110 protein-coding genes and 1 tRNA gene (2 of these 111 cut by a window edge) are annotated in these 112,504 nt (G+C 71.7%); 61 read left to right on the top strand and 50 right to left on the bottom strand.

What is annotated here, in order from left to right:
* Positions 1-124: the start of a hypothetical protein gene (locus DEJ31_RS04895; RefSeq protein ID WP_111121311.1), read on the bottom strand. Its footprint begins 197 nt before the window's first position; 124 of the gene's 321 nt are visible here — the first part of the coding sequence; the start codon lies at positions 122-124; its stop codon lies beyond the left edge, outside the window.
* A 102-nt stretch (positions 125-226) separates the two neighbouring features.
* Here DEJ31_RS04895 and DEJ31_RS04890 point away from each other — a divergent pair, with 102 nt between their 5' ends.
* Positions 227-1,426, top strand: a complete 1,200-nt coding sequence (locus DEJ31_RS04890; RefSeq protein WP_111044768.1) for a GAF domain-containing SpoIIE family protein phosphatase — start codon at positions 227-229, stop codon at positions 1,424-1,426.
* A gap of 76 nt (positions 1,427-1,502) precedes the next feature.
* Here DEJ31_RS04890 and DEJ31_RS04885 read toward each other — a convergent pair whose 3' ends face one another.
* Both DEJ31_RS04885 and purD read right to left on the bottom strand, forming a co-directional pair.
* Positions 1,503-2,381, bottom strand: a complete 879-nt coding sequence (locus DEJ31_RS04885) for a phosphoribosylaminoimidazolesuccinocarboxamide synthase (protein ID WP_111121310.1) — start codon at positions 2,379-2,381, stop codon at positions 1,503-1,505.
* Entirely contained in the window at positions 2,378-3,661 is a 1,284-nt protein-coding gene (gene purD / locus DEJ31_RS04880) for a phosphoribosylamine--glycine ligase (RefSeq protein WP_110904061.1), read from the bottom strand. The genes DEJ31_RS04885 and purD overlap by 4 nt, the downstream gene beginning before the upstream one ends.
* Positions 3,662-3,718: 57 nt before the next feature.
* Here purD and DEJ31_RS04875 point away from each other — a divergent pair, with 57 nt between their 5' ends.
* Positions 3,719-4,078: a sterol carrier family protein gene (locus DEJ31_RS04875; protein ID WP_110904130.1), complete on the top strand. Its 360-nt coding sequence runs from the start codon at positions 3,719-3,721 to the stop codon at positions 4,076-4,078.
* Here the strand turns inward: DEJ31_RS04875 and DEJ31_RS04870 are convergent.
* Positions 4,034-4,876 carry a DUF4184 family protein gene (locus DEJ31_RS04870; RefSeq protein WP_181433455.1) on the bottom strand — a complete coding sequence of 281 codons (843 nt, stop codon included), beginning with the start codon at positions 4,874-4,876 and terminating at the stop codon, positions 4,034-4,036. The two genes, DEJ31_RS04875 and DEJ31_RS04870, sit on opposite strands and share 45 nt — an antisense overlap.
* Before the next feature lie 432 nt (positions 4,877-5,308).
* Positions 5,309-7,897 carry a LuxR C-terminal-related transcriptional regulator gene (locus tag DEJ31_RS04865; protein ID WP_110904063.1) on the bottom strand — a complete coding sequence of 863 codons (2,589 nt, stop codon included), beginning with the start codon at positions 7,895-7,897 and terminating at the stop codon, positions 5,309-5,311.
* Between the two features lie 104 nt (positions 7,898-8,001).
* On the opposite strand from DEJ31_RS04865, the gene DEJ31_RS04860 reads away from it, so the two are divergent.
* Complete coding sequence (locus DEJ31_RS04860) at positions 8,002-8,445, top strand: hypothetical protein (RefSeq protein WP_146236756.1); 444 nt, start codon at positions 8,002-8,004, stop codon at positions 8,443-8,445.
* 97 nt (positions 8,446-8,542) lie between these two features.
* Here the strand turns inward: DEJ31_RS04860 and purF are convergent, their stop codons facing one another.
* Positions 8,543-10,000 carry an amidophosphoribosyltransferase gene (gene purF, locus DEJ31_RS04855; protein WP_110904065.1) on the bottom strand — a complete coding sequence of 486 codons (1,458 nt, stop codon included), beginning with the start codon at positions 9,998-10,000 and terminating at the stop codon, positions 8,543-8,545.
* Positions 10,001-10,071: 71 nt separating this feature from the next.
* Here purF and purM point away from each other — a divergent pair, with 71 nt between their 5' ends.
* Positions 10,072-11,166 (top strand): phosphoribosylformylglycinamidine cyclo-ligase, encoded by a 1,095-nt coding sequence (gene purM / locus DEJ31_RS04850; RefSeq protein WP_111121308.1) that lies wholly within the window; start codon positions 10,072-10,074, stop codon positions 11,164-11,166.
* A 217-nt stretch (positions 11,167-11,383) separates the two neighbouring features.
* On the opposite strand, the gene DEJ31_RS04845 is transcribed toward purM, so the two are convergent.
* Positions 11,384-11,590: a DUF3073 domain-containing protein gene (locus tag DEJ31_RS04845; protein WP_110904067.1), complete on the bottom strand. Its 207-nt coding sequence runs from the start codon at positions 11,588-11,590 to the stop codon at positions 11,384-11,386.
* A 162-nt stretch (positions 11,591-11,752) separates the two neighbouring features.
* On the opposite strand from DEJ31_RS04845, the gene DEJ31_RS04840 reads away from it, so the two are divergent.
* Entirely contained in the window at positions 11,753-12,883 is a 1,131-nt protein-coding gene (locus DEJ31_RS04840; protein ID WP_111121307.1) for an NAD(P)-binding domain-containing protein, read from the top strand.
* Positions 12,884-13,030: 147 nt separating this feature from the next.
* Here the strand turns inward: DEJ31_RS04840 and DEJ31_RS04835 are convergent, their stop codons facing one another.
* From DEJ31_RS04835 to DEJ31_RS04810, 6 genes are all read right to left on the bottom strand, one after another.
* Positions 13,031-13,279 carry a DUF3072 domain-containing protein gene (locus tag DEJ31_RS04835; RefSeq protein ID WP_111074916.1) on the bottom strand — a complete coding sequence of 83 codons (249 nt, stop codon included), beginning with the start codon at positions 13,277-13,279 and terminating at the stop codon, positions 13,031-13,033.
* 86 nt (positions 13,280-13,365) lie between these two features.
* On the bottom strand, positions 13,366-14,154 hold the full coding sequence (locus tag DEJ31_RS04830) for a hypothetical protein (RefSeq protein ID WP_111121306.1): 789 nt from the start codon (positions 14,152-14,154) through the stop codon (positions 13,366-13,368).
* A 27-nt stretch (positions 14,155-14,181) separates the two neighbouring features.
* Positions 14,182-16,428 (bottom strand): APC family permease, encoded by a 2,247-nt coding sequence (locus tag DEJ31_RS04825; protein WP_258366156.1) that lies wholly within the window; start codon positions 16,426-16,428, stop codon positions 14,182-14,184.
* A 219-nt stretch (positions 16,429-16,647) separates the two neighbouring features.
* Entirely contained in the window at positions 16,648-17,235 is a 588-nt protein-coding gene (locus tag DEJ31_RS04820; protein WP_111079353.1) for a PadR family transcriptional regulator, read from the bottom strand.
* A complete protein-coding gene (locus tag DEJ31_RS04815; RefSeq protein ID WP_111121305.1) occupies positions 17,232-18,146 on the bottom strand; it encodes a DUF4097 family beta strand repeat-containing protein in 915 nt (304 codons plus the stop codon). Before DEJ31_RS04815 ends, DEJ31_RS04820 begins: the two co-directional genes overlap by 4 nt.
* A 76-nt stretch (positions 18,147-18,222) precedes the next feature.
* Positions 18,223-18,882, bottom strand: coding sequence for a YitT family protein (locus tag DEJ31_RS04810; RefSeq protein WP_111121304.1), 660 nt, complete (start codon positions 18,880-18,882; stop codon positions 18,223-18,225).
* Positions 18,883-18,942: 60 nt separating this feature from the next.
* Between DEJ31_RS04810 and DEJ31_RS04805 the strand changes: the two genes are divergently transcribed.
* The 3 genes from DEJ31_RS04805 to DEJ31_RS04795 all read left to right on the top strand — a co-directional run bounded on the left by DEJ31_RS04805 (position 18,943) and on the right by DEJ31_RS04795 (position 24,705).
* Positions 18,943-20,382 (top strand): PLP-dependent aminotransferase family protein, encoded by a 1,440-nt coding sequence (locus DEJ31_RS04805; protein ID WP_111121303.1) that lies wholly within the window; start codon positions 18,943-18,945, stop codon positions 20,380-20,382.
* Between the two features lie 113 nt (positions 20,383-20,495).
* Positions 20,496-21,206: a DUF6518 family protein gene (locus tag DEJ31_RS04800; RefSeq protein WP_110904075.1), complete on the top strand. Its 711-nt coding sequence runs from the start codon at positions 20,496-20,498 to the stop codon at positions 21,204-21,206.
* Positions 21,207-21,321: 115 nt separating this feature from the next.
* Positions 21,322-24,705 (top strand): efflux RND transporter permease subunit, encoded by a 3,384-nt coding sequence (locus tag DEJ31_RS04795; protein WP_111121302.1) that lies wholly within the window; start codon positions 21,322-21,324, stop codon positions 24,703-24,705.
* 19 nt (positions 24,706-24,724) lie between these two features.
* On the opposite strand, the gene DEJ31_RS04790 is transcribed toward DEJ31_RS04795, so the two are convergent.
* Entirely contained in the window at positions 24,725-25,000 is a 276-nt protein-coding gene (locus DEJ31_RS04790) for a hypothetical protein (protein ID WP_110904077.1), read from the bottom strand.
* A gap of 86 nt (positions 25,001-25,086) precedes the next feature.
* Complete coding sequence (locus DEJ31_RS04785; RefSeq protein ID WP_111121301.1) at positions 25,087-26,094, bottom strand: alpha/beta hydrolase; 1,008 nt, start codon at positions 26,092-26,094, stop codon at positions 25,087-25,089.
* A gap of 65 nt (positions 26,095-26,159) precedes the next feature.
* On the opposite strand from DEJ31_RS04785, the gene DEJ31_RS04780 reads away from it, so the two are divergent.
* Entirely contained in the window at positions 26,160-27,014 is an 855-nt protein-coding gene (locus DEJ31_RS04780; protein WP_111121300.1) for a polyphosphate kinase 2 family protein, read from the top strand.
* 257 nt (positions 27,015-27,271) lie between these two features.
* On the top strand, positions 27,272-29,353 hold the full coding sequence (locus DEJ31_RS04775; protein WP_111121299.1) for a DEAD/DEAH box helicase: 2,082 nt from the start codon (positions 27,272-27,274) through the stop codon (positions 29,351-29,353).
* Between the two features lie 214 nt (positions 29,354-29,567).
* On the opposite strand, the gene DEJ31_RS04770 is transcribed toward DEJ31_RS04775, so the two are convergent.
* Positions 29,568-30,080: a DinB family protein gene (locus DEJ31_RS04770; protein ID WP_111044752.1), complete on the bottom strand. Its 513-nt coding sequence runs from the start codon at positions 30,078-30,080 to the stop codon at positions 29,568-29,570.
* Between the two features lie 26 nt (positions 30,081-30,106).
* Complete coding sequence (locus DEJ31_RS04765; protein ID WP_181427419.1) at positions 30,107-30,649, bottom strand: MarR family winged helix-turn-helix transcriptional regulator; 543 nt, start codon at positions 30,647-30,649, stop codon at positions 30,107-30,109.
* Positions 30,650-30,840: 191 nt separating this feature from the next.
* On the opposite strand from DEJ31_RS04765, the gene DEJ31_RS04760 reads away from it, so the two are divergent.
* Complete coding sequence (locus tag DEJ31_RS04760) at positions 30,841-32,010, top strand: exonuclease SbcCD subunit D C-terminal domain-containing protein (RefSeq protein ID WP_111121298.1); 1,170 nt, start codon at positions 30,841-30,843, stop codon at positions 32,008-32,010.
* A complete protein-coding gene (locus DEJ31_RS04755; RefSeq protein WP_111121297.1) occupies positions 32,010-35,054 on the top strand; it encodes an AAA family ATPase in 3,045 nt (1,014 codons plus the stop codon). Before DEJ31_RS04760 ends, DEJ31_RS04755 begins: the two co-directional genes overlap by 1 nt.
* A 19-nt stretch (positions 35,055-35,073) precedes the next feature.
* On the opposite strand, the gene DEJ31_RS17150 is transcribed toward DEJ31_RS04755, so the two are convergent.
* Together DEJ31_RS17150 and DEJ31_RS04750 are read right to left on the bottom strand one after the other, a co-directional pair.
* Positions 35,074-35,250, bottom strand: coding sequence for a hypothetical protein (locus tag DEJ31_RS17150; protein ID WP_181433462.1), 177 nt, complete (start codon positions 35,248-35,250; stop codon positions 35,074-35,076).
* Entirely contained in the window at positions 35,247-36,053 is an 807-nt protein-coding gene (locus DEJ31_RS04750) for a class E sortase (protein WP_258366151.1), read from the bottom strand. Before DEJ31_RS04750 ends, DEJ31_RS17150 begins: the two co-directional genes overlap by 4 nt.
* Positions 36,054-36,186: 133 nt before the next feature.
* On the opposite strand from DEJ31_RS04750, the gene DEJ31_RS04745 reads away from it, so the two are divergent.
* Positions 36,187-36,618, top strand: a complete 432-nt coding sequence (locus DEJ31_RS04745; protein WP_111044748.1) for a GNAT family acetyltransferase — start codon at positions 36,187-36,189, stop codon at positions 36,616-36,618.
* 48 nt (positions 36,619-36,666) lie between these two features.
* Here the strand turns inward: DEJ31_RS04745 and DEJ31_RS04740 are convergent, their stop codons facing one another.
* Positions 36,667-37,575 (bottom strand): EamA family transporter, encoded by a 909-nt coding sequence (locus tag DEJ31_RS04740; RefSeq protein ID WP_111121296.1) that lies wholly within the window; start codon positions 37,573-37,575, stop codon positions 36,667-36,669.
* A gap of 36 nt (positions 37,576-37,611) precedes the next feature.
* Here DEJ31_RS04740 and DEJ31_RS04735 point away from each other — a divergent pair, with 36 nt between their 5' ends.
* The 6 genes from DEJ31_RS04735 (at position 37,612) to DEJ31_RS04710 (ending at position 43,869) form a co-directional block, all read left to right on the top strand.
* Positions 37,612-38,748, top strand: coding sequence for a CPBP family intramembrane glutamic endopeptidase (locus DEJ31_RS04735; protein ID WP_146243096.1), 1,137 nt, complete (start codon positions 37,612-37,614; stop codon positions 38,746-38,748).
* Between the two features lie 9 nt (positions 38,749-38,757).
* Positions 38,758-40,617, top strand: a complete 1,860-nt coding sequence (recQ, locus tag DEJ31_RS04730) for a DNA helicase RecQ (RefSeq protein ID WP_111044745.1) — start codon at positions 38,758-38,760, stop codon at positions 40,615-40,617.
* Positions 40,618-40,690: 73 nt separating this feature from the next.
* Positions 40,691-41,431, top strand: a complete 741-nt coding sequence (locus tag DEJ31_RS04725) for a 1-acyl-sn-glycerol-3-phosphate acyltransferase (protein ID WP_111121294.1) — start codon at positions 40,691-40,693, stop codon at positions 41,429-41,431.
* Between the two features lie 100 nt (positions 41,432-41,531).
* A complete protein-coding gene (locus tag DEJ31_RS17525) occupies positions 41,532-41,933 on the top strand; it encodes a hypothetical protein (RefSeq protein ID WP_111121293.1) in 402 nt (133 codons plus the stop codon).
* A 16-nt stretch (positions 41,934-41,949) separates the two neighbouring features.
* Positions 41,950-42,891 (top strand): M23 family metallopeptidase, encoded by a 942-nt coding sequence (locus DEJ31_RS04715; protein WP_309147271.1) that lies wholly within the window; start codon positions 41,950-41,952, stop codon positions 42,889-42,891.
* Positions 42,892-42,936: 45 nt separating this feature from the next.
* On the top strand, positions 42,937-43,869 hold the full coding sequence (locus DEJ31_RS04710) for an NAD(P)-dependent oxidoreductase (RefSeq protein ID WP_375537611.1): 933 nt from the start codon (positions 42,937-42,939) through the stop codon (positions 43,867-43,869).
* Positions 43,870-43,876: 7 nt separating this feature from the next.
* On the opposite strand, the gene DEJ31_RS04705 is transcribed toward DEJ31_RS04710, so the two are convergent.
* Together DEJ31_RS04705 and DEJ31_RS04700 are read right to left on the bottom strand one after the other, a co-directional pair.
* A complete protein-coding gene (locus tag DEJ31_RS04705; RefSeq protein ID WP_110904091.1) occupies positions 43,877-44,065 on the bottom strand; it encodes a hypothetical protein in 189 nt (62 codons plus the stop codon).
* A 26-nt stretch (positions 44,066-44,091) separates the two neighbouring features.
* Complete coding sequence (locus tag DEJ31_RS04700) at positions 44,092-44,598, bottom strand: MarR family winged helix-turn-helix transcriptional regulator (RefSeq protein ID WP_110904092.1); 507 nt, start codon at positions 44,596-44,598, stop codon at positions 44,092-44,094.
* Positions 44,599-44,763: 165 nt separating this feature from the next.
* On the opposite strand from DEJ31_RS04700, the gene DEJ31_RS04695 reads away from it, so the two are divergent.
* Positions 44,764-45,657, top strand: coding sequence for an alpha-E domain-containing protein (locus tag DEJ31_RS04695; RefSeq protein ID WP_111121292.1), 894 nt, complete (start codon positions 44,764-44,766; stop codon positions 45,655-45,657).
* 39 nt (positions 45,658-45,696) lie between these two features.
* Here DEJ31_RS04695 and DEJ31_RS04690 read toward each other — a convergent pair whose 3' ends face one another.
* The gene (locus tag DEJ31_RS04690; protein WP_111121291.1) at positions 45,697-47,046 is read right to left on the bottom strand and encodes an MFS transporter; all 1,350 of its coding nucleotides are present in this window, start codon (positions 47,044-47,046) and stop codon (positions 45,697-45,699) included.
* 5 nt (positions 47,047-47,051) lie between these two features.
* Positions 47,052-47,516: a MarR family winged helix-turn-helix transcriptional regulator gene (locus DEJ31_RS04685; protein WP_111121290.1), complete on the bottom strand. Its 465-nt coding sequence runs from the start codon at positions 47,514-47,516 to the stop codon at positions 47,052-47,054.
* 199 nt (positions 47,517-47,715) lie between these two features.
* Here DEJ31_RS04685 and DEJ31_RS04680 point away from each other — a divergent pair, with 199 nt between their 5' ends.
* Positions 47,716-48,441, top strand: a complete 726-nt coding sequence (locus DEJ31_RS04680; protein WP_111121289.1) for an SDR family NAD(P)-dependent oxidoreductase — start codon at positions 47,716-47,718, stop codon at positions 48,439-48,441.
* Between the two features lie 107 nt (positions 48,442-48,548).
* Here DEJ31_RS04680 and DEJ31_RS04675 read toward each other — a convergent pair whose 3' ends face one another.
* The 3 genes from DEJ31_RS04675 to DEJ31_RS04665 all read right to left on the bottom strand — a co-directional run bounded on the left by DEJ31_RS04675 (position 48,549) and on the right by DEJ31_RS04665 (position 51,071).
* The gene (locus DEJ31_RS04675) at positions 48,549-49,481 is read right to left on the bottom strand and encodes an acetamidase/formamidase family protein (protein WP_111121288.1); all 933 of its coding nucleotides are present in this window, start codon (positions 49,479-49,481) and stop codon (positions 48,549-48,551) included.
* 166 nt (positions 49,482-49,647) lie between these two features.
* Positions 49,648-49,917 (bottom strand): hypothetical protein, encoded by a 270-nt coding sequence (locus DEJ31_RS04670; protein WP_110904097.1) that lies wholly within the window; start codon positions 49,915-49,917, stop codon positions 49,648-49,650.
* Positions 49,914-51,071 (bottom strand): inorganic phosphate transporter, encoded by a 1,158-nt coding sequence (locus DEJ31_RS04665; RefSeq protein WP_111121287.1) that lies wholly within the window; start codon positions 51,069-51,071, stop codon positions 49,914-49,916. The genes DEJ31_RS04670 and DEJ31_RS04665 overlap by 4 nt, the downstream gene beginning before the upstream one ends.
* 78 nt (positions 51,072-51,149) lie before the next feature.
* Here DEJ31_RS04665 and DEJ31_RS04660 point away from each other — a divergent pair, with 78 nt between their 5' ends.
* From DEJ31_RS04660 to DEJ31_RS04645, 4 genes are all read left to right on the top strand, one after another.
* Entirely contained in the window at positions 51,150-52,022 is an 873-nt protein-coding gene (locus DEJ31_RS04660; protein WP_111121286.1) for an alpha/beta hydrolase, read from the top strand.
* Positions 52,023-52,067: 45 nt separating this feature from the next.
* Complete coding sequence (locus tag DEJ31_RS04655) at positions 52,068-52,991, top strand: hypothetical protein (protein WP_110904100.1); 924 nt, start codon at positions 52,068-52,070, stop codon at positions 52,989-52,991.
* A 376-nt stretch (positions 52,992-53,367) separates the two neighbouring features.
* On the top strand, positions 53,368-54,417 hold the full coding sequence (locus DEJ31_RS04650) for a biotin/lipoate A/B protein ligase family protein (protein ID WP_111121285.1): 1,050 nt from the start codon (positions 53,368-53,370) through the stop codon (positions 54,415-54,417).
* 157 nt (positions 54,418-54,574) lie between these two features.
* Complete coding sequence (locus DEJ31_RS04645) at positions 54,575-54,901, top strand: hypothetical protein (protein WP_111044736.1); 327 nt, start codon at positions 54,575-54,577, stop codon at positions 54,899-54,901.
* Between the two features lie 26 nt (positions 54,902-54,927).
* On the opposite strand, the gene DEJ31_RS04640 is transcribed toward DEJ31_RS04645, so the two are convergent.
* The 10 genes from DEJ31_RS04640 to DEJ31_RS04595 form a co-directional block, all read right to left on the bottom strand.
* A complete protein-coding gene (locus tag DEJ31_RS04640; RefSeq protein WP_111044735.1) occupies positions 54,928-55,212 on the bottom strand; it encodes a GNAT family N-acetyltransferase in 285 nt (94 codons plus the stop codon).
* 104 nt (positions 55,213-55,316) lie between these two features.
* Entirely contained in the window at positions 55,317-57,713 is a 2,397-nt protein-coding gene (locus DEJ31_RS04635; RefSeq protein ID WP_111121284.1) for an MDR family MFS transporter, read from the bottom strand.
* Positions 57,714-57,863: 150 nt separating this feature from the next.
* Entirely contained in the window at positions 57,864-58,757 is an 894-nt protein-coding gene (locus tag DEJ31_RS04630; RefSeq protein ID WP_110904105.1) for a hypothetical protein, read from the bottom strand.
* A gap of 32 nt (positions 58,758-58,789) precedes the next feature.
* Positions 58,790-60,409, bottom strand: a complete 1,620-nt coding sequence (pgm, locus tag DEJ31_RS04625; protein WP_110904106.1) for a phosphoglucomutase (alpha-D-glucose-1,6-bisphosphate-dependent) — start codon at positions 60,407-60,409, stop codon at positions 58,790-58,792.
* 91 nt (positions 60,410-60,500) lie between these two features.
* Positions 60,501-60,749 (bottom strand): hypothetical protein, encoded by a 249-nt coding sequence (locus DEJ31_RS04620; protein ID WP_146236759.1) that lies wholly within the window; start codon positions 60,747-60,749, stop codon positions 60,501-60,503.
* Positions 60,750-60,872: 123 nt separating this feature from the next.
* Positions 60,873-61,541, bottom strand: coding sequence for a bifunctional 2-polyprenyl-6-hydroxyphenol methylase/3-demethylubiquinol 3-O-methyltransferase UbiG (locus tag DEJ31_RS04615; protein ID WP_110904108.1), 669 nt, complete (start codon positions 61,539-61,541; stop codon positions 60,873-60,875).
* Positions 61,538-62,176: a DUF2064 domain-containing protein gene (locus DEJ31_RS04610; protein WP_258366147.1), complete on the bottom strand. Its 639-nt coding sequence runs from the start codon at positions 62,174-62,176 to the stop codon at positions 61,538-61,540. Before DEJ31_RS04610 ends, DEJ31_RS04615 begins: the two co-directional genes overlap by 4 nt.
* The gene (locus DEJ31_RS04605; protein WP_309147270.1) at positions 62,173-62,958 is read right to left on the bottom strand and encodes a glycosyltransferase family 2 protein; all 786 of its coding nucleotides are present in this window, start codon (positions 62,956-62,958) and stop codon (positions 62,173-62,175) included. The genes DEJ31_RS04610 and DEJ31_RS04605 overlap by 4 nt, the downstream gene beginning before the upstream one ends.
* A 308-nt stretch (positions 62,959-63,266) precedes the next feature.
* Positions 63,267-64,337, bottom strand: a complete 1,071-nt coding sequence (locus DEJ31_RS04600) for an NAD(P)-dependent oxidoreductase (RefSeq protein ID WP_111044731.1) — start codon at positions 64,335-64,337, stop codon at positions 63,267-63,269.
* Positions 64,334-65,236 carry an MTAP family purine nucleoside phosphorylase gene (locus tag DEJ31_RS04595; RefSeq protein ID WP_111044730.1) on the bottom strand — a complete coding sequence of 301 codons (903 nt, stop codon included), beginning with the start codon at positions 65,234-65,236 and terminating at the stop codon, positions 64,334-64,336. The genes DEJ31_RS04600 and DEJ31_RS04595 overlap by 4 nt, the downstream gene beginning before the upstream one ends.
* Before the next feature lie 121 nt (positions 65,237-65,357).
* Here DEJ31_RS04595 and glp point away from each other — a divergent pair, with 121 nt between their 5' ends.
* From glp to DEJ31_RS04560, 7 genes are all read left to right on the top strand, one after another.
* Positions 65,358-66,662, top strand: a complete 1,305-nt coding sequence (gene glp, locus DEJ31_RS04590; protein ID WP_111121283.1) for a gephyrin-like molybdotransferase Glp — start codon at positions 65,358-65,360, stop codon at positions 66,660-66,662.
* Positions 66,659-67,129: a cyclic pyranopterin monophosphate synthase MoaC gene (gene moaC / locus DEJ31_RS04585; protein WP_110904112.1), complete on the top strand. Its 471-nt coding sequence runs from the start codon at positions 66,659-66,661 to the stop codon at positions 67,127-67,129. Before glp ends, moaC begins: the two co-directional genes overlap by 4 nt.
* Positions 67,126-67,641, top strand: coding sequence for a molybdenum cofactor biosynthesis protein B (locus tag DEJ31_RS04580; RefSeq protein ID WP_111044728.1), 516 nt, complete (start codon positions 67,126-67,128; stop codon positions 67,639-67,641). Before moaC ends, DEJ31_RS04580 begins: the two co-directional genes overlap by 4 nt.
* On the top strand, positions 67,638-68,075 hold the full coding sequence (locus DEJ31_RS04575) for a molybdenum cofactor biosynthesis protein MoaE (protein WP_111044727.1): 438 nt from the start codon (positions 67,638-67,640) through the stop codon (positions 68,073-68,075). Before DEJ31_RS04580 ends, DEJ31_RS04575 begins: the two co-directional genes overlap by 4 nt.
* Positions 68,076-68,207: 132 nt before the next feature.
* Complete coding sequence (locus DEJ31_RS04570) at positions 68,208-68,606, top strand: PLD nuclease N-terminal domain-containing protein (RefSeq protein WP_110904114.1); 399 nt, start codon at positions 68,208-68,210, stop codon at positions 68,604-68,606.
* The gene (locus DEJ31_RS04565) at positions 68,603-69,280 is read left to right on the top strand and encodes a hypothetical protein (RefSeq protein ID WP_111044726.1); all 678 of its coding nucleotides are present in this window, start codon (positions 68,603-68,605) and stop codon (positions 69,278-69,280) included. Before DEJ31_RS04570 ends, DEJ31_RS04565 begins: the two co-directional genes overlap by 4 nt.
* A 207-nt stretch (positions 69,281-69,487) precedes the next feature.
* Positions 69,488-71,341, top strand: a complete 1,854-nt coding sequence (locus DEJ31_RS04560; protein WP_111121282.1) for an ABC-F family ATP-binding cassette domain-containing protein — start codon at positions 69,488-69,490, stop codon at positions 71,339-71,341.
* Between the two features lie 27 nt (positions 71,342-71,368).
* Here the strand turns inward: DEJ31_RS04560 and DEJ31_RS04555 are convergent, their stop codons facing one another.
* On the bottom strand, positions 71,369-71,863 hold the full coding sequence (locus tag DEJ31_RS04555; protein ID WP_110904117.1) for a MarR family winged helix-turn-helix transcriptional regulator: 495 nt from the start codon (positions 71,861-71,863) through the stop codon (positions 71,369-71,371).
* Between the two features lie 79 nt (positions 71,864-71,942).
* Here DEJ31_RS04555 and DEJ31_RS04550 point away from each other — a divergent pair.
* A tRNA-Gln gene (locus tag DEJ31_RS04550) sits at positions 71,943-72,014 on the top strand.
* Between the two features lie 93 nt (positions 72,015-72,107).
* On the opposite strand, the gene DEJ31_RS17415 is transcribed toward DEJ31_RS04550, so the two are convergent.
* Positions 72,108-73,073 carry a helix-turn-helix transcriptional regulator gene (locus tag DEJ31_RS17415; RefSeq protein WP_220033210.1) on the bottom strand — a complete coding sequence of 322 codons (966 nt, stop codon included), beginning with the start codon at positions 73,071-73,073 and terminating at the stop codon, positions 72,108-72,110.
* 441 nt (positions 73,074-73,514) lie between these two features.
* On the opposite strand from DEJ31_RS17415, the gene DEJ31_RS04540 reads away from it, so the two are divergent.
* Positions 73,515-74,426: an AraC family transcriptional regulator gene (locus tag DEJ31_RS04540; RefSeq protein ID WP_110904277.1), complete on the top strand. Its 912-nt coding sequence runs from the start codon at positions 73,515-73,517 to the stop codon at positions 74,424-74,426.
* A gap of 264 nt (positions 74,427-74,690) precedes the next feature.
* The gene (locus DEJ31_RS04535; RefSeq protein ID WP_110904278.1) at positions 74,691-75,803 is read left to right on the top strand and encodes an acyl-CoA desaturase; all 1,113 of its coding nucleotides are present in this window, start codon (positions 74,691-74,693) and stop codon (positions 75,801-75,803) included.
* Between the two features lie 94 nt (positions 75,804-75,897).
* On the opposite strand, the gene DEJ31_RS04530 is transcribed toward DEJ31_RS04535, so the two are convergent.
* On the bottom strand, positions 75,898-76,533 hold the full coding sequence (locus DEJ31_RS04530) for an MBL fold metallo-hydrolase (protein ID WP_110904279.1): 636 nt from the start codon (positions 76,531-76,533) through the stop codon (positions 75,898-75,900).
* Between the two features lie 37 nt (positions 76,534-76,570).
* On the opposite strand from DEJ31_RS04530, the gene DEJ31_RS04525 reads away from it, so the two are divergent.
* From DEJ31_RS04525 to DEJ31_RS04515, 3 genes are all read left to right on the top strand, one after another.
* Positions 76,571-77,014, top strand: coding sequence for a MarR family winged helix-turn-helix transcriptional regulator (locus tag DEJ31_RS04525; protein ID WP_220034533.1), 444 nt, complete (start codon positions 76,571-76,573; stop codon positions 77,012-77,014).
* 165 nt (positions 77,015-77,179) lie between these two features.
* Positions 77,180-77,509 carry a hypothetical protein gene (locus tag DEJ31_RS04520; protein WP_110904281.1) on the top strand — a complete coding sequence of 110 codons (330 nt, stop codon included), beginning with the start codon at positions 77,180-77,182 and terminating at the stop codon, positions 77,507-77,509.
* A 228-nt stretch (positions 77,510-77,737) separates the two neighbouring features.
* Positions 77,738-78,031, top strand: coding sequence for a hypothetical protein (locus DEJ31_RS04515; RefSeq protein ID WP_110904282.1), 294 nt, complete (start codon positions 77,738-77,740; stop codon positions 78,029-78,031).
* A 9-nt stretch (positions 78,032-78,040) separates the two neighbouring features.
* On the opposite strand, the gene DEJ31_RS04510 is transcribed toward DEJ31_RS04515, so the two are convergent.
* Positions 78,041-78,358, bottom strand: a complete 318-nt coding sequence (locus DEJ31_RS04510) for a hypothetical protein (protein ID WP_146236778.1) — start codon at positions 78,356-78,358, stop codon at positions 78,041-78,043.
* A complete protein-coding gene (locus tag DEJ31_RS04505; protein WP_110904284.1) occupies positions 78,355-78,867 on the bottom strand; it encodes a DUF427 domain-containing protein in 513 nt (170 codons plus the stop codon). Before DEJ31_RS04505 ends, DEJ31_RS04510 begins: the two co-directional genes overlap by 4 nt.
* A gap of 163 nt (positions 78,868-79,030) precedes the next feature.
* Between DEJ31_RS04505 and DEJ31_RS04500 the strand changes: the two genes are divergently transcribed.
* Positions 79,031-80,947, top strand: coding sequence for a family 43 glycosylhydrolase (locus tag DEJ31_RS04500; RefSeq protein ID WP_181421624.1), 1,917 nt, complete (start codon positions 79,031-79,033; stop codon positions 80,945-80,947).
* Between the two features lie 70 nt (positions 80,948-81,017).
* On the opposite strand, the gene DEJ31_RS04495 is transcribed toward DEJ31_RS04500, so the two are convergent.
* Positions 81,018-82,025, bottom strand: a complete 1,008-nt coding sequence (locus DEJ31_RS04495; RefSeq protein WP_146236779.1) for an AraC family transcriptional regulator — start codon at positions 82,023-82,025, stop codon at positions 81,018-81,020.
* 400 nt (positions 82,026-82,425) lie between these two features.
* Between DEJ31_RS04495 and DEJ31_RS04490 the strand changes: the two genes are divergently transcribed.
* From DEJ31_RS04490 to DEJ31_RS04445, 10 genes are all read left to right on the top strand, one after another.
* A complete protein-coding gene (locus DEJ31_RS04490) occupies positions 82,426-82,884 on the top strand; it encodes an Asp23/Gls24 family envelope stress response protein (protein ID WP_110904287.1) in 459 nt (152 codons plus the stop codon).
* Positions 82,881-83,072, top strand: coding sequence for a hypothetical protein (locus tag DEJ31_RS04485; RefSeq protein ID WP_111121281.1), 192 nt, complete (start codon positions 82,881-82,883; stop codon positions 83,070-83,072). Before DEJ31_RS04490 ends, DEJ31_RS04485 begins: the two co-directional genes overlap by 4 nt.
* Positions 83,069-83,386, top strand: a complete 318-nt coding sequence (locus DEJ31_RS04480) for a hypothetical protein (RefSeq protein WP_111121280.1) — start codon at positions 83,069-83,071, stop codon at positions 83,384-83,386. The genes DEJ31_RS04485 and DEJ31_RS04480 overlap by 4 nt, the downstream gene beginning before the upstream one ends.
* Positions 83,387-83,399: 13 nt before the next feature.
* A complete protein-coding gene (locus DEJ31_RS04475) occupies positions 83,400-83,975 on the top strand; it encodes a DUF6286 domain-containing protein (protein WP_146236780.1) in 576 nt (191 codons plus the stop codon).
* Positions 83,972-84,535 carry a hypothetical protein gene (locus DEJ31_RS04470; protein WP_110904291.1) on the top strand — a complete coding sequence of 188 codons (564 nt, stop codon included), beginning with the start codon at positions 83,972-83,974 and terminating at the stop codon, positions 84,533-84,535. The genes DEJ31_RS04475 and DEJ31_RS04470 overlap by 4 nt, the downstream gene beginning before the upstream one ends.
* A 520-nt stretch (positions 84,536-85,055) precedes the next feature.
* Complete coding sequence (locus DEJ31_RS04460; protein ID WP_111121279.1) at positions 85,056-85,325, top strand: GlsB/YeaQ/YmgE family stress response membrane protein; 270 nt, start codon at positions 85,056-85,058, stop codon at positions 85,323-85,325.
* 110 nt (positions 85,326-85,435) lie between these two features.
* Complete coding sequence (locus tag DEJ31_RS04455) at positions 85,436-86,401, top strand: helix-turn-helix domain-containing protein (protein WP_111121278.1); 966 nt, start codon at positions 85,436-85,438, stop codon at positions 86,399-86,401.
* A 226-nt stretch (positions 86,402-86,627) separates the two neighbouring features.
* Complete coding sequence (locus DEJ31_RS17140; RefSeq protein WP_181433453.1) at positions 86,628-86,795, top strand: hypothetical protein; 168 nt, start codon at positions 86,628-86,630, stop codon at positions 86,793-86,795.
* 48 nt (positions 86,796-86,843) lie between these two features.
* Complete coding sequence (locus DEJ31_RS04450) at positions 86,844-87,104, top strand: hypothetical protein (protein WP_110904294.1); 261 nt, start codon at positions 86,844-86,846, stop codon at positions 87,102-87,104.
* Between the two features lie 65 nt (positions 87,105-87,169).
* Positions 87,170-88,363, top strand: a complete 1,194-nt coding sequence (locus DEJ31_RS04445; protein WP_111121277.1) for an AraC family transcriptional regulator — start codon at positions 87,170-87,172, stop codon at positions 88,361-88,363.
* A gap of 158 nt (positions 88,364-88,521) precedes the next feature.
* Here the strand turns inward: DEJ31_RS04445 and DEJ31_RS04440 are convergent, their stop codons facing one another.
* Together DEJ31_RS04440 and DEJ31_RS04435 are read right to left on the bottom strand one after the other, a co-directional pair.
* Positions 88,522-89,136, bottom strand: a complete 615-nt coding sequence (locus tag DEJ31_RS04440) for a TetR/AcrR family transcriptional regulator (protein WP_111121276.1) — start codon at positions 89,134-89,136, stop codon at positions 88,522-88,524.
* A gap of 80 nt (positions 89,137-89,216) precedes the next feature.
* The gene (locus tag DEJ31_RS04435; RefSeq protein ID WP_111121275.1) at positions 89,217-91,283 is read right to left on the bottom strand and encodes an MDR family MFS transporter; all 2,067 of its coding nucleotides are present in this window, start codon (positions 91,281-91,283) and stop codon (positions 89,217-89,219) included.
* A gap of 250 nt (positions 91,284-91,533) precedes the next feature.
* Between DEJ31_RS04435 and DEJ31_RS04430 the strand changes: the two genes are divergently transcribed.
* On the top strand, positions 91,534-92,091 hold the full coding sequence (locus tag DEJ31_RS04430; RefSeq protein ID WP_181427416.1) for a MarR family winged helix-turn-helix transcriptional regulator: 558 nt from the start codon (positions 91,534-91,536) through the stop codon (positions 92,089-92,091).
* 13 nt (positions 92,092-92,104) lie between these two features.
* Here the strand turns inward: DEJ31_RS04430 and DEJ31_RS04425 are convergent, their stop codons facing one another.
* On the bottom strand, positions 92,105-92,674 hold the full coding sequence (locus tag DEJ31_RS04425) for a TetR/AcrR family transcriptional regulator (RefSeq protein WP_258366145.1): 570 nt from the start codon (positions 92,672-92,674) through the stop codon (positions 92,105-92,107).
* Between the two features lie 67 nt (positions 92,675-92,741).
* Between DEJ31_RS04425 and DEJ31_RS04420 the strand changes: the two genes are divergently transcribed.
* From DEJ31_RS04420 to DEJ31_RS04395, 7 genes are all read left to right on the top strand, one after another.
* Complete coding sequence (locus DEJ31_RS04420) at positions 92,742-93,500, top strand: SDR family NAD(P)-dependent oxidoreductase (RefSeq protein WP_111121274.1); 759 nt, start codon at positions 92,742-92,744, stop codon at positions 93,498-93,500.
* 94 nt (positions 93,501-93,594) lie between these two features.
* Positions 93,595-95,436 carry a DEAD/DEAH box helicase gene (locus DEJ31_RS04415; protein WP_111044706.1) on the top strand — a complete coding sequence of 614 codons (1,842 nt, stop codon included), beginning with the start codon at positions 93,595-93,597 and terminating at the stop codon, positions 95,434-95,436.
* Positions 95,437-95,623: 187 nt separating this feature from the next.
* A complete protein-coding gene (locus DEJ31_RS04410) occupies positions 95,624-95,905 on the top strand; it encodes a pyrophosphorylase (RefSeq protein ID WP_110824133.1) in 282 nt (93 codons plus the stop codon).
* A 144-nt stretch (positions 95,906-96,049) separates the two neighbouring features.
* Entirely contained in the window at positions 96,050-101,482 is a 5,433-nt protein-coding gene (locus DEJ31_RS04405) for a DUF6531 domain-containing protein (protein WP_111121273.1), read from the top strand.
* A 35-nt stretch (positions 101,483-101,517) separates the two neighbouring features.
* Positions 101,518-101,871: a hypothetical protein gene (locus tag DEJ31_RS04400; protein ID WP_146236781.1), complete on the top strand. Its 354-nt coding sequence runs from the start codon at positions 101,518-101,520 to the stop codon at positions 101,869-101,871.
* Positions 101,872-102,602: 731 nt separating this feature from the next.
* Positions 102,603-102,752 carry a hypothetical protein gene (locus tag DEJ31_RS17135; RefSeq protein ID WP_181421627.1) on the top strand — a complete coding sequence of 50 codons (150 nt, stop codon included), beginning with the start codon at positions 102,603-102,605 and terminating at the stop codon, positions 102,750-102,752.
* Positions 102,749-103,114 (top strand): hypothetical protein, encoded by a 366-nt coding sequence (locus tag DEJ31_RS04395; RefSeq protein WP_146236782.1) that lies wholly within the window; start codon positions 102,749-102,751, stop codon positions 103,112-103,114. The genes DEJ31_RS17135 and DEJ31_RS04395 overlap by 4 nt, the downstream gene beginning before the upstream one ends.
* Before the next feature lie 7 nt (positions 103,115-103,121).
* On the opposite strand, the gene DEJ31_RS04390 is transcribed toward DEJ31_RS04395, so the two are convergent.
* Complete coding sequence (locus tag DEJ31_RS04390) at positions 103,122-103,538, bottom strand: hypothetical protein (RefSeq protein WP_110904305.1); 417 nt, start codon at positions 103,536-103,538, stop codon at positions 103,122-103,124.
* Between the two features lie 22 nt (positions 103,539-103,560).
* On the opposite strand from DEJ31_RS04390, the gene DEJ31_RS04385 reads away from it, so the two are divergent.
* The 4 genes from DEJ31_RS04385 (at position 103,561) to opgC (ending at position 109,105) form a co-directional block, all read left to right on the top strand.
* Positions 103,561-103,884, top strand: coding sequence for a hypothetical protein (locus DEJ31_RS04385; RefSeq protein WP_111044703.1), 324 nt, complete (start codon positions 103,561-103,563; stop codon positions 103,882-103,884).
* 264 nt (positions 103,885-104,148) lie between these two features.
* On the top strand, positions 104,149-106,173 hold the full coding sequence (locus tag DEJ31_RS04380) for a glycosyltransferase (RefSeq protein ID WP_111121272.1): 2,025 nt from the start codon (positions 104,149-104,151) through the stop codon (positions 106,171-106,173).
* Entirely contained in the window at positions 106,170-106,580 is a 411-nt protein-coding gene (locus tag DEJ31_RS17130) for an ATP-binding protein (RefSeq protein WP_110905280.1), read from the top strand. Before DEJ31_RS04380 ends, DEJ31_RS17130 begins: the two co-directional genes overlap by 4 nt.
* Complete coding sequence (opgC, locus tag DEJ31_RS04370; protein WP_111121271.1) at positions 106,568-109,105, top strand: OpgC domain-containing protein; 2,538 nt, start codon at positions 106,568-106,570, stop codon at positions 109,103-109,105. The genes DEJ31_RS17130 and opgC overlap by 13 nt, the downstream gene beginning before the upstream one ends.
* A 100-nt stretch (positions 109,106-109,205) precedes the next feature.
* Here opgC and DEJ31_RS04365 read toward each other — a convergent pair whose 3' ends face one another.
* From DEJ31_RS04365 to DEJ31_RS04355, 3 genes are all read right to left on the bottom strand, one after another.
* Complete coding sequence (locus DEJ31_RS04365; protein WP_110903374.1) at positions 109,206-110,759, bottom strand: AMP-binding protein; 1,554 nt, start codon at positions 110,757-110,759, stop codon at positions 109,206-109,208.
* A 238-nt stretch (positions 110,760-110,997) separates the two neighbouring features.
* Positions 110,998-111,897 carry a hypothetical protein gene (locus tag DEJ31_RS17125; protein ID WP_181433452.1) on the bottom strand — a complete coding sequence of 300 codons (900 nt, stop codon included), beginning with the start codon at positions 111,895-111,897 and terminating at the stop codon, positions 110,998-111,000.
* Positions 111,898-112,014: 117 nt separating this feature from the next.
* Positions 112,015-112,504 carry the 3' portion of a response regulator transcription factor gene (locus tag DEJ31_RS04355; protein ID WP_111044610.1) on the bottom strand. The gene runs 152 nt beyond the window's last position, so 490 of the gene's 642 nt are visible here — the last part of the coding sequence; its start codon lies off the right edge, out of view; its stop codon occupies positions 112,015-112,017.

Raw genomic sequence — 112,504 nt, 5'->3', positions numbered from 1 at the left:
GGTCGGCCGCGTTCTGCGACACCGTGACGGACACCTGCCCGGTGGGGTTCTGCGCGCCGCAGCCGGTGAGGGCCAGGGTCGCGCCACAGACCAGGGCGAGGACGGGGACGACACGGCGGAACACCGGTCCAGGCTACGCGGGACGCCCGGGTGGCCCGTCCACTGGGGGCATGCGTTCTGGGAACAGCACGCGGGCGGTGTCCGGTATCCGCGTTACCGTGGAGGCATGAGCACCGAGCACGTGGAGCAGCAGACGGTCCCCGCTCCTGACGCCGCTCGGCGGGATGCACTCCTCGCCGCCCTCGACGTGGTCCAGGGTGGCCCCGAGGAGCGTTTCGAACGCATCACCCGCATCGCCCGCGAGGCCTTCGGGGTCTCCGGGTCGTTCCTCAACCTGGCCGGCAGTGACCTGCTCTTCCACAAGTCGCAACAGTCGGACTCCGCGATCCCCGGGTCGACGCCGCTGCAGGACACGTTCTGCGGCCGCACCCTGCAGCAGGACGGCCCCGTCGTGGTGCCGGACGCGCGCGACGACCAGCGTTTCTCGGACCTGCCGGGGGTCAACGGTGACCCGAACGTCCGGTTCTACGCCGGGGTCCCGCTCCGGGTCGGAGCCGACGCCACCAAGGTGGGCACCCTCTGCCTCATCGACTCGGCACCCCGGACCCTCAGCGCGGACGACCTCGCACTGCTCGAGGAGCTCGGCGTCTGGGCGGAGCGGGAACTCGCGACCGGCCTGGACGACGACCGGCTCCGTACCGTGCTGTCGGGCCTGCAGCCGCGGACCGTGGACCTGCCGGGGTGGACCATCGGTGGCACGTCGATCCCGCACGGCATCGTGTCCGGTGACTTCCACGAGTGGCGCGTCGCCGGGGACACCGTCGACGTGACCGTCGCGGACGTGATGGGCAAGGGCATGGCGGCCGGACTCCTCGCCGCTGGCATGCGCGGGGCACTGCTCGCCCGGAGCAACGAGGTCCCCACGACAGCGGTCGCAGCGCTCGAGGAGCAGATGTCGCCCGACCTCAGCGCGGCCGAGGCGTTCGCCACGCTGTTCCACGGCCGACTCGACACCACCACCGGCAGGCTCGACTTCGTCGACGCCGGGCACGGCCTCGTGCTGCACCTGCACGCCGACGGCACCGAGACCGTCCTGCGCTCCGTCGACCTGCCGATCGGCCTGCACCCCGTCGGGATCGACCGTGCCGTCGGGGAGCTCGTCCTGGAACCCGGTGACTCCCTCTTGCTCGTCAGCGACGGGGCGCTCGAACTGTGGGACTCGACTCTCGCCTCGCTGTCGCGACTCGGGGCGCTGTACCGGAAGTCGCCGGACCTCGGCACGTTCCTGGCCGGCGTCCGCGGGCGTGCGATCGAGCACGACCCGGGCGACGACCTGACTGTCGTCGTGGTCTCCCGCGACGCCTGACCCGCGTCGGACACCGGGCAGGCGGCCTCCCGGTCCCCGGGCCCGGCGGTCCCGAAGTCCCGCGGCCCCGCGGCCGTCAGGCCCCGAGGCGCTCGATCAGCGCCCGGTACCGTGCAGCCGTCCGCTGGACGACCTCGTCCGGCAGCACCGGCGGCGTGCCCGTGCGGTCCCAGTGCGCGCTGAGCCAGTCGCGGACGATCTGCTTGTCGAAGGAGTCGGTGCGGTTACCGGACTCGTACGCGGCGGCGTCCCAGTAGCGGCTGGAGTCGCTGGTCAGGACCTCGTCCGCGATGCGGATGAGGCCGTCGGCGTCGCGGCCGAACTCGAACTTCGTGTCCGCGATGACGACCCCGCGCTGCAGGGCGATCGCCGCCGCGTCGGAGTACACCGCGAGCGACAGGTCACGGAGGGCAGCGGCATCGGCCGGCCCGACCAGTTCCTCGGTGCGCGCGAAGGAGATGTTCTCGTCGTGCTCGCCCTGCGGCGCCTTGTACGCCGGGGTGTAGATCGGTTCCGGTAGGCGGTCACCGTTCGACAGGCCGGCGGGCAGCTCGACGCCGCAGACGCTGCCGGACTCCTGGTACTCCGCCCAGCCGCTGCCGACCAGGTACCCGCGGACGACGCACTCGATCGGGAACATCCGGAGCGGCATGACGTGCATGGAGCGGGCTTCGACGTCGGCGGGCACCGGGGTAGTGGTTCCGCTCGGCGTGAGCAGGTGGTTCGGGACGTCGCGCAGCTGGCCGAACCAGAAGCGGGACAGCCGCGTCAGCAGTTCGCCCTTGCCGGGGATCGGCGGTTCGAGCGCGAAGTCGTACGCGCTGACCCGGTCCGAGGCCAGCAGCAGCAGCTCGCTGGCACTGGCGACGTCGGCGGTGTCGGCCGGGACGTAGAGTTCGCGGACCTTGCCGGACGAGACGTGACGCCAGCCCTCGACGACGGGTGCGGCGCTCATCGGACGACCTTCGTGGCGATGTCGGTGCGGAACTGGCCGCCGGGCAGGGTGATGTCGTGCAGTCCCGCGTACGCGCGGTCTCGGGCCTGGGCGAAGTCGGACCCGGTCCCGACGACGCTCAGGACGCGTCCGCCGGTGGCGACGAGGTCCCCGTCGAGGGTGCCGGTCGCGGCGTGCAGCACGGCGACACCGTCGCGGGCGTTCGCGTCGTCGATCCCGGTGATGACCCGACCGGTGACCGGGTTCTCCGGGTAGCCCTCGCTCGCCAGGACGACGGTGACCGCTGCCTGGTCGCGGAACTCCGGCCGCGGGGCGCTGCCGAGCTGCCCGGTCGCCGCTGCCAGCAGCAGGCCGCTCAACGGGGTCGCCAGCCGGGGGAGGACGACCTGGGTCTCCGGGTCGCCGAACCGGGCGTTGAACTCGATGACGCGGACGCCCTGCTCGGTCACGATGAGCCCGCAGTAGAGCAGCCCGACGAACGGCGTGCCCTCGTGCTCGAGGCGGCGGACGGTCGGCAGTGCGACGAGCTCGGAGACCTCGTCCACGAAGGCCTGTTCGGAGCCCCAGCGCTCGTCGAGCCAGGGCAGCGGCGAGTACGCGCCCATGCCACCGGTGTTCGGTCCGAGGTCGCCGTCGCCCAGGCGCTTGTAGTCCTGTGCGGGGGAGAGCGGCCGGACGTCGTGCCCGTCGCTGAGGAAGAACAGTGACACCTCTTCGCCGTCCAGGAACTCCTCGACGACGACGTGGCCGTGCTGCAACCAGTAGGTCGCGTGGTCGAGCGCCGCCTGCCGGTCCTCGGTCACCAGGACGCCCTTGCCGGCTGCCAACCCGTCGGCCTTCACGACGTACGGGGCTCCGAGGTCGTCGAGCGCCGCCGCGGCTTCGGCCACCGTGCCGGCGTACACGGGGCGTCCGGTCGGGACCCCGGCCTCGGCCATGATCCGCTTGGCGAACGCCTTCGAGCCCTCGAGCTGCGCGGCGGCCTTGCCCGGACCGAAGACGGGGATGCCGCGGGTGCGCAGCGGGTCGGCGACACCGGCGATGAGCGGGGCCTCGGGGCCGACGACGACCAGGTCGACGTCGTTCTCGAACGCGTACTCCGCGACGAGGGCGCCGTTCGACGGGTCGAGCGACACCGTCTCGACGTCGGCGGCGATGCCGGCGTTGCCGGGCGCGGCCGTGATGACGTGGCCGCCGTCCGGGGACGCGGCGTTCTCCGCCAGGAGGGCCGTGATGATCGCGTGCTCGCGGGCACCGGAACCGAGGACGAGGATTCGCACCCGATCACCCTACCGAGCCCGACTCGCCGCCCGCAGTGCACCGGCTAGCCTGTGGAGATGCCGCCGAGGACGATCGAAGACGCCGTCGGCCGGGCTGCCCTGGACGCCGTGACCGCCGGTGCGACGGACCGCACCTCGGTCGCGACCGCCGTCCGCTGGACCCTGCAGCGCCTGGCCGAGGACGTGCCCGGGAACAGCGTCGAGGTCCGGGTCCCGCCGTTCGCCGCCGTGCAGGCCGTGCCCGGCCCTCGACACACCCGCGGCACCCCGCCGAACGTCGTCGAGACCGACCCGACGACCTGGCTCGCGCTCGCGACCGGTCGGCTCCGCTGGGACGACCCGGACACCGCGCGCCGCGTCAGCGCCTCCGGGTCACGGGCGGACCTCGCCGCGTTCCTGCCGGTCCGCCTGCCCTGACGGTTCCGCCGCCCGCGCCCTCCGGACCAGCAGCAGCACGAGCGCCCCGGCGGCCAGCGTCACCGCGACCGTCGGCGGCAGGACGAACGCCTCGCGGACGACGACCGTCCCGACGCCACCGCCGCGGCCGAGGCCCGACCCCGCGGTGACCAGCGCGACCAGCAGGACGGCGGCGAGGGCGACGACGGGGGTGATGCGGGCCTCCCGTCCGGTGTGGTCCGGTGCGACCACCGCGGGGTCCGGCCGGGAGGCCCGCCTCACCCCCGCCACGTCGCCGGCGGTCCGCGCGTGGCGCGTCCACTGCCGCAGCAGCACGAGGAGCAGGAGCAGGCCGCCCGCACTCGAGGCGTCCTGGACGAGGGAGTACACCGGGTGGCCGCCGACCTCCGACCGGAGCGCCGACACGTGCAGGACGACCCAGCCGTGCGGGTGCGAGAGGGCGTCCCAGACGATGTGCGTCACGCTCCCGAGCACGCAGGCGACCACGACGAGCGGGACCCGCGACGGCGGGACCCGCTCGGGCCGGTCCCAGCCGGGTAGCTGCGCGCGGTACCGGGACGGGAGGACCGGGGTCCACGCGGGCCGGACGAGGTACCACCACGCGGCGAGCACGACCAGCGACACCACGAGGTCGATCGTGACGACACCGAGCCACGAGTGCGTGAAGCCGTACGGCGGCAGTGCGGGCACGAAGAGCACGGCGTCGGGGGCCATCGAGCCGACCGCGACCGCCGCGACGGGCAGGGCGGAGCGGCGGAACGGCAGCGCGACGACCGCGTGGCTGATGGTGAACGGCACCCGTCGAGCCTGGCGGGCAGCGGGACGCGAGCACATCAGCCGGAAGGCGGAGACAGGGCCGCGTCTGGCCGGTACCGGCGGGAATTAGGTAGGTCCTACCGATGTGGACCGCGCACCTGCTTCTCTAGCCTTGCTGAAGCCGCCGGGATTCGGACCCGACCCGAACGGGTCCGAACCCGGCGACGTACGCAACGCTACGCGAAACCAGGCGCACTGTGTCAACGAGGACGGCGAGTCGTGCTGCAACCCGCAACTTCTTGCGGTCGATCCGTCGTGCCCGGACGCGGCCGGCATCCTCCGGACGGCCCCGAGACGCCGCCGACCGGGCGAGACGCCGCCGACCGGGCGAGACGCCGCCGACCGGGCGAGACGCCGCAGGATCAGGAGGCGTCTCGCGCACACGCGCACGTCCCGCGGCGGACGGCCGTCGGCTCAGACCATCTCGGCGAGCTCGGACCGCGCACGCAGGTCCCACTTCGAGAACACCCGCGACATGTGGGCGTCGATCGTCCGCACCGACAGTCCGAGGTGCTCCGCGATCCGTCGGTTCGAGAACCCCTGCGCCGCGAGCTGGGCGACCTCGTACTCGCGCTTCGTCAGCGGCTGCGTCCGTCGGCCGGCCGTCACCGCCATCCCGCACGCGGCGAGGTCCGCCTGCACGCTGGCGATCCACCCGCGGTCACCCGAGCGCAGCGCGTCGGCGTACTGGGTGATCGCGTTCGCGAGGGGGCCGTCCACCCGGCCGGCCGCATCCTGCAGGCGGTCGAGCGACGCCGTGGTGTCCCGACCGGCCGCGACGTCCATCGCGTAGTGCAGGGCCTGGCCGTAGAGCACGTGCGTCCAGGCGCCCGAGGCGGTGCCACGGGCGATGAGCTCGTCCGCGCGGTACAGCCCGGCGGGGTTGCCGAGCAGCGCCTCGGTCCAGGCGATCGTCATCTCGATCTGGGCGCCGAGGATCCGCATGGCCCGCAGGGGAGTGGTCCGCGCCCGCTCGACGGACTCGGCGGCGGCGTCGGTCATGCCCGCGTACGCCTGCGACATCGCCAGGCGCGACCAGGCGTAGGCGGCGAACCCTCCCGGGTCGTCGACCGCGTACCGCTCGCAGGCGGCCGTGAACGCGGTGACCGCGTCGGACCACCGGCGCTGTCCGAGGGCCTGGTTGCCGATGCCGAACAGCTCGAGGGTGAAGTCGTACTTGAGGAACGGGTCCGACCGGCTGACCGGCACCTGGGTCACCATCTCGGCGATGTCGCCGCGCCAGACCTGCACCTGGTGCATGACCGAGACGATCTCACCGACGCTCCACGGCGAGTCCTCGAGGTGCACCGCGGCCGTGGCGAGACTCGCCTGCGCCAGCCGCAGGGCGTCGTCGAGTCGTCCGCCGGTGCCCAGGGCGGCCACGGCGCACGCCGCGATCGGCAGGAAGGACCGGGGGATCGCGGGGGCGTGCAGGACGCCGGTGCGCTCGATCTCCTCGCGGACCTCGGCGAAGTCACCGCCCCAGCCCAGGTGCGACAGGCGCAGGACCCGCAGCTGTTCGACGGTCTCCGGGCCCACGAACTGCATCGCGACCTCGGTCAGCGCGACGGCCGCGGCAGCGTCGTCGTCGTGGAACTGTCGGAGGTTCGCGAGGGTCTCGCACGCCTCGACCACGGCGACGTCGTCGACCTCCACCCCGGAGGTCACCAGACCCCAGGCCGCTTCGGCGTCGAGCCGGCCGGCCTCGCGCCCGCTGCTGTACCCGTGGGCCAGGGACCGCAGGCAGTGGGTCCGCACCCGGTCGGTCGGGGTGAGGCCGGCGTCGGGCCCCGCGCTGAGGGCTGCGGTCGTCAGGGCGATGGCGCTCTCGTGCTCCTGCAGGCCGCCGGCGACCCGAGACGCGTCGAGCAGTTGGTCCACCGGGGGCACGATGCCGCACTCCAGCGCCCAGAGGGTCGAACGGAGCCGGGCGGCCGGCGGCGCACCCTCGGGACGGTCGGTGCGGAACGCGTTCGCCCGGGCGAACAGGGCCGTGCGTCGGGCCACGGGCACCAGGGCGCGGACGACCTCACCGACCAGCGGGTGCGAGGAGCGTGCGACCGGACTGCCGGTGTCGGTCGAGTCGATCCGGACGAAGCCGAGCCCCACCGTGCGGTCGAGGTCGAGCCCGTCCACCAGGGCGATCAGCCGGGACAGCGGGATCGGTTCGGCCAGGGCGACGATCTCCACGACGTCACGCAGGTCTCCGGGCAGTGCCCCGAGCTCGGTGCTGTACATGTCGGCCAGGCTCAGCGACGCCGTCACCCGGCCGCGCCAGTACCAGCTGAGGGCGGTGTGCTCCAGCGCGCCGGAGGACAGACCGGCCCGGACGACCTCGCGCAGGTACAGCGGGTTGCCCTGCGTCGCACGGTGCACCTGCTCCACCGATGCCGGTTCGAGCGGAGCCCCGAGGGCGGACTCGACGAGGGACGAGGTCTCGGCCAGGTCGAGCGGTTCCAGGTCGATGCGCTCGAGCAGGTCGTCCTGCCACAGCGCACGCAGGGGTTCGGCGAGTGCGGTGAAGTCCCGGCAGGTCAGGACGAGGCGCGCGTGCTGGTCACGGACGAGCCAGGCGACGTAGCGGGCCGAGAGCGCGTCGAGCAGGTCGGCGTCGTCGACCCGCAGGAGCAGGTCCCGGCCCTCCGCCTCGGCCGCGTCACGAAGGCGCGCCTCGGCGGGGACGGGTTCGGTCAGGTCGTCGCCCAGGACGTCCCCGAAACGGTCGGACACCGCGCCGAAGGGCATCGACGACCCGGAGGCGACCGCGGTGATGGGCACGACGAGCGGGTCCGCGTCACGCTCCTGCGCGGCGACCCGGTCGGTGACCCGGGCCGCGACGGTGGTCTTGCCGAGCCCGGCGGTCCCGACCAGGGCGACGCTCCAACGGTGTTCCCCGACGACGGCGACGGCCCGGTCCTCTTCGTGCCGGGTCATCACGGGCCAGGACAAGCGGGCGGGGGCGGTCGTCGGACGGCGGTCGCTCGACGCGGTCCCGTCGATCATCGCGCACCTCCGTCCTCGATACTGCTCGGTAGTGGACCATCATCTCGCGTCCAGCGGACGAACTGCCGGGCGTGGCTCCTCCCAAGGTGGGGGACAATGGGGACGTGAGCAACACCGATCGACCCGATGAGCGCCCGGTGCCGGCGCCCAACGCGGTGACCAGCCCGGACCAGGTCACCATCCGGCGCGCCCCCCGCTTCAGCGTCTTCATCCTCGGCGGGGCCGTCCTCGGCTTCTTGGTGACGGTGGTCGTCGTCGCGCTCACGATGAGCATCGACCGGGGGGACCAGCAGGAGACCACCGGCTTCGCGGGGCTCGTCGGCTACTTCAGCCTGTACGGCATCTCGATCGGCATGCTCGTCGGCGCCGTCATCGCCGTGGTGCTCGACCAGGTTTCGTCCCGCCGTGCAGCCCGGCTGACGGCCGAGCGCGTGGCGGTCGACCCGGCACCCGAGACCGTCGACGGCGAGCTCGAGGAGCACGACGCCCCGGCCGCCCCGGCCGCGACCGATCCGGCCCCCGACGACCAGGCACAGCCGGAGCGCTGAGGCTGCGCTCGCAGACGCGACCCGAGAACGGACTGGAGGCCCGTCACCAGGTGGTGACGGGCCTCCAGTCCGTTCCGTGCGGACGTCCGCAGCGGCGTCAGCTGAGCTGGTTCGCCTCGACCCAGGCGAGGTACTCCGGCGACACCGAGCCGGTCACGTACTCGCCGGTGAAGCAGCTCATCTCGAGGTCCGTGACGTCGGAGCCCTCGATGATCGCGTCGCGCATGTCGCCGATCTCCTGGTAGATCAGGTGATCGCTGCCCAGGACGCGGTTGATCTCGGGGATCTTCCGGTCGTGGGCGATGAGCTCGGCGCGGGTCGGCATGTTGATGCCGTACACGTGCGGGAACCGGACAGGCGGCGCGGCGCTCGTGAAGGTGACCTCGTTCGCACCGGCGGCCCGCGCCATCTCGACGATCTCGCGGCTCGTCGTGCCGCGCACGATGGAGTCGTCGACGATCAGGATGTTCTTGCCCTTGAACTCGGACGACATCGCGTTGAGCTTCTGACGGACCGATCGCTTGCGCTCCGCCTGCCCCGGCATGATGAACGTCCGGCCGACGTAGCGGTTCTTGTAGAAGCCCTCGCGGTACTCGATGCCGAGCTTCTGCGCGACCTGCATCGCTGCGGGCCGGCTGGAGTCCGGGATCGGCATCACGACGTCGATGTCACCGGTCGGGGCGTACTGCTCGATCGTGTCCGCCAGGCGGTTGCCCAGGCGCAGACGGGCGTCGTAGACGGAGATGCCGTTCATCACGGAGTCCGGACGGGCCAGGTAGACGTACTCGAACGAGCACGGGACCAGGCGCGGGTCCTTCGCACACTGCCGGGCGTGCATCGTGCCGTCCATCTCGATGAAGACGGCCTCGCCCGGGGCGACGTCGCGGACGATGTCGTAGCCGCCGGACTCCAGCACCAGGGACTCGGACGCGACGACCCACTCGCTCTTGCCGGCGTCGTCGAACCTGTGGCCGAGGATGAGCGGCCGGATGCCGTACGGGTCGCGGAACGCCAGCAGGCCGTGACCCGCGATCGTCGCGATCGTGGCGTACGACCCCTCGACCCGCTCATGCACGCGCTCGACCGCGTCGAACACCTGCCCGGGGTCCAGGTGGGTCCCGCGGACCTGTCCCTGCAACTCGTGCGCCAGCACGTTCACGAGCAGTTCGGTGTCCGAGGTCGTGTTGAGGTGCCGACGGTCGATGTCGAACAGCTCGCGGGTGAGTTCCCGCGTGTTCGTCAGGTTGCCGTTGTGCACGAGGACGATGCCGTACGGCGCGTTCACGTAGAACGGCTGGGCCTCTTCCTCGTTCGCGGCGGCTCCGCGTGTGGCGTACCGGACGTGGCCGAGGCCCATCGTCCCGAGGAGTGCACGCATGTCACGGGTGCGGAACCCCTCGCGCACGTGACCGCGGGTCTTGTGCATGTGGTGCACGTGACCGTCGACCGTGGCGATGCCCGTGGAGTCCTGTCCCCGGTGTTGCAGCAGGAGCAGTGCGTCGTAGATGGATTGGTTTGCTGGCCCCTGATTGACGAGGCCGACGATGCCGCACATGCGCGGAGTGCTCCAGACCGTAGGATCGGGTGGTACCCAACAAGTCTGCCATGCCCCGCGGAGGACGACGTATGCCCAACCCCTACGCCGAGGCCGGCGTCGACACCGCTGCCGGTGACCTGGCCGTCGAGCTCATGAAGTCCGCCGTGTCGGCGACGCACAACGCGTCCGTCCTGGGCGGGGTCGGCGGCTTCGCCGGTCTGTACGACGTCTCGTTCCTGAAGGACTACGAGCGGCCGCTCCTGGCCACCTCCACCGACGGCGTCGGCACGAAGGTCGCGATCGCGCAGGCGATCGACAAGCACGACACGATCGGGCTGGACCTCGTCGGCATGGTCGTCGACGACATCGTCGTGGTCGGCGCGACGCCGCTGTTCATGACGGACTACATCGCCTGCGGCCGGGTCGTCCCGAACCGCATCGCCGACATCGTCGCCGGCATCGCCCGCGGCTGCGCGGCCACCGGCACCGCCCTCGTCGGCGGCGAGACCGCGGAACACCCGGGTCTGCTCGGACCGGACGACTACGACGTCGCCGGTGCCGCGGTCGGCGCGGTCGAAGCGGACTCTCAGCTCGGCGCGCACCTGGTGCAGGACGGCGACGTGGTCATCGCCATCGAGTCCTCGGGGCTGCACTCCAACGGCTACTCGCTCGTGCGGCACATCCTGAACCAGCGGGGCATCGGCTACACCGACACGCTGCCGGAGCTCGGCGGCCTGGTCGGCGAGGCCCTGCTCGAGCCCACCCGCCTCTACACGACCCCGCTCCTCGAGCTGATCGACGGGCACCCGGGCGACGTGCACTCGCTGTCGCACGTCACCGGTGGCGGCATCGCGGCGAACCTGGCGCGCGTGCTGCCCGTCGGTTCGTGGGTCGAGGTCGAGCGTTCCACCTGGCAGCCGCTCCCGGTGTTCCGTGTGCTCGCGGACCTGGCCGGCACGGCGATCGAGGACACCGAGGGCACCTGGAACCTGGGCATCGGCATGTTCGCGGTCGTCTCGGCGGCGTCGGTGGACGGGATCACCGCGACGCTCCGGTCGGCCGGGCTGCCCGCGTGGGCGGTCGGCACGGTGTCGATCGGCACGCGCGACCTGACCGGGTTCGAGCAGGGTGCGAAGGGCGTCGACGGCGGGGCCGTTCGGCTCGTCGGGTCCTACGCGGGCTGACGCGCCGGCCGCGGTTCGGCCGAGGTTCGTCCGTACTCGAGGTCGCACGACGTGCCGTCCGCGCGACGCCGAGGTCGCACGATGTGCCGCCTCGGGACCGCCGGCGCGGCAGTTCGTGCGACCTCGGCGCCGCCCCGCCCCGCCCCGCCCTCGGCGGCGCGCCGACAACGACGAACGCCGCGCTGCCCGGAGGCGCGCGGCGTCTTCGACCGAGAGGTCAGGCGGACTTGTTCGTGTCCGTCTGGTTCTCGAGGTCACCTTCGTCGCCGAACTCGTCGGCCCACCGGTCGACGTAGTCGGGCTCGTCCGACTGCTGTGCGACGGAGAGTTCGCGTTCGAGAGCACCGTAGTTGGTGTCCGGGCTGAAGTACTTCAGCTCCCGGGCGACCTTGGTGTGCTTCGCCTTCTGACGGCCGCGCCCCATGCGTGACCCCCTCTGTGTCGGCTCGTGTCCGGTCTCGGCGGGCGTCGAGTGCGCACCCGGGAAGAACAGACGGTTCGTGGTTTGAAATCTGTCGGCCACTTTACCATGTACCCCGTTGCCGACTTCGCCCGGCGCGTCCCGAGCACAGCAGAATCGAGGGTGATGATCCGCGCAGCAGAACGAGTCCGCGTCGTCGTGATCGGTGCTGGTCAGGCCGGACTCTCGGTCGCCTGGCACCTGCAGCGTGCGGGACTGGTCGCGGGTCGCGATATGGTGGTCCTGGACCGCGCTCCGGGGACGGGAGGCGCGTGGCAGTTCCGGTGGGACGCCCTGCGGCTCGGCATCGCCCACCGGGTGCACGACCTGCCCGGCATGCACGAGATGGGTCTCCGTTTCGACGACGCCGACCAGACGCGGCCGGCCCGGGAGGTCGTCGCCGAGTACTACCGCCGCTTCGAGGAGCACCACGACCTCCGGGTGCGCCGGCCGCTCGCCGTCACGGCGGTCCGCCACGACGACGGAGGCGCCGCCCTGGTGGTCGAGACCCGTGACGAGCAGGGCACCGCGGGGGCGATCCGCGCCGAGGTGGTCGTCAACGCTTCCGGCACGTGGGGCACCCCGTTCGTGCCGTGGGTCCCCGGCCGCGACGAGTTCCGCGGCCGACAGCTCGACACGACGGGCTACCGCGACGCGTCGGACTTCGCCGGGCAGGACGTCGTGGTCGTCGGCGGCGGGACCAGTGCGATCGGGTTCCTGCTCGAGCTCGACGGCGTCGCCCGTGCCACGCGGTGGTTCACGCGGCGGCCCGTCGTCTGGTCGGAGGACCCGGCCCTGGCGGTCGGCGCGGCGGTGGCGGCGGTCGAGGACCAGGACCGCGCTGCGCGGGCGGGCCGGACACTGCCGAGCATCGTCAGCGGGACCGGGCTGCCGGTGTCCCCGAGGATCCGGAGCGGACTGGCGCGGGGGCTGCTCGGAGCTGAGCCGATGTTCACGCGGCTGGAGGAGGACGGCGTCCGGACCGAGTCGGGCGAGCACGTCCACGCCGACGCCGTGATCTGGGCCACGGGCTTCCGGGCGGACCTGCGGCACCTCGCACCGCTGCACCTCAGGACCGAGGCGGGCGGGGTCGTCGTCGAGGACGGGCGTTCCACCGCCGAGCCGCGGCTGTTCCTCGCCGGCTACGGACCGCAGGCGTCGACGATCGGCGCGAACCGTGCCGGCCGGCGGATCGCCCGCCAGGTGCTGTCGGTGCTGGACGACGCGGGTCCGGCGCGGCGACGCGTGGGCGGCTGACCTCCGCGGGTCGGGCGCTCCACCCGGCTCCGGCGGTCAGGCCGCCACCGGCCCACGACGCCCCGCGGCGACTGCCCGCGGTCTGTCAGCGGGACGCACGTCGGCGGCCCGCAGAACTGCGGACCGCCGTACCGCAACGACTGTTGCTCAGGAAGAAGCGCCGCGTCCGGTCTTCTCCTGCAGGCGCTCGATGTGCTCCGACGCCTCGGCCTTGGTGAGGTCGGCCGACAGCTCCTCGCCGGCTTCACGGGCGAGGGTGTCGAGGTAGCTGCGCTGCGGGCCGGTCATCGGCTCGTCGCCGGTGACCCACTGCTCGGGGTCCTTGCTCGCGGTGGTCGAGGGGTCCGGGCGTTCTCCGCCGAGGGTCTCCGGCTGGTTCTGGTCTGCATCACTCATGCCCCGGACCGTACGCCGCACCCCCGACCAACGGCGCAGCACGACGTCCCCCGCAGGCCGTGAGCGGACAACGGGCACCGGACGACTCAGACGGGCGTCGCCGTGTACCGGACCAGATCGCCTCCGGCGTCGCTCGCCGCGACCGGGACGACCCGCCCGTCCCGCTCGATCCAGAGCGTGTTCGCGGGCTCGTCGAGTCGGTCGACACGGTGCAGCGACCCGGTGAGCAGGACCGACGCCGTGACCCGCACCCGTCCGGACGCCGGACACGGCGGCAGGCCGGGGACGTCGTCGGCGTACACCGGGTACTCGCCCGGGGACAGCACGGGGGTGACGGGCGTCGTCACGATCTCCACCCCGGACGCTCCGGTGGACGTGTCGGTCACGCCGGACGACACGACGACGAGCCGGACCACCTGGTCCATCGGCAGCGGCACGTCGGCCTTCGGCGCGTCAGCAGGACCGGCCAGTGCGCGGAACGCGGGCCGACCGTCGGCGGCGAGGTGCGCCTCCCGGCCGTCGATGCGGACGCGACCGCGTCCCCGTGAGTCGGCGTAGACGCCCGGCTCGAGCCCGGACCTTCGGGCTTCCAGGAGGCTCACCACGACCCGGTCGGGTCGGTACCAGTCGCGGAGCGTGGCCGGGTCGACCCAGCCGATGCTCGCGACCCCGCGGGCGAGCTCGGCGGAGTCGTCCGCGGCACGCTCGTCGAGGGCGCCGAGGGGGTGCTCACCGCGCACGGCGACGAGCCCGTCGTAGCGGCCGTCGGGCGACACGGGAGGCTCGTGGTCGAGCACCTCGACGCGCTTCGAGACCTTGCCGCCGTGTCCGTCGAAGGTCGCGAAGGTGCGCAGGGCCTCGGGAGCGGTCGTCATGGGGTCACATCGTACGACCGGGTACCGTCACGCATCGTCATCGTGCGGACGGGGGACCGGCGGCGCGGCGGCGACCAGGGACCGGACCTCGCCGGTGCACAGTGCGGGGTCGACGCCCTCGGCGGGGCCGGCCGGGCGGGTGGCGCGTCGGGAGGCCGGTGACGGCTGGTGCGCGAGCCGCTGCGGTTCCAGGCTGTTGCGCTGGGCGGAGCGGACCAGGCGGTCCTCCTCGGCCTCCGAGCGGAAGACGCCGTGCGGGGATCGCCGCAGTGGCGGCCGGACGGGCTCGCCACGTCGGTCCTGACCGGGGAAGGGCCGGGAGCGCTTGCCGTACAGCAGCTCGGACGAGTCCAGCAGCCACGGCACCAGCGCGACGGTGACGCCGTGCGTGAGCAGCAGCTTCCGGCGGATGCGACGACCGCGGTGGTTGTGCAGCATCCCTTCCCACCAGTGGCCGACGATGAAGAGCGGCGTGTACACGGTGACGACCTCTGAGCCGTGCTCGAGCCGGTGCGCCTTGATGTACTTGATCAGCGGCATCGAGATGTCGCGGTACGGGCTCGGCACCATGACCAGCGGGACCTCGATGCCGTGCTCGGCCCACTGTTCGCGGAGTCGGGCGGCGTCGGCGTCGTCGATGGCCACGTGCACCGCCTCGAGCCCGGCGTGCTTCGCGGCGATGGCGTAGTCGAGGGCCTTGAGGACCGGCTTCTGCAGCTTGTTGACGAGCACGATCGCGTGGTCACCGGTCGCGCCGAACTCGGTCTCGACGTCGGCCTCGATCTCGTGTGAGACGTCCCGGTAGTAGCGGTTCACGCCGAGCATCAGCACGAACAGCACGGGCATGATCACGAAGACCAGCCAGGCGCCGTGCGTGAACTTCGTGATCGTGACGATGACGAGCACCACGAAGGTGAAGGTCGCACCGATCGAGTTGATGGTCAGGCTCCGGAGCACCTGCCCACGGTTCACCGGCTCGTCGGCGGTCCCGGCACGGTCGGCGCGGAGCAGGGTCACCCAGTGCTTCACCATGCCGCTCTGCCCGAGCGTGAACGACACGAAGACGCCGATGATGTAGAGCTGGATCAGGCTCGTGACGTTCGCCCGGTAGACGATGAGCAGCGCGGCGGCGACGAGCGCGAGGACGATGACACCGTTCGAGTAGATCAGGCGGTCACCGCGGGTCGACAGGGCCTTCGGGGCGTACGAGTCGCGGGCCAGGATCGAGCCGAGCAGCGGGAAGCCGTTGAACGCCGTGTTCGCCGCGAGCAGCAGCACCGCCGCGGTCGTCGCCTGGATGACGAAGAACAGCACCGAGTTGTTGCCGAACGTCGCCGCCGCGATCTGCGCGATCAGGGAGCGCTGCGGGGTGGTCGCACAGTCCGCGAAGCCCTGCAGGTCGCAGGCGCTCTCGGCGTAGTGCACGCGTGAGACCAGTGCGAGCGTGATGAGTCCGATGAACAGGACGATCGCGATGCCGCCCATGAGCACGAGGGTCTGCTGGGCGTTCTTGATCTTCGGGCGGCGGAACGCCTGCACGCCGTTCGCGATCGCCTCGACACCGGTCAGCGCCGAACAGCCGGACGCGAAGGCGCGGAGGAGCAGCAGGATGAACGCCGCCTGCGTGGTGTGCTCGACGTTCTGCACGGTGTACGCGGCTGACTCGGCGACGGGCGCGTTCCCGGCGGCGACCCGGATCAGCCCGGTGACGACCATCACGAAGACGCTCGCCACGAACAGGTAGGTGGGGACCGCGAAGGCCTTGCTCGACTCGCGGACACCGCGGAGGTTCGCGGCCGCCAGCAGCACGACGAACAGGATCGCGAGTTCGACGCGGAACTCGTTGAGCATCGGCAGCGCGGAGATGATGTTGTCCACACCCGACGCCACCGACACCGCGACGGTCATCACGTAGTCGACGAGCAGCGCGCTCGCGACGACGAGTCCGGCGCGCTCACCGAGGTTCCGGTGTGCGACCTCGTAGTCGCCGCCGCCGGACGGGTACGCCTTGATGAGCTGGCGGTAGGACGCGACGACGACGACGAGCAGCAGGACGACGAGCGCCGCCACCCACGGGGCGAACGTCAGGAACGCCATGCCGCCGAGCAGCAGGATCATCAGGAGTTCCTGGGGCGCGTACGCCACGGAGGAGAGCGGGTCGCTGGCGAAGATGGGGAGCGCCAGGTGCTTCGGCAGCAGCTGCCCCTCGAGTTTCTCGGAGGGAAGCGGGTCGCCGATCAGTCGGGCTTTCAACGACCGGGTCTCGTTGGTCACGAGCGACGAACTTACTCAATCGGTGGGCGAACGCAACACCGGAGGGCCGAACGGTATTCCGCCCTGATCGAACGCGACGCCGGGAACCCCTCCGATCCGCGACGTTGCGCGGATCTGAGGGGCTCCAGGGGCCGAGTCTGAAGGAACGGACAGGATGGGCGTCCGCTGGGCGCGAGCCGACCGGGAGGCCCGGATCGCGCCCGCCTCGTCCCGCACCGGTCAGAGGGACTTGCGCAGCGCCTCCAGGCCGTCGCGCAGCTTCTGCACCGCAGCGTCGTCGAGGGTGCCGCGTGCGGCGCGACGACGGAGGTCAGCGCGGAGCTGCTGCCGGAACACGGCGACGGCCATCTCGGCGTCCCGGAGCGACCGGACACCCGCTGCCGGCACGGCGGTCGGCTCAGGACCGGCTGCGCCACCGGAGCCAGCGGGTTCCGCGGCGGCCGCCAGGTCCGCACGGAGCGACTTCATCGCGGCGCCGACCGACGCGCGCACGCCGTCGGCGAGCGACTTGACGCTGTCGGTGACGCCGTTCTCGAGCTGCGCGACCTCGTCCGCGCGGGCGTCGAGCTCTGCGCGGCCGGCGTCGGTGATGGCGTAGACGGTCTTGCGGCCGTCGGAGGTGCCGGTGATCAGGCCGTCCTCCTCCAGCTTCGCCAGACGTGGGTAGACGGTTCCGGCGCTCGGCACGTAGGTACCGCCGAAGCGGTCGCCGAGCGCGGTGATGACCTCGTACCCGTGCATCGGGTGGTCGGCCAGCAGGACCAGCAGGTAGAGGCGCAGGTGACCGTGCGCGAAGACGGGGCTCATGCGACGGTCCCGCCCTGCTCGTCGAAGGACGGAGTTGCCGGAGCTGTCGGAGTCGTCGGCGCGGGCGGCCCGTCGGGGGCGGTCGGCGCGGTCGGTGCGGCCGACGCAGCGGGCGCGTGGCCGTGCACGATCGCCACGTCACCGGAGACCGAGTTGATGCGGATGTCGACGTAGGAGCCGGCGAGCTCGCCGTCGGTCCGCGTGTACGAGCCGCGGGTGCCGCGGATCTCGGCGTCGTCGAACTGCAGTCGGCCGGTCGCGGTGTTGATCGTGCTCGTGTACGGCGTGCCGTGCTCGAGACGGACGTCGACCGACCCGGACACTGTGTTCACCTTCACCTGGTCGGGGGAGCCGTGCAGGTCGAGGACGACCGCCGAGGACACCCCGTCCGCAGTGAAGCGGCGGATCTCGCCGGTGGCGACGACGTCACCCGAGACGGTGCGGAGCGCGACGGCGCCGACCTGGTCGCGGAGCGTGGTCGTGCCGGAGACGGCGTTGACGACGACGTCACCGATCACGCCGTCGACGACGACGTCCCCGGAGACGCTGTTGAGGGTGGCACCGCGCTCGGTACCGGAGAGCAGGACGCCGGCCGAGACGACGCCGATGTTCACCGTCACGTCCCGGGGGACCAGGATGCTGACGTCGGCTCGGGCGCCGCCGCCACGGAAGGACTTGAGGAACCCGAGGACGTCGTCCCAGCGCATCTGCGGGTGGTCGACGGTGAGGGTGTCGCCCTCGATCTCGACCTTGATGGGCTTGCCGGAGACCTGGTGGATCTCCACGCGGGCGGTGGGTTCGTCGTGCGTGACGACGTCCACCTGTCCGCCGACCAGACCGATCCGCAGTGCGCGGACGATCCCGGTGTCGATGACCTTCGGCTCGTCGATGAGCCACTTCTCCTGTGCCATGACGTCTCCCTGTCCGGACGCGATGTGTCGCGTTCTGGTAGACACGATACATCGCGTCTCGTGAGCGGTGCCAGGGTCAGTGCCGGATGCTCGACACGGGGTCAGGAACAGGCGGGGCGGGGGTCCGGCCAACGCCGGGGCTCCACGGGAACCGACGGAAGACCGCCATGAGCGGCTGGACCATCGGGCCGATGGCGAACGCGGCGACCACGGTGCCGACGCCGACGTCCCCGCCGAGCAGCCAGCCGATGACGACGACCGTGACCTCGACGCTCGTCCGCGCGACCCACAGTGGCCAGCCGAGCCGCTCGTGCAGTCCGACCATCAGGCCGTCGCGCGGACCGGTCCCGAACCCCGCGCCGATGTAGCACGCGGTCGCGACGGCCAGGAGGGCGAGGCTCGCGACGAACAGCAGGACGCGACCGAGCAAGTCGCCCGGTTCCGGGACCAGCCAGAGCACCAGGTCGGCGGCCGGACCGACGGACAGGACGTTGAGCAGCGTGCCGATCCGTGGTCGCTGGCGGAGGGGGATCCAGAACAGCAGGATCACGAAGCTCGAGGTCACGGTGACGACGCCGAACGACCACGGCAGGACGTTCTCGAGCCCCTGCGTGAGGACCGTCCACGACGAGACGCCGACGACGGCACGGACCTGCAGCGCCACCGAGGCGCCGTAGAGGAAGAGGCCCACGGCGAGCTGCACGAAGCGCAGGGTCAGGGCGGTGAGGCGGGGCATGGCTCGATGCTCGCGCAGATTGGCCTGCTGTGCGAGAGCCAATCAGGCTACCGTGGACCCATGAGCCCCGTCCTCCTCAGCGCCCGGTCCGTCGCCCTGCTGCTCCGTCACTGGCGAGCCGGATCCGACGCCGCCGCCTACGAGGCGCTCGCCGACGCCGTCCGGGTCCTCGTCATCGACGGACGCATCCCGCACGGGGCCCGTCTGCCCGCCGAACGCGGTCTCGCTGCCGCCCTCGGCGTCTCCCGCACCACCGTCGCGAACGCCTACGCGCGTCTCCGCGAGGACGGGTACCTCACCTCGCTCCGCGGCTCCGGGAGCATCATCCGCCTGCCGCTCGAAGGGCGTCCGGATCCGGAGCACCTGGCCGGCACCGTCCCCGTGGACCTGCTCGACCTCCGGAAGGCCGCCCTCCGCAGCGCGCCGGGCGTCGCCGACGCCGTCGAACGGGCGATGCGGCACCTCCCGGCGGCGCTCGCCGGGATCGGGTACGACACCGTCGGCGACGCCGGGCTCCGGGCCGCGATCGCCGACCGGTACACCGCACGCGGACTGCCGACCACATCGTCCGAGGTGATCGTCACCATCGGCGCGCAGCACGCGATCGCCCTGCTCGCGCGGGTGCTGGTCCGCCGCGGCGACCCCGTGCTGGTCGAGTCACCGACGTACCCGCACGCCCACGAGGCGCTCCGCGAGGCCGGCGGCCGACTCGTCTCGGTCCCCGTCGACGTCCGCGGCGGCTGGGACGAGGCGGTGCTCGACGCCACGATCCGCCGCTCGGCCCCGACGGTCGCCTACGTCATGCCGGAACTGCACAACCCCACGGGTGCGACGATGACCGCATCGACGCGCCGCTTGCTGGTCGAGGCCGCAGCGGCGGTCGGCACCGTCGTCGTCGCCGACGAGACGATGGGGGAGCTCCGCATCGACGGCGTGCCCTCGCGACCCCTCGCCGCCGACGCACCCGGACAGGTCGTCATGGTCGGTTCCGCCGCCAAGGTCTTCTGGGGCGGGCTGCGGATCGGGTGGGTGCGCGCCGCACCGGACCTGCTGCAGCGGCTGCTGCTGGCCCGACCGACCGGTGACCTCGGCACGCCGGTCCTCGACCAGCTCGTCGCGCGCGAGCTGGTCCCGCAGACCGCGGCCGTCCTGGAGGCCCGGCGTCACGTCCTCCGCGACGGTCGCGACGGTCTCGTGGCCGCGCTCCGGGCGCGGCTGCCGGAGTGGGACGTGCCGTCCCCGGCGGGCGGGTTGACGCTGTGGGTCGGGCTCGGGCGGCCGGTGTCGAGTGCGCTCGTGCTCGCAGCGCGGTCGGAGGGGGTGGTGCTGGCCTCCGGCGGGGTGTTCGGGCCGGACGGCGGGTTCGAGCGGTCGCTGCGGGTGCCGTTCACCGTGTCCGGCGCGGACCGGGAGCGGCTGGTCGAGGCGTTGGCGCGGTCGTGGGAGCGGGTCGGCGGGGCGGCGGTGGAGACGAGGGGGTCCGCGGCGGCGGTGGTGTGAGCCGCTTCCACTCCGCCACCGTTCGTTCCGTCCCGCTTCTCACTCTCGCGGGGGATGCGGGTGGCCCTCCCGGGTGACGCGGTGGCCGGTGCCGGGACGGGAGCATCGGGACCATGAACAGCACCCTGTCCTCCTCGTCCGCCGCACTGCCGGGTACGTCGTCCGGCTCCGCCGCCGGCGTGCCGCCGCTCGCCCGGGTCACGATGGCGCTGACGGGGGCGGTCCTGGCCGGGGTCGCGACGAGTTTCGGACAGGCGGTGCCCGGACTCGGCACGGTGTCTAACTCGGCCGGCCCGTGGTTCGTCGTCGCGGCGCTGCTGGTGCTCGCGGCGGGGGTCGGCCGCGGCGCTGGTGCCGGTGCTCGGGCTCGAGGTCGTGGCGGATGGCTGTCGGTGGCGCTGGCGATGGTGCTCGGGGTCGTGCTGCTCGAGCTCATGCACATCGGGTACTGGGCGGCCACGAACCTGCGCGGCTACGTCGACACGTTGTCGATCACGAACTTCTGGGTCGTGATGGCGGTGCCGGCCGGGCTCCTGGCGGGCGCGGTCGCCGTCGCGGCACGGTCCGCCGACGGCCGCTGGCGCGGGGCTGCGGCCGGGGCCACCGCCGCCGTCCTCATCGGCGAGGGGGTCCGCGGGTTGCTGCAGGTGGCGGCGACCACCGGCTCGGCGACGTGGATCGTGCAGATCGTGGTCGGGATCACCGTGGTCGTCGTGGGGATGGCGCTGGCCCGGACGCCGGTCGGCCGGGTGGTCGCCCTCGGGTCCGGGATCATCGGGTCGGTCGCCGTCGCCGCGGTGTACGTGGGCGTCGGCTGGGCCTGATCCCGTCCGCCGTGCCGGGCGCACTGCTCCGGCACTCCCTCCGCGAAACTGCACGTTCGTCCACAGAGTGCACTGCCGGGGCACGCGCTGACGCCACGGCTGCGAGGATCGAGACGTGCACCTCCTCTCCGTCTTCAGTCTCCGGAACCGCGCCCTCATCGCCCTCGTGACGATCGTGGTCGCCGTCTTCGGTGGCGTCGCCCTGTCGAGCCTGAAGCAGGAACTCATCCCGAGTGTCGAGTTCCCGCAGGTCGCGATCGTCAGTGCCTACCCCGGGGCCACGCCAGAGGTGGTGTCCAACGACGTCTCGACCAAGATCGAACAGGCCATCCAGGTCGTCCCGGACCTCGAGTCGACGAGCGCCACCTCGTCCACCGGGCAGAGCGTCGTCTCGGCCTCGTTCCAGTACGGCTCGAACCTGGCCAGCGCCGAGGACAAGATCCAGACCGCGGTGAACGCCCTGTCGTTGCCCGACTCCGTGCAGACGCAGATCGTCACCGGGTCCTTCGACGACCTGCCGGTGCTGCAGGTCGCGGTCTCGGCCTCCGGCAACCAGGAGCAGCTCGTCGACCGGCTGCAGGCCTCGGCGATCCCCGACCTCGAGAAGCTCGACGGCGTGCGGCAGGCCGACGTCTTCGGCAACCCGGGCCGCCGCGTCGTCATCACGCCGGACCAGGACGAGCTCGCAGCCCGCGGACTCAGCCAGACGGCGATCTCGGACGCGCTCGACGACAACGGCACGCTGATCCCCGGCGGCACGTTGACCGAGGACGGTTCTACTCTGTCCGTGCAGACCGGTGAGCGGATCGCGTCGCTCGAGGACATCCGTGACCTGCCGCTGACGAGCTCGTCGTCGGGGTCTGGTTCCTCGGCCTCCGGCGGCACGACGTCCGGCTCTGCCGGCGCCACGTCCGGTGCTGCCACCGGTGCCGGCGCGGCTGCCACCGGTGCGACGGGCACTGGTGCGACTGGTGCTGGTGCGACCGGTACGGGTACCGGTGCGGACGCGACCGGCGGGACCACGACGACGGCTCCGACCGACGGCACGGCGACCGGTGGCGCGACCACCGCGGCGACACCCACGGACACGACGCTCGGCGACGTGGCGACCGTCGCCATCAAGGAGTCCCCGCGCACCTCGATCAGCCGTGTGGACGGCGAGCAGGCCCTGACGATCTCGATCACGAAGACGCAGGAGGCCAACACCGTCGACGTCTCGAAGACCGTGCGCGACGCGCTGCCCGGCATCGAGAAGAAGATCGAGGGCGACCCGCGCTTCACCGTCGTCTTCGACCAGGCGCCCTACATCCAGCAGTCGATCGACTCCCTCGCCGAAGAGGGCCTGCTCGGCCTCGGCTTCGCGGTCATCGTCATCCTGGTGTTCCTGCTCTCGTGGCGCTCGACCCTGGTCACCGCGATCTCGATCCCGACCTCGGTGCTCCTCGCCGCGATCGGCATGCGCGCTGCGGGGTACACGCTCAACATCATCACGCTGGCTGCCCTGACGATCGCGATCGGCCGCGTGGTCGACGACTCCATCGTCGTCATCGAGAACATCAAACGGCACATGGTGCCCGGCGTCGACCGCGGCCGTGCGGTGCTCGACGCCGTGCGCGAGGTCGCCGGGGCGGTCACCGCCTCCACCCTGACCACCGTCGCGGTGTTCCTGCCGGTGGCGTTCGTCGCGGAACTCGTCGGGGAGCTCTTCCGGCCGTTCGCCGTGACGGTCACGCTGGCGCTCATCGCCTCGCTGCTCGTGTCGCTGACGATCGTGCCGGTGCTCGCGTACTGGTGGCTCCGGCCCGCCAAGGCCAAGCAGGGAACGGTCACCGCCACGGCCGCGTCGGAGGGCTCCGACCCGGCTGCTGCCGACCTCGACACCATCCGTCCGGGCTCCGAAGGGACGCTCGCCTCGGCGGGCGACCTGCACGACGCCGGCACCTCGGACCGCCTGCGCCGTGTGTACCTGCCGGTGCTCAGCTGGGCGGTCCGCAAGCCGGTCGTCGTCGTGCTGCTCGCCGTGGTCGTCCTCGGTGGCACGGTCGCCTCGCTGCCGTTCGTCACGACGAACTACCTCGGCGACTCCGGGCAGAACACGTTCACCGTGACGCAGGACCTCAAGGCCGGCTCGAGCCTCGCCGTCCAGTCCGACTCCGCGCGCAAGGTGGAGCGGGCGCTGCAGGACGTCGACGGCGTCGAGACCGTCCAGACCACCATCGGCACGAGCGGGCAGTCGATCCAGGCGGCCTTCGGTGGTGGCGGCACGGCCTCGGTCCAGTACGCCGTCACGACCGACGCGGACGCCGACCAGACGACGATCCAGGCCGATGCGCGGAAGTCGCTCAAGGGGATCGACGACGTCGGTGAGATCACCATCGCGTCCTCGGGCGGCTTCGGCGGCAGCAGTGACATCGAAGTCGACGTCACCGCGCCGACCCAGTCGCAGCTCGAGACGGCGTCGCAGAAAGTCCTCAAGACCATGCAGTCGGTCGAGAACACGACGGCCGCGACGAGCAACCTGTCGGCAGCGGAACCGTTCCTGGCAGTCCGCGTCGATCGGGCGAAGGCCGCGTCCCTGGGGCTCACCGAGACCCAGGTCGGCGGGCTCGTCGCCGCAGCGGTCTCACCGCGCGACACCGGCAGCATCGAGATCGACGACGCGACGCTCGACGTCTACATCGCCGACGCCGAGCCGCCGACCACGATCGCCGCCCTCCGCGACCTCGCGGTCCCGACGAGCACCGGCACCGCCAAGCTGACGGACGTCGCGACGGTCGAGGAGTCCGACGGCCCGACCACCGTCACCACGACGAACGCGGCCCGGACGGCCACGATCACCGTGACGCCGGACGCGTCGAACCTCGGTGCCGCCGTGCAATCGGTCACCACGGCCGTCGACGAGCTCGACCTGCCCCGCGGTGCGACCGCGTCGATCGGCGGTGTCGCCGCCAGCCAGTCGTCCGCGTTCTCGCAGCTCGGCCTGGCGCTCGTCGTCGCCGTGCTGATCGTCTACGTGATCATGGTCGCGACGTTCCGCAGCCTGCTGCAGCCGCTGATGCTCCTGGTGTCGGTGCCGTTCGCCTTCACCGGTGCACTGCTGCTGCAGATCATCTCCGGCGTGCCGCTCGGAGTCGCGTCGCTGATCGGTCTGCTGATGCTCATCGGCATCGTCGTGACGAACGCCATCGTGCTCATCGACCTCGTCAACCAGTACCGGCGACGAGGACTCCGGGTCCGTGACGCCCTGCTCGAGGGCGCGACCCGTCGTCTCCGGCCGATCCTCATGACGGCGACCGCGACGATCTTCGCGCTGCTGCCGATGGCGATCGGGCTGACGGGGAAGTCGGGCTTCATCTCGCAGCCGCTCGCCCTCGTCGTCATCGGCGGTCTGGTGTCGTCCACGCTGCTGACGCTCGTGGTGCTGCCCGCGCTGTACGCCCTGGTCGAGGGTGCGCGCGAGCGTCGGGCCGAGCGGAAGTCGGCGCCAGCGCAGGTCTGACCGTCTGGCGGTCGGGAGCTCAGCGCTCGCTGGGCTCCCGGTCGGCCGGGCGGAACCACGACACGAGCGCACAGGTCAGGGTGACGAGGAAGACGAGCGCCCCGAGCTGCGCGACGACGGACACCTGGCCGACCGCGGCCCCGTAGCCGCCGAACGACACCGCGACCAGGAACGACAGTCCGAGCAGCAGCTCCACGGAGGTCCGGACACCGGTCAGGGGAGCGGCGAACGGACGCGGGGCGCGGTGGACCGGCGTCTGGGCAGAGGGTGTCGGGGCGGAGGGCGTGGAGGTCACCTCGGAAGTCTGGCGAGCCGTCCGGTCCGATGGCAGTCCCGCTCCGGGTGCCACCCGCCCGGGGGAGTCAGCGCAGGCCGGGGGAGTCAGCGCAGGCCGGCGCGGAGGAAGTTGGTCACCCGTCGGCTCATCGCCTGGTCGAGCTGCGCGATCGAGTGCGCCGACCCCTGCACCGCCACGAACCGCACCGAGACCCCGTGCGACCGCAGCGTCGATGCGAACCGCTGCGACTCCCACAGCGGGATGAACTCGTCCGTCGAGTGTCCGATGAAGAACGGCGCCGTCGCCTTCGTCACGTAGTACTCCGGCGAGGCCCGCTCGGCCGCCGGGCAGGCTCGGTAGGACGTACAGCCGAGGTAGAGCAGCTGCTTCCGTTGGAACGCCGCGGCGACCCCGTCCGGTCCGGTCGAGCGGGCCGTCAGGTCGGTCGGGCCGCTGAGGTCGACGACCGCCCGGATCCGGTAGCCCTCGGCGTACGCGCTGGACTCGTGGTCCTGCACGGCGAGCATCGCGGCGAGGTTCCCGCCGGCGCTGCCGCCGAACACCCCGACGCGTCCGGGGTCGACGTCGTACGTCCGCAGCGTGGTCTCGCGGAACACGAAGTCGAGTGCCCGACGGACGTCGTCGAGTCCGGCGGGGAAGGGGTCCGTCGGTGCCAGGCGGTAGTCCACGTTGAAGGTCACGAAGCCCTCGGAAGCCAGGTACTGGCACACCGAGCGGTACGCGGCGGTCGCCTTGTCACCGTGTGACCAGCTGCCGCCGTGGATCATCATCACCGCCGGACGTGTGCCGACGTCGACACGGTCCGGGGCCTCCGTCGGCGCAGCGGTCGGGGTCGCCGTCGGGGTGGCGGTGCTCTCCGGTGGGCTGTCGGCGGGCAGACAGACGTCGAGTTGCTGGAGCGGGTCCTGCCCGTAGGGGACGTCCTGCACGACGTCGATGCCGTGGTACCGCAACGACAGGGGGTAGATGACCGGCCCCGCGGTGACCGTCGAGTTCCGGTCGCCCGTGCCGTCCGCACTGCAGGACGCGGCGGCGCCGACGACCGCGACCGCGGCGACGAGCGCGAGCAGGAGACGACGGCCGGACTTCATCGCGAGCCACGGTACAGGGGCCGGCCGGGGTGCCAGGATGGTGGTCACACCCGCAGGAGGATCCCGTGAGCCGTCAGAAGTCCTGGAACGCCGATCCGGAACCGCTCCTCCGCGTCGGTCCCGGATTCCGACTCGACACCGTCGACCCCGACGGCACACCGGGCTTCCCCGGCCGCAAGATCGACGGGCTCGAGGCGTTGGCCGCCGGCGCCTCCCGGCTCGCGGCCTTGCAGGAGCGGCTCTGGGCAGCGGCAACGGCCGGCGACCAGCGGCGCGTGCTGCTCGTCCTGCAGGCGATGGACACCGCGGGCAAGGGCGGCATCGTCTCGCACGTCGTCGGCGCGGTGGACCCGAACGGTGTGCACTACGCGGGCTTCGGGGCCCCGACGGCCGAGGAGCGCGAGCACGACTTCCTCTGGCGCATCGAACGACAGCTGCCGAACGCCGGACAGCTCGGGGTGTTCGACCGCTCCCACTACGAGGACGTCCTCATCCAGCGCGTCCGCGGGCTGGCGGAACCGGCCGAGATCGAGCGTCGGTACGGGGCGATCGTGGACTTCGAGTCCCGCCTGGCCGAGCAGGGCACCACGATCGTCAAGGTCATGCTGCACATCTCGAAGGACGAGCAGCGCGAGCGCCTCGGCGACCGCCTGGACCGGCCGGACAAGCACTGGAAGTTCAACCCGGGCGACATCGACGAGCGTCTGCGCTGGGACGACTACCAGCAGGCGTACCAGGTCGTCTTCGACCGGACGTCGACCGAGCAGGCGCCCTGGTACGTCGTCCCGGCGAACCGCAAGTGGTACGCCCGTCTCGCCGTGCAGCAGCTCCTGCTCCGCGCCCTGGAGGACATGCACCTCTCGTGGCCCGCCGCCGACTTCGACGTCGCCGAGCAGCGACAGCGGCTCGCCGAGTCCTGACCGCTCGTCCGCTCGTCCGCTCGATGGGCCGGCACCGGCCTGGAGGTCCGGGGCTGGCTTCCCGAGGCCGGTTCGCGTAGACTCCCTCGGTCGGCCTTCGACACCGTGGCTCGCGAGCCGCGGACGTGTTTGGGTGTTGTGTAGTTCGAGGGCTGGAATCACGTCGATCGACGACGGGATGAACCCCCTCTCCACGAACCGCCCCCGCCGATGTCGCTGCCGGGCCGCGTGGTACGTCTGCACCCCGGAAAGAACACATGGCCCCGTACGACAAGGGCGCGAACTCCCGCGCCGACCGTTCCGACCGCGCTCGTCACCCGAACGGCACCCCTGCCGCTCGCAGTGCCAAGCACCGCGGCTTCCGAGCCCCCGAGCCCACCGCGCCGCGCCAGAAGCAGCGCTGGGACGCCGAAGAGCGTCGCTCCCGTCCCTCGTCGGGCGAGCGCCCGAACTGGGAGCCGCGTGACAGCCGCGGCAGCCGTCCGGCGTGGGAACCCCGCGGTGCGGGCCGTCCCGCACGCGGCGACGACCGTGCCCCGCGTTCGTTCGACCGCAACGACCGTGCCCCTCGTCGTGACGACAACGACCGTGCCCCGCGTCGCTTCGACCGTGACGAGCGTGCACCCCGTTCGTTCGACCGCAACGACCGTGCCCCTCGTCGTGACGACAACGACCGTGCGCCGCGTCGTTTCGACCGTGACGAGCGTGCACCCCGTTCGTTCGACCGCAACGACCGTGCCCCTCGTCGTGACGACAACGACCGTGCGCCGCGTCGTTTCGACCGTGACGAGCGCGCACCCCGTTCGTTCGACCGCAACGACCGTGCCCCTCGTCGTGACGACAACGACCGTGCCCCGCGTCGCTTCGACCGTGACGAGCGCGCACCCCGTTCGTTCGACCGCAACGACCGTGCCCCTCGTCGTGACAGCGACGACCGTCCGCGTCGCTTCGACCGTGACGAGCGTGCACCCCGTTCGTTCGACCGCAACGACCGCGCCCCTCGTCGTGAGGACGACCGTGCGCCGCGCCGTTTCGACCGTGACGACCGCGCCCCGCGCAGCTCCGACCGCTCGACCGAGCGCACCCCGTTCGTCCCCGCGGACGACGTCAAGCTCGAGAAGCTGCAGGCCGAGGCGACCATCGCCGCCGACGTCGACGGTGTGACCTTCGGCGATCTCGGCATCGGCGGGAACATCTCCCGTGCCCTGGCCGAGCTCGGCGCAGCGAGCCCGTTCCCGATCCAGGCGGCGACGATCCCCGACGTGCTCGCCGGCAAGGACGTCCTCGGCCGCGGTCGCACGGGCTCCGGCAAGACCATCGCGTTCGGCGCCCCGCTCGTCGAGAAGCTCATGGAGCACGGCGGCGGCATGAAGCGGAAGATGGGCCGCGCTCCGCGTGCGCTCATCCTCGCGCCGACCCGCGAACTCGCCCTGCAGATCGACCGCACCGTGCAGCCGATCGCCCGCTCGGTGGGCCTCTTCACGACGCAGATCTACGGCGGCGTCCCGTACGGCCGTCAGGAGGGTGCTCTCGAGCGTGGCGTCGACATCATCGTCGGCACGCCGGGTCGTGTGCAGGATCTCCTGAACAAGGGGAAGCTCGACCTCAGTGAGGTCGTCATCTCCGTCCTCGACGAGGCCGACCACATGTGCGACCTCGGGTTCCTCGAGCCGGTGCAGGAGATCCTCCGCGCCACGGCCGAGGTCACCCCGCAGGGCAACCGCGCCCAGAAGCTGCTGTTCAGCGCGACGCTCGACACCCAGGTCGCCGCGCTCGTCGAGCAGTTCCTGCACGAGCCGAGCGTCCACGAGGTCGCGGGTGAGGATCAGGCGTCCTCGACCATCGACCACCGCGTGCTCGTGGTCGAGCAGCGCGACAAGGACCGCGTCCTCGAGGAGCTCGTCGCCGGCGAGGGCAAGACCATCGTCTTCGCCCGCACCCGCGCCTACGCCGAGCGTCTCGCCGAGCAGTTCGAGGACGCTGGCATCCGCGCGACCTCGCTGCACGGTGACCTCAACCAGTCACGCCGCACGCGCAACCTGTCGCTGCTCACCAGCGGCCGGGTGAACGTGCTCGTCGCCACGGACGTCGCGGCGCGCGGTATCCACGTCGACGACATCTCGCTCGTCGTGCAGGCCGACGCGCCGGACGACTACAAGGCGTACATGCACCGCTCCGGTCGTACCGGTCGTGCCGGCAAGGAGGGCACGGTCGTCACCATCGTCCCGCGCAGCCGTCGCCGGAAGATCGAGGGCATCCTCGAGCACGCCGAGATCCAGGCCGACCTCGTCGAGAGCGGTCCCGGCGACCGCATCCTCGCGGAGCTCGCCGCGCGCTGAGCTCGTGAGACGCCGGCGTCTCTGCGAGACACCGCCGAACTCGTGAGACGCCGCCGGGAACGGCGGCGTCTCGACCACGACGCGGCGTCCGGAACGACCACTCGACGGACGGGAGGTGGGCCCCACCAGCCGGTTCCGACACGACGCGCCAGCGGCGTGGCGGCCGTGCCTGGAGGGACGGTACCAGCTGGTACCGTGCCTCCCGTCCGTCGTGTCAGCGGTTGAAGAACAGCACGCCGCGCGCGTAGCCCGCCTGTCCGGCGTGCTGGACGCAGTCGTCGAGGATGCTGACCAGGCGCACGCCGACGGTCACCGGCGGATCCCAGGCCTCGTCGACGACGGTCTCGAAGTCCTCGGGCGACAGGGTGTGCAGGTAGGCGACGGTGCGCTCGTGCACCGCGCCGAGGTACCCGGTCAGGAGCTCGGCCGACGCGCGGACACGGCCGACGTCGTCACGGGACATGCCGTACCCGAGCGCCTCGGCGGGGAACGGCAGGCCGAAGCGCTCGACCCAGCCGTCGGCCGTCCAGACCTGTTCGGTGCCGGCGAGAGCGGCGATCTGCGAGTCCTGACCGCGGGCGATGTGCCAGGCGAGCCAGGCGAGCGTGTTGGCACCGGCGGCCGGGCGGGAGGCGAGCTGGTCTTCCGACAGGCCGTCGACGGCACGTCCGACGGTCTCGGGTACGCGGGAGAACGCTTCGACGAGGAGTTCGGCGGGAGTGGTCATGAGTCCGACCGTACGCCGCACCTCGGTCAGAGGCTGGCGGCTCGGGAGTGGCGGGCGAGGGCTTCGCCGAGGAGCGTGAACTGGGTGGCGAGGCGGGCGCGGTCAGCGGGGGCGACGACCTCCCGGGCAGCCGCCGAGTAGACGCCACCGATCTGCTGCGCGACCGCGGCACCGGACGGGGTGAGGCGGAGCAGCAGACTGCGGCGGTCGTCCGGGTTCGGCCCACGGCGGATGTGCCCGTGCCGCTCGAGCCGGTCGATCAGCGAGGTCATCGCGCCCGTGGACAGTTCCAGGTGCTCGCCGGCCTGCTTCGGGGTGACGCCCGTGCCGGTGGCGGCCAGGAAGAGCACGAAGCGGGTGTCGGTCGCGTTGAGTCCGCGCGCGGCGCTCTCGCGGGCGAGCACACGGGCGTGGTGCATCTGGAACGAGCGGAACGCGACCATGAGGTCGGCGAGGTCGTCCTCGGCGGCGGCGGGGACCGGCGGGGTGGGCTGCACGTCCGGGCTCACGGGCACCGGCAGGGCACCGGACAGCGGATCGGGCAGCGCGTCGGGCAGTACTTCAGGCACGATGGGGACGGGCGCTCGGGAGTCGCGCATGCGGGGGTGTCGCTCTTCTCGCCAGGGACCGCGGTGGACGGTCGACGGGCGACTCGGGACAGTCGCCGTGGTCATCATGCTGCGCCTTCGTGCCTGTGCGTTCCACCCCCAACAGGAGGGGGCGCCCGGCGATGTCCCCGGCGGCCGTTACCGTGGCTCGCATGCGGATCCTGCACACGGGCGACTGGCACCTCGGACGCACGCTGCTCGGGGCGGACCTGCTCGAGCACCAGGCGGCGTTCCTCGACCACCTCGTGCAGGTGGTCCGCGAGCGCGCGGTCGACCTGGTCGTGGTCGCCGGCGACGTCTACGACCGGGCCATCCCGCCGGTGGAGGCGGTCCGGATGCTCTCGCGCGTGCTCGAACGCCTGTCCGAGACGGCGACGGTCGTCGTGACGCCCGGCAACCACGACTCCGCCGTCCGACTCGGGTTCGGCGCCGGCGTGATGAGCGACCGCGTGCGGATCCTCGCCGAGCCGTCCCGACTGGCGGAACCGGTGCTGGTGGACGCCGCCGACGGGGGTGGCCCGGTCGCCGTGTACGGCCTGCCCTACCTGCAGCCCGACATGGTCCGCTACGCGCTCGCCCCGGTGCCGGACGAGCCACTCGCCCGCTCGCACCAGGCGGTCGTCGGGGCCGCGACGGACCTGGTCCGAGCCGACCTCGCCGGTCGCCCGGGCACGCGTTCGGTCGTCGTCGCGCACGCCTTCGTCGGTGGTGCCCTGGCCAGCGACAGCGAGCAGGACATTCGGGTCGGCGGGGTCGACCGGGTCGCCGAGTCCACCTTCGACGGCATCGACTACGTCGCCCTCGGACACCTGCACGGACCACAGCGGGTCGGGGCGGGGGACCGCATCCGGTACGCGGGCTCGCCGCTGGCGTTCTCGTTCGGCGAGCGGAACCACACCAAGTCCGTGACCCTCGTCGAGCTGGCAGCGGACGGGTCCGTGACGGTGGACCTCCTGCCGACCCCGGTGCCCCGACGGCTCGTGGACGTCCGCGGCAGCATCGGGCAGATCGAGTCCGGGGCCTTCGCCGAACACGTCGACGCCTGGGTCCGGGTCGCCGTCACCGACACCGTGCACCCGGAGCGGTTGTACGCCCGCGTGAAGGACCGCTTCCCGCACGCGCTCGCGATCACGCACGAGCCCGCGGTCGCCCCGGAGCGCTCGGCTGCGCGGACGGTCAGTGCGACGAGCGACCCGGTGGAGGTCGCCGCCGACTTCGTCACCTACGCGACGGGTGGTGCGCCGGACGAGGTCGAGCTCGCGATCCTCCGCGACGCGTACGAGTCCGCGGCCGCCGCGCTCGCCGAGCAGGGGGCGCGCTGATGTACCTGCACCGCCTGGAACTCCGCGCTGTCGGTCCCTACCCGGACCTGGTGTCGATCGACTTCGCGTCCCTCGCCGCCTCGGGGGTGTTCCTGCTCGAGGGGCCGACGGGTTCCGGCAAGTCGACCATCATCGACGCCGTCGTCTACGCCCTCTACGGCGGGCTCGCCGGCAGCGACGCCAGCACCGACCGCCTGCACAGCCAGCACGCCGACCCCAGGGTGGAGCCCTTCGTCGACCTGGTCTTCGAGACGAGCGCCGGGGTGTACCGCGTCCGCCGCACCCCGCCGTACGACCGCCCGAAGCAGCGGGGGACCGGCACGATCCGGCAGCAGTCCTCGGCGCAGCTCCTCCGGCTGGCCGACCCGTCCGACCTGGTCGGCGAGCCGATGTCGCACCGGGCGCCGGAGATCGGCGTCGAGATCGCCCGCGTGGTCGGGCTGAACCGGGACCAGTTCCTGCAGACCGTGGTCCTGCCGCAGGGGGAGTTCGCGCGGTTCCTCCGCGCCCCCGGCGAAGACCGCCGGAAACTCCTGCAGTCGCTGTTCGGCACCGCGATCTACGACCGGACCGCCGACGAGCTCGCCGCCCGGCGCCGCACGGCCGTCGCGGAGGTCGAGGCAGCCGACGCCCGGGTACGGGACGCCCTCGGGCGGTTCCGGCAAGCGTCCGGGGACGACGATGCCGACGAGTCCACCGCCACCGACGTGGTCGCCACGCTGCACCGGACGGCGACCGAGCTCGAGCAGGCGCAGACGCGTGCCCGGGCCGATGCCGAACACGCCGTCGCCCACCTGCACGACGTGACCACGCGGCTCGCCGCCGTCGACCGACGACGCGCACTGCTCGCCCGTCAGGAGGCCCTCGCCGCCGACGCCGCGGCGGTCGCCGGACACCGCACCGCCCTGGGCCTCGCCGACCACGCCGCGGTGGTCGTCGCCGTCGCGGACGGAGCGGCCGCAGCCGAGGACCGCCTGACGGCGCTGGTCGGGGAACGCTCCGCCGTGCGTGACCGGCACGAGGTCACGGATCCCGTACCGCGGGAAACGCATGACCGGCTCGCGGCGGTCCGGTCCGAGGTCCGACACCCGGTCGACCTCGAGCGGTCCATCGACCAGCGGGTCTCCGCCGTGCGGACGGCCACGACCGACCTCGAGCGGACGCAGACCCGGCTCGCCGAGGCGGCCACCGCGCTCGCGGTGCGGCCGGACGAGCGTGCCGAGATCGTCCTGGCCGCCGGACGGTCCGCGGCAGCCGCTGCCGACGCGCCCGCCGCCGAACGCGCGGTGGAGGCGGCGCAGGAGCTGGCCGTCCTGCTCGCCGCGCACCGGGTCGCGTCCGGACGGACGTCGGACCTGGCCGCTGCCGTGACACAGGCCGCCACGACGGCCGCTGCCGCCCTCGCCACCGAGAACGACCTGCGGGCCCGACGCATCGCCGGGCTCGCCGGCGAACTCGGCGCAGCGCTCGTCGCCGGCGACCCCTGCCCGGTGTGCGGTGCCGTCGAGCACCCGGCCGTGGCCCGGCCGCAGGACGACCACCCGAGCGCCGACCAGATCGACGACGCCGCCGCGGCACGCGCCGACGCCGAGCGGGCCCTCGCGGCCGCGACCGCCGACCACGCCGTCGCCCGGGCGGAACTCCTCCGGCTGACCGAGGCCGTCGGTGAGCACGACGACGACTCGGTCGCCCGGCAGCGCACCGACGCCGACGCTCGACTGGCCACCGCCCGTGCTGCGGCCGCCGCGGTCCAGGAGCACGAGCGACGGCTGCAGGCCCACGACCGCGCGACCCGCGCGCTCGAGGACGACCACACGGACCTGGTCACCCGGAGCCGACTGCTCGCCGACCGGATCGAGGGCGACCGGTCCCGCCTGGACGAGGACCGGGCCCGTGTCGACGAGGCCCGATGCAGCGTCCGCCTGGTGCTCGAGCAGGCCGTCGCGGCGGGTGCGGGGACCGAGGCGCGGGCCGCGGCCGAGGTCGACGCCCGCGACGGCTCGACCCTCGCCGAGGTCGTCGCGCGGGTCGCCGCAGCCGGGATGGTCCTCCGCACGGTGGCCGACCTCGACGACCGCGTGACCGCCGCCGAGCGCGAGGTCGCCGACCGTAAGGCCGAGGTCGACGCCGCACTGCAGGCCCAGGGCTTCACCGAAGTCACCGCTGCCCGCGCGGCCGCGCTCAGCCGGACCGACGCCGACCGGTTGCGCGGGATCGTCGCCGCGGCGGACCGCGAGCAGGCCGTGGTGGAGGCCGGGCTCGCCGAGCCCGCGGTGGTCGCTGCCGCCGCCGACTCGTCGACGGGGACGGGCCCGGGTACCGTGCTCGACCGGGACGCCGCGCAAGGCGCACGGGACGCCGCTGCCGTCGCCCTCGACGACGCCACCCGGGCCGCCGCGGCCGCAGCCGACCGAGCGAGCTCAGCCGACGAGTGCGCCACCGGCCTGGCCCGGGCCGTGCACGCGCGAGCGACCACGAGCGCCGAGAGCCGGGCCGTGGTCCGCCTCGCCGACATCGCCGCCGCCGCTGGCCACGTCAACCCGACCGGCATCACGCTCGGCACCTACGTGCTGATGCGCCGGTTCGAGGACGTCGTCGCCGCGGCCAACGACCGACTTCGGGCGATGCTCGCCGGTCGGTTCACCCTCGAGACCTCCGACGAGCGGGAGTCCGGCACCCGGGCTCGCCGGACCGGGCTGGCGCTGGCCGTCCGCGACCACCTGACCGACAGCACGCGGGACCCGCGGAGCCTGTCCGGCGGCGAGACCTTCACGTTCTCGCTCTGCCTGGCGCTCGGGCTCGCCGACGTCGTGCAGGCCGAGGCCGGCGGGGTGTCGCTCGGCACGCTGTTCGTCGACGAGGGCTTCGGCACCCTCGACCCGGAGACCCTCGACGACGTCATCGGGCAGCTGTCCCGCCTGACCGCCGGCGGACGCCAGGTCGGCATCGTCAGTCACGTCGAGGAGCTCAAGCAGCGGATCCCGGAGCGCATCGCGGTGCGTCGGACCCCTGAGGGCGGCTCACGCGTCACGACCACGGTCTGACCGGAGCACCCGCGGGGCGTCAGGGGTGCGGTGTCGCGTCCACGGTCCCGTCGGGCGGTGGCAGGATGTCGGCCGCGATCCAGGGGAAGACCCACGTGAAGAGCACGAAGACGATGGCGACGAGGAGCACGAGCAGCTCCAGCACCTTCACGGCGGCGGGGCCGGGCAGCGCGCGCCAGACGAGGGGGAAGATCACTTGGCGGCCTCCGTCAGTTCCTTCGGCGTGCCGTCGGACGCCTGCATCCAGTAGTCCATCTTCGCGTGGACGACGTACCGCTGGGCGGCGGACCACATCGGGTGGCAGGCGGTGAGGGTGAGCCAGCGGTCCTCGGCGGAGGGTTCCACGCCGGGCTTGTTCGGGACCGGTGCGATGGTCTCGATGTGGTCGGGGGTGACGATCTGACTGTCGGTGACCTTGTAGACGTACCAGACGTCGAACTTGGTCTTCGCGTCGGTGACCCGGACGACGATGGGATCGCCGGACTTCAGGTCGGCGATCTGGTTCAGGGGCTTGCCGTAGGTGACGCGGTGGCCGGCGACGGCGAAGTTGCCCTCGGCGCCGGGCATCGCGGTGTCCTGGTAGTGGCCGAGGCCGATGGTGTTGAGGACCTGTTCGCGGTCGGTGCCCTCACCGATGGGCCGGTTGTAGTCGGTGCCGAAGCGCGGGATCTGCATCGTCCCGAACACCGTGGAGAGCCCCGGCGGTTCGCTGAGCACGGGGGCTGCGTCACGGCGCTCGGTGCCGACGACCTTCTTCGTTTCCTGCTGGTCGAGCGTCTGCACGAGCTTCGTCTGCTCGTTCACCGCGACGACGTCGGTCCACCACGCGGTCCAGATCACGTAGAGCCCGGTCCCGGCACCCGCGATGATCAGGAGCTCGGCGAGCAGGGCGACGAGCGTCCCGCCGACGGTCTGGCGTGGACGCCGACGTCGGGGCTGTCCGGTGCCGTCGTCGTCGCGGGCATCGCGCCGCGACGGCAGCGTGTCGTGAGAGGTCACAGGGGCTCCGGATCGATGAGGTCGGCGCAGTAGGTCTATCAGACCACGACGACGGCGTGCTGCGGGCACCTTCCACAACTCCGTCCGGCATCGGCGTCTGATCCACGGCGGGATGCTCGGTACCGTTGCGCAGATGGAGTCCGTCATCCGTCCGTTCCGCCCCGCCGACACCGAGGCCGTCGTCGCGCTCTGGGAGGCCTGCGGCCTGGTCCGTCCGTGGAACGACCCACGCCGTGACATCGCGCGGAAGGCCACCGTGCAGCCCGAGCTGTTCCTGGTGGCGACCGACCGGGAGGCCGTGGTCGCCGCCGGCATGGCCGGTTTCGACGGGCACCGGGGCTGGGTCAACTACCTGGCGGTGTCGCCGGACCGGCAGGGCAGCGGACTCGGTCGGCGACTGATGGGCGAGTTCGAGCGGCTGCTCACCGACCTCGGCTGCCCCAAGCTCAACCTGCAGGTGCGCGCCGGGAACGAGCGGGTGATCGCGTTCTACGAGTCGCTGGGGTACGCCGACGACCACACCGTGTCGCTGGGCAAACGCCTGATCCGCGACGACCTGGCCTGAGCCGATCCGCAGGCGGACGGTCAGGCGGGATCGCGCGGAACCGGTCCGTCAGGACAGCGCGAGCCCGACCGACGCCGCGAACGCCAGCCCGATCCCCGTGGTCTGCAGTGCGGTGAGCCGTTCGCGGAGCACGATGCCGGCGAGCACCACCGTGCCGATCGGGTACAGCGCGTTGAGGACGCTGATCACCGGCAGCGTCGAGGGGTCGTCGCTCGAGTGCAGCCCCGCCTGGATGAACACGTTCGCCATCGCGTCGAGCACACCGCACCCGACGAGCACGAGCACCAGGGCACGCGGAGGTCGTACCCGACCGGCCGCGGGGCGGACGTCGGTGGTCGTCGTGACGGCGGGCGAGCCTCCCTTCCGGATCCACAGCGTGACCAGCGCCGCCGTGCCGAGCAGCACCACCTGCAGCGTCCGCGCGACCAGCAGGGTGGCGACGCCGGAGTCCGCGGGTGCGGCGTCGTAGCCGAGGACGACACCGCCGAAGCCGCACCCGGCCACCGCAGCGGTGACCACACCGCGGAGGGTGAGTCGAGCGCCTCCCGGATCGGGCACGGCCGCGACGAGCGCCACCGCGACCACCGCCACGACGAGCGCGACCACCCCGAGCGGTGACAGCACGGTGCCTCGGAACAGGGCGACGACGACCGGGACGACCGCGGAGAACACGGCGGTGAGCGGCGACAGCACGCTCATCGGTCCGATCGCGAGCGCCGCGTAGAGGAGGAGCACGCCGACCCCGCCGGAGGCCCCGGCGACCACGCCGGCGACCGCGGCCGGTCCGGAGAACCGCCCGCCGAGGACCGCGAAACCGACGAGCAGCGGCACCAGGCCGACCAGGGCCGCGACGGCCGCGACGGTCACGGGTCGGACCCGGCGCGACGCGAGCCCACCGAGGAAGTCGGCGGCGCCGTAGACGAGGGCGCCGCCGAGGCCGAGCAGGACGGTGATCACGGGTCCCATCCTGCCCGCACCGGTACTCTGCACGGCGTGAGCGTTCCCTACCACCGGTTGCCCCGTGTCGATGCGAACTGGCGGTGGTGGCGGCCACTGGTCGCGGTGGCGGTGTTCCTCGGCTTCTACCTGGCGTCGCAGGTCGTCATCACGATCGCGTACTTCGTCCCGATCGGCGCGCAGCGCGGACAGGCCGGGGTCACCGACCTGGTGGAGAAGCTGTCCGCCGGCGCGCTCGACCCGACCGATCCGCTGGTCCTGTCGTTGACGCTGGTGTCGCTCGTGGTGCTCCTGCCGGCGGTCATGCTGTCCGCGAAGATCGCCCGACTCGGTCCGTACGGGCTCCTGTCGTCGGTGCGCACCAGGATCCGTTGGGGATGGCTCGGCTGGTGCCTGCTGCCCCTCCTGGTGCTCGCGATCGTGATGTTCGCGGTCCAGGGCCTCGGGTACCTGGCGTTCGATGGCGGCCTGCACTGGAACACCGCTGAACTCGGGCAGTCGACCGTGACGCTGCAGACGCTGACCCTGACGATCCTGCTGGTGGTCCTGCTCGTGCCGTTCCAGGCCGCGGCCGAGGAGTACGTCTTCCGCGGGTTCCTCATGCAGACGATCGGCTCCTGGATCCCGGTCCGCGCCGTCGGCGCGGTCGTCGCGGTCGCGGTGTCGACCGTGCTGTTCGCCGTCCTGCACGTGCCGAACGGCTACAACATCTGGGGCATCCTCGACGTCGGCTCGTTCGGCCTGGTCGCCGCGATCATCGTGCTGCGGACCGGGGGGCTCGAGGCGACGGTCCTCCAGCACGCACTCAACAACATCATGATCTTCGTGCTGCAGGCGCCAGGGTGGTCGAAGGTGGACCTCACCGGCGAGGGGGCGCAGGGCACGTGGCAGGGCTTCGTCGTGACGCTCGCGACCTCGGTCGGGTACTGGGGGCTCGTCGAGCTGATGGCGCACTGGCGGCGGCTGGACCGCCGGTTCCCGGGTCAGGAGGCGCCGCGGTTCCGCGGGCGCACGCCGCTCTGGGCGGGTGGCCGCCAGTGGCTCCGGCCGGGAGGCGCGGGCTGGTCGATCGCGCCCGCCCGCAGCGACGAGACGGGCACGTCCGGCGACCCGGTGCTGGCGGGTGTCGGTGCGCCTGTGGAGAAGTCCGGTGGTGTCGGCCCGCGGCCGTAGGCTCCTTGCATGAGTTCGACTGGTGTCGCTGTGCCCGGCGTCGAGTCGGCAGGCTCCCGGTCTGCTGCCCTCGACGTGCTCCACCGGGTGTGGGGGTACGACGCGTTCCGCGGCGAACAGGCCCGGATCATCGACCGCGTGGTCGCCGGCGGCGACGCCCTCGTCCTCATGCCGACCGGTGGCGGCAAGTCCCTCTGCTACCAGGTCCCGTCCCTCGTCCGCGACGGCATCGGGGTGGTCGTCTCGCCGCTGATCGCCCTCATGCAGGACCAGGTCGACGCCCTCGCCGCCAACGGTGTCCGGGCCGCCTTCCTCAACTCCACGCAGGCTCCGGACGAGCGTGCCCGGGTCGAGCGTGACGTCGTCACCGGCCAGGTCGACATGCTCTACCTGGCTCCCGAGCGACTGAAGATCGAGTCCACCCGCTCCCTGCTCGACCGGGCCCGGATAGCACTCTTCGCGATCGACGAAGCGCACTGTGTGGCGCAGTGGGGGCACGACTTCCGTCCGGACTACCTGGAACTCAGCGTGCTCCACGAGCGCTGGCCGGACGTCCCCCGGATCGCCCTGACGGCGACGGCGACCCCGCAGACCCACCGCGAGATCTCCGCCCGGCTCGGACTCGACGACGCCGCGCACTTCGTCGCCGACTTCGACCGACCGAACATCCAGTACCGGATCGAGCCGAAGACCGGGGCGCTGCAGCAGCTCCTGACCTTCATCCGCACCGAGCACAGCGGTGACGCGGGCATCGTCTACTGCCTGTCCCGCAACTCGGTCGAACGGACCGCCGCCGCGCTCGTGCAGCAGGGCATCGCCGCGCTGCCGTACCACGCCGGTCTCGACGCCCGGGTGCGCGAGCGCAACCAGGCGCAGTTCCTCCGCGAGGACGGCATCGTCATGGTCGCCACGATCGCGTTCGGCATGGGCATCGACAAGCCCGACGTCCGCTTCGTCGCGCACCTCGACATGCCGAAGTCGGTGGAGGGCTACTACCAGGAGACCGGACGTGCCGGGCGCGACGGCCTGCCCGCCACCGCGTGGCTGGCGTACGGACTGAACGACGTCGTGCAGCAGCGGCGGATGATCGACCAGTCCGAGGGCGACGCCGCACACCGCCGGCAGCTCAGCGCGCACCTCGACGCCATGCTCGCGCTCTGCGAGACGATCGAGTGCCGTCGAGTGCGCCTGCTCGCGTACTTCGGGCAGGAGTCGTCCGCGTGCGGCAACTGCGACACGTGCCTGGCCCCGCCAGAGTCGTGGGACGGCACGGTGCCCGCGCAGAAGCTGCTCTCGACCATCGTGCGGCTCGACCGCGAGCGTGGGCAGCGCTACGGCGTCGCCCACCTGGTGGACATCCTCACCGGCAAGCAGTCGCCCCGCGTGACCGAGCTCGGACACGACTCCCTCGCGACGTTCGGGATCGGCCAGGACCTGTCCGACGCCGACTGGAAGGCCGTCGCCCGGCAGCTGCTCGCGCAGGGGTACGTCGCCGTGTCCGGTGACGGGTACGGCACGCTCGTCCTCAGCCCGACGAGCGCCGAGGTCCTGGCCGGACGGGTCGAGGTCCGGATGCGCCGCGACCCGGTGAAGGCCCCGCGTGCCGGTCGGAGTCGGCGCTCTGCCGTGGTGTCGGACATGCCGCAGGAAGCCATGCCGCTCTTCGAGTCCCTGCGGCAGTGGCGCGCCGGGCAGGCCCGCGAGCAGGGGGTGCCCGCGTACGTGGTGTTCAACGACGCCACCCTGCGCGGGATCGCCGCCGTGAAGCCGTCCGACCTCGACGAACTGTCCGAGATCTCCGGCGTCGGTGCGGCGAAGCTCGAGTCCTACGGTCGGGCCGTCCTGGACGTCGTGGCGGCCATGGTCTGACCCATGCCGCTCGGGGCATGCTGCCCCCGGGCCCGTCGTTACACTCGGGAACTCCCGTCCGACAGGAGGCCGTGTGACCGGTTCGACGAAGTCCGCCACCGTGCTCGGGCGCGCCGTGGTGGCGCCCCTCGCACGACTGCTGTGGCGGCCTGAGGTGGTCGGCCGGAAGAACGTCCCGAAGCGCGGTCCGGTGATCCTCGCGAGCAACCACCGGTCCTTCGTCGACTCGCCGACGATCACGCTGCTGGCGCCACGGAAGGTGTCGTTCCTCGCGAAGCAGGAGTACTTCACCGGGACGGGCTTCCGGGGTGCGCTCTCGCGGGCGTTCTTCTCGGGGATCGGCGCGATCGGCGTCGAGCGGGGCGCGGGAGCCGCAGCGCAGCAGGCCCTCGACCTCGGTCTCGCCCGTCTCCAGGCGGGTGAGGCGTTCGCGATCTACCCCGAGGGCACCCGGTCGCTCGACGGTCGTCTCTACAAGGGGCGGACCGGTGTCGCCTGGCTCGCCCTGACGAGCGGAGCCCCGGTCGTCCCGGTCGCGCTCACCGGGACCGAGGACGTGCAGCCCGTCGGGTCGAGCCTGCCCCGGCTCGCTCGGGTGCGGATCGAGTTCGGCGAGCCGATCGACCTCTCCGGCTTCGGTGCCGCGACCTCGGGTCGCGCACGGCGGCAGGCGACCGACGCGGTGACCGCGGCGATCCAGGCCCTCAGCGGACAGGAGCCTGCCGGCGTGTACAACGAGCCGCCGGCGACCATCGTCGAGCGGGTGAAGCGGATGCTGCAGCACGACGACCGCGGGGACGGGCAGCCCGACTGAGAGCGCTATTGCGGATGTGAAATACAAATACTATGCTCGATCCGGCTCGTCCGGATCAGCATCGGCGGGTCACCCGAACTCCTCCAGGGAAAGGCCCACCATGTCCTCGACGCCCCTCTTCGACGCGATCGCCCGGCGGAGCGAGCGCTCCGGACCAGCACCGACCGCTCGTCCGGACGCTCCCGCCGACCTCACCATGCCGAGCGCTGCCCTGTCAGTCGCCAGCACGCCCGCATCACCGCTCGACGCCCCCGCTCCGGAGCCGGCCCTGGCTCCGGAGGCACCCGTCGCTCCCGTCGCTCCCGTCGTCCCCGCTGACCTCGTGGAGGTCATCGACGGGATCCCCGCCAGCCTCCGAGCCTCGCTCGCACGCGAGCACGTCGTCTGCCGCGAGCAACTCCCCCTGGTCGAGGCGGTCATCGACGCGGTCACCCGTGCGGTGGTCGACGCCGTCGCGGTCGAGGTCGAACGGATCGTCGCCACCGGTGTCGTCCGGGTCTGATCGGGCGGTCCGCGACGTGTCCTCGACCGGGTCGACGTCCCTGGCCGGCCCGACGTCCCTGGCCAGCCCGACGCCCTTGGCCAGCCCGACGCCCCCGATCCAGTACGGATCCCGCCGAGCGCGTCGGGCCGCCGAAGAGGCCGCTCATGTCGCCGCCGCTCGGGGTGGGCCGCTCCGCGCCGCCCGGGCCACCGCGGTCCGGCTCTCCGGCTCGGCCGTGACCCGGCGACCGCTCCGGCCACGTGCCTCGCTCACCGTCGCCCTCGTCCACGCATCGGCCGTCTCCGCTGTGCAGGACGTCCGTGACCACTGGTGGGGGCGGCGCAGGCTGGCGTTGACGTCGGTCGCGATCACGACCTGTCTGCTCGTCACGGAGGCAGCCCCGCAGTCGGCCGTCGCCGCGCCGACCGTGGTGGTCGTACCGGCTCCGCGGTCCCAGGACTTCCGCGTGGTCGGCACCTCGCCGGACGCCCTGACGCGTTCGGACTTCACCGTCGTCGGACGGACCACGGACGGGGTGGTCCTCACCCGACTGCCCGGGTCCACCCAGGCGGCGGCCCGCCCGGTCGCCGGCACCATCCCGTCGGCGGGGAACTTCGGTGGGCGGAACGTCGCCGGCTGTGTTGCCTGCTCCACGAGGCACCAGGGCACCGACTTCGCCGCGGCGACCGGGACGCCCGTGTTCGCGGTGATGTCCGGCACGGTCGTGTCCGCGGGGGTGCTGGGCGGCTACGGCAACCAGGTGCTGCTCCGACACCCGGACGGCACCGAGACCCGCTACGGACACCTGTCGGTCATCGGTGTGCGACCCGGGCAGTCGGTCAGCGTGGGGGAACACCTCGGCGCAGTGGGCAGCACCGGGGTCTCCACCGGACCACACCTGCACTTCGAGGTGATCCTCGGCGGCCACCCGGTCGACCCGGAGCCGTGGCTCTCCGCACGGGGGCTCCTCCGCTGACACTCCTCCTGCACCGACGGGGGTCAGGCCGCCGTCGTCCACGACCTGGCTGGCGCTGCGCCAGCACCCCGGGGAGCCGCGTACCGTCGAGTTCGTCGTGGCAGGGAGCCACACGGTGAGGAGACCACGGTGCGCGTGTCGGTGTTGGGAACCGGAGCGATGGGAACAGGCGTCGCGCAGTCGCTGCTCCGTGCTGGGCACGACGTCACGGTGTGGAACCGGACCGAGGAGCGTGCACGGCCGCTCGCCGAGTCCGGGGCGGCGGTGGCCGCCGACGCTGCCGACGCCGTGTCGCAGGCACAGGTCGTCCTGCTGACCCTGTTCGACACCGACGCGGTGGCCGGCGTCCTCGAGCACGCTGCCGGGGACGCTCCGCAGGACGCCGTGTGGGTGCAGGCGTCGACCATCGGTGTCGCCGGCACCGAGACCGTCGTGCAGCTCGCCCAGAAGTACGGCATCACCCTGGTCGAGGCGATGATGCTCGGCACCAAGGCGCCGGCCGAGCAGGGCAAGCTGACCATGCTCGTCGCCGGTGCAGACGACCCGGTGTCGGTCGTCGAGCCGGTGCTGGACGCCGTCAGTGCCAAGGTCGTCCGTGCCGGGGACCAGGTCGGTCAGGGCACGGCGTTGAAGCTGGCCGCGAACGCCTGGATCGCCTCGATCACCGCCGCGACCGGTCAGTCGTTGGCGATCGCCCGCGCGCTCGGGCTCGACCCGCAGCTGTTCCTCGACGCGATCGACGGCTCCGCCAGCGACTCGGCCTACGCCCACACCAAGGGTGCCGCCATGATCTCGGGGCAGTTCCCGGCACAGTTCGCGCTCGACGGCCTCCGGAAGGACATCGGCCTGATCACCGACGCCGCTCGCGACTCGGACGTCGACACGACCCTCCTGGACGCCCTCGGTCGGGTCTACGCGGACGCCAGCGCGGCCGGTCACGGTGGCGACGACATCGCGGCGGTCGGCACCGCGTTCTGACCGCTCGTCAGGACCGGCGGAACACGTCCCGCAGGCGACGGGCGAACCGGCTGACCGACTCGTCGTTCAGCGTGTTCGCCAAGTCGAAGGCCTCCCGAGTGGGGTCGGCCCCGTCGCGGATCCGCCGGAGTGCGGCGTCGGCACGCGCGCGGGCGTCGAGTTCGGAGGCGGGCATGTCGTCCTCGGGCTCGCGCATCGTGTCAGCGTACGCCGGGCGCTCGGTCAGTACTCGTCGCCGTCGGTCTCGTCGACCGCGCCGGCCATCTGCTGCAGGAACGCGACGACGACGGCCATGTCCTCGGGCGGCAGGTGCTGCGCGACCTCGACGGCGCGGGAGTCCAGGTCACCGATCACGGCGAGTGCCCGTCGCATCGACTTGCCCGTCGCGGTGAGGATGACACCCCGACGGTCAGCCGGGTCCGCGTGCCGCTCGACGTGACCGGAGCGGACGAGGCGGTCGACGAGCGCCGAGGTGGACGCCGCGGTGATGCCCAGGCGCTCCGCGAGTTCCTTCGAGTTGACCGTGCGCCCCGAGGTCTCGGCGTCGACGAGCACCCGCAGGGCCGTCAACGCGTTCTCACCGATCCCGAGTTCTTCACGCACGCGACGCTGGGCTGAGCTCTCGGCAGTGCGGTAGCGACGCAGGGCGTTCAACACGTCCACTGCGTCGACCCGGGAGTCCTCGCCGTACCAGAACCCCGGGGCTGCTGTCGTCACCTCGGAAGTCATACGGGCAATGCTAGACGCTCTAGTTAGTTTGTCTAGCGAGCGTGATGCGTTGCACGCTCAGCGTCCAGGGAGTCATCAGACGGTGTCCCCCGCAACACCGGTGACGCGGCTCGGAAACACCCCGGCAACGAGCCGTCAGTAGGTTCAGCGCATGCAGGAGTCGCCGTGCTGAACCGACTCGCCAGGAGCGTCCACAGTGTCGGGGGCGCGGTCGAGCGGACGGATGTCGTCGCGCGCCTGCTCGACGTGCACCTGGCCCGGCGGGATCCCTCGACCGACGACGACCCGGGGCTCGGTCGGGACCTCCGGGCGGTGGTCGGTGCGGCGGTGATGCCGGACACGGACCTCAGCCCCTCGGCGACCCTCGACGCCCTGGCCCTGGACCGCCACGAACCGGCCTCGATCGCTGCAGCCGTCGCCGTCGCTCGGGACGACGCCCGTCGTGCCCGGGATGTCGTGTCCACCGAGTTGTGGGACTGCCTCAACACGACGCGCTCCCGGCTGCCCCGCAAGGTCGTCGGCGAGAAGGCGCACGAGTTCCTCGGCTGGGTGCGCGAGCGCAGCGCCCTGGCGGTCGGCGTGGTCGACGGGGACGTCAGCCGCGACGAGGTGTGGGAGTTCTTCACGCTCGGCCGGTCGCTGACCCGGTTGACCGTGACCGCGCGGATGCTCGCCTCGGACCTGCTCGACCCGGGGTCGGCGACCTCCTGGTCCACCGCGCTGCGGGCCTGCGGAGCGGGCGAGGCCTTCCACCGGGAGTTCCGGCACGGCAGCACCACCGCGGATGCTGCCACGTTCCTCCTGCTCGACGAGCACAGCCCCCGGTCGCTGCTGTTCCTGGCCCGTCGCAGTGAGGGGTGCCTGGACGACCTCGTCGGGGTGCACCTGGCGGCGGAGGTCCGGGCGTTCGGCGAGGCACGTGCCGAACTCGAGACGGTGACGCCGGAGACCGCGGTGGACGCTGCACGGTCGGCGGGCTCCCGGCTGGCGGCAGCGGCGGAGACGATCACGGCTGCGCTCGACCGCCGGGTGTTCACCGCGCCCGAACCGACGCACTGACGCAGCGGTCACGGTCAGGATCCCCGGAGCCGCCTCGGCTCAGACCGCGCTCGAGCGCTCCACGACCGCTTCGTCGTGCTCCAGGTCACGCCGCACCGCTGCCCGTGCTGCGCGGGTGCCGGGCGCCGGGGTGACCACGGGCAGTGACCGCGTGACGGCCAGGTGCAGGCGGTTGTCAGCGTCGTACCGCAGACGGACGTGTTGGAACCGGACGAGCCACACGAGGGCGACCGCCAGGGCGACGAAGCCCGAGGCGGCGCCGACCCCGATCGCCCAGCGCGGGCCCCAGGCGTCGGCGACCGCGCCGACGATCGGGGCGCCGAGCGGTGTCCCGCCGGCGAAGACCGCCATGTAGAGGGCCATCACGCGGCCGCGCATCGCCGGCGCGGTGGTGGTCTGCACGAGGGCGTTCGCGGTGGTCATGAACGTCAGGGACGCCAGCCCGACGAAGGCGAGCAGGACCGCGAAGGTCCAGTACGTCGGTGCGACGGCAGCGGCGGTGCACGTGAGGCCGAACCCGCCGGCCGCGATGGTCAACGTACGCATCCGTGGGACCTCCCGACGCGCCGAGAGCAGCGCACCGAGGACCGACCCGACCGCCATCACGGAGTTGAGGAGCCCGAACTCGCCCGCGCCGCGGTGGAACTCCACGCGTGCCATCGTCGAGGTGAAGATCGGGAAGTTCACACCGAACGTCCCGACGACGAAGATCATGCAGAGCACCACGATGATGTCCGGCCGGGTCCGGACGTACCGGAAGCCCGCGACGAGTTGTCCCTTGCCGCGTGGGGCCCGCGTTCGGTCGGCGAGCTGCCCCGGGTCGACGAACCGCAGTGCGAGGAGCACGGCCAGGAACGACCCCGCGTTGATGACGAACACCCAGCCGGACCCGATCGCCGCGATGAGGACACCGGCGACCGCGGGTCCGATGAGCCGGGCGGCGTTGAACGACGCCGAGTTCAACGCGACGGCGTTCGAGACCTGCTCGCCCGTCACGACGTCGGAGACGAATGCCTGGCGGACCGGGGTGTCGAACGCGGCCACCACGCCGAGTGCGAGCGCGAACCCGTAGAGGGACCAGAGCGTCGCGGTGTCGGTCAGGACCATCACGGCGAGCCCGAGGCCGAGCAACCCCATCAGCCCCTGCGTGAGCATGAGCATCCGGCGTCGGTCGAAGCGGTCGGCGACCAGGCCGGTCCAGGGCAGCAGGACCAGCTGTGGACCGAACTGCAGCGCCATGGTGACCCCGACGGCCACGGCGTCGTCGTGGGTCAGCTGGGTGAGGACGAGCCAGTCCTGGGCGGTGCGCTGCATCCACGTGCCGATGTTCGACACGAGGGCACCGGCGAACCAGATGCGGTAGTTGCGTCCCGAGAGGGACCGGAACATGGCACTCACTGGGCGGCGAGCCTCCGGAGGATGTCGGTGGCGGCGGTGAGCGTCTTCCGTTCCGCCGGGGTGAGGGCAGCGAGACGCGGGGTGAGCCAGCCGTCGCGTCGCTGCCGGGTCTCGACGACCAGGTCGTCGCCGTCGGCGGTCGGGCAGAGCAGGACCTTCCGGCGGTCGTCGCCGTGGTCGTCCTTGGTGAGCAGGCCGCGGTCGATCAGTGCGGTGACGGTCTTCGTCATCGAGGGCGGGGTGACGCCCTCGTGACGACTGAGGTCGGCGAGGGTCATCGCGCCCTCGCGGTGCAGCAGGGCGAGCGCGGAGAACTGGGCATCGCTGACGGTCGTGTCGGCCTTCTGCGCCCGCAGTGTCCGCGACAACCGGTTCACGGCGATCCGGACGTCGCTGGCGAGAGAGGGATCGGGCGATCGGCGACGACGGGTCGTGGTGGGGAGCGGGTCGATGACGGTCACGAGTCATCAGCCTAACTCATTAGTTCAGCGAACGAATCATCCTGACCCGACCACGGAGATCCGCGGTCCGACGTCCGCTCGACCCCTGGCGTGACGGGCGTACAGCGGGGCTCTGGGCAACGGGTGTCGTCCAATCGACACGGGCAGGAAGGCACGGGAGGAGCAGGACGGATGAACGGGTTCGAGGGGCAAGGTCGCCATCGTCACCGGTGGTGGCAGCGGCATCGGCGAGTCGATCGCGAAGGAGCTCGCGGCGGCGGGAGCCTCCGTCGTCGTCACGGACATCAGGCAGGAGACCGCCGAGCGAGTCGCCGCCGAGATCGAGCAGGCCGGTGGCACCGCAGCCGCCGTCGCCGCCGACTCGGCGATCGCCGCGGACAACGAGCGCGCGGTCCGGTTCGCCGTCGACACCTACGGGGCACTGCACCTCGCCGTCGACAACGCCGGCATCGGCGCCGCGCCGCAGCCCATCGGCGAGTACGACGTCGAGGCGTGGGACCGCGTCCGCGCCGTCGACCTCGACGGTGTCTTCTCCGGGCTGCGCTACGAGATCCCCGCGATCCTCGCGGCGGGTGGCGGCGCGATCGTGAACATGTCGTCGGTGCTCGACTCCGTCGGCATCGCGGACAACGCCGCCTCCGTGGCGTCGAAGCACGCCCTCGTCGGCCTCACCAAGGTCGCCGCGCTCGAGTACACCGCCAAGGGTGTCCGCACGAACGCGGTCGGCCCGGGCTTCATCGACACCCCGCTCGTCCGCTCCTCGCTGAGCAGCGACGAACTCGCCGGGCTCGAGGCGCAGCACGCCGCCGGACGTCTCGGCACGGACGCCGAGGTGGCCGCGCTCGTCCTGTTCCTCCTCAGCGACCAGGCGTCCTTCATCAGCGGCGGCTACCACCTGGTCGACGGCAGGTACTCCGCGTACTGACCGGCACACCGCGGGACGCGGGGACCGGACGGGAGACCCGGCGGACGTGAGCAGACCCGCTCACGTCCGCCGGGCCTCCCGTCCGTCATCCGGTCGACCCGGTCGGCCTACCGCGTCAGGACCGCGTCGCGCGGGAGCAGCGCGTGCACGCCCCAGGTGCGGTTCGCGATCTGGGTGACGCGCATGCTCACCGCGACGCTCGCCATGCCGAGCGCCTCGGCGCGTGTGATGCCGTACGAGCCGGCGACCCAGTCGACCATCCGGTCGAGGGCCGTCGTGGTCGCGGCGTTGAGGTCCGCGTCGAACCCGAACGTGATGCGTCCCGCAGGGGTGTCGGCGTGGATGCCCGCGACCGGTACGTCGTCCAGCAGCGTCAGCGTCATCGTGGTCGTCATGCCGCACTCGACCGCGGTGCCGGAGACCTCGCCGTCACCCTGTGCCGCGTGGCCGTCACCGAGCGAGAGCAGCGCCTCCGGGACCGTCACCGGCAGGTACAGGGTGGCTCCGGCGACGAGCTCGCGACAGTCGATGTTCCCGCCGCCGAGGGGTCGCGGCGGGATCGTGGAGTGCTCGCCCGTGGCCTCCGGTGGGAGCCCGACGAGGCCGAGGAACGGGGCCGTCCGCACGCCGAGCCCGAGTTGGTTGTGTGCGGTGCCAGCGGTCGGGTCGACGTCCCACAGGAGCGGGCCGCGCGTCGACGGGTCGGCCAGGCCGAGGGCGCGGTTGAGCGGGGTGTCGACGCCGCCCGAGCCGGTGTAGCCCCAGTCGTCCGGCACCAGGTCGTCGAACCGGATCGCGAGCACCTGACCGGGTCGTGCACCGGCGACCGCGATCGGACCGAGCAGGCAGTGGCCGCGGCGGGAGGGGATGAGCGTCGGGACCTCGACCCCCGGCGCCGGCAGGCGTTCGGTGTAGCCGGCGGCGCTGAGGGTGTGCACCGTGACGGTGTCGCCCGGAGCGACGGTCAGCACCGGTCTGCGTTCGGCGGTGAGCACGTCGACGGCGGTGTCGGGAGTGGTGTCGATGCGGTGGTGGGTCACCCGGCGATCATCGCAGGCGCGGCTCCTGACGGGCGGCGCCGGCGCGGCGTGCGGATTGGGTGGCGCGGGACGGACCCTCTGTGAGTGACGCCGTCATGTGTGTGAGACGCCGCCGATCGCGGCGGCGTCACGCGCACACGGCGGCGTCTCGGACGGGTACCGGCGCTCAGTGGAACTGCGGGATCGTCATCCAGATGCCGGTGAGGACGGCCGCGATGCACACCGCGAAGCACACGCCCGCGCCGAGGTACGCCGCCGGCGGGGTCGTGCCGGAGCGCGGTGTCTCCTCGGAGTACTGCGTGCGCTCGCCGCCGGAGTCGGCGGGCTGGCCGGTCCCGAGCAGCCGCAGTCCGAGCGTGTAGAGCAGCACCACGCCGACGGCGGCGACGAAGCCGACCCCCGCGACGGTGCCGATGGCGGTGAAGTCGATGCTCATCGGTTCCTCCCTCGGTTCCCGGCGGCCACGGGCTCGCGCTCCGTGGTGCCCTCGTGGACGTCGTCCGCACTGATCGGCTTGCGGCGGGCCAGCACGAAGAAGGTCAGCCCGCCGACCAGGGCGAGCAGCGCCACGACGACCAGGCCGATCGTCGAGGTGGAGGCCAACCAGGTGGCGAGACCGCCCACGACGGCGGCGGACGGCAGTGTGATGACCCAGGCGATCACGATCTTGCCGACGACGCCCCAGTGCACGTCCGCCAGCTTCTTGCCGAGGCCCGAGCCGATGACCGACCCGCTCGTCACGTGCGTGGTCGAGAGCGCGAAGCCGAGGTGCGAGGACACCAGGATCGTCGCGGCCGAGCTCGTCTCCGCCGCGAAGCCCTGCGGCGACTGCACGTCGGAGATCTTCTTGCCGACGGTCTGCATGATCCGCCAGCCGCCCATGTACGTGCCGAGGGCGATCGCGAGCCCACAGGCCAGGATGACCCAGAGCTCCGGGCCGGTGCTCGGCCCCTGGTAGCCCGCGGCGATCAGGGTCAGCGTGATGACGCCCATCGTCTTCTGCGCGTCGTTCGTCCCGTGCGCGAGCGACACCAGCGACGCCGAGATCGTCTGCCCGTGCCGGAAGCCCGTCGCGGCACCGTGCGTCGTGGCGTTCTTCGTCAGCCGGTAGGCCACGAAGGTGGCGACGAGGGCGATCACGCCCGCGATGACGGGGGAGAGCAGCGCCGGCAGCACGACCTTCGAGACCACCGTGGCCCAGTCGACCGACTGCAGCCCGGCACCGATGATCGACGCTCCGATCAGCCCACCGAACAGCGCGTGCGTGGACGACGACGGCAGGCCGAAGTACCACGTCGCCAGGTTCCAGAGCACGGCGCCGACGAGCCCCGCGAAGATCATCGTCGGCGAGATGTGGATGCCGTCCTGGCCCTCGCGGATGATCCCCTGCGAGACGGTCTTCGCGACCTCGGTGGAGAGGAACGCGCCGACCAGGTTGAGCACGGCGGAGATGAGGACGGCGGTGCGGGGCTTGAGGGCACCCGTGGCCACCGAGGTGGCCATGGCGTTCGCAGTGTCGTGGAACCCGTTCGTGAAGTCGAACACGAGGGCCACCACGATCACCAACACGACGGTGACGAGGACGTCCATGCGCGAGACGCTAGGCCCGCGGACGAGCGGCCGCGTGAACGCCGGGTGAACAGGTGCGCGGTCTGTCAGGATGCTGCCGTGCCCACGTTCTCCGCTGCCCGAGGCGACTCCTCGTTCACCGACGCCCACGGTGTCGAGATCGTCTACTCGACGTGGCGCGCGGGCAAGCCGAAGGGCATCGTGCAGATCGCTCACGGCGTCGGTGAGCACGGCCTCCGGTACGAGCCCCTCGCACAGGACCTCGTCCGAGCCGGGTGGACCGTGCACGCGAACGACCACCGCGGGCACGGGCGGACCGGCCTGGCGCAGTGGGACGGCGACCACGGCGAACTCGGGCGGCTCGGGCCCGGCGGCCTCCGCGCCGCGATCGCGGCCGTCGAGCAGATGACCGCGGTGGCGAAGACCGACGACCCCGGTCTGCCCGTCGTGCTGCTCGGCCACTCGTGGGGGTCCCTGATGGCGCAGCGGATCGTGAACACCTCGTCCGAGCAGTACGCCGGCGTGGTCCTGTCGGCCAGCGCCCTCCGCCTGCCCGGACTGATGAACGGCGGGGACCTGAACCGGCGGCACGCAGCCTCCGGTCCGACGAAGCACGAGTGGCTCACCCGAGACCGAGCGGTCATCGAGGCCGTCGGTCTCGACCCGCTGGCCGTCGAGGCGGACGTCCTCGGCCTCTTCGGCCTGCCCGACACCTTGCGGCTGCTCGGGCTGCCCCGTCGGCGGATCCCGCACGACCTGCCGATGCTGCTGCAGGTCGGGTCCGAGGACTCCCTCGGCGGGCCCCGTTCCGTCGAGCTGCTCGCCCGGACCTACCGGCGGCGCGGACGGCTCTCCGACGTCACCGTCCTCGTCTACGAGGGAGCGCGGCACGAGGTCTACAACGAGACGAACCGCGACGAGGTGGTCGTGGACCTCGTCGCCTGGCTCGACCGAGTCGTCTCGGGGCGCTGACCGGCGGCGCGACAGCAGGACGGCACGACAGCACGACGGCACGAGATGACCACACTGGGGGAGTACATGTACCGAGCGCGCCATGAACGGCCGACGCGGCCGACCGCCACCGTCCGCCGGAGTCCGTGGGGCGCGGCCGCCCTGACGTCCGCCGCTGCGGGCATCACGGCCCTGGGCGTCCGGATCCTGTCCGCCACCGCGTTCTACGGCGACGCGGACCTCGTCCGGATCGGCACGGGCTCCTTCACGGTCGTCCTCGGCATCGGTCTGGTCCTGCTCGGCGTCCGGTCACTCCGCTCGCGCGTCCGGGTTTTCCCCGACCGACTCGAGGCCCGGTCCGGATTCGCACCCACGCATGTCGTCCGGCCGGGGGAGATCGTGCGCATCGAACCGCGGTTGTCGGGTCACGTCGGCGTCAGCGGGGTCACCGACGGCCAGGGCTCCTTCCTCGCGGGGCGGTTCGACCGCCACTACGACGTCCTCGCTGACTGGCTGTCGATGAACGCGACCAGACCGTGGGCGGAGTACCAGGACCTGCTCGGCAAGCTCACGCACCAGACCCGGCCCCGGGTCGTCCGGGGGACGCTCACCGGGCTGCTGCTCTTCGTCGTCATGGTGCCGGCGCTGGAGCTCTTCCCGGCCCTGCTGTCCCTCTCGGCGTACGACGACGCGCACCCACAGGACCGCACGTGTTCGGTCACGTCGGCGGAGGGGAGCACCATCTCCAGCCGCTCCACCAGGGGGATCGGGTCGTCGCACCCGGCCGTGACGTTCACGACGCGTGACTGCGGCCCGCTCGTGATGCGTGACGGCGTGGACAGCGACTCCCGCGACGTGATCGCCCGTCGGTACGACCGTGCCCCCGGCGAGTACACGTTCACGCTCGGCGGTGGTTCGCTGTGGCTGCAGGAGCACCTGCCGTGGTTCCCCGTCCAGCCCGGCGTCGACGCGGTCCGCCCGGCGCGCTGACGTCCACGCGCGTCCTCGCCGCCGTGGCGGGCGCTGCCTGGCTGCCGCTGTCCTGTCTCGCACGGGACGACCCTGTTCGGGGAACCATCGGCCGGCCGGGACCGGGGGGAACCGCCCACGAACGACGGGGACCCCGGCCTGTTGGGGGGAACAGACCGGGGCCGGACCACTCGACCCATTGGGGGGAACGGGTCGAGCGGCGACGCCCGAGGCTCGAGGGGGGTCGCACCCCAGGCGTGGTGACGACGCTACGCCCGCGCACCCACAGCGGCAACTCGGTTCGCTTTCAGGTGATCGGGTCCCGCCCATCGGCCCCGACCGAGGACGGGAGGCCCGGTGCGGGGCCGCCACGGGCCTCCCGGAATAGGGTGGCGGCATGCACGGTGAGTACAAGGTCCCCGGAGGCAAGCTCGTCGTCGTCGACCTGGAGGTCGTCGACGGCAAGATCGACCGGTTCCGGCTGGCGGGTGACTTCTTCCTCGAACCGGACGACGCGCTGCCGCTGATCGACCAGGCGGTGGACGGCCTGCGGGCCGACACCGACGCGGCCGGGATCGCCGCAGCCGTGCGACACGCGCTGCCCGAGGACGCCGTCCTGCTCGGCTTCACGCCCGAGTCAGTCGGGGTCGCCGTCCGCCGAGCCCTGTCGCGGGCCTCGTCGTGGCGGGACTACGAGTGGCAGGTCATCCACGAGGGCCCGATCAGCCCGAACGAGCACCTGGCGCTCGACCAGGTCCTCACCGAAGAGGTCGGTGCCGGGCGCCGTGGGCCGACCCTGCGGATCTGGGAATGGGACCAGCCGGCCGTCGTCATCGGGTCGTTCCAGTCGCTGAAGAACGAGGTCGACCCGGCCGGCGCCGAGAAGTACGGCGTGCAGGTCGTCCGCCGCATCTCCGGTGGCGGCGCGATGTTCATGGACGCCGGCGCGATCATCTCCTACTCGCTCTACGTGCCGACCGAGCTCGTGCAGGGGATGACCTTCGCCGACTCGTACGCGTACCTCGACGAGTGGGTGATCGAGGCGCTGAAGTCACTCGGCATCGAGGCGTACTACCAGCCGCTCAACGACATCACCTCGGCCAAGGGCAAGATCGGCGGTGCCGCGCAGAAGCGCCTGGGCACCGGGTCGCTGCTGCACCACGCCACCATGAGCTACGACATGGACGGCGAGAAGATGGTGGAGGTGCTGCGCATCGGTCGCGAGAAGATGAGCGACAAGGGGACGACGAGCGCCGCGAAGCGTGTCGATCCGCTGCGGTCCCAGACCGGCCTGAGCCGCGCGGAGATCATCCACCGACTCGTCGGCACCTTCACGAAGCTCTACGGGGCGACCGAGGGGCACGTCACCGACGCCGAGCGGCAGAAGGCGCAGGAGCTCGTGGCGACGAAGTTCTCGACGCGGGAGTGGCTCGAGCGGGTGCCATGAGCGCGGCGCCCGCGAGGGGTGGGTCCGGGCTGGGCGACACAGCTCGCGCCCCGGTACCCCCGCACGGTCGCTGTGCGCGAGTCTCGACGCGTGCGGATCGCGAGGATCAGCCGCGCGGCGGATGTCCTCCGTCGATCGGCCACGTAACGTCACTGCCGTGAACTGGTTGATCTTCCTGGGGGCGGTGGCCGCTGCGGTCGTCGTGGTGTGGATCGCCGACCGTCTGGGCTGGATCGACCTGTCGAACAAGTCCACACGCGGGGGCGGGTCCGGTGGCGTGGTGTCGATGATGGACGAGGTCTTCGCGCCCACCCGTCACGAGACGCAGGCCGAGTACGAGCGACAGGCGCGCCTCCCGCGCGAAGCGCCGACGCCGTCGCGCGACGACCACGACCTGCTCAGCGGGACCGTGCTCATCCGGGTGCCCTCGAGTCGGGCCGGCAGCGGCACGCACCGGGCGGGGACGCACGACCGGTCGTACTGACCACCGCGCGCCTCCGACCGGGCGGGTCAGCGCGTGGTGAGGTCCTGGTGGTCCGGGTGCCGTTCGAGCCACGCGGCGACGTAGCTGCACTCGGCGACGACGCGACGGTCGGAGTTCGCGCGCACGTCGTCCAGCGCGTGCTCGACGAGGATCGAGGCGTGGCCGCCGCCGCGGTGCTCCGGGTCGACCTCGGTGTGGACGAAGTGGATCGCGTCGCCGTCGATCTCGTAGGCGGCGAGGCCGATGACGTCGCCGTCCACGACGAGGGAGTACTGGTTCTGGTCGGTGTCGTTGCGGACTTCGAGACTCACCCTCCGGACGCTACGCCGGACACCTTCCACGGAACGCAACGTGGGCGGCTGCACACCGCGGAGTACCGCTGCGTGCAACCGCCCACGTTGCGTGTTGCGAGGGGCTACCCGGCCGTGTGGCGGCCGTGCGGGTGCTCGTCGGCCTCGGCCGGCACGGCAGGCTCGTCCGGCTCGACCGACGACCGGGCCGGGGTCTCGCCGGCGGCGTGCGCGCCGTGCTGCACCCGGAGCACACCGGTCGCGGCCGGAGGCTCGTCCACCGGCGTCGACGACGAGTGCGCGCCGTGCGTGGACGCGTGGGGCAGGGGTGCCCGGGTGCCTTCCGCTCCGGTCGCCCGGGCCGAGCGGGGCTGCGCGGGCACATCGGGCGACGTGGGCACGATCGACATCGACCCCGTGTCGGGCGAGACGAGCGAGCCGGAGCCCGCCGCTGCCTGCTGGGCGTCGACGGTCAGTCGGTCGTCATCGGCGCTCTTGCGTGCGGCGTCGGCCTGCTCCTGCAGCGCCGACGTCTTGCGGAGCGGCGGCACCTTGAAGAACCAGGTCAGGACGAAGGCCAGCAGGATGACCGCGAGGCCGACCCAGTAGACCGTGACCGCGGAGTCGCTGAACCCGACCAGGAACGGACGACTGAGCCGCTTGTCGGACCCGTTGAGGAACGACGTGTCGTTGGTCGACGATGTGCTCGAGGAGGTGCCGCCCTTGCCGTCGCGCAGCTGATCGACGAGCTTCGGCGCCACCGTGTCGACGATGTCCCGTCGCTGCCCGGCGTTCGAGTAGTCGACCTGCAGCGTGCCGTCGACGACCTCGGCGCCCGCCTTGGCCGCGGCGGTCTGCAGCGCCTTCTGCTCGGCGTCACCCTTCGCGTCGGCGATCTGCTGGGCGATGACCGTGTCGGCTGCCGCGGCGGGGACCGTGCCAGCGTCGACCTGCTGCTGCACGGCGGCGGTGACCTGCTTCGTCACGGCCTGGTCGGCGGCCTGCTTCGCCTGCACGGCGCCCTGATCGAGACCGTCCTGCACGTTCTGCTTGATCGGCGTGACGATCGGGTCCCAGATCTGGTCCATCACGCCCTTGTTCTGCTCGGCGTTGGCCACCGCCGGGTTCAAGGCCGCGTTCAGGGCGCTCTTCAGGTCGGACTCGTTCTGCAGCGCCCCGGTGATGTTCGTCGGCATGAGGCTGAAGAGCACGGACAGGAGCACTGCGGTGCCCATGGTGCCGCCGATCTGGCGGAAGAAGGTCGCGGCGCTGGTGGCGACACCGATGTCCCGCGGCGACACCGAGTTCTGCGCGGCGAGCGTCAGCGTCTGCATGAGCTGACCGAGCCCGAGGCCGATGAGGAACATGCCGGTCATCAGGAACCACAGCGGCCGGTCGGCGGTGAGGAACGTCAGTACGGTGTAGCCGACCGCGGTGAAGGCCGTGCCGGTGACCGGGAAGATCCGGTACTTGCCCGTGCGGGACACGATCTGACCCGAGGCGATCGACGAGATCATCAGGCCGAGGACCATCGGCAGCATCGCGAACCCGGACTCGGTCGGCGTGACGCCCTTGACGATCTGCAGGTACAGCGGGATGGTCAGCATCGCTCCGAACATGCCGAAGCCGATGAGCACGGACAGCACGGCGGCCATCGAGAACACGTGCGAGCCGAACAACTTCAGCGGCAGGATCGCATCGTCTCCCATCGCCCGCTCGACGATGACGAACGCGATCAGGCCGAGCGCCCCGACGCCGTAGCAGGCGAGGGCGCCGGGGGAGCCCCAGCCCCACTCGCGGCCCTGCTCGGCGATGAGGAGCAGCGGGACCAGCGTCACGATGACGAGGGACGCGCCCCACCAGTCGATGCGCGGCTTGCGGCGCTCCCCGTACTTCGGCAGGTGCAGGAACGTCAGCACCATGAACAGCGCGATGATGCCGATCGGCACGTTGATCAGGAAGACCCAGCGCCATCCGGAGATGAAGAGCAGTTCGTTCGCGCCGGCGAAGACACCGCCGACGAGCGGACCGATGACGGACGAGATGCCGAACACGGCCAGGAAGTACCCCTGGTACTTGGCGCGCTCACGCGGAGCGAGCATGTCGCCCATGATGGCCAGCGGCAGGGACATCAGACCACCGGCACCGAGGCCCTGCAGCGCGCGGAACCCGGCGAGCATCAGCATCGACGTCGAGAACGACGCGGCGAGCGAGCCGATGATGAAGATCGCGATCGCGGTGATGAACAGCGGACGTCGGCCGAAGAGGTCGGAGAGCTTGCCGTAGATCGGCGTGGTGATCGTCGAGGCGATCAGGTAGCCGGTCGTGACCCAGGCCTGCTGGTCGAGACCGTGCAGGTCATCGCCGATGGTGCGGATCGCCGTGCCGACGATCGTCTGGTCGAGGGCGCCCAGGAACATGCCGGCCATCAGGCCGTAGATCACGAGCAGGATCTGGCGGTGGTTCATCACGGCGTTCGAGGACGTCGTGGGGGCCGCGGGTGCGGTCGCGGTCTGTGTCATGTGCGGGACTCCCGAGGATTTTGCGCTGCGTGCAAAGTTACAACTCGGGCAACGGCGGCGCGCACCGGGAGCGCCTTCCTGTGGAGATCGGCAGCCCTCCACAGCGTGATGTGGGGCAGACCTCCGGCGTGATCGGCCGGGGCCCGCTCGTCAGGCGACGGCCTGCTCGAGGGCCTCCTGGAACCGCTCGTCGACCTCGATGCGGAGTTCACCGGTCTCGTGGTCGAACGTCGACACGGGGGACACGTGGTCGTGGCGCGAGAACAGCAGGTGCGGGCTGAGCAGGCCGCCCGGCAGCCCGGCGTCCTCGTCCCCGAGGATCTGCACCAGCAGCCCGGCGAGCGTCTGGATCGCCTGCAGGCTGTCGGCGTCGCGGAGCGGGACCGCGAGCAGCAGGTGGCGGTGCGGCACCGCGAACACCGTGCCGAACGGGGCGGCACCGAACAGTGCCGGCAGGTTGACGGCCTTCGACGCGATGAAGAGGGACTCGCCCTCGACGATGTGGACCCCGGGGGCGATCTCCGCGTTCGCGTCGACCGCTTCGGCGTCGGTGTTGAACCGGGCCATGGCCCACAGCTCGTCCGCGCCGAGCGCGAGCTTCGGCAGCGTCTGCGTCGCCAGGGTGCTCACCATCGTCGGGTAGTCCACGCACAGCCCGAGGACGAGACCCGGTGCGAACGGACGCGCGTACGTCAGGTCGGTGGGGTCGGCACCGTCCTCGGCGAGCAGACGCAGACGCACCCGGTCGCGCAGTTCGTCGGCACTGAGCTCTTCCGGCGTGGGCTCACGGTGGGCCTGCAGCATCCGGTCGAAGTGCGCACGGACGATGTCCGTCCGACGCTCCTCGGTCTCTCCGCGGACCTGCGCGGCGAGGTTGGCGAGCAGGTAGACCTGCCCGTCCGCACCGAGCAGACGCACGTGCATCGGATCGCCGGGAGGCCCGTCCACCGTCGTCTCGACGCCTCGCTCCGCCAAGGTGCGCTGCGCGAGCACGACGAGTGGCAACGGCTCTGCCACCGGCTTCTTCCGTCCGAACAACGCCATGCGGCTCAGCCTTGCACGGAACGCCGCGGCTGTCAGGCCCCGAGTGCGGCGTCGACGATCTCCTTGGCTTCGCGCTGGACCTGCTCCAGGTGCTCCTGCCCGACGAAGCTCTCGGCGTAGATCTTGTAGACGTCCTCGGTGCCGGACGGTCGGGCCGCGAACCAGGCCTTGTCCGTGACGACCTTGACGCCGCCGACGGCCGCGTCGTTGCCCGGGGCCTTCGAGAGCTTCGCCGTGATCGGGTCACCGGCCAGGGTCTCGGCGGTGATGGCGTCGCCGTCGAGCTTCGACAGGCGGGCCTTCTGCTCCTTGCTGGCGGCGGCGTCGACGCGCTGGTACACCGGGTCGCCGAAGCGCTCGGTGAGCTCGGCGTACAGCTGCGACGGGGTCTTGCCGGTGACGGCGACGATCTCGGATGCCAAGAGCGCCAGGATGATGCCGTCCTTGTCGGTTGTCCACGCTGTGCCGTCCATGCGGAGGAACGACGCGCCCGCGGACTCTTCGCCACCGAAGGCGACAGAGCCGTCGATCAACCCGGGGACGAACCACTTGAAGCCGACCGGGACCTCCCACAGGCGACGGCCGAGGGACTCGGCGACGCGGTCGATGATGCTCGACGACACCAGGGTCTTGCCGATCGCCGCGTCGTCACGCCAGTGCGGACGGTGCGCGTAGAGGTACTCGATCGCGACGGCGAGGTAGTGGTTCGGGTTCATCAGTCCGCCGTCGGGCGTGACGATGCCGTGCCGGTCGGAGTCGGCGTCGTTGCCGGTCAAGACGTCGAAGTCGTCCTTCCGGGCCACGACCGACGCCATCGCCGAGGGGCTCGACGGATCCATCCGGATCTTGCCGTCCCAGTCGAGCGTCATGAACGACCAGGTCGGGTCGACGTCCGGGTTCACGACGGTGAGGTCCAGGCCGTAGTGGTCGCGGATGAGGTTCCAGTAGGGCAGCGAGGCACCACCGAGCGGGTCGGCGCCGATCTTCACCCCGGCGCGCTTGATGGCGTCGATGTCGATGATGTTCTCGAGGTCGGCCACGTAGTTGTGCAGGAAGTCGTAGCCGTCGTGTGTGGCGTGCTCGGCGCGCTGCACCTCCGCGTTGCCACCAGCGATGATCGCGTTGGCGCGGTCGGCGATCCACGTCGTGGCGTCGCTGTCGGCGGGGCCACCGTGCGGCGGGTTGTACTTGAAGCCGCCGTCGCGGGGCGGGTTGTGGCTCGGGGTGATGACGATGCCGTCCGCGGTGTCGTCGTGCCCGGCGGTGTTGTAGGCGATGATCGCGTGGCTCAGCGCCGGGGTCGGGACGTACCCGTTGTCGGAGTCGGCCAGGACGTGCACGCCGTTCGCCGCCAGGACCTCGAGCGCGGTCCGCTCGGCGGGGCCGGAGAGCGCGTGGGTGTCGCGGCCGATGAACAGCGGGCCGTCGGTGCCCTGCGCGGTGCGGTACTCCACGATCGCCTGCGTGATGGCGGCGATGTGCGTGTCGTTGAACGCACTGTCGAGCGACGAGCCGCGGTGCCCCGAGGTGCCGAAGACGACCTTCTGCTCGGGGTCCGTCACGTCCGGGACCCGGTCGTAGTACGCGGCGATGAGCGCATCGAGGTCGACGAGGTCGTCTGCGGTCGCTGGGGTTCCGGCACGGTCGTTCATGACCCCATCCTGGCATCGCCGCGGTGGACGCGCCCACGGTTGTGGAGAACCGTGCGGGGTCCCGGCGGGACGAGCGCGGGCGGCGGTCGGGTCAGGCCGTGCGGAACGACCCGGTCGCGGTACGGACGGACCCGGTGACGGTCCGCGTGCTCGACGTCGCCGTGCCCGGGCGACGGAACTGGGTGTCCACGAACCGACCGATGCGTCCGGCTTGAACGCCCGTGTAGGTACCGGTCTCGGTGTCGACGCGCAGCGCACGCCCGGTCGAGGTGTAGGTGCCGAGCTCGTCGCGCTGACGGAGTCCGCTGACGAAGGTCCCGCCGAGGGGGAAGGTGCTCATGGTGCTCTCCTCGCTGTCGTGCCGAGGTGCCGCGACCATCGAGCCGACGGGTCCGCGACACCATCGACTGCTGGGTAACACTGTACGTTCTTCTCTTGCATCATGCAAAACAACGACGTGGCGTCAGGCGATGAGCTCACAGAAGTGTCGACCGCCGTCGGTCCAGCTCTGCCGAACGGTCAGCCCGGCCGTCGCGGCGTGGACCTGCAGCGCGGTGAGTCCGACCTCGGCCCACGGGAAGGCGGAGCTCGCGTGGCCGTCCGTGTCCGTCACGGTGGCGACGTAGGCGCGATCGACGTCGACGTCGCGGTTCGTCTCGACGACGACCCGGCCACCGGCCCGGACGATCTCGGCCGCACGGGCGAGCAGGGCGACGGGGTCGCCGCCGATGCCGATGTTGCCGTCGATGACGAGCGCGGTGTCCCAGCGCCCCTCGTCGGGCACCGGCTCGAACACCGAACCCTGGACGGCCCGGCCGCCGGACCGGGTGGCGATGGCGACGGCCTCGGCCGAGACGTCGACGCCGAGTGCCGGAACACCCATCCGCAGTGCGGCGACCAGCATCCGACCCGGACCGCAACCGAGGTCGATGACCGGGCCGTCGGCTCCCTCGAGCAGGGACCGGTCGACCCGGTCCGCCGCGGCGCTCCAGCGTCCGACGTCCATCGTGACGACCTCGCCCGGACGGTCGGGATCGGTCAGGCGGAGTCGTCCGTCGGAGCGCAGGGCCCGCGTGTAGGGCTCGTCGCCGCCGGCCCCGAAGGCCTGCAGGGTGCTGGTCGTGTCGGTCATCGGACATCTCCGGAGGTCGTCGCGGACTCGTCGGCCAGGGCCGCCGCGAACCGCGTGGTGGGAGCGAGTGCCGCGACGCGCTCGGCGTCCGGCAGCGTGTCGACGTCGAGCAACTCGGCCAGGAGGCCCGTGTCGAGCCCGGCGGACCGCAACCGATCGAGCTGCACGGCCCCGGTGTCGTCCTGCGACATCGGCACGCCGCGGATCAGGTCGCCGGTGGGTTCCCGCATGAACAGGGACCAGAAGCCGCCGTCCTCGGCCGGACCGAACCACGCGTCGCGCTCGGCGCCGTCGAACACGGGGGCGAGGGCGTCGACCGACACCTGCGGGGTGTCCATGCCGACCAGGAGCAGCGGCTCCTGCACGGTGTCGAACAGGAAGCCCAGGCGCTCGTCGAGTCCGCCGCCGGGCTGGTGCAGGACGTCGAAGCCGTCCGCGCCCTCGGGCAGGACGTCACCGTCGTAGAAGAGGACTCGACGGGCTGCCGGCAGGGCCGACACCGTGGCGAGCGTGTCGGCGAGGCTGGCGGCGGCGACCCTGGCCGCACCCTCGGGCGTCAGGGCGGGGGTCAGGCGTGTCTTCACCTTGCCGGGCAGGCACTCCTTGGCGACGACGGCCACGGTGATGCCGGTCACGAGCGGACCTCCGCCGCCGACTGCTCGGCCGCCGACTGCTCGGCCGCGGGCGATGCGGCCGCGGGGGATGCGGAGGCGGCGCGCTGGCGGACCGACACGGGTGCGGCGGACCGGGTGCGGGCCTCCCGACGGTACGCACGGAGGAGGCGCGACATGTCCTTGACGGCGTTGACCGTGCCGCGGAGGGTCCCGGTGACCTTGCTGTCGCCGATGCGCTGCGCGTACCCGATGTCCGACTCGTCCACACGCCAGCCGGCGGCGTGCGCGGCGAGCACCATCTCGAGCGGGTAACCGCTGCGACGGTCCCGGAGGTCGAGGGCGACCAGGTCCTCGCGGCGCATCACGCGCATCGGACCGAGGTCGGTCAGGCGGTAGCCGGTCGCGCGCCGCATCAGGACGGCGAGGACACGGTTCGCGAAGCGTGCGTGCGGTGCCCAGGCCCCGCGGGTGGTGGGGACGCGGCGGCCGAGGGCCAGGTCGACCCGGCCGTCCGCGACGCGCTGCACGAGGGCGGGGAGTTCGGCCGGGTCCATCGACGCGTCGGCGTCGCAGAAGGCCACGTAGTCGGCGGTCGCGGCGGCGACGCCGGCGGCGCAGGCCGACCCGAAGCCGCGGACCGGCTCGGTGACGACGAGGGCGCCGTGGGCGCGGGCGACGTCGGCCGAGCCGTCGGTCGAACCGTTGTCGACGACCACGGCCCGGTACCCCTCGGGGAGGCGGCCGATGACGGACGGCAGTGCGTCCGCCTCGTCGAGGCAGGGGAGGATCACGTCGACGCTCATGGAGACCATTCGGTGCGGGTCCTCGGAGCGATGGGTCGGAGTCGTGACCGCGTCAGCCGGGCGCGTCGGTGCGGGTCCGACGGCGTCCGCTGCGGGGTGTTGTGTCATGCACCCAACCCAACACGACGTCGCTGGTCGGGGTACGTGGTCGTGCGCTCCGATGGCCGATCTCCGCACCGCGGTTGCGGTCGCGCGGCGAGTCGGACGGGAGGCGCGCCCCGGGTGGGGGACGTGCCTCCCGTCCGATGCGTGGTCGGGCCGGGACCGGCGGCCGGGATCGATCCGTGTCCGGTTCGCGCCCGGTTGCGTCAGCGCACCGCTGCGCGGAGCGGTGCCGTCGCGAAGTCGCGCATGCCCTGCGTGAAGTCGACCTGCGCCTGCCAGCCGAGCTCCTCGGCGATGCGCGCCGAGGACGCGGTCACGTGCCGGACGTCGCCCAGGCGGTACTCGCCCGTGACGACCGGCTGCGGGCCGTCCGGACCGGCGATCGCTGCGGCCATCTCACCGATCGTGTGGACCGTGCCGGAGCCGACGTTGAACGCCCGGAAGGACTCCGACGGTGCGGACTCGGTCGCGGCGATCGCCGCGAGGTTCGCACCGGCGACGTCGTCGACGTGCACGAAGTCACGGCGCTGTGCACCGTCCTCGAAGACCCGGGGTGCCTCGCCGCGGGCCAGGGCCGAGCGGAACAAGGACGCGACGCCCGCGTAGGGCGTGTTCGCGGGCATGCCCGGGCCGTACACGTTGTGGTAACGCAGCGCGACCGCTCGTCCGCCGGTGGCACGCGCCCAGGAGGAGGCGAGCTGCTCCTGCGCGACCTTCGTCTGCGCGTAGACGTTCCGCGGGTCGAGCGCTGCCGACTCGTCGATCAGACCCGGAAGCAGGGGGTGCCCGTCCGGACCGATCGGGTCGAACTGCCCGGCGTCCAGGTCCTCGCGGCGGCGCGCCGGCGGTCGGAGGGGTTCGCCGTCGGCGGTCGTGTACGCGCCTTCGCCGTAGACGACCATGGAACTGGCGACCACGAGCCGTCCGAGGTCCAGGCGGTCCATCGCGGCGAGCACGTGCGCGGTGCCGGCGTCGTTGCTGGAGACGTAGTCCGGCGCGTCCTGGAAGTCGACGCCGAGCCCGACCTTGGCGGCCTGGTGGCAGACCACGTCGACCTCGTGGAGGGCGGCGTCGAGGGCCACCCGGTCGCGGACGTCACCGTGCACCAGCTCGATGCCGGCGGTGCGGTGGGCGGTGACCACGGCCTCCGGGTCGCCGTGCACGTCAGTGCGGAGGGAGTCCAGGACCCGGACCTCGTACCCGGCGGCCAGGGCCTGCCGGACGATGGTCGAGCCGATGAAGCCGGCGCCGCCGGTGACCAGCAGGCGGGTCACGGGCGGAGTTCCAGCACGCGGGCGGAGGCGCTCGCCGGGACGAGTTCGCGCGGCGTGTAGTCGTCGGGGACCGCGGCGACGATCGAGCCGATCGCCCGGACGATCACCTCGTTCGCGCGGGCCAGGCGGTCCATCACGGCCTGGTGTGTGACCGGGGCCTCGGTGGAGGCCTGGTGCGTGACCGGCGCCTGGGTGGCGGCCTGGTCGTCGCCGGCCGCTGCGCCCGCGGCAGTCTCGTCCGCGGCCGGCGCGAGACCCGCGTCGGCGTCGGTGACGAACGACAGGTTCACCGTGCCGATGCCGAGCTCGGCGGCCAGGGGGACCTCGGGCGACATCGTCATGTTGATGGTGTGGCCGCCAGCCTCGCGCATCCAGACGGACTCGGCACGACTCGAGAACCGCGGGCCCTGGATGACGACGCAGGTGCCCGTCGGACGGAACGGCACATCGAGCGCCGCGATGGCGTCGATCGCGGCACGGCGCAGCACCGGGTCGAACGGGTCGGCGAAGGAGAGGTGCTGCACCTCGTCCTCGAAGTAGGTGTCGGCGCGGCCCCAGGTCCGGTCGATCAGCTGGTCCGTCACCACGAAGGTGCCGGGGGCGTAGTCGGGGTGCAGACCACCGACGGCGCTGGAGGACACCACGGCCCGGACGCCGAGCGACCGCAGCGCCCAGAGGTTCGCGCGGTGCTCGATCCGGTGCGGGGCGACCGAGTGCGTCCGGCCGTGCCGGGTGAGGAACGCGACCCGACGGCCGGACATCGTGCCGATGCTGATCGGGCTCGAGGTCGCGCCGAAGGGCGTCGGGACGTCGATCTCGTCCGCGGTCCCGGGCTCGAACAGCTCGTACAGGCCGGAACCACCGATCACTCCGATCGTTGCCGTCTTCTCGTTCTCCACAGGTCCTCCGGTCGTCCTCGGCGCTGGTCGCCGCCGTCGTTACGCTACAGATGCGGGCCAGGAACGGCCCGCGAGCGGTGCGTCATCCGATGCGCCGCGTCACGACCATTCGGAGGCGCGCGTGCGAACGATCGGTCAGCACCGGGAAGCAGTCCAGGCGCTCGTCGAGCCGGTGCTGCCCGGCGGACATGGAGCGGGGCCCGGGTCGGGGTCGGGTTCTGCGTCGGTCGAGACGGTGTCCGTGGTCGACCTGGCGGTCGCGTCCGGCGCGGGGCGCGGGTACCGGGTCCTCGCGAAGGCCGTCCCCGCCCCGACGCCGCTGCCGGCGTTCGACAACAGCCAGATGGACGGTTTCGCCGTCCGTGCTGCTGATGCCGGCACCACGCTCCGGGTCGGGGCGCCGATCCCGGCCGGCTTCGTGCCCCCGCCACTCGAGCCGGGCACCGCGGCACCGATCATGACCGGAGCACGTGTCCCCGCCGGTGCCGATGCCGTGTTCCCGGTGGAGTCGACCCCGGCCGGCTCCTTCCCCGCGGCCCTCGACACCGAGTCCGTCCCGGTACCGCACGACCTCGTCGCGGGGACCTTCGTGCGCGTCGCCGGATCGGACCTCCGCGCCGGAGCATCCATCGCGCGTGCCGGGCAACCTCTGACTCCCGCCGTCCTCGGCGCGCTCGCCGGGGCAGGGGTCGCCGCGGTCGATGTGTTCCGCCGTCCCCGGGTGCTCGTCGTGTCGACCGGCAGTGAACTGCTCGACGACGATGCCGCGGGCGTCCGTGCGGGCGTCAGGGCGGCCGTCGACCTGAGCGCCGGTGCGGTCATCGGCGACGCGAACGGGGTGGCGCTGTCCGCCGCACTCACCGAGGTGGGCGTCGAGACCCGCCGCGTCCGGGTGCCCGACGACCCCGAACGGTTCGTCGACGAGCTCGACCGCGCCGTGGGGGAGTGGGCCGACCTCGTCCTCACCACGGGTGGCATCAGCGCGGGGGCGTACGAGGTCGTCCGGCAGGCACTCGAGCCCCGCGGACTCGAGGTCACGCCGGTCGCGATGCAGCCCGGCGGTCCCCAGGCCCTGGGCAGCGTGACGATCGCCGGCCGGTCGGTGCCCGTCGTCGCCTTCCCCGGCAACCCCGTCTCGGCGCTGGTGTCCTTCGAGGTGTTCCTCCGCCCGGTCCTCGCCCGCGCCGCCGGCCTGCCCGGTGCCCGTCCGAGCACCGACGTGCCCAGCGCCGACTCCGCCACCTCACCCGCAGGCAAGCACCAGGTCCGGCGCGGCACGATCGTGGACGGCCGCGTGCAGTTCGTCGGCGGGCCCAGCTCACACCTGCTCTGGCACTACGCGGAGGCCACACACCTCGTCCACGTCCCGGTCGGCACCAGTCAGGTCGACGCGGGCGACGTCCTGACCGTCTGGAGCATCCGATGACCGACCTGTCCCACGTCCGCGCCGACGGCAGCGCGCACATGGTGGACGTCTCCGACAAGGACGTCACCGCTCGGTCCGCCACCGCCACCGCCACACTCGTGACCCGGGCGGACGTCGTCGCCCGCATCCTCGACGGCTCGCTGCCCAAGGGCGAGGTGATCGGCACCGCCCGGATCGCGGCGATCATGGCGGTGAAGAAGACGTCCGACCTCATCCCGCTCTGCCACCCGCTGCCGATCGCCGGAGTCGAGGTCGACATCACCGGCGCCGACGACCGCGTCGTGATCCAGGTGTCCGTCCGCACGACCTCCCGCACCGGAGTCGAGATGGAAGCCCTGACCGGCGCGAGCGTCGCTGCCCTGACCGTGTACGACATGGTCAAGGCCGTCGACCGGGCGGCGTCGATCACCGATGTCCGCGTGCTCGAGAAGCACGGCGGCCGTTCCGGCGACTGGAGCGCATCGTGACCGACGCCGCAACCGACCAGGGCCGCGCGGCCGTCCTCGTCGTGTCCACCTCGGCCGCCACCGACCCCGCGCTCGACCGCACCGGACCGGTCATCGCCGAGTGGCTCCGCACCCGCGGGTTCACCGTCGGCGACCCGGCGATCGTCCCGGACGGCGGTCCCGTCGCCGACACCCTCACCGCAGCCGTCAGCGGTGGCGCCCGCGTCGTCATCACCACGGGCGGCACCGGTGTCACCCCGACCGACCGCACCCCCGAAGCCGTCGCGCCGCTGCTCGACCTGGAGCTCCCCGGCATCGTCGAGGAGATCCGGCGCCGCGGTCTCGCCGGAGCCGGCCCCACCGCACTGCTCAGCCGCGGAGTCGCCGGGGTCGTCGGCGGCCGGGCCTTCGTCGTCACGCTGCCCGGGTCCCGCGGCGGGGTCGCCGACGGGCTGGCCGTGCTCGACGGACTCCTCGACCACCTGCTCGCCCAGCTGCACGGCGACGGGCACGCCCCGCGGAGCGCCTCGTGAGCGCCACCGCGGCCGAGCGGGTCGTCGTGGCGGACGTCGTCGACCGCGACATCACCGTCGACGAGGTGTCCGCGGTCGTGGCCTCCGACCAGGACGGTGCCGTGGTCACGTTCGCCGGCGTCGTACGCGACCACGACGGCGGCAAGGGCGTCACCGCTCTCGACTACGAGCGGCACCCGAGCGCCGGTGACGTCATCGCCTCGGTCGCCCGGACAATTGCCGAACAGCACCCCGAGGTCCGGATCGCCGTGCTGCACCGCGTGGGCGCCCTCGGCATCGGGGACGTCGCGCTCGCCGCAGCCGTGGCGTCCGGACACCGTGCTGAGGCCTTCGCAGCCTGCGCTGCCTTGATCGACCTGGTGAAGGAGCAGGTGCCGATCTGGAAGCACCAGCGCTTCACGGACGGTTCCGACGAGTGGGTCGCCGCGCTCTGACCTCTCCGCGAAAGCGACAGATCAGCGCCGGACTCTGCGGCTGATCTGTCGCTTCGGCGGAGTGACCAGCCGCACCACCCCACGAAGGCGGGCGTAGCGGCTGGACTCAGCACACCCATAGGATCCGGAGCCATGGGAATCCTGCTGTCCGGCGTGAGCGTCGTCCTGCTCGTGTTCGCGTTGATCGACATCATCACGCGCACCGACAGCGAGGTCCGGGGCCTGCCGAAGGTCGCGTGGATCATCCTCGTGATCCTGCTGCCCGTCGTCGGCAGCATCGTCTGGTTCGCGATCGGGCACGACTGGGCTGCCGGTCCTCGGAACCACGGCCGGTACATCGAACCCACCCGCCACGAGGACCGCTACGCCACCCTCGGCGCCGCGAAGAGCGCCCACGGGGACAAGCGCGTCTCGAGCACCGAGCAGGAACTCGCCGAACTCGAGCGCGAGATCGAGTACTGGGAGGCGCAGGCGCGCCTGAAGCGGGCGAAGGAAGCCGCCGGCGAGGGCGACCCGACCCCGGCGACGTGAGCAGGGCCTCCAGGCCGGACGCCTGGGCCGACGTGCCACCGCTGTCCCTCGACGACCGCCGGTGGGACCTGGTGGACCAGCGGTCCGCCGTCCTGTCGGGCGGCGACGAACCACCGACGCCGAGTGACCCGGAGCACAGCCGGCGTCGTCGTGTCCGGCTGGCGGCGGCGGCCGCAGTCGTCGTCCTCGCTGCTGCGGCCGGGGCGTGGCTGGCCGTGCAGACGACGATGCCCGCCCGACGGCCGTCCGACACGCAGTTCCTCATCGGCTCGGGCGTCTTCGTGCTGGGTCTCGTTGTGTGGGCGATCGGGGTCGCGCGGATCGTGCGGACCGGCCGGGCGCACTCGTGGCGGGCGATGTGGTCCGACCCGCTGTCCGGGATGTCGATGCGCGAGCGGCGGGAGGTCGACCGTGTCCTCCGTGGTCGTGCACCCGCGGAGCCGCATCGGGTCCGGGCGCTCCGACGTCTGGCGCTCCTGCGCCTGCGGCAGAGCGAGTGGACGCTCTGGTTCACCGCGGGGTGGGTGCCGTTGGCAGCGGGGCAGTCCCTCGCCGCGCGTGACGACTTCATGCTCTGGGTCGAAGGCATCCTCGCGCTCGTGTTCGGGGCGATGTTCCTCGTCGTGATGATCCAGCGGGAGCACTGGCGGGCGTTCCTCGACCGGACGGCCTGAGCCGCGCCTCCCGGCCGGCCGCCGTACCCGGCGCGAGCCGGACCCGCACAACGACATCGGGCTCGCGCCACGGGATCCCATGGCGCGAGCCGGATCTCGTTGTGCGCAGCCAGCCGGAACCGGCCCGCCGGCCGGAACCGGCCAGCCGCCCCCGCCTGACACCCACCCCTGGCGGACGCGACCCCCGCGTCCGCCTACCCTGGTCAGGTGGCTCATCTCCTCGGCGCCGAGAACGTGCATCTCGAGTTCCCCACCCGTGTCGTCTTCGACAGCGTGACCATCGGCCTCGACGAGGGCGACCGGATCGGCGTGGTCGGGCGCAACGGCGACGGCAAGTCGACGTTGCTCGCCCTGCTCGCGCAGCGCCTCGAACCGGACGACGGTCGGGTGACGCACCGTCGCGGGGTGACGATCGGCTACCTGGACCAGCGGGACATCCTGCCGGAGGGCGAGACCGTCGGGCAGGTCGTCGTGGGCGACCTCGCGGAGCACGAGTGGGCCGGCGACGCGAAGATCCGCGACGTCATCGGCGGCCTGGTGTCGGACATCCCGTGGGACGTCACGGTGGACGAGCTGTCGGGCGGGCAGCGGCGTCGCGTGGCGTTGGCGCGCCTCCTGGTCGGGGACTGGGACGTGCTGTTCCTCGACGAGCCGACCAACCACCTGGACGTCGAGGGCATCCAGTGGCTGGCCGAGCACATCAACCGCCGCTGGTCCGCGAACCAGGGCGGCATGGTCGTCGTGACCCACGACCGGTGGTTCCTGGACGCCGTGTCCACCGACACGTGGGAGGTGCACGACGGCGTCGTCGAGCCCTTCGAGGGCGGCTACGCGGCGTACATCCTGCAGCGCGTCGAGCGTGACCGGCAGGCTGCGTCGAGCGAGCAGCGCCGGCAGAACCTGGCCCGCAAGGAGCTCGCCTGGCTGCGCCGCGGCGCCCCGGCCCGCACGAGCAAGCCGAAGTTCCGCATCGACGCGGCGAACGCCCTCATCGACGACGTTCCGCCGATCCGTGACACGGTCGCACTGTCCCAGATGGCGACGGCGCGCCTGGGCAAGGACGTGGTCGACCTCATCGATGCAGGCGTGTCCTTCGACGGCACGATGATCATCGAGGACATCGAGTGGCGCATCGCGCCCGGTGAGCGGACCGGCATCCTCGGCCCGAACGGCGCCGGCAAGTCCACGCTGCTCAACCTCGTCTCCGGCAAGCTGCAGCCGACGACCGGCCGGGTGAAGACGGGCAAGACGGTGCAGATCGCGGTCCTCGACCAGCAGCTCGCCGACCTCGCCCAGTTCGCCGACGACCGCGTCCGCGAGGTCGTGGCGCGCAAGAAGACCAGCTACGTCGCCGACGGCAAGGAGATGACGCCGTCGCAGCTGCTCGAGCGCCTCGGGTTCACGTCGGAGCAGCTCTCCACCCCGGTGAAGGACCTGTCCGGTGGGCAGAAGCGGCGCCTCCAGCTGATGCTCATCCTGCTCGACGAGCCGAACGTGCTGATCCTCGACGAGCCGACGAACGACCTCGACACGGACATGCTGGCCGCGATGGAGGACCTCCTCGACACCTGGCCGGGCACGCTGCTGGTCGTCAGCCACGACCGGTACCTGCTCGAGCGCGTCACCGACCAGCAGTACGCCGTCCTCGGCGGGCACCTCCGCCACCTGCCCGGTGGCGTCGACGAGTACATGAAGCTGCGTGCCGCGGGCACCGGCGGCGGGACCGCGTCGGCTGCTGCCGCGGCATCGGCCGGGAGGCCCGACACGGCCGGGTCCTCGGCCGTCGCCGCCGCCTCGGGGCTGCGTCCGGCAGCGGCGACGGCTACGCCGACCCTGTCCGGCGCCGAGCGTCGCGTGGTGGAGAAGGAGATGTCGGCGCTCGACCGCCGCATCGGCAAGCTCGCCCAGGACCGGAAGAAGCGGCTCGACGCGTTCGCCGCGCACGACCAGTCGGACTACGAGGGGCTCGGCAAGCTGCAGGCGGAGCTGACCGCGCTGGACGCCGAGGTGGAGCAGCTCGAGGAGCGGTGGCTCGAGGTCGCGGAGCAGCTCGGGGTGTGAGACTCTCCGCGCCGGTCGAGCCGAGCGCTAGTCGCCCAGGCCCAGGATCAGTCGCCGGAGCAGTGCCGCCAGCTGGCCCCGCTCGCCGTCGGACACCCCGGCGAGGATCGCTCGCTCGGCTTGCAGCAGGTCCGCGATCGCCGCGTCCACCGCGCTCCGACCCGTCGGCGTCAAGGACACGAGGACGCCTCGGCCGTCACGGGGGTCCGTCCGGCGAGCGACGAGCCCGCGGGCGGCGAGGCGGTCCACCCGGTTCGTCATCGTGCCACTCGTCACCAGGGTCTGCTGGAGGAGCGCCTTGGGGCTCAACTCGTACGGGTCGCCCGCGCGCCGCAGTGCCGACAGGACGTCGAACTCCCACGGCTCCATCCCGCCGGCCTCGAACGCCTGACGTCGGGCGCGGTCCAGGTGCCGAGCGAGTCGATCCACCCGCGACAGGACGTCGAGCGGAGCGAAGTCCAGGTCCGGACGCTCCCGACCCCACGCCGCGACGATCCGGTCGACCTCGTCCTCTGGCGGCATCCGTCCATCATGGCGTGGATCGGCGGCGCACGACCAGTGTCGGGCACATGGGAGGATGGTCTGGCTCCTGCGGGGGCGTTCCGCCTTGGTGTAATGGCAGCACGACGGCCTTTGGTGCCGTTAGGTCCGGGTTCGAATCCTGGAGGCGGAGCTGTAGCCGTGGTGCGTCACCGATGTCGTGCCGCCGCGGGCGGGAGTGAACGGGTCCATGACCGCGCCTGCTCGTCGGCCAGCAGCATCTCGGTCAACGGCGGAGGGTCACCCGCGGGTACTCGCCGAATCGCTGGAGGTACGCGTTGGAGAACCTGCCCATGTGCGCGAACCCCCATCTCGACGCGACGTCCGCGACGGAAGTGGCGATCGGGTCCGCGTGCAGGAGATCGGCGTGGACGTGGCGGAGTCGCACTTCGCGGAGGTACGTCATCGGTGTGCGATCGAGGATGCGCTGGAACGACTCCTGGAGTCCGCGAACACTGAGATCGGCCGCTCGGGCGATGTCCGCGACGCTCAACGGCTCCCCGGCGTGCTCGTGGATGAACTCGACCGCCCTCCGGACGCGCACGTTCTTGCGGTCCCCGTAACCGTGGGGGAACCCTTCGCTCTGGAACCGGTAGAGCCCGAACAGCGATCGGGCGACGTCGCGCTGCGCCTCGTGCCATGCCAGGGAGGAGGTTCCGCCTGAGCGCAGCGCCTGCATCGCAGCAGCAACCGAGCTGCGCCATCGAATTACTGCGCTGGCTGTGGGCGTGACGCTGCGGTCGAACCCGAGCGTGCCGTCGACCAGGTGCTGCTCGGCGGCGACATCGAGAACGAGGTCTCGGTTCAGGTGTACGAGACGCTGATCCCAGTCCTCGTACGCCATCTCGAACCGCTGCTCGATCGGGAACAGCGTCGGGACGCCCGGTTGCATCTGCACTTCGTCACGGCCGACATCGACACGGGCGTCACCGGAGTCGATCCACTGCACGACGACCTCGCCCTCGACAGCGACGTCGCCCCGGAGACGACCGTGCATCTGGGAACGTCGGATGCTCATCTGGCCGTCGCCGACGCCCACGTACTTGTACCAGTAGTCGGAGCTGACCGGCGAGGAGTGCCACGCGCGGCCGGCGTACATGCCGGCGAGGTCTTGGATGGCACCGTCGGTGTCGGTGCCAGCGACTGCGACGATCGGACGGACCGGGGTCTCCGCCAGCGCGTCGGTCGTCACCGCGTCTCCCCGAGGACGTGGAACCAGAGTCTGCCGGTTCTCCCGAGCCCAGTGGCGCCCGCCGTGCGAGGAGTGCCCTCGTGGACGAGTGCGGAGGGCAGGAACACAGTTGTGGCGGTCATGGGACCGGCCTTCCATGAGGCTGTGAAGGCCTCATCGCTGCCGGACCGTCCTGCTGTGCCAGCGTTCCACATGCCGCGGAGACCATCGTGACGACAAGACCGCAAATTGGCCCGGTTCCTCCACCGTACGGAGGCCCGCGGCTCTGCTCAACAAGAGTCCCCGGAACGCGGTTTCGTGACGCGCTCGCTCCGCGCCTGATCCGCGGAGCGCGCCGGGAGGAAGCCGCCCCGCGGCAAGACCGAGGTGCAGGCATGGGTGCCGCCGGGTCTAGCGTGGGGAGGTCTGGTTGCAAGCAGAGCAGGTAGGAGACCACTCGCGATGACCACGCTCACGCTGCAGCACGACACGGATGACATCGACACCGTCGCGTCCGTGCTCGGGCAGATGTACCCGAAGGTGCGGTTCGACCCCCCGCGGGGCAAGGTGCACTTCCAGGCCGACATCCGCGGCGACGAACAGCTCAGCCTCGCTCGCCTCACGATGGGGTTCCATGCTCAGGTGACCGTCGAGCCCGAAGGTGTCTTCACCTCGGCGATGCTGCTCGGCGGTCGCCTCCGGACCATCCATGGTGACGGTGGGAACGCCGGGGGCGTGATCTTCGGCCAGGAGGAGACCGCCGCGGAGTACAACGGTTCGGAACTGCTCGTCGTGAACCTGCCCGAAGCCTCGCTCATCCGCCGCGCGGTCCGAGCGAACGGCGCGGACAGTGGCATCGTCCGGTTGCAGGGACACCACCCTCGGCCCGAGCACGCTGCCCTGTGGGTCCAGGCCGTGTCACACGTCCACCGGAGCGTGGTGCAGGTCGAGTCCGCGTTCGAGAACGACATCATCCGCACCGCTGCGTTCGACTACCTGTTGGCGTTGGCGACGACCGCACTGCCGTTCGAGGTGATCACCCGCGTCCCTCCGGGCATCGGGGCCGGGAAAGCGACCGTGCGCCGGGCCGTCGCGTACATGGACTCGCACCTGGCCGACGCGATCACGATGGCGGACATCGCCGCAGCCGCCCGGGTGTCGCCGCGCGGCCTGCAGGCCGGCTTCCAGCGGCACCTCGACATGACGCCGATGACCTACCTGCGCCGCGCCCGACTCGCCGAGGCTCACCGGGAGCTGCTCCACGACCCGACCCGGACCATCAAGGCCGTCGCTGAGAAGTGGGGCTTCAGCAACCAGGGACGTTTCACCCGCATGCGGCGCGAGGTGTACGGGATCGAGGAAGGCACCCGCTGAGCGTCGGCGGTCGGGCGGTGGACAGGGGTGCGAACTGGACGCCGTGGCCACGACGACGTCCGGACGCTGGAGGTCGTCCGTGAGTTCCGGGATCGGCCGGCGGTGGTCCTGCCCGCGGATCCGGGCAGGACCGCGGATCGGGACGTTCGAGGGCATCGACCTGAGGAACGGGCATGTTTGCGGCTGGCGTCGGGTCCTCAGTACGGTCGATCTGTCCACATCGCGAGATGGGCATCCGCCAGCGCCGTCGACGGGAGCACCCCAATGTCCACCGAGTCCGTGATCACCAGCCCCTACCGGAAGACCGGCACCGCGAACGGGCCGCGCGCCGGTGGTACGTCGACCTACTCGGCACTGCTGCAGCAGGTGAAGGACGCCGGGCTCCTCCGACGCCGCCGTGGCTTCTACTGGTCCGTCTTCGCCGCCCTCGTCGTGGCGTCCGCGGCCTGCTGGGTCGTCTTCGCGCAGCTCGGCTCCTCGTGGTTCCAGCTGATCGTGGCGGGCGCGCTCGGCGTGCTGTTCACCCAGTTCGCGTTCCTGTCGCACGAGGCGGCCCACCGGCAGGTGTTCGACTCCCGCAAGTGGAACGACCGTGCGGGCCGCTGGCTCGGCACGTTCGTCGTCGGCCTGTCGTACTCGTGGTGGATGAACAAGCACACCCGGCACCACGGCAACCCGAACACCGTCGGCAAGGACCCGGACATCGCGCCGGACGGCGTCGTCTTCATCCCCGAGGACGCGGCCGCGACGACCGGACCGATGCGCTGGCTCGTGCGGCACCAGGGGTGGCTGTTCTTCCCGCTCCTGACCCTCGAGGGCATCAACCTGCACCGGCATGCGGTCACCTCGGTGCTCCGCGGTGTCGACGGGAAGAGCGACCGCCGCGACCGCATCGTCGAGGGCGTCATGCTCCTCGCCCGGTTCGCGATCTACCTGCCCGTGGTCTTCGTGTTCCTGCCGTTCGGGATGGCGTGTGCGTTCCTCGGGGTGCAGCTGGCCGTGTTCGGCGTGATGATGGGCGCCTCGTTCGCCCCGAACCACAAGGGCATGCCGACCATCGCGCACGACGCGAAGGTCGACTTCTTCTCCCGTCAGGTCCGCACGTCGCGCAACATCCGCGGTGGCTGGTGGGTGTCGTTCCTGATGGGCGGCCTGAACTACCAGGTCGAGCACCACCTGTTCCCCTCGATGCCCCGCCCCGCGTTGCAGCAGGCACGGCTCCTGGTCCGCGACCACTGCGACAGCCTCGACGTGCCCTACACCGAGACCACGCTGCTGCGCTCCTACGGCATCGTCGTCCGGTACCTGAACCGCGTCGGACTCGCCGCCCGCGACCCGTTCGACTGCCCGATGACCAGCGAGCTCCGCATCAGCTGACCTCGGCGGAGCCGGCCGCCCGGCCGGCATGACCGAACGGACCGCCAGCCGACCACCTCGAGTCGGCCCGCGGGCCGTTCGTCGTCCGGGCTGCTCAGACCGTGATCGTCTCGCCGTCCGCCAGTGTCACCAGGTCCACCCCGGTGAGCTGACCGGCGAACTGCGCGAACGAGCCCTTGCCGATCTCGCTGAGCATCAGGTCGTGGATCTGCACGGCCCGCGTCGGCTGCACGGCCCGCACGAAGTCGACGAGTTCGCCGAGCTTCGCCCACGGCCCGGAGGTCGGCACGAGCAGCGTCTCGACCGGCACGCCCGGCACCGTGTACGAGTCGCCCGGGTGGAAGACGCGGCCGTCGACCAGGAACCCGACGTTGGTCATCGGCGGCACGTCGGCGTGGATGACGGCGTGGTCGCCGCCGAACACGCGGACCTCGAAGCCGCCCGCAGTGATCGTGTCGCCGGGGGAGACGGCGACCACACGGCCGTCGTGGTCGCCGAGCGCGTCGACGACGGACGCCGGCGCCCAGATGCGGAGGCCCGGCTGCGCGTCGAGGGCCGCGCTGAGGACGTCGGCGTCGAAGTGGTCGGGGTGGTCGTGCGTGATGAGCACGGCGTCGGCGGCGGCCACGAGGTCGGCGGACGTCGGCGTGTAGGCGCCCGGGTCGAGGAGGACGCTGCGGTCGCCGTCGCGGAGGACCACGGTGGCGTGGGTGTGCTTGGTGAGTTCCATGAGCGGAAGTGTACAGCCACCCTGTACACTTCCGCTCATGGCCCTTCGCGACTTCACGCTCGACGACGCGAACGCCCTGCGGCGCGCGATCGGGGACAGCACCCGCGCCGTCCGCCGCTCCGAGGCCACTCCGGAGGGCCAGGTCGAGACGCTCGGTTTCCTGGCCCGCGACGGTGCCCAGAGCATCGCCGCGCTGGCGCGACTCCGACGGGTGCGGCACCAGTCGATGCGGGTCACGGTCGCCGACCTCGAGGCGCAGGGGCTCGTCGAGCGGACCCCGGACCCGACCGACGCACGAGGGGTCCTGGTCTCGTTGACCGACGCCGGCCGGACCGTGATCGACGAGCTCCGGATCCGCCGTTCCGCCCGTGTCCTGGCTGCCGCCGAACGCGCGCTCACCCCGGAGGAGCGCGCCACCCTCGCCCACGCGGCCGACGCGATCGTCAAGCTCACCGCGGCGCTCGAGACGGACGGCAGCTGACAGCTCTCGGACGGGCGCCCGGTGACCGGTGACGGGTGATGGGCGACGGACGGGAGGCGCGGTGCGGGCCCGCCCCGCGCCTCCCGTCCGGCCGCGACCCCGTCACCGCCGCGACAGGACCGACCCCGCACGGGTCGTCACCCCGCTCGGCGTACCGTCCGGATCGTGTCCGACGACCAGCAACCACGACCCGACCCGACGCGCGTCGGTGACCAGCCGGCGCTCCGCACGCGCTCGGGGTCGAACTGGCTCGTGTGGGGAGCAGTCACGACGGTCCTGGTCGCGGTGGTCATGGTCCTGATGGGCATCCGGCAGCCAGCGGTGGGGTGGCCGGCCCTGGTGGTGGTCGTGGTCCTGTTCCTCACGATGGTCGTCGTCCGCGGGGCCGTCCGCCCCCTGCGGACGCGCCTGGTGACACTCGCGGTCCTCGACCTGGGGATCGTCGCCGTCGGGTTGGCAGCCGTGCTCGTGGTCCTCGTGGCGGCACCGGGCTGACCGCCGCTGCCGACGACGGCCCGGATGGTGGCTGGGTGCCCGCCACCGTCGCAGTCGTACCACCGGTGTACATTGTGCCGAGTACGGACCATCCCGATACGTGCGTTCCCGACGAGACCGTTGCCCTGACTCGGTTGCGGGTGCCCCACCCCCCTGGGGGTCCACACCTGTGCACACCACCGCCGGCCTCCGCCGTGCACGCATCGAACTGGTCAGAACCGGCTCGCCATGAAGTACGTCGTCTACGGACTGACATCCGTCCTCACCAGCAGTGCCGCCGCCTCCGCCGTGATGCGGTACGCGGTCGCGCTCGGGCAGACGGGCAGCAGCGACCTCGTCGCGATCCCCGCCGTCGACATCGCGGGCGTGCCGATCGCCGTCGAGGTGTTCCTCGGCCCGGGCGTCCCCCTCCTCGCGGAACCCGCCGCGGACGACCTGCTCGAGCCCGAGCACCAGGAGTTCGTCGACGACCTCGCCGAGCGCACCCGCTTCCTGACGGCGCGGCGGTCCGAGCGGGCCTGACTGGCTCCGTCAGCTGCGCTCCACGACCAGCGTCCCCGCCCCGACGGGCAGTCTGCCAGCGCGGTACGCGATGACCGCGCCCGCGGCAGTCGTGGCGTCGAGGCGGATCGAGGCGGCACCGAACCGCCAGCTGCGGTTGACGCAGAAGACGGCGAACTCGACGGTGCCCTCGTCCGGCAGCACCCAGGTGCCGGACCCCCACTGCGCCGGCTGTCCGACGCCGTCCACGCTGACGGTCGGCCGCGCACCCCAGGCGAACCACGGCCTGTGCAGGCGGAGCTCGACGCGACGACGGGTGGTGCCGGACGGCAGTGGAGCCCCCGTCACCACCCGAGCGTCCCGGGCTCGCCCTTGAACGGCCCGACGATGTCCGCGGTGATCCAACCACCGTAGAAGTCGCCCTCCTGCGCGCGGACGCGCTCACCGGCGACCTCGCACGAGTCCATCTGCGACGGGTACACGGCCACCAGGTCGCGCAGCTCGCCGTACCCCTGCCACGGCGTCGGGTAGGTCCAGGCACCACGCCGGACGACCTGGTCGCCGCCGTGCACGTCGAAGTACGAGGCGCTGCCCTTGAACTCGCACATGCTCGACCCGCTCGTGGGGACGAGGGCGTCGGGCGCGAAGTCCGAGATCGGCAGGTAGTACACCGGCGGGTGGCTGGTCTCGAGCACGCGGACCGCGCCGGTCGTGTCTGCGACGACCTGGCCGCCGAGCCGCACGACGACGCGGGATGCGGTCCGCTCGATGCGCGGCGGACGCGGGTAGTCCCACACCGACTCCTGGCCGGGTCCGGGGACGTCGGGGGTGGGGTGGCTCGGGCTGCGTCGGGTCATGTCCCCAGTTCTACCCGTCGGAACCGACGGACTGGAGGCTCGTCACCAGCTGGGACGTCGGCCCGTGCGATCGGCGCGAGGATCCGGACGATGCCCCTGGCCTCCGGAGCGCGGCGGGGCTACGCTCGCGGACACCACCTCCTCAACGACGAGAGGCTGTCCCGTGCGCCGAACCATCGCGATCACCCTCGCGGCCGTGACCATCGTCGGGGCGCAGGCCCTGGCCGGACCTGCGACCGCCGCACCACCACCGACCACCGCAACCACCAGTGCTGCCTCGACCGGTACTCCGTCGACCAGTGCGGTGACCAGCGCCGCTGCCACCGCCGGACGCGGCCACGCGCCGGCGGCGACCCACCAGAACCCGATGGCACTGCGCCTCCCGGACGGCCAGACGGCGGCGAGCTGCGCCGACCCGACCGCGATCCACGGGGTGGGCCGCGACCGCAACTGGTACCTGTACTGCACGACCGACGCCCTGACGGCGACGGAGGAGACCGCCACCGGCGAGCTCGTGCAGCACAGCGTCCCGACCTACCGGTCCACGAACCTGACGGACTGGACGTACGTCGGCGACGCGTTCACCACCAAGCCGGCCTGGGTCGGCGACGCCAACGGCATCTGGGCGCCCGACGTCGTCCAGCGCGGCCGCACCTGGTTCCTCTACTACACGGCGTCGGACACCCCGTCGGCGACCGGCCCCGCCGGCGGCGGATCGGCGATCGGCGTCGCGACGAGCAGCAGCCCGACCGGCCCGTGGACGGATTCCGGCGGTCCCGTCGTGGCACCGCAGACCGCGCCGAACGGAGACGGCTTCCGGTGGTCGTTCGACCCCGAGGTCATCACCGACTCCGGTCACACCTACCTGTACTTCGGGAGCTACTTCGGCGGCGTGCACGTCCGACAGCTCACCGCGGACGGACTGCGCTCGCTGCCGGAGACCGAGCGGCAGATCGCGATCGACAACCGCTACGAGGGCTCGTACCTCATGCGGCACGGCGGCTGGTGGTACTACATGGGCTCCGCGACGAACTGCTGCAACGGCTCGCTCACCGGGTACGGCGTCTTCGTCGCCCGCTCGAAGAGCCCGCTCGGACCCTTCCGCGACCGTGACGGCGTCGCGATCACGGACACCCGGGTCGGAGGCTCGCCCCTGCTCGCACAGAACGGCAACCGCTGGGTGGGTACCGGTCACAACACGGTGGTCACCGACTTCGCGGGTCAGGACTGGATGATCTACCACGCCGTGGACCGCAACGACCCGTACTACGCGGGGCAGACCGGGTACACGAAGCGTCCGGCGCTCATCGACCCACTCGACTGGATCGGCGGCTGGCCGGTCGTCCGCGGTGGAGCAGGACCGTCGGACTCGGTGCAGCCCGCTCCGGCTGCGCAGCCGGGGCAGCGATCGGCGTACCGTCCGCGCCTCGCCCCGGTCGACGTGCCGGCGCGCACGATCCGGTCCCTGTCCACCGACTTCCGGGGTGACGCGCTGCCGCCGACGCTCACCTGGACGCGGCAGCCCGATCCGTCGACCTACCGGGTCGGGGGCGGGTCGTTCTCATGGCAGACCCAGGACGCGGACCTGCACCCACCGCAGACCCCGCTCGCGTCGGTGCTGACCGAAGCGGCACCCGCCGGTGACTACGTCGTCGAGACCCGCGTACGGATGGACACCCCGGCCACCGGCGACTCGTTCAACTACCGGCAGGGCGGGCTCGTGGTCTACGGCGATGACGGGAACTACGTCCGACTCGTCTCCAACTCGATCTTCAACACCCGACAGACGGAGTTCGGCAAGCAGGTCAGCGGGCAGCCCGAGGGCGCGCCGACCTACGGCAACATGGTCGTCGGGCCGGTCGGTGGGGCCACCACGCTCCGGATCGTGCACCGGCTCGTCGACGGTGAGCACCGGTACACGGCGTACACCAGCGTCGACGGTCGGCACTTCGTGCGCGGCGGCACCTGGACGGCGGACCTCGGGTCGACACCGCGGGTCGGGCTCATCTCCCTGGGCGGTGCCGGTTCGACGAGCACGTTCGAGGACCTGCGGGTCAGCACCGTGCGGTCGGTCCGCTAGACGACGAACGACGGGCGGGCCCGGTGCGACTGCACCGGGCCCGTCGGCCGTCTGCCGGAGTGGGACCCGCTCAGCTCCGCAGCGTTGCCCGCGGGTACTCGCCGAACTCGTTCCGGTAGGCCGCCGAGAAGCGGCCGAGGTGCGCGAAGCCCCAGCGGCGGGCGACCGTCTGGACGGACGTGCCGGAGGGATCGGCCTGCAGCAGATCCCGGCGGACCCGCTCGAGTCGGGTCCGGAGCAGGTACGTCATCGGCGTCTGGTCCAGGTGCCGCTGGAACGCCTCCTGGGTGGCACGGACACTCAGTCCGGCGGCGCCGGCGATGTCCGAGACGCTCATCGGCTCCGCCACGTGCTCGTGGATGTACTCGACGGCGGCGCGGAGACGTGCCCGTCGGGGCAGCAGCACGGCGGGCGGCAGGGCCGTCACCGTCGGCGGGTACATCCGGAGGAACGCAGCCGCGGTCCCACGCGTCAGGGTGTGCCAGAGCAGGGTGTCGACCCCGCCGGTCCGGAGCTCCCGGGAGAGCAGCGCGAGGCTGTTCCGCCATTGGGTGACGGCTGTGGGGTCGAGCGTGCGGAGGTGGTCGATGCCGAGGTCGGTGACCTGACCGGTGTGGAACATCTCGTCCGCGACCTCGTGCACGAGCGGGCGCGACAGGTGCACGAGCCGTTGGTCGTAGTCCTCGTACTCGAAGACGAACTCACGGCAGGTCGGGAAGAGCATCGGCACGTCGAGCTGCAGTGGCACCCGGTCCTGCGTGACGTCAGGAACCCCCTGCCCGGACGTGATCCACTGCACGACGTAGTCAGGTGAGCGGGGGATCGCTCCGCGGATGTGTCCACCGATCTGGGACCGGCGGAGTGTCACGTCCCGGTCGCCCACGGCGCTGTAACGGTAGGCGAAGGGATGGCTGGTGGTCCGGGCCTGCCATTCGCGTCCGTCGTACAGACGACCGATGTCGGCGACGACCGCGTCGCTCGAGGTCCCGGACGCCTCGATCCGCACGGGTCGCACCGTGTCGGTAGCCCACGTGTTGGTCTCCGCCCGTCGGGCGGTGACGTCGAGCGTGCTGGTCATGATCGTCTCCCTGTCGACCACCGGAGGGCGGTCGGGTCGCTGCTGTCCCTGTCAGCGCTCCGTTGACGTTCGATGCACTGGACGCCGAGCGAAACTCGCTGACTGAAACGGTACCCAGTTGTCCGTCAGGCGTTCAGGGGTTGACGCTCTCGTCATAGAAATGGTAAGGAAGCGACCGCTGACTGCGGGCACCCGGTCCGGTTCCCGCGCGCCGCGCACCGTCGGAGTCGACATCGGCACGGAATCCGGTTCGGGGTACAGGTCTGACCGTGGGAACGGCGCGTTCCTGGAATGCGGCTGGAAGTCGCGACGAGGCCGTGACGAACGTCCTCCCCAGCCCGTCTCATCCGTGAACAGCACCCGCTGGGAACACCCGGCGGGCCACTCGGAAGGAGCCACCATGGCCGACACCACGACCACCCCGACCATCCTCGCCACCAGCGCGACGACGTCGATGGACACCGGCGACCGCGGCGCCACCGGCAAGACCCTCATCGACGACACCGTCGTCTCGAAGGTGGCCGGCATCGCCGCCCGCGAGGTCAACGGCGTCCACAGCCTCGGCGGCGGCGCAGCCCGTGCCATCGGCGCACTCCGGGGCGCCATCGGCCAGCGCGACCTCTCGCAGGGCGTCAAGGTCGAGGTCGGCGAGAAGCAGGTCGCCGCGGACATCACCATCGTCGCCGAGTACCCGGTGCCGCTGCAGCAGGTCGCCGAGGGCGTCCGAGCGTCGGTCTCCCGCGCCATCGAGCAGATCGTCGGCATGGAGGTCGCCGAGGTGAACGTCACGATCCAGGACGTCTTCATCCCGGGTGACGACGACGAGGACGACGACAAGAAGGAGTCGCGAGTCGCATGAGCGCCATACTGAGCGGTGCCCTGATCGGCGCCGTCCTCGCGGTCGTCGCGCTGCAGTTCGGCTTCTGGGGCTTCGTCCTGGTCGTCGTGTTCGCCGCCGTCGGAGCGCTCGTCGCAGCACTCGTCACCGGCCGGATCGACCGGAACGCCCTGACCGACGTGCTGACCGGGCGTCGGAGCTCCCGGTGACCGGCGGCCCGGGCACCGTGCCGGGCCGGGTCGAGATCACCACGCGCGCCTTGACCTCGTGCGCGCGCGCCGTCGCCGCTGAGCGGCTCGGCGCGCCCGCGAAGCGGGTGCGGGTGGAGCTCGGCGACGCTCACGGGGCGTTGGCCCTGGAGATCACCGGTCCGGTCGCCGCCGGCACCGACCTGGTCCAGGCGGCGACGACCGCAGCGGCCGAGGTCCGGAGTCGCGTCAGCGCCCTCACCGGACGTCGCGTCGGGTCGGCGCGCATCGAACTGACCGGGATCGTGCGCGAGCGCGATGCCCGGGTCCGTTGACGAGGAGAACCCCATGAGCAGCAGTTCCGTCGAACGTCGGCTGCGTCGCCGCAGCGTGTACCGTTCCCGTTCCAGGGCGGTGTCCGCGGCGTTGGTGGTGCTCGTGCTGGTCGCGGCGTGGATCGGCACCGAGTCGGTCCTCCGAGCGATCGGGGCGGCGCCACTGCTGGCCGACCCGCAGACCGCGGTCGACGCCGCACTCCAGCCGGACCCGACCTTCGTCACCCTGATCGAGGTCATCGCCGCGGTGCTCGTCATCGCGGGTGTGGTCCTCGTCGTCCTGGCCCTGAAGCCCGGCCGTCAGCACCGCGCAGTGGTGCCGCACGACCGCGGCGCCGTGGTCATCGACTCGTCGATCATCGCGTCGACCGCCCGGAACGCCGCCGGCGTCGCCGCGGGCGTGCCCGACGCGCACACCGCCGCGAGCGTCCGTGGCGCCCGCACCGAGGTGCACGTCGTCCCGATGTCCGGCATCCCGGTGGACTCGGCAGCCGTCGAGCGCGCCGTCGCCGAACGCCTGGGCCGCCTGGACGACCGGTTCGTCCGCCACGTCACCGTCCGTGTCAGCGAGAAGGGCGCGCTGTCATGACCTCGAGCAACCGCACCCTGAACCGGATCATCCTGTTCGTGCTCGGACTCGTCGCCGTCGTGGTCGGCCTGGCCATGGGCGCCGGAGTCCTGCCGGTCGTCCGTGATGCGCTGCAGCCCTCCCTGACGTTCCCCGACCGCGTGGAGGTCCCCGCGACGTCCCTGTGGATCGTCGCGGCGGCCTGCCTCGTCGTGGTCGTCCTCGCCGTCGTCTGGGTCGTCACACGCGGCCGTGGCGGCACCGCCGTCGCCGTCCGTGAAGCCCAGGGCGACGACGAGGTCACCGTCAACGTGGCCCTCGTCCGCGACGTCATCGACCATGAACTGGCCGGCGTGCACGACGTCGTCTCGTCGAAGGTCGACATGTACACGGTGCGCAAGCAGCGCGCCGCACGGCTGCGTGTCGCGGTCCGCCGGGGCGGGGACGCCGTCACGGTCCTCGACGCCGTCGACTCCGCGATCGCCACCCTCGACCGGACTCTCGGTCGCGAGGTACCGATCCTGGTCCACCTCACTGGCGGCACCCGCTCGGCCATCTCGAAGGCCAAGCGCGTCGTCTGACGGACGTGCCACGGCCCTGCGCGACGGCGCCACCAGCACCAGTTCCCCCCCCCCACCACCAGGCCACCGCGGCCGACTGCTCGACCGCACGAACGTGGTCAGCTACGCACCCCCCGTCATCGCGGTCGCCGCCGAGGTCCGCTCCTCGCAGGTCGGGGCCCCCTCACCGAGCTCGCAGAGCTGACCGACCACGTCGTGTCCGCTGAACGCATCATCAACTGTGTAGTGTGCCTAACTACTTTCCGGAGAGCATGGTGGAGTGGTACACGCAGCACCACGGAAGGACCGGTCAGATGCACTCGACGCCCGCGAGCAACTCATTCGTTGACGGGGACACCCCGACCGAAGCCATCGACATGACCGCTCTGTTCGCAGAGCAGTCGCGAGACGGTCTGCTCGACAGCATCTGATCGGCACAGCCCATCCGGGAGCGTCGATCACGACCGCTCCGCTGCCCCTCCGGGCGGCACACCTGCTCCACAACGGCACCTGAGCGGTGCCCGTCCTGAAAGGCACTCCCATGAGCTTCCTCGGCTTCATCCTGCTCGGCCTCATCGCCGGCGCCATCGCCAAGCTGATCCTCCCCGGTCGCCAGGGTGGCGGCTGGATCGCCACGCTCGTCCTCGGTGTCATCGGCGCCCTCATCGGCGGCTGGCTCGGCGGCCTCGTCTTCAACGTGGGCTACGACGGCTTCTTCAGCATCCAGTCGTGGATCATCGCGATCGTCGGTGCGATCATCGTCCTCCTCATCTGGGGTGCGATCACCGGTCGTCGCGGCGCCCGCGCCTGACCTCTTTCCCGGCGCTCGTCGCCGGGAACGAAGAGCCCCGCACCGACCGGTGTGGGGCTCTTCGTCATTGGTGGCGCATTTGTCGGTGGTCCGCGGCAGGCTGGGCGCGCATGGACTCAGTCGAACAACCCCTCGTGCACGTCGACCGTCGCGGCATCGCCGTCGACGAAGCGGTCGCGTTCTACGAAGACGTCTACTCGAGCCAGGACATCCACATCGGGGACCCTGCACCCGAGGGGTTCTCGTGGCGGTACCGGGCGGTCGGGGACGACCACGTCACGGTCGGGACCTCGTCCGTCGCTGCCCGCCGCTGGGGGACGATCGACCCCGGCGACGACTACGTGTTGGCATGGGCCTCCGCGCCGGGGATCCTGCTCGACACCGGTTCGTCCGACCCCGTCGACATGCTGCCGGGCGTCCCGGTGATGTACCCGGCCGGCCGGGACTTCGCGTTCAGCGCGGCACCGACCGTGCAGCACGTCATCCGCTTCGACCGGACGTTCCTGCAGTCCGTCGCCGCCGCGCGACAGGGAGACTTGCCAACACCGCTGCAGTTCGCACGCCACCCGGACCCCGCGGCGCTCCGACAACTCCGCGCGGTGGTGTCAGCGTCGGCCGGGGCGCTGCTCGACCCCACGACCGGTCGCGACCGCCGCTCGGCACTCAACACGACCGTCGCGGAGGCCGTCGTCGGCACCTTCGACGCTCGTCCCGTCCCGCCGACGGGGCTGCTCAGCGACGGACCGGCGACCATGCGGCTCGCGCAGGAGTGGATGGTGGCGAACGCCCGTCGGCCCATCACGATCACGGACGTCAGTGTCGCCGCCGGGGTCGCCGTGCGGTCCCTGCAGGCGTCGTTCCGTCGGCACACCGGAGCGTCCCCGATGCACTTCCTGCGCCAGGTCCGGCTGCACCGGGTACGCGCCGAGCTCAGCGCAGCCGACCCGGAGACCGCCACCGTCGCGCAGATCGCCGTCGGCTGGGGCGTCGGGCACCTCGGCAGGTTCTCGGGCGCCTACGCGGCCACGTTCGGAGAGCCGCCCTCGGCGACGCTCCGCCGCCGTCGGAGCGTGTGACGGGCCACCCGTCGGCTCGGCCCGCTCGGTCGGATCGTTCGTCGTCACCGCCGGCGCGCCGCCGCCGTCCGACAGGCCCGGAGCGCTGCCGGTGCGCGGACCGGACACCGTGTCCAGCGGGCGTACTCCACGGACCCCGTGGCTCGGTCCGGCGGGGTGCGCGGGGGATGCTGTCCCTGCGCCTCCGAACCCTTCGGGTCGGGCGCACCAGCTGGAAGAGCGCACCGTGAACGACCGCGTCAGACCCTCCCTCCACGAACAACGGCTGCAGGCCGGCGAATGGCACCGCCGCGGGCTCAGCCACCCCGACGAGATCGACGCGATGGTCGCCCGCCGCACGGCCGGGTCGACACCCGCTGAGCTCACCTACGCGGACTTCCTCACCGTCGTCTGACCCAGACCCCCCGCACCGGCCTCCGACTGCGTGCGTAGGCTCGACGACATGTCCGACTTCTCCGCAGACCAGGCCGCCGTCGTCCGCATCGAACGCTCCGAAGAGGGCCGGTGGGACCTCACGCTCGTGAGCGACAGCGGTGTCGCGATCGGTCACGGCGTGCACCTGTTCGACCGGTCGCAGGACGACGGCGTCGACGAGCTCGCGGCCGCGCAGCAGTTCGTCGGCGGGTACGGCTGGCGCTTCGAGGGCGACGCCGTGCAGCAGGACGGCCCGGACGCGTTCTGGGCACCGCTGATCCGCGCCTGAGCGGTCCTCTCCACGGTCCGGGTACAGCCCGGACTTCCGCGTTCTGCGGATGACATGATGGCTGCGTGCCACCGATCCACCACGACAACGGGTTCCGCAGACAGCGGTTCACGGACGCGGGCGGCTCGGACTACACGGCGATCTTCCGCTCCGAGTACTCCGGTCAGGACCTCGGGCGTGACACGACCGTCGCCACCGACACCTTCGCGGCCGAGGGCACACGGTACGAGTACTCCGTCATCGGTGACGACGACCTGACACTCCGCACCATGAACGCCCGCGGTGGCCGTCGCGGTGGCGTCATCGGACCCCGCGACGACCACGTGGTGTTCTGGCTGCAGCGCGGTCGCCTCGAGATGCACTTCGCGGACCGGTCACGCGTGATCGGACCGGGCAGCCCCTACATCGCGTCCGCGTCCGAGGCGTACCGCTTCGCATCCGAGGAGACCGTCTACAACGGCGTGCACATCTCCGATGCCTTCCTCCGCAAGACCGCGGGGGAACTCGGTTACCCGATGCCCGACGGGCCGGTCCTGTTCGGCCAGCAGGACGAGCGGGTCGCCCGTCGCGAGCCGCTCCGTCGGTTGCTCGGCGAGGTCAGTCCGACCCTGATGGACGACCGGGTCCGCGGCGCGATGCGGACGGCCCTGAACCGACGGCTCGCGACCGTCGTCCTCGACACCTTCCCGCTCCGCGACCGCGGCGACGAGGTCCCGACCACCAGTCGCCTGCGGGACGCCATCGCCTTCGTCGAGGAGCACGTCCGAGACCGCCCCTCGGTGCCCGCCATCGCCGCCGCCGCGGGCCTGAGTGAGCGCGGCCTGCAGCAGGTCTTCGCGCGCACGCTCGGCGTCACGCCGAACGGGTTCCTCCGCGACCAACGGCTGGACGAGGTCCGGCGGGAGCTCCTCCGAGGAGCGTCGCCGAACAGCGTCCTCGAGGTCGCACGCCGCTGGCGCTTCACGAACCCCAGCCGCTTCGCGACCGCCTACCGTGCCCGGTTCGGGGAGGGCCCTTCGGCGACGCTCCGGGCGGCCACCGCGCAGCGCCCCGACGGCCGGTCCTCGTGGCGGATCCGCCAGGCGGTGGGCTACATCGAGGCGCACCTCGACGACGGCTGCACGGTCGCCGACATCGCCGCGGCCGCCGGTCTGCGTCCCCGGCGGCTCCAGCAGCTCTTCAAGGAGGAACGGGGCACGACGCCGACCGCCTTCCTCCGCGACCTGCGCGCGCTCCGCCGGTCCGGCGACCGCTCCTGAGCAGCGCTCTCGGGTGTCGGTCGCGGGGTGACCGGCTCCGGACGGGAGGCTGGGATCACGGCCGCCACGTGCCTCCCGTCCGTCCGACCGGCCGTCCGACCGCGACGTCCTGGGGCTGCGTCCCCTGTCGGCCGGCCTTCCGCAGGCGCCTCGGGCCGTCAGCGATCGGTGACGAGCGCGACCATCTCGGCGACGACGGCGCGGAGGCGCGTGGCCAGGTCCGCCTGGTCCAGCACGGTGAAGCGGTGTGCGACCTCGGTGAGGGCCGACATCACCAGGGCGACGGCGGTCCGGGCGGTGTCCTCGTCGGTCCGCGTGGTGACGGCGGCGACGAGCGACTTCCGGGACTCGGCCATCCAGCGCATCACCATCGGGGCCATCTCCGGGCGGCGGACCAGCAGCTCCTTCGTGCGGGCGCGGTCCGCGGCGAGCGGGACGGTGTGGGCGACGAGGTCGCAGACGTCGTCGACCAGTGGCCCGTCGGCGGCGGCGAACCGGTCGCGGACGGAGTCGGGGACGTCGACGGTGTCGAGACCGATCGCGGCGTGGGCCTTCGACGAGAAGTAGTTGAAGAAGGTGCGCGGGGAGACGTCGGCGTCGGCGCAGATCTGCTCGACGGTGACGCCGTCCAGGCCGTGGTCGGTGATGCGGGTGAGGGCCGCGTCGTGGATCGCCTGCCGGGTCTGCTGCTTCTTGCGTTCGCGGAGCGTGCAGGGCTCGCTGTTGCCGTCGACCGCGGTGCTGTCGCGTGCGGGTGCTGCCGTGGGGGACACGGGCGACCTCCGGTGGGGAGAAGTGGGGCGGGCCGCCCGCGCTGCCGGTGGGGACCGGCGTGCGCGGGCGGCCCGGGTGGTCACCGACGCTGGGTCGGCGTGGAGCCGGTCATCGGACCGGTGAAGGAGCCTGCTTCGGCCGCGGCCAGGCCGGCGTCGGCCTCGAGCTGTGCCTCGGCGGACATGTCCGCCTGCTCCTGGAGCGCCGAGCGCTGGCGCAGCGGCGGCACCTTGAAGAACCAGGTGAGCACGAACGCGAGCAGGATCACGCCGAGTCCGACCCAGTAGATCGTGACGGACGAGGCGTTGAAGCCGGCCATGAACGGGCGGGTCAGCCGGGAGTCGGCTCCGGTCAGGAACGAGGTGTCGTTCGTGGCCGAGGCGCTCGAGTCGCCGTTCGCGCCCTTGTCGATCTGCTTGACGAGGTCGGGAACGACCTGGTCGACCCAGTAGGTGCGCTGTCCGGCGTCCGTCCAGTCGACCGCGAGCCGTCCGTCGACGACGCTGGCGTGCGCCCGGTCGGCAGCCGTCGCGAGTGCGGTGGCCTCGGCCTGCGGGGTGGCGTCGGCGACCTGCTGGGCGATCACGGTCGGGGCGGCGGCCGCCGGGATCGTCCCGGCGGTGACCTGCGCCTGGACCGCGGCAGTGACCTGCTGGGTGACGGCCTGGTCGGCGGCCTGCTTCGCGGCGGTGGTGCCGCGGGCGAGCCCGGAGTCGATCTCGTCCTGGATCGGGTCGACGATCGGGTCCCAGATCTGGTCCATCACGCCCTGGTTGGCCTTCGCGCTGGCGACGGTCGGGTTGAGCGCCGCGTCGAGTGCGTCGGTCAGGTCGGCCTTGTTCGCGGTGGCGTGCACGATGTTGGCGGGCATCACCGAGAACAGGATCGAGAGGAGCACGGCGGTGCCGAGCGTGCCACCGATCTGACGGAAGAAGGTCGCAGAGCTGGTCGCGACGCCCATGTCCTTGGCCTCGACCGAGCCCTGCGACGCGAGCGTCAGGGACTGCATGACCGAACCGAGTCCGAGACCGATGAGGAACATGCCGATCATCAGGAACCAGAGCGGCTTGTCGATCGTCATGAAGGTCAGGACGACGTAGCCGGCGGACACCAGCGCGGTGCCGATGACCGGGAAGATCCGGTAGCGGCCGACGCGGGCGACGATCTGACCCGAGGTGATCGAGGCGATCATCAGGCCGCCGACCAGGGGGAGCGTGGCGAAGCCGGACTCAGTCGGACTGAGACCGACGACGATCTGCAGGTACAGCGGGATGGTCAGCATGGCGCCGAACATCGCGAAACCGACGAGGAAGCCGATGACGGTCGCCATCGAGAACGTGCCCGAGCGGAAGAGCTTCAGCGGGATGATCGCCGCGTCACCCATCTTCGACTCGATGAGCAGCAGTGCGACGAGGCCGACGGCGCCGATGACGTAGCAGGCGAGTGCTGCGGGGGAGCCCCAGCCCCAGGTGCGGCCCTGTTCTGCGACGAGTAGCAGCGGGACGAGGGTGACGATGACCGAGGTCGCGCCCCACCAGTCGACGACCGGCTTGTCCCGCTTGTCGTGCACCTTGGGCAGGTGCAGGAACACGATCACCATGGCGAGCGCGGCGATGCCGATCGGCACGTTGATGAGGAGCACCCAGCGCCAGCCGGTGATGAAGAGGATCTCGGACGCGCCGGCGAGCAGACCGCCGATGAGCGGGCCGATGACCGAGGAGATGCCGAAGACGGCGAGGAAGTAGCCCTGGTACTTGGCGCGCTCACGCGGGGCGAGGATGTCGCCCATGATCGCGAGCGGCAGCGACATCAGCGCGCCGGCCCCGATGCCCTGGACCGCGCGGAAGGCGGCGAGCATGAGCATCGACGTGGACATCGACGACAGCACGGCGCCGACGATGAAGACCACGATGCCGAAGATGTAGAGCGGCCGGCGGCCGAAGATGTCGGAGAGCTTGCCGTAGATCGGCGTCGCGATCGTCGAGGTGATCAGGTAGGCGGTGGTGACCCAGGCCTGCTGGTCGAGACCGTGCAGGTCGTCCCCGATGGTGCGGATCGCGGTGCCGAAGACCGTCTGCCCGAGGGAGGACAGGAACATGCCCGCCATCAGCCCGTAGATGACGAGCAGGATCTGACGGTGGGTCATCAGGGGTTGCTGACCGGGCGCACCGGGGGTGGTGGCGCTCCGGCCCGGCACCGGCGTCTGTGCGGTGGCTGTTGACAATGCGGGTCCTTCTGGTTCGACGTGCCGGACGGCGAGTGCGCCGTCGGGCGGAGGCGAGGCGGGTGCGTGGGCCACGGAGGGGCCGCTGCGCAACCTGAAACCTTGCAGGCTCCGCAACTTTACATCCGTTGCGTTCTGCAAGCAACTAGTTGGCGCGTCATACGATGTCGCCGTGCCCGAGGACGACCGGAACGACGACGACGACCGAGCCGAGGCCGAGCGGCTGCTCCGCCGGCAGCTCGACCGGCTCTGGGTGCGGCAGACCCTGCGCACCGTGCTCATCGAGCAGTCCGGCGGCCTCGACCCGACCGCGCGGGTGATCCTCCGGGCCGTCGAGCGACTGGGGGAGGTCCGCTCGACCGCCGTCGCGGAACGCACCGGACTGTCGCGCCCGGTGGTCAGTCGGCGGATCGCCGGGCTCGTCGAGGCCGGGTACGTCCGCACGGCACCGGACCCGGACGACGGCCGCGCGGCCCTGCTCGGCCTGGCACCGGCCGGACGCGCCCTGCTGGACGGACTCGACGCGCAGGGGGATGCCGTGTTCGACGACGTCACGAGCGTCTTCCAAGGCGACGAGTTGCGCGACTTCGCCCGGCTCCTCACCCGGTTCAACGACCGTGCCGCCGAGGTGCTCGGCGCCGGCGGCGAGGGCGGGGGCATCGGGGGTGCCGACACCGCGGGCACCGACACCGCGGGCACCGACACCGCGGACGGCGAACCGGCTCCGTAGCGGAGTCCTCGGCTCAGGCCAGCCCGGCCAGGACCCGGTCGACGACCTCGGCCGGCCCACCCTCGCCGTGCTGCGCCCACCAGGTCAGCGCGGCGTCCGCCGCCGCCGCGAAGACCGCGCAGCGCACCCGGACGTCGAGGTCCTCCTCGGACACCCCGTCCCGCCCGGCCACGAACGTGATCAGCGTCCGTTCGAGTTCGGTGACGAAGAAGGCCCCCTCCTGCGCGAGACTCGGGTTCGCCCGGATCACGCGGAGTCGTCGCCGCGTCACCTCGACGGCGTCCTCCGGGAAGGTCGCCGCGATCCGGTACGAGGCGCGGAGAGCGGTCGCCGAGGGCTCGTCGTCCGGTCGCTCGTCGAGGGCGTCCTCGAACCGCTCCCGGAAGGCGTCGAGGCCGCCCCACACCAGCGAGCCCTTGGTGGGGAAGAGCCGGAACAGGGAGCGTCGACTGATCCCGGCCTCGGTCGCGACGTCGTCCATCGAGACGGCGTCGTACGTGCGCTCGTCGAACATCCGGAGCGCGACGAGGGACACCACGTCCGGGTCGATCGTGCGGGGACGGCCCGTGGTGCGATCGCTCATGGCTCCCTTTCGGCACTGAGTGCTACAACTGTGGTGCGCAGGCAGCGCCACGCAAGGAGGAGACACCATGACCGACACCACCGCCGGACGGTTCGCCGGCTCGACCATCATCGTCACCGGAGCGGGATCCGGCATCGGACGCGCCACGGCCACCCGCATCGCGCACGAGGGCGGCCGCGTCATCGCCACCGACGTCGTCGCCGACCGCCTCGACGCGCTCCGGACCGAACTCGAGGGTCTCGACGTCCAGACCGTCGTCGGGGACGTCGCCGCGAGTGACACCATCGACGCGCTCATCGCCGCCGCCGGCGACCACGTCGACGGGCTGGCCAACGTCGCCGGGATCATGGACGCCTTCCTGCCGCCGGACGAGGTCGACGACGCCACCTGGGAGCGTGTCTTCAGCGTCAACGTCACCGGCCCGATGCGCCTGACCCGCGCCGTGCTGCCGCTGATGATCGCGGCCGGCAAGGGCTCCGTCGTCAACGTCGCGTCCGAGGCGGCGCTCAAGGCCTCTGCCGCGGGTGCGGCCTACACGTCGTCCAAGCACGCCATCGCCGGCTACACCAAGAGCGTCGCGTTCTTCCACGGCCCCCAGGGCATCCGCGCCAACGCGGTCGCTCCGGGTGCGGTCGCGACCAACATCGAGGCGCCGATGAAGAGCGAGTACGCGGCCCGCCGGGTCGGCCCGATCATGCAGACCACCATCCCGCCGGTCGCCCAGCCGGAGCAGCTCGCCGCCGCCATCACTTGGCTGCTCAGCGACGACTCCGCGAACGTCAACGGGGCGGTCCTGCCGAGCGACGGCGGCTGGTCGGTCGTCTGACGCGACCCCGGACCGGACGGGAGGCCCGTGGCGGCGCCGCCACGGGCCTCCCGTCCGAATGCGGAAGCCGGCCGAAACGGGATACCGTACTCCCATGAGCACCGAGAACACCACACCGACCGAGACCGTCGACGAGGAGCCCGTGATCACCTTCGCCGACCTCGGGCTCAGCGAACCCGTCCTCAAGGCCGTCAGGGACATCGGGTACGAGACCCCCTCCGCCATCCAGGCGGCCACCATCCCGATCCTGCTCGAGGGCCGCGACGTCGTCGGCCTCGCCCAGACCGGTACCGGCAAGACGGCCGCCTTCGCGCTGCCCGTCCTGTCCCGCATGGAGTCCGGCGCGAAGCTGCCGCAGGCGCTCGTGCTGTCCCCGACCCGTGAGCTCGCGCTCCAGGTCTGCGAGGCGTTCGAGCAGTACGCCTCCCACATGAAGAACGTCCACGTCCTCCCCGTCTACGGCGGCCAGGCGTACGGCGTGCAGCTGTCCGCCCTGCGACGCGGCGTCGATGTCGTCGTGGGCACGCCCGGTCGCATCATGGACCACATCGCGAAGGGCACGCTCGACCTGTCCGAGCTGAAGTACCTGGTGCTCGACGAGGCCGACGAGATGCTCAAGATGGGCTTCGCCGAGGACGTCGAGACGATCCTCGCCGAGACGCCGGACACCAAGCAGGTCGCGCTGTTCTCGGCCACGATGCCCGCGCAGATCCGACGCATCTCGAAGCAGTACCTCAACGACCCCGCCGAGATCACGGTGAAGGCCAAGACCACCACCTCGGCGAACACGACGCAGCGCTACCTCGTCGTGTCGTACCCGCAGAAGGTCGACGCACTCACCCGCATCCTCGAGGTCGAGGACTTCGAGGGCATGATCGTCTTCGTCCGCACCAAGAGCGAGACCGAGACCCTGGCCGAGAAGCTCCGGGCCCGCGGGTACGCCGCCGCCGCCATCAGCGGTGACGTCGCCCAGGCCCAGCGTGAGCGGACCGTCAACCAGCTGAAGTCCGGCAAGCTCGACATCCTGGTCGCCACCGACGTCGCCGCCCGTGGCCTCGACGTCGACCGGATCACGCACGTGGTGAACTTCGACATCCCGATCGACACCGAGTCCTACGTGCACCGCATCGGTCGCACCGGGCGTGCCGGCCGTTCGGGTGCCGCGATCAGCTTCGTGACCCCGCGCGAGCGTCGCCTGCTCACCGCGATCGAGAAGGCCACCCGTCAGCCGCTCACGCAGATGCAGCTGCCGAGCGTCGAGGACGTCAACTCCACGCGTCTGACCCGCTTCGACGACGCCATCACCGCGGCGCTCGAGCAGCAGACCCGCGTCAGCGCGTTCCGCGACATCATCGGTCACTACGTCGAGCACCACGACGTGCCGGAGTCCGACGTCGCTGCGGCGCTCGCGGTCGTGGCGCAGGGGGACACCCCGCTGCTCCTCGACCCGGCCGACGACCGTGCGCGCCAGCAGATCGAGCGCGACGAGCGTCGCAGCCGTGACGATCGCCCCGCCCGGGACGGCGACCGCGATCGGGAGCGCGACGGCGGTGACCGTCGTCGTCGCTCGGTGCCGATGACCGCCTACCGCATCGAGGTCGGCCGTCGCCACCGCGTCGAGCCGCGCCAGATCGTCGGAGCCCTCGCGAACGAGGGCGGCCTGCGTCGTGACGACTTCGGTGCCATCCAGATCCGCCCGGACTTCTCGGTCGTCGAGCTGCCGTCGGACATGGGCTCGGACGTCCTCGACCGCCTGCGCGACACCAGGATCAGCGGCAAGCTCATCGAGATCCAGCCGGACCGTCGTGGCAGCATCCGTCGCGACAGCGGCACGCGTCGTGACGGCGCCCCCTACGGCGACCGGGGCTCGCGTGACGACCGTGGCGGCTACGGCGACACCCGCAAGCCGCGGCAGACCCGCGACGACCGCGACTGAGACGGTCGTGCGCTGATGCGCACATCCGCCTGACGGGAGGCCCGACACCATCTGGTGGCGGGCCTCCCGTCATGTCTGTGGAGAACCTGGTCCGTCGGCTCTGCGAGCCGGTATGGTGGACGACGTCAGAGCCTCCGGGGGATCTTCTGCGCGGGGGTGCAGGTACGAAGAGAATGAGGGGTTCACCATGTCGCGTGTGCTTTCGACCGAACAGGCGAAGACCGCCATCCGTCAGATCCAGTCCATCGTGAACGGTGGGTTCACGGACCAGATCTCGCAGCTCGACGCCCAGGGGCGCATCCTGTCCGACTCGAACGTGTGGGACGGCCCGCTGGCGTCGAACTTCCGTGGGTCGACCTGGCCCGAGACGAAGGCTGCGCTGGACAAGGCGAAGACCGAACTCGAGCAGCTCCGCACGCAGCTCGACAAGATCTCGCAGGACATCTTCACCGCGGGTGGCGGCGCGTAAGCAGCTGCTCGGACAGCGCCCGGGCCGTCGACCAGTTCGACGGGCCGGGCTGCTGTCGTCTGCAGGGGTCGTGTCACGTGCACGACCAGCACCACCACGACCAGCACCACCAGCACGATCAGGACGACGACCGGGGGACGGCACATGAGCGACTTGCACGGGGCAGCACCACTCGAGTTCGACAACGGGACGGCCGATGCGCTCATCGCGGAGCTGACGTCCACCGCCGATGCGATCGAGGGTCAGTCCGCCAGCCGCTCGTCGTACGTCACCACCGCGGCGAGGGACTTCCGGGGACACTTCGCCGACCTCTTCGGTCAGAACGCCACGACCGCCGCGACCGACGCCACCCGGCTCACCGGGACCCTCCGCGACGTCGCGGGCTGGGTCCGGATCCTGAAGACCGCGGCGGAGCAGGAGAACGCCCGACGCAAGCGTGCTCGCGACTGGCAGAAGGAACACGACGAACGCAACCTGCTCGAGGTCGGCCACGACTGGCTGTTCGGCGAGGACAAGCCGCCGTCGGAGGCCCCGGAGCCCGAGCCGGTGTTCCAGGCGAGCCCACCACCCGCCGGCACGCGTCAGACGCCCACTCCGGGTTCCGGTGGTGGCGGGAGCGGCGGGACGTCCTCCGCCCGGCCGGCCGACCTCCGCTCCTTCGCCACGGGGTCATCCGACCTCAACGGGCAGCTGACGGGCCGCGGTTCGGCGCTCCGCGGCAAGCTCGACGACTTCGCCAGCCGCTGCAAGTGGGGGTCGATCAGCGCGCACGGGGTCGCCACCGCGATCGACGGCTGGTTGACCGCCAACGACGCCGACGTGACGTGGGCGAACACCGTCGCGGCGGCGTTCGAGGCAGCGGGCGGCAGCGGTTCGGTGTCGACGGTGTCCGACGTCGCCCTCGCGGCCGCGCTGCAGGGGGCCGGGGTCTCCGCCGAGCGGTCCGGCCTGACGATCGAACCCCCGCAGGCCTTCGGTGCGCCGCCCACGACGGGCTACTCCCTGGACCCGGTCAACACCGCGACCGGCAACTTCCTCGAGTCGGAACTCGACCTCGGCTTCACCGGGGCGTCCGAGCAGCTCCGGCTCACCCGCATGTACAACTCGCTCGACGACCGCGTCGGGGTGTTCGGCCGCGGATGGGCCTCCGTCCTCGAGACCGGTCTGGCCGTCGACGACGAGGGTGCGACCCTGACCCAGGCCGACGGCCGGGTGCTCCGGTTCCCGCGGGACGGCGAGGGCTGGGACCGCGCCGTCGGTGAGTACGTCCGACTCACGCACGAGGGCGACCAGCTCGTCGTCCGCGACTCCGACGGTGGATGGTGGGCGTTCTCCCCGTCCGGGACCTGGCTCGCCGCCGGCACCGGTCCTGGTACGACGGTCCGGGTCGAGCGGAGCGCCGACGGCACCGTCTCGCGTCTCGCGAACGAGCGCGGACGCTGGATCGACGTCGAGTCGCTGGACGGTCGGGTCGTCGTGGCCCGCGGCTCGGACGGCCGCCGGGTCGAGTACCAGTACGACGACGCCGGACAGCTCACGCACGTGCACGCTCCGGCGGGCACCCGCACCTACGAGTGGGACGACGACGGCCTGGTCGTCGCGGTCGTCGACGAACACGGCGTGGTGGAGGCCCGCAACACCTACGACGACCGCCGCCGCGTCGTCGAGCAGGTCACCCCGCACGGCCGCACCGTGCGCTTCGCCTACCTGCCCGGACGCGTCACCGTGGTCTCCGACCCGGACGGCTCCCGGTCGAACACGTGGATCGCGGACGCGAAGGGCCGACTCGTGGGGGTCGTGGACACCGACGACGCCCGCCAGTCGATGCACTACGACGCACGCGGTCGCCTGGTCTCGGTCACGGACCGCGACGGCTCGGTCACCGTCCACGCCATCGACGACCGCGGCCGCCGGACCCGGACGGTCACGCCGTCGGGTGCGGACATCACCTACGGGTACGACGACCAGGACCGCGTGACCACCGTCGTCACCGAGACCGGCTCCGTCGTGACCTACGAGTACACCGGTGACGACCGTGACCCGTCGGTCGTCGTCGACCCCGAGGGCGGGCGCAGCGAACTCACCTGGGAACGCGGACTGCTCCGGCGCGCGGTCGACCCCACGGGTGTCGCCGTCGAGCTCGAACACGACGAGCACGGCGAACTCGTGGCGACCCGGAACGCCCTCGGCGACGTCCTGCGCATCGAGCGAGACGCCGCCGGACGACCGACCGCGGTGACCACCCCCTCCGGTGCCCGCACCGAGTACCGGTTCGACGCGGCCGGACGCCTGACCTCCCGTCGCGACGCCGACGGCGCCGAGTGGACCTTCGAACACGAGGGCTCCCGGATCGTCGCCGTGACCGACCCCACCGGTGCCCGCACGGCCTACGGGTACGGGGCGAACGGTGAAGCCGAGCGCACCACCGACCCGCTCGGACGCACCGTCACCCGCACGTTCGACGACCTCGGCAACGTCGCCGCGCTCGAGCTCCCCGACGGCGGCCGCTGGACCTTCGAGCACGACCCGCTCTCCCGCCTCCGTGCGACCGTCGACCCCGACGGCAACGTCTGGCGCCGCGACCACGACCGGAACGGTGCACTCACCGGGATCACCGACCCCACGGGCGTCAGCGTGGAGGGCACCACCGACGTCGCCACGGGCGTCACGACGTTGCGGGACGCCTTCGGCACCACGACGGTCCGCCACGACGAGTACGGCCGACCGGTTGAGACCACCGGCGACGACGGTGGCGCTGAACTGGTCACCTACGACCGCTGCGGTCGGCCCGTGGAACTGGTCGACGGCGAGGGCGGTCTGACCCGACTCGAGCGCGACCTGGCCGGCCGGGTGACCGCCGTCGTCAGCCCCACCGGCGCCCGGACGACCTACGAGTACGACGCCTGCGGTCGACCGTCCGCCAGCACGGACCCGCTCGGTGGACGGACCGAGCTCGGGTACGACGCCGACGGGCGCACCGTCACCAGGACCCTGCCGACCGGTGACGTCGAACGCACCACCTACGACGCCGTCGGACGGGTGACCACGCGGATCACCCCCGGCGCCGGCACGGCCCGCTACCGCTGGGACGGCGCCGGCCGACTGGTCGGCGTCCAGGACGTCCGATCCGGGCAGCGCCGGTTCCGCTACGACGCCGCCGGGCAGCTCGTCGAGGCGGTCAACGGACTCGGAGGCGTGACCCGGTTCACACACGACCTCCGCGGTCGGGTGACGAGCGTCACCGACCCGCTCGGTGGCGTGACGACCTACCGGTACGACGGCGCCGACCGGATCGTCGCCGTGACCGATCCGCTCGGCCGTGAGACCGCGGCCACGTACGACGCCGCCGGCCGCCAGACCGGGCAGACCGACCCCGACGGGCACACCACCACGTGGTCCTTCGACTCCTCGGGGCGACAGCACACCGTCGCGGTCGACGGCCGCACCGTGTCCGAGGTCCGATTCGACCGTGCCGCCCGCACCGTCGTGGTCACCGACCACAGCGGTGGAGACGGCCGCGCCTTCGACCACGAACTCCAGCACGACGGCCGGGGACTGCTCGTCCGACGCAGCCGCGGTGACCGGTCCGTCACGTGGGAGTACGACGCCGACGGCAACCGCACGGCCCGCACCGAGCCCGACGGCACGCGCACCACCTACCGTCGCGACGCTGCCGGCCGGCTCGTCGGCGTGGAGCGGGTGGGCCTCCCGCTCGTCTCGTTCGTCCTCGACCCCGCCGGACGCCCCGTCCAGGCCGCGGTCGGCGACGTCGTGCACGCCTGGAGCTGGGAGAACGGCCGACTGGTCGCCCACACCACCACGACGACCGACGGCGTCGACACCACCCGGATCGAGCACGACGCCGACGACCGCATCCGTGCCGTGGTGCAGGGCGGGGCGACGACGTCGTACGTGCACGACGACGCCGGACAGCTCGTCCGTGCCGAGCACGCCGACGGCACCGCCACCGCATGGGAGTACGACCCCGCCGGCCGCCTCGTCGCCGAGCGGCTGGCGGACCGCCTGCTGCGCCACGAGCACGACGCCGCCGGCACGCTCCTCGCGAGCACCGACGACGCGACGGGCGAACGCGTCGAGTACGTCTCCGACGGGCTCGGTCGCCGCATCCGTCGCACGGCCACCGACGGTACGACCACGGAGTACGCGTGGGATGACCTCGGCTACCTGGCCGCCGTCGTCGACCGCGACGCTGCGTACGCCGAGACCGGTGCGCACCGACTCCGCGTCGACGTCCTCGGCGAACCGCTCGAGGTCGACGGTGCCGAGACGTGGTGGGACAGCGCGTCCCCGACCCCGTCGCTGCTGTCGATCGGCGGCCTGCACGTCCTCGGCCTCCCGGGCGGCATCACGGCGCTCGGCGACGACTGGGCGCAGCCCACCTGGCGGGCTGCGCGCGCGACCGACACGGCGGACCCGTGGGGTGTGCTCAGCGCGGCCACGGGCCTCCAGGCCGCACCCGCGCTACCGACCGGCGTCGACCTGACGGTGACGGGCGGGCTCGCCGTCGCGGGCCTGGAATGGCTCGGCGCACGTGTGTACGACCCGTCTGCCCGCGGGTTCCTGTCGGTCGACCCGCTGCCGCCGGTGATGGGTACGGCGTGGTCCGGCAACCCCTACGCCTACGCGGGGAACGATCCGCTGCACGCCGTCGATCCGCTGGGGCTCCGGCCGGCGACGGACGCCGACCTGCAGGCGTACCAGGACGAGCACGGCAGCCACTGGGAGTACGTCGTGGCCGGAGCTGCCGGTGGGTTAGGGGTGATCCTCGGTGTGGGACTGCTCATGACCGGCATCGGTGGCCCGGCCGGTATCGCCCTGATGGCCGCCTCTGGAGGGCTCGTGAGCGGTGCGCTGTCCACGGCTTCACAGAAGGCCCAGCACGGGTCGGTCGACTGGGGCAAGGTCGGTCTCGACACGGCGGTCGGTGCGGTCACCGGCGCGCTAGGCGGCGGTGCCGCGATGTTCGGCAAGGCAGCCATGGCCGCGGCACCGGCAGGTCGAGCAGCTGGAGCAGCTGCCGTCAACGCGGCCGTCAATGGCGGGGTCGGAGCCCTAGGAGGCGCAGGAACCTACCTCGCCGAGCACGGCGGCAAAGTGGAGAACTGGTGGGAGCTTGCCGGTGCCACGGTCGGCGGCGGGCTAGCCGCCGGCGCGAGCGGATTGGCGGGACCCGCTGGTGGAACGATCGCGGCGAGATTCGGACACGACGTGACGGGGCACGTTGCGAACGCCAGCGCTCTGGCCATCACTGGGGTGTCCTCGTCCGTCGGCGAAGCTGCCAAGGAGATCATCTCAGGCGACGACCTGAACCCGTCGAAGATAGCGACGAGTGGTGTCTCCGGGACAGCGCTCTCGGCTGCATTCGCCAAGTGGACGCCGAGCATGCACGGCGTCGACACGCTCGCGCAAGTGCCGTTGTTCCACCCGGGGACGCTCAAGGGAGCGTTGAACCCGATGCGAACCAACACGCGTGCCTTGTGGGGGAGCGCAGGCCTGGGTGCGACTACCGGTGGTGGGTTCGACATGCTGAGCAATGCCCTGACGGGTGGAGATTGATCTTGATGCCGGGCAGTAGAACTGCGAGGCGACCGTTGAAGGACCACGCGCTGGTGTGGCGGGTCACGACGCTGGTGTTCGTCGTCATTGTGGCTACCTGGTTGACCGTTTGGATCGCTCAAGTCCCGGTGGCCAAAGCAGCGGCGGCAGGGGTGATCGGGTTGGCCTACGGGTTCTTGTTGGGCTTCCTCGAACCTCGTCAGGCTCTGATACGAGCGATCATCCCCTTCACGATCCCCGCTGGCTTCATCGTCTTGGTCGGAATCGGCGGTGTCTTCCGCGCATCATCGATGATGTGGCTCCTGACGGCGGCGGTTGCCGTCGAGTACGGCAGATCTGCACGTGGCCGACTCCGCCGAACATCGAGCGATCCGAGCGGCGAAGCGTAGGTCTCGTGTCGTGTCGTGTCGTGTCGTCTCGTGTCGTGTCGTGTCGTGTCGTGACCGCGACGTGACAAAGTGTGGTAGCTGCAAGTACATCGGGCGATGAGCAAAGTGAGCGGTGTTCGGCAGTCAGCGCACCTTCATCCGCTGCATGTCGCAGTCAGGCCGGAAGGGACTGTACCCAGCGGGTCAAACCGCGGAGTTCCTCATCGTGCAGGATGAGTGGGGGCGGCGTGTCCATAGCAGCCGGAAGCATCAGCAGAGTTTCGGCCGGCACCTGAGTCGTCCACGGCTCCGCTGCTGACGACGGACCAGCGGCCTCCGGCCAGCACAAGAACATCAGTGGTGAGCTCGACGATTCGGCGATTCCCTGCTGCTTCCGCAGGACACGATCGAGATCTGAGACCCGGAACTGCGCACTCAACTGAACAGTACGGACGACGACGGAACGAACCAAGCGTCGTCGTCGACCGACGGCGAGTGGTGCCCACTCAGCTCGGGCAGACGTGCCGAGCCATGGCGCAACCTCGGTCAGCGCCCACGCGGGCGGCTCTGGGCTCTTGATCTGCCGGAGACGATCGAACACCGCTTCAGCATAGGCGTCTGCCCCGATTGATCGAACTGGTCTGGAGAGGGGAAGACCGCTGTCGGCGGGATCAGCGGCGCCCCGGTTGCGGCGGGATGGAGGTTCAGGCCGCGCCGTAGCGCGGGCCGCCACTGCCGCTTCAGCGTCACGTATGGCCAGCGCGGCAGCAGTCGCAGACAAGGCGCTGGCGCGGACAGCGACTCTCGGGCTCAACGTGTCGGCCAGCGTCGGCGGCGTCACGGGCATCGTCACCGACACCGCGCACCTCACTCTCCAGAACAGTGGGTACTACCCGCAATGACGCAGACGAAGCGCTGGCGTGGACAGCGACAGCATCCGGTGAACGTGATCGCGGCGGTGTGCCTGCTGGTCGTGGGTATCGGTGTCCCAGTCGGCGTCGCGGGCGGGCACGCCGCTCTTCTCGCCCCCTACCTGGCGGTGGGTTTCGTCGCCGGACTCGTCTGGGGAGGAAGTGTGTTCGCACTGCTCCGACCGGTGACGGCGTCGTTGCTCCTCGTCGTGGGGATCTTCGGCGCGATGGTCCTCTTCACCCGTGTCCTCGACGGGTGGGATGCGGCCCTGCTGCCGTGGATCACGTGCAGTTTTGCCGGGTCTGTCTTCGGCGCGCACCTGCGGTGGATGGTGGAACGTCGCCGCGTCTGACCTGAGGTCAGCGGGGGAGCGTGTGCACCCACTCGCGGAACGAGTTCAGTGCTGGTCCCAGCAGCTGCACCGTCGGCGGCGTCTCCAGCGGATCGACGAGCAGGGTCAGGCTCTCCGCGGGAGCATCGTGGAGCCAACGCCCGGCGGGTGAGTCGTCAGCGGCGTCGTCCGGCCACATCAGGAAGGCGATCGGCGGCTGGTTGACGTTCTCGGCGGTGTTGAGGTCGTGGTCGACGAGCTGCTGGACCTCACGTACCGCGAACACCGGTGAGACCGTGCCGTCGAAGAGCATGACGCCCGGGATGGTCTTGCCCTTGCGGCCGATCGGCAGCGGGACGCACTGCGCCGAGACGCCGTCCGACTGCCAGGGCGCCAGCGTGCCGAGATCGACCGGTTCCGTGTCGCGTCGTGCTCGTCCGAACATGGGGCGAGTCTAGGCTCCCGGTGTGCGGGGGCGGCTGGAACGACTGGCGGACGCGGTCGACGCGATCGTGCCACTGGTGCGCGAGGTCGACGACGTCGGCGGCCATGCCGCGGAGCGCTTCCAGGGGCACGCCGACCGGCTGCGGAGGGACGAGCTCACCCGCTCTCAGCGGAACGTGGCCCTCCGTGACCTCGAGGCGCTGCTCGGTGCCGGCTCCGGACGGCTCTCCGACCGGTACCTGGTGCACGACGACGGCCGCCCGGACCTCGAGCGGTCCGGGCGGTTCAGCGAACTGGTCGGCCGGATCCGTTCGCAGGCCTGGTGGCTCCGACACGCCCCGTTCTGACGACCCTGTCCTGCACCGTTCGGAGTCGGGGTGGCGGCGTCCCCAGATCGGGGCGTCGTGCTGACAGGTGCCGCCCCGCTGCGGTAGACAAGACAGCACGCCGGAGTCGACCCGAACGACGCCGAGCGGACGGTGCCGCCCGTGGACCCTGGATCCGCCGATGACACCGTTGCCAGACCCGTGCGCGGCGACCGCGTGCACGGGGCTTCGGGGATCAGGAGGGGACGCCGTGCACCGCAGGGACGGTTCGACAGGGGTGCGCCGATGACGGCGTTGGACATCGGGCGACGCGACCGTCGTCGACTGACCGTCGGCACGCCCCGACGCCGACTCCTGGCGGTCCGGACCGTCGCCGTGCTCGCCGCGGTGTCCGGCCTGAACTACGTCGGATGGCGCTGGGTCGCATCGGTGAACTGGCACTCGTGGTGGATCGCCGTGCCGTTGATCCTGGCCGAGACGTACAGCGTGATCGACTCGGTGCTGTTCGCGTTCGGGGCGTGGAAGCTCCGCGAGCGCGGGGAACCACCGACGAAGCCGAGCACCGACGTGACGGTCGACGTCTTCATCACCACCTACAACGAACCGATCGACCTGGTGATGCGCACCGCCCTGGCCGCGAAGGCGATCACGCACCCCCACACGACGTGGATCCTCGACGACGGCAACCGCCCTGAGATGCGTGCCGCCGCCGAGGCCGAGGGACTCGGGGTGATCACCCGCGGCAAGGACTGGGTCGATCGCCCCCGGCACGCCAAGGCCGGCAACCTCAACAACGCCCTGCTCGCCACGCAGGGGGAGTTCCTGCTCATCCTGGACGCCGACCAGGTACCGGAACCATCGATCCTCGACCGCACCCTCGGGTACTTCAAGGACGAGCGGATGGCCCTCGTGCAGACCCCGCAGTGGTTCGAGAACGTCCCCGACTCGGACCCGCTCGGCAGCCAGGCACCCCTGTTCTACGGGCCGATCCAGCAGTCGAAGGACGGCTGGAACGCCGCGTTCTTCTGCGGGTCGAACGCCATCCTCCGGCGCGAGGCCCTGATGCAACTCGGGATCACGCGGTACGTGCGCGAGGTCGAGACCAGTGTCCAGCGCACCATCAAGACCGCGAAGAAGCTCCTCGGACGCTCCCGTGAGAACGAGACCGACGAGCGCGTCCTCGTCGCCCTCGACGATGCCGAGGCGGTCGTCGACCGTGCCCGTGAGGAGGTCGCGGCCGGCGAGCCGCTGGGCGACGTGACCTACCGGTTCCAGCGCGGCATCGACGCGATCGCGTTCCGGTTCGCCGCCGCCGACCTCGAGTCGGTGCGAGCGGACCTGCAGGAACTCGCGGCGATGTCGACCGACGCGAACACCTTCGCCGGTCTCGACGACGCCGCGCTCGACGTCCTCGGACAGCGGGGTGCGTCCCCGGTGGCGGCGATCGAGTCGATCGCAGTGCTCGCCCGTGCCCTCGACGTGGACCGCGACGACGAGGCGCAGGCGATCATGCCGCTGGCCACGATCTCCGTGACCGAGGACATGGCCACCGCGATGCGCCTGCACGGCCTCGGCTGGCGTTCCGCGTACCACGACGAGATCCTCGCCAAGGGGCTCGCGCCGGAGGACCTCGAGACCATGCTCGTCCAGCGGCTCCGCTGGGCGCAGGGCACCATGCAGGTCTTCTTCCGCGAGAACCCCCTGGTGCAGAAGGGCCTGTCGTTCGGGCAGCGCCTGATGTACTTCTCGACCATGTGGAGCTACCTGTCCGGCTTCGCCGCCGTGGTCTACATCGCCGCCCCGGTGCTCTGCCTGTCGTTCGGTGTCGTGCCGGTCCAGGCCTACAGCTCCGACTTCTTCGCCCGGCTCATCCCGTTCCTGGTGCTGAACCAGCTGCTGTTCTGGGTGGTCGCCGCGGGCAGACCGACATGGCGCGGACAGCAGTACTCGCTGGCGCTGTTCCCGGTGTGGATCGAGTCCGTCACGAGCGCGTTCGAGAACGTGTTCCGCGGTCGGCCGCTCGGCTTCCGCGTGACGCCGAAGGTCCGCGACACCACCGATGCGAAGCCGCGCTGGGACCTGGTGAAGCCGCAGCTCATCGCGATGGGGGCGCTCGCCGCCGCCCTGGTGATGATCGGGATCCGGTACCTGACCGGGCAGGCGGAGGGCATCGCGCCCCTGGTCAACACGGCCTGGGTCGTCTTCGACCTGTTCATCTTCAGCATCGTGATCCGGGCGGTCCGGTACCGCGGGCCCGAGACCCCGGTGCCCCTGGAGCACGAGTCCACGACGGTCGGAGGACCACTGTGAGCACGCACGCGAGCATCGACGTCCCCGCGGTCCCGGCGTCGCTCGACACCGTGCAGGACACCTTCGCCGCCTGGTGGGACGGCCAGGGCATCGACGACCCCACGATGCGGTTCCGGTTGGAGACCGCCCTGGTGGAGGTCGCCGCGAACGTCATCGAGCACACCCGTCGGTCGGACACGCAGGAGGGCCGTCGGTTCGTCCTCGACCTGACCGCTCGGGACACCGAGCTCGTCGCCGTCCTGTCGGACAACGGCATGCCCGCGGACATCGACCTCAGCGCCGTGACGATGGCCGACCCGGAAGACGAGGGCGGCCGAGGGCTGGCGCTGGCGATCGCGGCGCTCGACCGCCTCGACCACCACCACGAGGGTGGGCGGAACGTGTGGGTGCTGGTGTGCGCTCGCTGAGGCAGCTCGGGACGCGGGTCGTCGCCCTCCTGGTCGTCCTCGGTGTGCTCCTGCTCGGCGGAGCCCTGCCGGCGACCGCCACCCCGACGCCCACCCCGACAGCCGCCCCGACGCCCACCCCGAAGTCCGCACTGACCCCGCCGACCGGGAAGACCTGGTTCGGCCCCGACCTCGACTGGGGCTCCGACGCCCCCGACGGCTACGAGGGCCGGCTCGACGCGATCCCGTCGATGTACGGGGTCGAGATCGCCTACCCGGTCGATCGGCGGGCCGAGGAGCAGTTCCTCCGCTCCACCCGGGCGGCCGCCGCGCAGGGCGCCGTGCTCGTCGTCAGCCTGGTGCCGGACCAGTCCCTCCGATCACTGACCAAGGCCGACGCCGGACGCGCGAACACCCTGTTCGAGCAGGCCCACCGGCAGTACGACACCCAGCTCCTGGTCCGCTTCGCCCCGCAGATGAACGGCACGTGGGTGCGGTGGGGGCAGCAGCCGACGCAGTTCGTGCGGGCCTTCCGGACCGTGGCGCGGCAGGTGCACACAGGGAACTCGGACGCCCGCATGGTGTGGTCGCCCTCCTACGGTGCCGGCTACCCGTTCGGCTCGTCGGCCGGCCGCCTGGCGGACCTGTCGGCGACGGACACCGAGAAGCTCGACACGAACGGTGACGGCCAGATCACCGCGGCCGACGACCCCTACGAGCCGTACTGGCCCGGGGCGTCGTCCGTCGACTGGGTCGGCCTGTCCATGTTCTACTTCGGCAAGGGCAAGGCCACCGAGGCAGCGGGTCGCGACGTCCCGCTGACGAGCAACGACGTGCCGGCGTCCGACGAGGTCGCGCAGCGCTTCGCCGAGCGCTGGGGCTACGACCGGCAGCAGCCCGGCTCGTTCGTCGACCGGTTCGCCGTCGAACGTGATCGCCCGATGCTGCTGGACACCGGCGCGCTCTACGACCACTCACTCGGCGGTGCCGGCGAGCTGCAGGTGAAGCAGGGCTGGTGGCGGCAGGTCATCGCCGAGGTGCGGAAGACCCCCGAGATCCGCGGGGTCACGTTCATCGAGGCGAACCGCCGTGAACCGGAGGCCGGCAACCGTGTGGCCGACTGGCGCTTCGCGAAGGCCCCGGGCACCGCGGGTTCGTTCCGCACGGACCTGCAGGGCGCCGACCAGTTCGTCTTCGGCCCGGTCACCGACCGGGTGACCCCGCAGCAGGGCGCTGCCGCGACGAACCAGCAGCTCGACACCGGCGGCGACCAGATGGCGTGGATCGTCTGGCTGGCGGCAGGGCTCGCGCTCGTGTTCGTCCTGAGCGGTCTGGTCGGACGGTTCGTGCCGAGCTGGCGGTACCCGGACGACGGCAAACCGGGGCGTGACCTGCGCCTGGACCTGTTCCGCGGCTTCATCATCCTGGCGGTGGTGATCACGCACATCGAGGTCTCCGGCCCGTACTCGTACCTGACGCTGCACGCGGTCGGCGCGATCACCGGCGCCGAGATGTTCGTGTTCCTCTCCGGCATGGTGCTCGGCATGGTCTACCCCCTGGGCGTCGCCCGCTTCGGCGAGTGGGCGTCCGCGGTCGGCGCCTGGAAGCGTGCCCGCAAGCAGTACGTCGTCACGCTCGTGGTGATCCTCATCGTCTTCGCGTTGAGCTTCGTCCCGCTGCTCGACACCGACGCGATCACGACGTTCACCGACCGCGGCACCGGCCTCGACGGGGTGCAGGCAGAGGGACGCGTCTACGACCTGTACCCGAACGCGATGCAGCTGTTGGCGTACCCGCCGCCCTGGTACGCGATCCGGCAGTTCCTGCTGCTCGAGATGGGCCCGTGGCCGTTCAACATCATGGGTCTGTTCGTGGTGCTCAGCCTGTTCATCCCGGTGTTCATGTGGGTGATCCGCCGCGGGTACTGGTGGGCGCTGCTCGTCGTCAGTTGGGCGCTCTACGTCTTCCAGGCGGTGCACCCCGAGTTCAAGCCGCTCAACGCGCAGTTCGACGCGGTGTTCCCGCTGCTGACCTGGCAGGTGGTGTTCACCCACGGCCTGGTGCTCGGCTACTACCGACGCCAGATCACCCGGGCGCTGACCGGACGGCTCGGCAAGGTGCTCATCGGCGTGCTGGTCTGCGGGTACGCGGCGTTCCTGGTCTACGTGTGGGCGGGCGACCGGTTCGCGTTCACCCCGGCACCGTTCCCCGCGACCATGTACCAGGACCTCTACAACACCGCGTACCAGCGTGTGGACCTGCAGTGGGGTCGCCTGATCGACATCGCCTTCTTCGCGATCGTCTCGTACGCGATCCTCACCGTGTTCTGGAAGCCGGTGAACGCGGTCATCGGGTGGCTGTGGATCCCGCTCGGGCAGGCCAGTCTCTACGTCTTCGTGTGGCAGGTGTTCTTCGCGCTGGTGATCGCGTCACTGCCCCTCGACTACGGCAACGTCTGGATCGGCACCGCCGTCCACACCGCGCTCATCCTGCTCAGCTGGTACATGGTGCGGCGGAAGTTCCTGTTCTCCGTCATCCCGCGCTGACGGTCCGACCGCAGGGCGGCGACGGAACGGACGGGAGGCCCGTCACCAGCTGGTGACGGGCCTCCCGTCCGTCGTCCGCCCCGTCCGCCGGGTCGCGCCGTCAGTCCCCGTACTGCCGCGTGAGCTCCCGACGCAGCACCTTCCCGCTCGGACCGATCGGCAGCACGTCGACCACGTGGTAGACCCGCGGGTACTTGAACGAGGCGACGCGGTCGCGCACGAACGCGTCGAGCGCGTCGGACCCCGCCGCGCCGTCGCGGAGGACCACGGCCGCGTGCACCTCCTGCCCGTGCACCGGGTGGTCGACGCCGAACACCGCGGCCGAGGCGACGTCCTCGTGCCGGTGCAGCACCGCCTCGATCTCGGACGGGTAGACGTTGTACCCGTTCCGCAGGATGAGGTCCTTCTTGCGGTCGACGATGCTGACGTACCCGTCGTCGCTCAGGACGCCGATGTCGCCGGTGCGCAGGTACCCGTCGGCCATCGCGGCCTCGGTGGACTCGGGGTCGTCGAGGTAGCCGAGGAACAGGTTGTGCCCCCGGACCACGATCTCGCCCGGTTCACCGACCGGCACCGGCACGATGCGTCCCTCGACCTCGGCGTCCGCCACGACGACGTCGACACCCCACACGGCGGGACCAACGCTGCCGGCCCGGCTCGGGACGCCGCGTGGGTTCACCGAGATGACCGGAGAGGTCTCGGTCATGCCGTAACCCTCCTGGATCGGCGCCCGGAAGGTCGACTCGAAGCGTTCCAGCACGGCGGCGGGCAGGGCGGCGCCGCCGGAGACGCACCAGCGGAACGGCGGTCGGGCGTCGTGCTGCTCGGCTGCCCCGAGGAGCGCGATGAACATCGTCGGGACGCCGAGGAACGCGGTCACCTGCTGGTCGGTGCACAGCTGCAGCGCGGTGGCCGCGTCGAAGCGGGGGAGCAGCACGATCGTCGCTCCGCGGCGGAGCGTGGTGTTCATCACGACCGTCTGCCCGAACGTGTGGAACAGCGGGAGGCCGCCGAAGACGACGTCCTCCTCGCGCAGGTCGAACACGTCGATGATGCAGACGTTGACCTGCTCGACGAGGGCGAAGTGCGACCCGACGGCACCCTTGGGCTGCCCGGTCGTGCCGCTGGTGAACAGGATGGTGGCGGGGTCGAGCGGGTTCGTCGCGACGACGGCGTCGAGCGGCTCGCCCTCCGACGCCAGCGCGGTCAGCGAGAGGACGTCGTCGCCGGCCCCGACGCCGACGACGAGTGCACCGGTCTCGGCGGCCGCGGGGCCGGCCTCGCCGAGCACCGAGCCGGCGGCGACGAGCACGCGGGCGCCGGAGCGGCCGAGGACGTGGGTGATCTCCTCGCGCTTGAACAGCAGGTGGATCGGGACGACGACGGCGCCCATCGCGAGGACGGCGAAGTACGCCACCAGGAACTCGGGCACGTTCGGCAGCATCACCGCGACCCGGTCGCCGCGCTCGACTCCGCGGGCGCGGAGGCCACCGGCGGTCGCGCGGACCCGCTCCCAGAGCTCGCCGTAGGTCAGTTCGTGGACGCCGTCCGGCATCGCGGTGAGGACGGCGGTCTTGCCGGGGTGCCGTCGTGCGCCCTCGGCCACGATCGTGGCGACGTTCAGTGTTCCCGGTCCGGTGGTGCTGGTGGACATCGTGCCCCTCTTCGTCGGTGCGGGCGTCGTCGCCCTCGTTCGCGCCGCTGGTGAGACGACGCTGCGCGGTCGTCGGGTCCGACCGCCCTCCCGACGCTACCCAGCACGGGCGGTCCGCATGCAGCCCCCGTTCGGCGGACAGGGCGCCGTACCCGGGTCGCACCACGACGGACGGGAGGCCCGCGGCGATCCCGCCACGGGCCTCCCGTCCGTCCTGGTGTGCGCTGGTGCGCGACGCTCAGCGCGACGCGATGGGCGTGGGATCCACCGGGTCCGGCGGCACCGGCAGGGAGCCGCGGATCTGGTTCTGCGCCTGGCAGTCGCTCGTGCAGTTCGTCGCGCCGGCGCTGAGTTCGACGGCGTCCTCGCCGAGCACCCCACCGAGACGGCCGCCGGGCTGCACCGTCCAGGTGGTGGTCGTCGCCGTCTGCGAGGTCTTCGTGGCGACCTGCGGGCTGTCCTTGCCGAGCAGCATCTGGTGCGCGTCGCTGCCGGCGGTCACGGCGGCGGTGCCGTCGCCGAAGTTGACCTTGCCGGTGTACGGGTTGACGAAGTAGAACAGTCCGGCACCGAGCGTGTGGGTGAAGGTGACGGGACCGGCGAACTCGGTCTCCATCTGGAAGATCCCGCCCTGCGCGCCGTCCTTCGCCTGGATCTTGAACTTGCCGGCGCCGGTGCTGAAGATCGCGACGAGGGTGTCGTCTCGGACCTCGAGTGACGACAGCCGGGTGCCGGCGAGCTGCGCGGCGGTGAGCGAGGGCACCTTCGACGCGAACACGACCGTCGGCTTCGTGACCATCCGCTGCGAGTCGGGCGCACCGGTCAGCGTGTAGTCGTACACCCCGAGGTCGGCGAGCCGGATGTCGAAGCCGTTGTGCTTGCCGCGGACCGCGATGGTGCCCGAGACGGCGGTGTCCCGGAGCTTGTAGTCCTTGCCGACGGCGGGGTTCGTGGTGGTGCCGTTGACCGTGACGGCGTAGTCGCCGCCGGTCGAGGTCTTGCCGGACGCCTGTGCCGGGGCGACCCCGACGAGGGCGACCGCGGCGACGGTGGCGGTGGCGAGGGCCGCCGCGAGGAGCGTGGTCGTCCCGCGGGTGCGGCCGGTACGGCCGGTGCGGTGGTCGGTGGTGGTGGGCATGGTGTGCCTCCTGTGCGGGGCGGTTCGAGAGTCCGGACCGGTTCGATGTGCGGGGCGGTTCGACCCCTCGGCACGATCGTCGCCGTTCCACCACACGGGCACCATCGGACCTTGGTACTAGTACCCGTGGTCCCGCGCCCAGAGCGCCGCGGTCGTGCGGTCCGCCACCTGGAGTCGCCGGAAGACGCTGCCGACGTGCACCTTGACCGTCCGTTCGGCGATCCCCAGCTCGGACGCGATCTGCCGGTTCGACAGCCCGCGGGCCAGGCGGACGAGGACCTCCCGCTCGCGCGGCGACAGCACCGGCCCGGACGTGGCTGGTGCGGCGTGCGGATCGCGCACTGCTTCCGCCGCGGGCAGCAGGCTCCGGGCGACCCGTGGGTCGATCGGCACCTCGTCGCGCGCGGTCGCCCGCACCGCCCGTACGACGTCGTCCGGGGTGGCGTCCTTGAGCAGGTAGCCGGTCGCCCCCGCAGCCAGCGCGGCCCGGACCCGGGCGTCGTCGGCGAAGGTCGTCAGCACGAGCACCCGGGCGGACGGCAGACCCACGTGCAGGCTCGCGGTCGCGACCACGCCGCCGGCACCGGGCATCGACAGGTCCATCACC

The organism is Curtobacterium sp. MCPF17_031 (assembly GCF_003234035.1).
In the GTDB taxonomy this organism is placed as follows: Bacteria; Actinomycetota; Actinomycetes; order Actinomycetales; family Microbacteriaceae; genus Curtobacterium.
This window is presented reverse-complemented; position numbering and strand designations above follow the sequence as displayed.

What these genes read in the sequence shown, in the direction of transcription:
- DEJ31_RS04890 (WP_111044768.1), top strand. Translation starts at nt 227, where the DNA reads ATGAGCACCGAGCACGTGGAGCAGCAGACGGTCCCCGCTCCTGACGCC.
- DEJ31_RS04885 (WP_111121310.1), bottom strand. Translation starts at nt 2,381, where the DNA reads ATGAGCGCCGCACCCGTCGTCGAGGGCTGGCGTCACGTCTCGTCCGGC.
- DEJ31_RS04875 (WP_110904130.1), top strand. Translation starts at nt 3,719, where the DNA reads ATGCCGCCGAGGACGATCGAAGACGCCGTCGGCCGGGCTGCCCTGGAC.
- DEJ31_RS04865 (WP_110904063.1), bottom strand. Translation starts at nt 7,897, where the DNA reads ATGATCGACGGGACCGCGTCGAGCGACCGCCGTCCGACGACCGCCCCC.
- purF (WP_110904065.1), bottom strand. Translation starts at nt 10,000, where the DNA reads ATGTGCGGCATCGTCGGCCTCGTCAATCAGGGGCCAGCAAACCAATCC.
- purM (WP_111121308.1), top strand. Translation starts at nt 10,072, where the DNA reads ATGCCCAACCCCTACGCCGAGGCCGGCGTCGACACCGCTGCCGGTGAC.
- DEJ31_RS04845 (WP_110904067.1), bottom strand. Translation starts at nt 11,590, where the DNA reads ATGGGGCGCGGCCGTCAGAAGGCGAAGCACACCAAGGTCGCCCGGGAG.
- DEJ31_RS04840 (WP_111121307.1), top strand. Translation starts at nt 11,753, where the DNA reads ATGATCCGCGCAGCAGAACGAGTCCGCGTCGTCGTGATCGGTGCTGGT.
- DEJ31_RS04835 (WP_111074916.1), bottom strand. Translation starts at nt 13,279, where the DNA reads ATGAGTGATGCAGACCAGAACCAGCCGGAGACCCTCGGCGGAGAACGC.
- DEJ31_RS04830 (WP_111121306.1), bottom strand. Translation starts at nt 14,154, where the DNA reads ATGACGACCGCTCCCGAGGCCCTGCGCACCTTCGCGACCTTCGACGGA.
- DEJ31_RS04820 (WP_111079353.1), bottom strand. Translation starts at nt 17,235, where the DNA reads ATGAGCCCCGTCTTCGCGCACGGTCACCTGCGCCTCTACCTGCTGGTC.
- DEJ31_RS04815 (WP_111121305.1), bottom strand. Translation starts at nt 18,146, where the DNA reads ATGGCACAGGAGAAGTGGCTCATCGACGAGCCGAAGGTCATCGACACC.
- DEJ31_RS04810 (WP_111121304.1), bottom strand. Translation starts at nt 18,882, where the DNA reads ATGCCCCGCCTCACCGCCCTGACCCTGCGCTTCGTGCAGCTCGCCGTG.
- DEJ31_RS04805 (WP_111121303.1), top strand. Translation starts at nt 18,943, where the DNA reads ATGAGCCCCGTCCTCCTCAGCGCCCGGTCCGTCGCCCTGCTGCTCCGT.
- DEJ31_RS04800 (WP_110904075.1), top strand. Translation starts at nt 20,496, where the DNA reads ATGAACAGCACCCTGTCCTCCTCGTCCGCCGCACTGCCGGGTACGTCG.
- DEJ31_RS04785 (WP_111121301.1), bottom strand. Translation starts at nt 26,094, where the DNA reads ATGAAGTCCGGCCGTCGTCTCCTGCTCGCGCTCGTCGCCGCGGTCGCG.
- DEJ31_RS04775 (WP_111121299.1), top strand. Translation starts at nt 27,272, where the DNA reads ATGGCCCCGTACGACAAGGGCGCGAACTCCCGCGCCGACCGTTCCGAC.
- DEJ31_RS04770 (WP_111044752.1), bottom strand. Translation starts at nt 30,080, where the DNA reads ATGACCACTCCCGCCGAACTCCTCGTCGAAGCGTTCTCCCGCGTACCC.
- DEJ31_RS04760 (WP_111121298.1), top strand. Translation starts at nt 30,841, where the DNA reads ATGCGGATCCTGCACACGGGCGACTGGCACCTCGGACGCACGCTGCTC.
- DEJ31_RS04755 (WP_111121297.1), top strand. Translation starts at nt 32,010, where the DNA reads ATGTACCTGCACCGCCTGGAACTCCGCGCTGTCGGTCCCTACCCGGAC.
- DEJ31_RS04745 (WP_111044748.1), top strand. Translation starts at nt 36,187, where the DNA reads ATGGAGTCCGTCATCCGTCCGTTCCGCCCCGCCGACACCGAGGCCGTC.
- recQ (WP_111044745.1), top strand. Translation starts at nt 38,758, where the DNA reads ATGAGTTCGACTGGTGTCGCTGTGCCCGGCGTCGAGTCGGCAGGCTCC.
- DEJ31_RS17525 (WP_111121293.1), top strand. Translation starts at nt 41,532, where the DNA reads ATGTCCTCGACGCCCCTCTTCGACGCGATCGCCCGGCGGAGCGAGCGC.
- DEJ31_RS04705 (WP_110904091.1), bottom strand. Translation starts at nt 44,065, where the DNA reads ATGCGCGAGCCCGAGGACGACATGCCCGCCTCCGAACTCGACGCCCGC.
- DEJ31_RS04700 (WP_110904092.1), bottom strand. Translation starts at nt 44,598, where the DNA reads ATGACTTCCGAGGTGACGACAGCAGCCCCGGGGTTCTGGTACGGCGAG.
- DEJ31_RS04690 (WP_111121291.1), bottom strand. Translation starts at nt 47,046, where the DNA reads ATGTTCCGGTCCCTCTCGGGACGCAACTACCGCATCTGGTTCGCCGGT.
- DEJ31_RS04670 (WP_110904097.1), bottom strand. Translation starts at nt 49,917, where the DNA reads ATGAGCATCGACTTCACCGCCATCGGCACCGTCGCGGGGGTCGGCTTC.
- DEJ31_RS04665 (WP_111121287.1), bottom strand. Translation starts at nt 51,071, where the DNA reads ATGGACGTCCTCGTCACCGTCGTGTTGGTGATCGTGGTGGCCCTCGTG.
- DEJ31_RS04655 (WP_110904100.1), top strand. Translation starts at nt 52,068, where the DNA reads ATGACCACACTGGGGGAGTACATGTACCGAGCGCGCCATGAACGGCCG.
- DEJ31_RS04650 (WP_111121285.1), top strand. Translation starts at nt 53,368, where the DNA reads ATGCACGGTGAGTACAAGGTCCCCGGAGGCAAGCTCGTCGTCGTCGAC.
- DEJ31_RS04635 (WP_111121284.1), bottom strand. Translation starts at nt 57,713, where the DNA reads ATGACACAGACCGCGACCGCACCCGCGGCCCCCACGACGTCCTCGAAC.
- DEJ31_RS04630 (WP_110904105.1), bottom strand. Translation starts at nt 58,757, where the DNA reads ATGGCGTTGTTCGGACGGAAGAAGCCGGTGGCAGAGCCGTTGCCACTC.
- pgm (WP_110904106.1), bottom strand. Translation starts at nt 60,409, where the DNA reads ATGAACGACCGTGCCGGAACCCCAGCGACCGCAGACGACCTCGTCGAC.
- DEJ31_RS04620 (WP_146236759.1), bottom strand. Translation starts at nt 60,749, where the DNA reads ATGAGCACCTTCCCCCTCGGCGGGACCTTCGTCAGCGGACTCCGTCAG.
- DEJ31_RS04615 (WP_110904108.1), bottom strand. Translation starts at nt 61,541, where the DNA reads ATGACCGACACGACCAGCACCCTGCAGGCCTTCGGGGCCGGCGGCGAC.
- DEJ31_RS04605 (WP_309147270.1), bottom strand. Translation starts at nt 62,958, where the DNA reads ATGAGCGTCGACGTGATCCTCCCCTGCCTCGACGAGGCGGACGCACTG.
- moaC (WP_110904112.1), top strand. Translation starts at nt 66,659, where the DNA reads ATGACCGACCTGTCCCACGTCCGCGCCGACGGCAGCGCGCACATGGTG.
- DEJ31_RS04570 (WP_110904114.1), top strand. Translation starts at nt 68,208, where the DNA reads ATGGGAATCCTGCTGTCCGGCGTGAGCGTCGTCCTGCTCGTGTTCGCG.
- DEJ31_RS04555 (WP_110904117.1), bottom strand. Translation starts at nt 71,863, where the DNA reads ATGCCGCCAGAGGACGAGGTCGACCGGATCGTCGCGGCGTGGGGTCGG.
- DEJ31_RS04540 (WP_110904277.1), top strand. Translation starts at nt 73,515, where the DNA reads ATGACCACGCTCACGCTGCAGCACGACACGGATGACATCGACACCGTC.
- DEJ31_RS04535 (WP_110904278.1), top strand. Translation starts at nt 74,691, where the DNA reads ATGTCCACCGAGTCCGTGATCACCAGCCCCTACCGGAAGACCGGCACC.
- DEJ31_RS04530 (WP_110904279.1), bottom strand. Translation starts at nt 76,533, where the DNA reads ATGGAACTCACCAAGCACACCCACGCCACCGTGGTCCTCCGCGACGGC.
- DEJ31_RS04525 (WP_220034533.1), top strand. Translation starts at nt 76,571, where the DNA reads ATGGCCCTTCGCGACTTCACGCTCGACGACGCGAACGCCCTGCGGCGC.
- DEJ31_RS04515 (WP_110904282.1), top strand. Translation starts at nt 77,738, where the DNA reads ATGAAGTACGTCGTCTACGGACTGACATCCGTCCTCACCAGCAGTGCC.
- DEJ31_RS04505 (WP_110904284.1), bottom strand. Translation starts at nt 78,867, where the DNA reads ATGACCCGACGCAGCCCGAGCCACCCCACCCCCGACGTCCCCGGACCC.
- DEJ31_RS04495 (WP_146236779.1), bottom strand. Translation starts at nt 82,025, where the DNA reads ATGACCAGCACGCTCGACGTCACCGCCCGACGGGCGGAGACCAACACG.
- DEJ31_RS04490 (WP_110904287.1), top strand. Translation starts at nt 82,426, where the DNA reads ATGGCCGACACCACGACCACCCCGACCATCCTCGCCACCAGCGCGACG.
- DEJ31_RS04485 (WP_111121281.1), top strand. Translation starts at nt 82,881, where the DNA reads ATGAGCGCCATACTGAGCGGTGCCCTGATCGGCGCCGTCCTCGCGGTC.
- DEJ31_RS04475 (WP_146236780.1), top strand. Translation starts at nt 83,400, where the DNA reads ATGAGCAGCAGTTCCGTCGAACGTCGGCTGCGTCGCCGCAGCGTGTAC.
- DEJ31_RS04470 (WP_110904291.1), top strand. Translation starts at nt 83,972, where the DNA reads ATGACCTCGAGCAACCGCACCCTGAACCGGATCATCCTGTTCGTGCTC.
- DEJ31_RS04460 (WP_111121279.1), top strand. Translation starts at nt 85,056, where the DNA reads ATGAGCTTCCTCGGCTTCATCCTGCTCGGCCTCATCGCCGGCGCCATC.
- DEJ31_RS04455 (WP_111121278.1), top strand. Translation starts at nt 85,436, where the DNA reads ATGGACTCAGTCGAACAACCCCTCGTGCACGTCGACCGTCGCGGCATC.
- DEJ31_RS04450 (WP_110904294.1), top strand. Translation starts at nt 86,844, where the DNA reads ATGTCCGACTTCTCCGCAGACCAGGCCGCCGTCGTCCGCATCGAACGC.
- DEJ31_RS04435 (WP_111121275.1), bottom strand. Translation starts at nt 91,283, where the DNA reads ATGACCCACCGTCAGATCCTGCTCGTCATCTACGGGCTGATGGCGGGC.
- DEJ31_RS04425 (WP_258366145.1), bottom strand. Translation starts at nt 92,674, where the DNA reads ATGAGCGATCGCACCACGGGCCGTCCCCGCACGATCGACCCGGACGTG.
- DEJ31_RS04420 (WP_111121274.1), top strand. Translation starts at nt 92,742, where the DNA reads ATGACCGACACCACCGCCGGACGGTTCGCCGGCTCGACCATCATCGTC.
- DEJ31_RS04415 (WP_111044706.1), top strand. Translation starts at nt 93,595, where the DNA reads ATGAGCACCGAGAACACCACACCGACCGAGACCGTCGACGAGGAGCCC.
- DEJ31_RS04410 (WP_110824133.1), top strand. Translation starts at nt 95,624, where the DNA reads ATGTCGCGTGTGCTTTCGACCGAACAGGCGAAGACCGCCATCCGTCAG.
- DEJ31_RS04405 (WP_111121273.1), top strand. Translation starts at nt 96,050, where the DNA reads ATGAGCGACTTGCACGGGGCAGCACCACTCGAGTTCGACAACGGGACG.
- DEJ31_RS17135 (WP_181421627.1), top strand. Translation starts at nt 102,603, where the DNA reads ATGGCCAGCGCGGCAGCAGTCGCAGACAAGGCGCTGGCGCGGACAGCG.
- DEJ31_RS04395 (WP_146236782.1), top strand. Translation starts at nt 102,749, where the DNA reads ATGACGCAGACGAAGCGCTGGCGTGGACAGCGACAGCATCCGGTGAAC.
- DEJ31_RS04390 (WP_110904305.1), bottom strand. Translation starts at nt 103,538, where the DNA reads ATGTTCGGACGAGCACGACGCGACACGGAACCGGTCGATCTCGGCACG.
- DEJ31_RS04380 (WP_111121272.1), top strand. Translation starts at nt 104,149, where the DNA reads ATGACGGCGTTGGACATCGGGCGACGCGACCGTCGTCGACTGACCGTC.
- DEJ31_RS04365 (WP_110903374.1), bottom strand. Translation starts at nt 110,759, where the DNA reads ATGTCCACCAGCACCACCGGACCGGGAACACTGAACGTCGCCACGATC.
- DEJ31_RS17125 (WP_181433452.1), bottom strand. Translation starts at nt 111,897, where the DNA reads ATGCCCACCACCACCGACCACCGCACCGGCCGTACCGGCCGCACCCGC.